The organism is Paraplanobispora siamensis, assembly GCF_016863175.1.
GTDB classification, from domain to species: domain Bacteria; phylum Actinomycetota; class Actinomycetes; order Streptosporangiales; family Streptosporangiaceae; genus Planobispora; species Planobispora siamensis.
In genome coordinates this window covers 170,355-254,470 of record NZ_BOOJ01000029.1, presented here as the reverse complement: position 1 = coordinate 254,470, position 84,116 = coordinate 170,355, and the positions used below count along the sequence as shown (strand labels likewise).

Annotated in this window: 85 protein-coding genes, 6 tRNA genes and 2 pseudogenes (1 of these 93 only partly in view); 53 read left to right on the top strand and 40 right to left on the bottom strand. The window is 72.0% G+C overall.

Annotated elements, in window-relative coordinates; genetic code table 11:
- Positions 1-225: 225 nt before the first annotated feature.
- A complete protein-coding gene (locus tag Psi01_RS17485; protein ID WP_204065074.1) occupies positions 226-378 on the top strand; it encodes a replication initiator in 153 nt (50 codons plus the stop codon).
- 252 nt (positions 379-630) lie between these two features.
- On the opposite strand, the gene Psi01_RS17480 is transcribed toward Psi01_RS17485, so the two are convergent.
- Together Psi01_RS17480 and Psi01_RS17475 are read right to left on the bottom strand one after the other, a co-directional pair.
- On the bottom strand, positions 631-1,005 hold the full coding sequence (locus tag Psi01_RS17480; RefSeq protein WP_204065073.1) for a DUF6968 family protein: 375 nt from the start codon (positions 1,003-1,005) through the stop codon (positions 631-633).
- Between the two features lie 489 nt (positions 1,006-1,494).
- On the bottom strand, positions 1,495-1,644 hold the full coding sequence (locus Psi01_RS17475) for a hypothetical protein (protein WP_204065072.1): 150 nt from the start codon (positions 1,642-1,644) through the stop codon (positions 1,495-1,497).
- Positions 1,645-2,084: 440 nt separating this feature from the next.
- Between Psi01_RS17475 and Psi01_RS44125 the strand changes: the two genes are divergently transcribed.
- The 6 genes from Psi01_RS44125 (at position 2,085) to Psi01_RS17450 (ending at position 6,252) form a co-directional block, all read left to right on the top strand.
- The gene (locus Psi01_RS44125; RefSeq protein WP_275424533.1) at positions 2,085-2,216 is read left to right on the top strand and encodes a trypco2 family protein; all 132 of its coding nucleotides are present in this window, start codon (positions 2,085-2,087) and stop codon (positions 2,214-2,216) included.
- Positions 2,217-2,536: 320 nt separating this feature from the next.
- Positions 2,537-2,863 carry a hypothetical protein gene (locus tag Psi01_RS17470; protein WP_204065071.1) on the top strand — a complete coding sequence of 109 codons (327 nt, stop codon included), beginning with the start codon at positions 2,537-2,539 and terminating at the stop codon, positions 2,861-2,863.
- Between the two features lie 235 nt (positions 2,864-3,098).
- On the top strand, positions 3,099-3,524 hold the full coding sequence (locus Psi01_RS17465; protein ID WP_204065070.1) for a hypothetical protein: 426 nt from the start codon (positions 3,099-3,101) through the stop codon (positions 3,522-3,524).
- Between the two features lie 119 nt (positions 3,525-3,643).
- Positions 3,644-4,381, top strand: a complete 738-nt coding sequence (locus Psi01_RS17460; RefSeq protein WP_204065069.1) for an ATP-binding cassette domain-containing protein — start codon at positions 3,644-3,646, stop codon at positions 4,379-4,381.
- A gap of 3 nt (positions 4,382-4,384) precedes the next feature.
- Positions 4,385-5,641, top strand: a complete 1,257-nt coding sequence (locus Psi01_RS17455) for a DUF7224 domain-containing protein (RefSeq protein WP_204065068.1) — start codon at positions 4,385-4,387, stop codon at positions 5,639-5,641.
- Positions 5,638-6,252, top strand: a complete 615-nt coding sequence (locus Psi01_RS17450; protein WP_204065067.1) for a hypothetical protein — start codon at positions 5,638-5,640, stop codon at positions 6,250-6,252. The genes Psi01_RS17455 and Psi01_RS17450 overlap by 4 nt, the downstream gene beginning before the upstream one ends.
- Here the strand turns inward: Psi01_RS17450 and Psi01_RS17445 are convergent.
- The 3 genes from Psi01_RS17445 to Psi01_RS17435 form a co-directional block, all read right to left on the bottom strand.
- Positions 6,243-6,908, bottom strand: a complete 666-nt coding sequence (locus Psi01_RS17445; RefSeq protein WP_204065094.1) for a response regulator — start codon at positions 6,906-6,908, stop codon at positions 6,243-6,245. The two genes, Psi01_RS17450 and Psi01_RS17445, sit on opposite strands and share 10 nt — an antisense overlap.
- The gene (locus Psi01_RS17440) at positions 6,905-8,095 is read right to left on the bottom strand and encodes a sensor histidine kinase (protein ID WP_204065066.1); all 1,191 of its coding nucleotides are present in this window, start codon (positions 8,093-8,095) and stop codon (positions 6,905-6,907) included. Before Psi01_RS17440 ends, Psi01_RS17445 begins: the two co-directional genes overlap by 4 nt.
- A 2,048-nt stretch (positions 8,096-10,143) precedes the next feature.
- Positions 10,144-10,572: an STAS domain-containing protein gene (locus Psi01_RS17435; protein WP_204065065.1), complete on the bottom strand. Its 429-nt coding sequence runs from the start codon at positions 10,570-10,572 to the stop codon at positions 10,144-10,146.
- A gap of 254 nt (positions 10,573-10,826) precedes the next feature.
- Here Psi01_RS17435 and Psi01_RS17430 point away from each other — a divergent pair, with 254 nt between their 5' ends.
- A complete protein-coding gene (locus Psi01_RS17430; protein ID WP_204065064.1) occupies positions 10,827-11,483 on the top strand; it encodes a hypothetical protein in 657 nt (218 codons plus the stop codon).
- Positions 11,484-12,199: 716 nt separating this feature from the next.
- Here Psi01_RS17430 and Psi01_RS17425 read toward each other — a convergent pair.
- The gene (locus Psi01_RS17425) at positions 12,200-12,847 is read right to left on the bottom strand and encodes a TetR/AcrR family transcriptional regulator (RefSeq protein ID WP_204065063.1); all 648 of its coding nucleotides are present in this window, start codon (positions 12,845-12,847) and stop codon (positions 12,200-12,202) included.
- Between the two features lie 161 nt (positions 12,848-13,008).
- Here Psi01_RS17425 and Psi01_RS17420 point away from each other — a divergent pair, with 161 nt between their 5' ends.
- The 3 genes and pseudogenes from Psi01_RS17420 (at position 13,009) to Psi01_RS17410 (ending at position 14,393) form a co-directional block, all read left to right on the top strand.
- A complete protein-coding gene (locus Psi01_RS17420) occupies positions 13,009-13,794 on the top strand; it encodes a DUF4386 family protein (RefSeq protein WP_204065062.1) in 786 nt (261 codons plus the stop codon).
- Between the two features lie 199 nt (positions 13,795-13,993).
- Positions 13,994-14,242: pseudogene (locus tag Psi01_RS44570) on the top strand (transposase); the annotation flags it as partial.
- Positions 14,148-14,393 carry a hypothetical protein gene (locus Psi01_RS17410; RefSeq protein ID WP_204065095.1) on the top strand — a complete coding sequence of 82 codons (246 nt, stop codon included), beginning with the start codon at positions 14,148-14,150 and terminating at the stop codon, positions 14,391-14,393. The pseudogene Psi01_RS44570 and the gene Psi01_RS17410, both read left to right, overlap by 95 nt.
- A 21-nt stretch (positions 14,394-14,414) precedes the next feature.
- Here Psi01_RS17410 and Psi01_RS17405 read toward each other — a convergent pair whose 3' ends face one another.
- Complete coding sequence (locus Psi01_RS17405) at positions 14,415-14,627, bottom strand: hypothetical protein (RefSeq protein ID WP_204065060.1); 213 nt, start codon at positions 14,625-14,627, stop codon at positions 14,415-14,417.
- A gap of 12 nt (positions 14,628-14,639) precedes the next feature.
- Between Psi01_RS17405 and Psi01_RS43375 the strand changes: the two genes are divergently transcribed.
- Positions 14,640-15,386: a DUF6042 family protein gene (locus Psi01_RS43375; protein ID WP_239127791.1), complete on the top strand. Its 747-nt coding sequence runs from the start codon at positions 14,640-14,642 to the stop codon at positions 15,384-15,386.
- Positions 15,387-15,513: 127 nt separating this feature from the next.
- Here Psi01_RS43375 and Psi01_RS43370 read toward each other — a convergent pair whose 3' ends face one another.
- From Psi01_RS43370 to Psi01_RS17385, 6 genes and pseudogenes are all read right to left on the bottom strand, one after another.
- Complete coding sequence (locus tag Psi01_RS43370; protein ID WP_239127790.1) at positions 15,514-15,768, bottom strand: hypothetical protein; 255 nt, start codon at positions 15,766-15,768, stop codon at positions 15,514-15,516.
- 8 nt (positions 15,769-15,776) lie between these two features.
- Positions 15,777-16,313, bottom strand: coding sequence for a recombinase family protein (locus tag Psi01_RS43365; protein WP_275424532.1), 537 nt, complete (start codon positions 16,311-16,313; stop codon positions 15,777-15,779).
- A gap of 41 nt (positions 16,314-16,354) precedes the next feature.
- Positions 16,355-16,660 (bottom strand): annotated as a pseudogene (locus tag Psi01_RS44715) (recombinase family protein); the annotation flags it as partial.
- A gap of 424 nt (positions 16,661-17,084) precedes the next feature.
- Positions 17,085-17,801 carry a DUF8817 family protein gene (locus tag Psi01_RS17395; RefSeq protein ID WP_204065059.1) on the bottom strand — a complete coding sequence of 239 codons (717 nt, stop codon included), beginning with the start codon at positions 17,799-17,801 and terminating at the stop codon, positions 17,085-17,087.
- An 11-nt stretch (positions 17,802-17,812) separates the two neighbouring features.
- Complete coding sequence (locus Psi01_RS17390) at positions 17,813-18,373, bottom strand: PadR family transcriptional regulator (protein ID WP_204065058.1); 561 nt, start codon at positions 18,371-18,373, stop codon at positions 17,813-17,815.
- Positions 18,374-18,447: 74 nt separating this feature from the next.
- Positions 18,448-18,681 carry a hypothetical protein gene (locus Psi01_RS17385; protein ID WP_204065057.1) on the bottom strand — a complete coding sequence of 78 codons (234 nt, stop codon included), beginning with the start codon at positions 18,679-18,681 and terminating at the stop codon, positions 18,448-18,450.
- A gap of 339 nt (positions 18,682-19,020) precedes the next feature.
- On the opposite strand from Psi01_RS17385, the gene Psi01_RS17380 reads away from it, so the two are divergent.
- From Psi01_RS17380 to Psi01_RS17370, 3 genes are all read left to right on the top strand, one after another.
- Complete coding sequence (locus tag Psi01_RS17380; RefSeq protein WP_204065056.1) at positions 19,021-19,242, top strand: helix-turn-helix domain-containing protein; 222 nt, start codon at positions 19,021-19,023, stop codon at positions 19,240-19,242.
- Positions 19,242-19,433, top strand: a complete 192-nt coding sequence (locus Psi01_RS17375; protein WP_204065055.1) for a hypothetical protein — start codon at positions 19,242-19,244, stop codon at positions 19,431-19,433. Before Psi01_RS17380 ends, Psi01_RS17375 begins: the two co-directional genes overlap by 1 nt.
- Positions 19,434-19,645: 212 nt before the next feature.
- Positions 19,646-19,789 carry a hypothetical protein gene (locus tag Psi01_RS17370; protein ID WP_239127789.1) on the top strand — a complete coding sequence of 48 codons (144 nt, stop codon included), beginning with the start codon at positions 19,646-19,648 and terminating at the stop codon, positions 19,787-19,789.
- Between the two features lie 91 nt (positions 19,790-19,880).
- Here Psi01_RS17370 and Psi01_RS17365 read toward each other — a convergent pair.
- Positions 19,881-19,952 (bottom strand) — tRNA-Val (locus Psi01_RS17365).
- 491 nt (positions 19,953-20,443) lie between these two features.
- On the opposite strand from Psi01_RS17365, the gene Psi01_RS17360 reads away from it, so the two are divergent.
- Complete coding sequence (locus Psi01_RS17360; RefSeq protein WP_203895185.1) at positions 20,444-20,860, top strand: SsgA family sporulation/cell division regulator; 417 nt, start codon at positions 20,444-20,446, stop codon at positions 20,858-20,860.
- A gap of 9 nt (positions 20,861-20,869) precedes the next feature.
- Here the strand turns inward: Psi01_RS17360 and Psi01_RS17355 are convergent, their stop codons facing one another.
- On the bottom strand, positions 20,870-21,520 hold the full coding sequence (locus tag Psi01_RS17355; protein WP_204065053.1) for a DUF305 domain-containing protein: 651 nt from the start codon (positions 21,518-21,520) through the stop codon (positions 20,870-20,872).
- Positions 21,521-21,563: 43 nt separating this feature from the next.
- Here Psi01_RS17355 and Psi01_RS17350 point away from each other — a divergent pair, with 43 nt between their 5' ends.
- The gene (locus Psi01_RS17350; RefSeq protein WP_239127788.1) at positions 21,564-22,949 is read left to right on the top strand and encodes an LVIVD repeat-containing protein; all 1,386 of its coding nucleotides are present in this window, start codon (positions 21,564-21,566) and stop codon (positions 22,947-22,949) included.
- Positions 22,950-23,007: 58 nt separating this feature from the next.
- Here the strand turns inward: Psi01_RS17350 and Psi01_RS17345 are convergent, their stop codons facing one another.
- From Psi01_RS17345 to Psi01_RS17335, 3 genes are all read right to left on the bottom strand, one after another.
- The gene (locus Psi01_RS17345) at positions 23,008-23,838 is read right to left on the bottom strand and encodes an aminotransferase class IV (protein ID WP_204065051.1); all 831 of its coding nucleotides are present in this window, start codon (positions 23,836-23,838) and stop codon (positions 23,008-23,010) included.
- Between the two features lie 66 nt (positions 23,839-23,904).
- The gene (locus Psi01_RS17340; protein WP_204065050.1) at positions 23,905-24,900 is read right to left on the bottom strand and encodes a chorismate-binding protein; all 996 of its coding nucleotides are present in this window, start codon (positions 24,898-24,900) and stop codon (positions 23,905-23,907) included.
- Positions 24,901-24,999: 99 nt separating this feature from the next.
- Complete coding sequence (locus Psi01_RS17335; protein WP_204065049.1) at positions 25,000-25,950, bottom strand: LysR family transcriptional regulator; 951 nt, start codon at positions 25,948-25,950, stop codon at positions 25,000-25,002.
- 74 nt (positions 25,951-26,024) lie between these two features.
- Between Psi01_RS17335 and Psi01_RS17330 the strand changes: the two genes are divergently transcribed.
- The gene (locus Psi01_RS17330; RefSeq protein WP_239127787.1) at positions 26,025-27,368 is read left to right on the top strand and encodes an NAD(P)-binding domain-containing protein; all 1,344 of its coding nucleotides are present in this window, start codon (positions 26,025-26,027) and stop codon (positions 27,366-27,368) included.
- Between the two features lie 38 nt (positions 27,369-27,406).
- On the opposite strand, the gene hutH is transcribed toward Psi01_RS17330, so the two are convergent.
- A complete protein-coding gene (hutH, locus tag Psi01_RS17325) occupies positions 27,407-28,954 on the bottom strand; it encodes a histidine ammonia-lyase (protein WP_204065047.1) in 1,548 nt (515 codons plus the stop codon).
- 154 nt (positions 28,955-29,108) lie between these two features.
- On the opposite strand from hutH, the gene Psi01_RS17320 reads away from it, so the two are divergent.
- From Psi01_RS17320 to Psi01_RS17300, 5 genes are all read left to right on the top strand, one after another.
- Positions 29,109-29,180: transfer RNA gene (locus Psi01_RS17320), tRNA-Gly, on the top strand.
- 25 nt (positions 29,181-29,205) lie between these two features.
- Positions 29,206-29,276, top strand: a tRNA-Cys gene (locus tag Psi01_RS17315).
- 15 nt (positions 29,277-29,291) lie between these two features.
- A tRNA-Val gene (locus Psi01_RS17310) sits at positions 29,292-29,363 on the top strand.
- Positions 29,364-29,585: 222 nt separating this feature from the next.
- Positions 29,586-31,025, top strand: a complete 1,440-nt coding sequence (locus Psi01_RS17305) for a GGDEF domain-containing protein (RefSeq protein WP_204065046.1) — start codon at positions 29,586-29,588, stop codon at positions 31,023-31,025.
- Positions 31,026-31,283: 258 nt separating this feature from the next.
- Positions 31,284-32,054 carry a VOC family protein gene (locus Psi01_RS17300; RefSeq protein WP_204065045.1) on the top strand — a complete coding sequence of 257 codons (771 nt, stop codon included), beginning with the start codon at positions 31,284-31,286 and terminating at the stop codon, positions 32,052-32,054.
- A 60-nt stretch (positions 32,055-32,114) separates the two neighbouring features.
- On the opposite strand, the gene Psi01_RS17295 is transcribed toward Psi01_RS17300, so the two are convergent.
- The gene (locus tag Psi01_RS17295; protein WP_204065044.1) at positions 32,115-32,828 is read right to left on the bottom strand and encodes a TetR/AcrR family transcriptional regulator; all 714 of its coding nucleotides are present in this window, start codon (positions 32,826-32,828) and stop codon (positions 32,115-32,117) included.
- Between the two features lie 65 nt (positions 32,829-32,893).
- On the opposite strand from Psi01_RS17295, the gene ureA reads away from it, so the two are divergent.
- The 4 genes from ureA to Psi01_RS17275 all read left to right on the top strand — a co-directional run bounded on the left by ureA (position 32,894) and on the right by Psi01_RS17275 (position 38,652).
- Entirely contained in the window at positions 32,894-33,724 is an 831-nt protein-coding gene (ureA, locus tag Psi01_RS17290) for an urease subunit gamma (protein ID WP_204065043.1), read from the top strand.
- A 73-nt stretch (positions 33,725-33,797) separates the two neighbouring features.
- Positions 33,798-35,447 (top strand): urease subunit alpha, encoded by a 1,650-nt coding sequence (locus Psi01_RS17285; protein WP_204065042.1) that lies wholly within the window; start codon positions 33,798-33,800, stop codon positions 35,445-35,447.
- 47 nt (positions 35,448-35,494) lie between these two features.
- Positions 35,495-36,490 carry an agmatine deiminase family protein gene (locus Psi01_RS17280; RefSeq protein ID WP_204065041.1) on the top strand — a complete coding sequence of 332 codons (996 nt, stop codon included), beginning with the start codon at positions 35,495-35,497 and terminating at the stop codon, positions 36,488-36,490.
- A gap of 350 nt (positions 36,491-36,840) precedes the next feature.
- Positions 36,841-38,652, top strand: coding sequence for a tetratricopeptide repeat protein (locus Psi01_RS17275; RefSeq protein ID WP_239127786.1), 1,812 nt, complete (start codon positions 36,841-36,843; stop codon positions 38,650-38,652).
- 43 nt (positions 38,653-38,695) lie between these two features.
- On the opposite strand, the gene Psi01_RS17270 is transcribed toward Psi01_RS17275, so the two are convergent.
- From Psi01_RS17270 to Psi01_RS17260, 3 genes are read right to left on the bottom strand one after another with little or no spacing between them, the layout of a single operon-like run.
- Entirely contained in the window at positions 38,696-39,700 is a 1,005-nt protein-coding gene (locus Psi01_RS17270) for a phosphotransferase enzyme family protein (protein WP_204065039.1), read from the bottom strand.
- 9 nt (positions 39,701-39,709) lie between these two features.
- Positions 39,710-40,357, bottom strand: coding sequence for a response regulator (locus tag Psi01_RS17265; RefSeq protein WP_204065038.1), 648 nt, complete (start codon positions 40,355-40,357; stop codon positions 39,710-39,712).
- Positions 40,348-41,595: a sensor histidine kinase gene (locus tag Psi01_RS17260; RefSeq protein ID WP_204065037.1), complete on the bottom strand. Its 1,248-nt coding sequence runs from the start codon at positions 41,593-41,595 to the stop codon at positions 40,348-40,350. Before Psi01_RS17260 ends, Psi01_RS17265 begins: the two co-directional genes overlap by 10 nt.
- A gap of 186 nt (positions 41,596-41,781) precedes the next feature.
- Between Psi01_RS17260 and Psi01_RS17255 the strand changes: the two genes are divergently transcribed.
- Genes Psi01_RS17255 through Psi01_RS17245 form a run of 3 tightly spaced genes read left to right on the top strand, consistent with a single transcriptional unit; the run spans position 41,782 to position 46,206 of the window.
- Positions 41,782-43,104, top strand: a complete 1,323-nt coding sequence (locus Psi01_RS17255) for an acyltransferase family protein (RefSeq protein WP_239127785.1) — start codon at positions 41,782-41,784, stop codon at positions 43,102-43,104.
- 11 nt (positions 43,105-43,115) lie between these two features.
- Positions 43,116-45,620, top strand: a complete 2,505-nt coding sequence (locus Psi01_RS17250; RefSeq protein ID WP_204065036.1) for a DEAD/DEAH box helicase — start codon at positions 43,116-43,118, stop codon at positions 45,618-45,620.
- 55 nt (positions 45,621-45,675) lie between these two features.
- Entirely contained in the window at positions 45,676-46,206 is a 531-nt protein-coding gene (locus Psi01_RS17245; RefSeq protein ID WP_204065035.1) for a DUF2087 domain-containing protein, read from the top strand.
- A gap of 57 nt (positions 46,207-46,263) precedes the next feature.
- Here the strand turns inward: Psi01_RS17245 and Psi01_RS17240 are convergent, their stop codons facing one another.
- From Psi01_RS17240 to dusB, 3 genes are all read right to left on the bottom strand, one after another.
- Positions 46,264-47,235 carry a TAXI family TRAP transporter solute-binding subunit gene (locus Psi01_RS17240; RefSeq protein WP_204065034.1) on the bottom strand — a complete coding sequence of 324 codons (972 nt, stop codon included), beginning with the start codon at positions 47,233-47,235 and terminating at the stop codon, positions 46,264-46,266.
- Complete coding sequence (locus Psi01_RS17235; RefSeq protein ID WP_204065033.1) at positions 47,232-49,169, bottom strand: TRAP transporter permease; 1,938 nt, start codon at positions 49,167-49,169, stop codon at positions 47,232-47,234. The genes Psi01_RS17240 and Psi01_RS17235 overlap by 4 nt, the downstream gene beginning before the upstream one ends.
- A 125-nt stretch (positions 49,170-49,294) precedes the next feature.
- Positions 49,295-50,416 (bottom strand): tRNA dihydrouridine synthase DusB, encoded by a 1,122-nt coding sequence (gene dusB / locus Psi01_RS17230; RefSeq protein WP_204065032.1) that lies wholly within the window; start codon positions 50,414-50,416, stop codon positions 49,295-49,297.
- A 145-nt stretch (positions 50,417-50,561) separates the two neighbouring features.
- Here dusB and Psi01_RS17225 point away from each other — a divergent pair.
- The 6 genes from Psi01_RS17225 to Psi01_RS17200 all read left to right on the top strand — a co-directional run bounded on the left by Psi01_RS17225 (position 50,562) and on the right by Psi01_RS17200 (position 52,670).
- Positions 50,562-50,633: transfer RNA gene (locus tag Psi01_RS17225), tRNA-Gly, on the top strand.
- A gap of 14 nt (positions 50,634-50,647) precedes the next feature.
- Positions 50,648-50,722, top strand: a tRNA-Val gene (locus Psi01_RS17220).
- A gap of 208 nt (positions 50,723-50,930) precedes the next feature.
- A complete protein-coding gene (locus Psi01_RS17215) occupies positions 50,931-51,185 on the top strand; it encodes a VOC family protein (protein ID WP_204065031.1) in 255 nt (84 codons plus the stop codon).
- Positions 51,186-51,194: 9 nt separating this feature from the next.
- Positions 51,195-51,554 carry an ArsR/SmtB family transcription factor gene (locus Psi01_RS17210; RefSeq protein ID WP_275424531.1) on the top strand — a complete coding sequence of 120 codons (360 nt, stop codon included), beginning with the start codon at positions 51,195-51,197 and terminating at the stop codon, positions 51,552-51,554.
- Positions 51,551-52,012 carry an SRPBCC family protein gene (locus tag Psi01_RS17205; protein ID WP_204065030.1) on the top strand — a complete coding sequence of 154 codons (462 nt, stop codon included), beginning with the start codon at positions 51,551-51,553 and terminating at the stop codon, positions 52,010-52,012. The genes Psi01_RS17210 and Psi01_RS17205 overlap by 4 nt, the downstream gene beginning before the upstream one ends.
- Positions 52,013-52,076: 64 nt before the next feature.
- Positions 52,077-52,670 (top strand): TIGR03086 family metal-binding protein, encoded by a 594-nt coding sequence (locus tag Psi01_RS17200; RefSeq protein ID WP_204065029.1) that lies wholly within the window; start codon positions 52,077-52,079, stop codon positions 52,668-52,670.
- Positions 52,671-52,745: 75 nt separating this feature from the next.
- Here Psi01_RS17200 and Psi01_RS17195 read toward each other — a convergent pair whose 3' ends face one another.
- Positions 52,746-53,069, bottom strand: a complete 324-nt coding sequence (locus Psi01_RS17195; RefSeq protein ID WP_204065028.1) for a hypothetical protein — start codon at positions 53,067-53,069, stop codon at positions 52,746-52,748.
- 94 nt (positions 53,070-53,163) lie between these two features.
- On the opposite strand from Psi01_RS17195, the gene Psi01_RS17190 reads away from it, so the two are divergent.
- Positions 53,164-53,523: a nuclear transport factor 2 family protein gene (locus tag Psi01_RS17190; RefSeq protein WP_204065027.1), complete on the top strand. Its 360-nt coding sequence runs from the start codon at positions 53,164-53,166 to the stop codon at positions 53,521-53,523.
- Between the two features lie 212 nt (positions 53,524-53,735).
- Here Psi01_RS17190 and Psi01_RS17185 read toward each other — a convergent pair whose 3' ends face one another.
- A complete protein-coding gene (locus tag Psi01_RS17185) occupies positions 53,736-54,398 on the bottom strand; it encodes a hypothetical protein (protein WP_204065026.1) in 663 nt (220 codons plus the stop codon).
- Positions 54,399-54,518: 120 nt separating this feature from the next.
- Here Psi01_RS17185 and Psi01_RS17180 point away from each other — a divergent pair, with 120 nt between their 5' ends.
- The 3 genes from Psi01_RS17180 to Psi01_RS17170 all read left to right on the top strand — a co-directional run bounded on the left by Psi01_RS17180 (position 54,519) and on the right by Psi01_RS17170 (position 57,323).
- The gene (locus tag Psi01_RS17180) at positions 54,519-55,316 is read left to right on the top strand and encodes an SDR family NAD(P)-dependent oxidoreductase (RefSeq protein ID WP_239127784.1); all 798 of its coding nucleotides are present in this window, start codon (positions 54,519-54,521) and stop codon (positions 55,314-55,316) included.
- Positions 55,317-55,420: 104 nt separating this feature from the next.
- Positions 55,421-56,500, top strand: coding sequence for an FUSC family protein (locus tag Psi01_RS17175; protein WP_239127783.1), 1,080 nt, complete (start codon positions 55,421-55,423; stop codon positions 56,498-56,500).
- A gap of 172 nt (positions 56,501-56,672) precedes the next feature.
- A complete protein-coding gene (locus Psi01_RS17170) occupies positions 56,673-57,323 on the top strand; it encodes a DUF4291 domain-containing protein (RefSeq protein WP_204065024.1) in 651 nt (216 codons plus the stop codon).
- 1 nt (position 57,324) lies between these two features.
- Here Psi01_RS17170 and Psi01_RS17165 read toward each other — a convergent pair whose 3' ends face one another.
- Both Psi01_RS17165 and Psi01_RS17160 read right to left on the bottom strand, forming a co-directional pair.
- Positions 57,325-57,873, bottom strand: a complete 549-nt coding sequence (locus Psi01_RS17165) for a DUF6886 family protein (protein ID WP_204065023.1) — start codon at positions 57,871-57,873, stop codon at positions 57,325-57,327.
- Between the two features lie 231 nt (positions 57,874-58,104).
- The gene (locus Psi01_RS17160) at positions 58,105-58,542 is read right to left on the bottom strand and encodes a hypothetical protein (RefSeq protein WP_204065022.1); all 438 of its coding nucleotides are present in this window, start codon (positions 58,540-58,542) and stop codon (positions 58,105-58,107) included.
- Between the two features lie 310 nt (positions 58,543-58,852).
- On the opposite strand from Psi01_RS17160, the gene pdxR reads away from it, so the two are divergent.
- Positions 58,853-60,268 (top strand): MocR-like pyridoxine biosynthesis transcription factor PdxR, encoded by a 1,416-nt coding sequence (pdxR, locus tag Psi01_RS17155; RefSeq protein WP_204065021.1) that lies wholly within the window; start codon positions 58,853-58,855, stop codon positions 60,266-60,268.
- A gap of 57 nt (positions 60,269-60,325) precedes the next feature.
- Entirely contained in the window at positions 60,326-61,162 is an 837-nt protein-coding gene (locus Psi01_RS17150) for a GNAT family N-acetyltransferase (protein ID WP_204065020.1), read from the top strand.
- 105 nt (positions 61,163-61,267) lie between these two features.
- Here the strand turns inward: Psi01_RS17150 and Psi01_RS17145 are convergent, their stop codons facing one another.
- Complete coding sequence (locus Psi01_RS17145) at positions 61,268-61,636, bottom strand: STAS domain-containing protein (protein WP_204065019.1); 369 nt, start codon at positions 61,634-61,636, stop codon at positions 61,268-61,270.
- Positions 61,637-62,038: 402 nt separating this feature from the next.
- Between Psi01_RS17145 and Psi01_RS17140 the strand changes: the two genes are divergently transcribed.
- The 5 genes from Psi01_RS17140 (at position 62,039) to Psi01_RS17120 (ending at position 68,917) form a co-directional block, all read left to right on the top strand.
- Positions 62,039-65,860, top strand: coding sequence for a Pls/PosA family non-ribosomal peptide synthetase (locus Psi01_RS17140; protein WP_239127782.1), 3,822 nt, complete (start codon positions 62,039-62,041; stop codon positions 65,858-65,860).
- A complete protein-coding gene (locus Psi01_RS17135) occupies positions 65,857-67,158 on the top strand; it encodes a M1 family metallopeptidase (RefSeq protein ID WP_239127781.1) in 1,302 nt (433 codons plus the stop codon). The genes Psi01_RS17140 and Psi01_RS17135 overlap by 4 nt, the downstream gene beginning before the upstream one ends.
- 67 nt (positions 67,159-67,225) lie before the next feature.
- Positions 67,226-67,540, top strand: a complete 315-nt coding sequence (locus tag Psi01_RS17130) for an L-rhamnose mutarotase (protein WP_204065016.1) — start codon at positions 67,226-67,228, stop codon at positions 67,538-67,540.
- Between the two features lie 91 nt (positions 67,541-67,631).
- On the top strand, positions 67,632-68,051 hold the full coding sequence (locus Psi01_RS17125) for a ribosomal maturation YjgA family protein (protein ID WP_204065015.1): 420 nt from the start codon (positions 67,632-67,634) through the stop codon (positions 68,049-68,051).
- 38 nt (positions 68,052-68,089) lie between these two features.
- Entirely contained in the window at positions 68,090-68,917 is an 828-nt protein-coding gene (locus Psi01_RS17120) for an Fpg/Nei family DNA glycosylase (RefSeq protein ID WP_204065014.1), read from the top strand.
- 36 nt (positions 68,918-68,953) lie between these two features.
- Here Psi01_RS17120 and Psi01_RS17115 read toward each other — a convergent pair whose 3' ends face one another.
- Complete coding sequence (locus Psi01_RS17115) at positions 68,954-69,820, bottom strand: dihydrodipicolinate synthase family protein (protein WP_204065013.1); 867 nt, start codon at positions 69,818-69,820, stop codon at positions 68,954-68,956.
- A 72-nt stretch (positions 69,821-69,892) separates the two neighbouring features.
- Here Psi01_RS17115 and Psi01_RS17110 point away from each other — a divergent pair, with 72 nt between their 5' ends.
- Positions 69,893-70,789, top strand: coding sequence for a LysR family transcriptional regulator (locus Psi01_RS17110; RefSeq protein WP_204065012.1), 897 nt, complete (start codon positions 69,893-69,895; stop codon positions 70,787-70,789).
- On the opposite strand, the gene Psi01_RS17105 is transcribed toward Psi01_RS17110, so the two are convergent.
- A complete protein-coding gene (locus Psi01_RS17105) occupies positions 70,740-72,212 on the bottom strand; it encodes an FAD-dependent oxidoreductase (RefSeq protein WP_204065011.1) in 1,473 nt (490 codons plus the stop codon). The genes Psi01_RS17110 and Psi01_RS17105 overlap by 50 nt on opposite strands.
- 9 nt (positions 72,213-72,221) lie before the next feature.
- A complete protein-coding gene (locus Psi01_RS17100) occupies positions 72,222-73,076 on the bottom strand; it encodes a tryptophan 2,3-dioxygenase (RefSeq protein WP_239127780.1) in 855 nt (284 codons plus the stop codon).
- A gap of 137 nt (positions 73,077-73,213) precedes the next feature.
- Between Psi01_RS17100 and Psi01_RS17095 the strand changes: the two genes are divergently transcribed.
- Positions 73,214-73,681 (top strand): Lrp/AsnC family transcriptional regulator, encoded by a 468-nt coding sequence (locus Psi01_RS17095; RefSeq protein WP_204065009.1) that lies wholly within the window; start codon positions 73,214-73,216, stop codon positions 73,679-73,681.
- A gap of 36 nt (positions 73,682-73,717) precedes the next feature.
- Here the strand turns inward: Psi01_RS17095 and Psi01_RS17090 are convergent, their stop codons facing one another.
- Complete coding sequence (locus tag Psi01_RS17090; protein WP_204065008.1) at positions 73,718-74,911, bottom strand: alpha/beta hydrolase; 1,194 nt, start codon at positions 74,909-74,911, stop codon at positions 73,718-73,720.
- Between the two features lie 95 nt (positions 74,912-75,006).
- Positions 75,007-75,693 carry a GntR family transcriptional regulator gene (locus Psi01_RS17085; RefSeq protein ID WP_204065007.1) on the bottom strand — a complete coding sequence of 229 codons (687 nt, stop codon included), beginning with the start codon at positions 75,691-75,693 and terminating at the stop codon, positions 75,007-75,009.
- A 90-nt stretch (positions 75,694-75,783) separates the two neighbouring features.
- On the opposite strand from Psi01_RS17085, the gene Psi01_RS17080 reads away from it, so the two are divergent.
- From Psi01_RS17080 to Psi01_RS17070, 3 genes are all read left to right on the top strand, one after another.
- On the top strand, positions 75,784-77,097 hold the full coding sequence (locus tag Psi01_RS17080; protein ID WP_204065006.1) for an MFS transporter: 1,314 nt from the start codon (positions 75,784-75,786) through the stop codon (positions 77,095-77,097).
- 137 nt (positions 77,098-77,234) lie between these two features.
- The gene (locus Psi01_RS17075; protein WP_204065005.1) at positions 77,235-77,792 is read left to right on the top strand and encodes a GNAT family N-acetyltransferase; all 558 of its coding nucleotides are present in this window, start codon (positions 77,235-77,237) and stop codon (positions 77,790-77,792) included.
- Between the two features lie 115 nt (positions 77,793-77,907).
- Positions 77,908-78,723, top strand: coding sequence for a sirohydrochlorin chelatase (locus tag Psi01_RS17070; protein ID WP_239127779.1), 816 nt, complete (start codon positions 77,908-77,910; stop codon positions 78,721-78,723).
- Positions 78,724-78,826: 103 nt separating this feature from the next.
- Here Psi01_RS17070 and glgA read toward each other — a convergent pair whose 3' ends face one another.
- On the bottom strand, positions 78,827-80,008 hold the full coding sequence (gene glgA / locus Psi01_RS17065) for a glycogen synthase (protein ID WP_204065004.1): 1,182 nt from the start codon (positions 80,006-80,008) through the stop codon (positions 78,827-78,829).
- A 68-nt stretch (positions 80,009-80,076) separates the two neighbouring features.
- Between glgA and glgC the strand changes: the two genes are divergently transcribed.
- Entirely contained in the window at positions 80,077-81,303 is a 1,227-nt protein-coding gene (gene glgC / locus Psi01_RS17060; protein WP_204065003.1) for a glucose-1-phosphate adenylyltransferase, read from the top strand.
- Between the two features lie 86 nt (positions 81,304-81,389).
- On the opposite strand, the gene Psi01_RS17055 is transcribed toward glgC, so the two are convergent.
- The 3 genes from Psi01_RS17055 to Psi01_RS17045 form a co-directional block, all read right to left on the bottom strand.
- Positions 81,390-82,853, bottom strand: a complete 1,464-nt coding sequence (locus tag Psi01_RS17055) for a hypothetical protein (RefSeq protein WP_204065002.1) — start codon at positions 82,851-82,853, stop codon at positions 81,390-81,392.
- 326 nt (positions 82,854-83,179) lie between these two features.
- A complete protein-coding gene (locus Psi01_RS17050; protein ID WP_204065001.1) occupies positions 83,180-83,776 on the bottom strand; it encodes a coiled-coil domain-containing protein in 597 nt (198 codons plus the stop codon).
- 258 nt (positions 83,777-84,034) lie between these two features.
- Positions 84,035-84,116: the end of an enoyl-CoA hydratase/isomerase family protein gene (locus Psi01_RS17045; protein WP_307819240.1), read on the bottom strand. The gene runs 674 nt beyond the window's last position; 82 of the gene's 756 nt are visible here — the last part of the coding sequence; its start codon lies beyond the right edge, outside the window; it ends in the stop codon at positions 84,035-84,037.

Here is an 84,116-nt window from a genome sequence, read left to right as displayed (position 1 = left end):
CTGGAAGACATTTCTGAAAGTATCCGCAATTTCGTTACGAAACTTGCTGGATCCTGCAGGAATCTGTCACCGACACCCTGACCTATATATCCTTTTTATAGATGATTGTCCCCTTACGGCGTGCTCACTGCCCTCGCATTCCTCGGGGGAAGGGCGCAGGACAGCCCTTCTGCGACAGGGATTCCCATTGAGGATTTCAGGAACTTTCTATCGGAGGTTGCAGACGTGCTCCGCTACGCCAAGGCCGCCGAGTTCCAGACACGCGGCCTGGTGCACTTTCACACCCTGCTCCGGCTCGACGGCTGCGGCCCCGACGATCCGGAGGCGATCGTCCCCCGCCGGCCGCGACCACCTACGCGGACCTGGCCGACGCCCTGACCCATCCCGTGCACAGCACCTGGTTCGCCACCATCGAGCATCCGGCCCGGCCCGAGCCCGGAGGCAGGCCGCGGCCCCGGACGCCGACGCAGATTCGCCCGACTGAGAGCGACGGCGGTGATGTCGATCAGCCAGTGCGCCGAGGCCGGGCGCGGCAACGGCAACACCGGATCACCGATGGCAAAGCCGCGCCGGCGCCGGGGGTGAGGCGGATGTAGACGTCACGGGTGACGGCCGAGGCCACCGGCGCCGTTATACGGCCATCGGGCCCGGATCGGCTCCGCGCAGCTGGTCCGGGTCCACGGTGAGACCCAGGCCCGGCAGACCCAGCCAGTCCAGCCGAACCGGCGCGGTCCGCGCCCGCTCCTCCAGCTCCAGCCGCGCCCGGTACACGCTCAGCAGGAGCGCCTGCAGCGAGTCCACGCCGAACGCCACCCTGACAGTCTCCTCACCTTCCTCCCCCAGGCCCAGGATCTGATAGGGGCAGCACCAATCGCCGTGCTCGCTCAGCTCGTCGGGACGTGGCCGGCCGAACCTGACCGTCACCGGGGTCCGCGAGCCGTCCGCCGCCACGGCCTCGAGCTGCCGCTCGGCCACGACCTCACCGATCTCATTCCTCATGTCCATGCCCCTCAGTCTGCGGGCTGCCGGCCTGGTCATGGCGAACCGTTCACGGCTCGCGCCAGGCGAGACCTCCGGCGTGGGCAAATGCCGCGCCCGCTTTCGACGAGGGGTGCGGTTCGTGCGGTGGGCCGGCGAGCACTGGATCGAGCTGACCCGGCGGATACCGCCGCAGGAGATCCACCCGCGGCCGTCGGAGGCCCGTTGCCGTGTTCCGGCACGCGAGATGCACCTGATTGTGATGAGTGAGCCGAGCGCTACCGTCGATAAGGTGCCGTCCGCTGCCCATCCTTTCGCGACCGATGAGCCCGTTTCCCGCCAGACCGCCCAGCCGGCCGGGACCTCTTACGTGATCTGGTCGACCAGCCGGCTGTGCCGCGGATGCGCGGATCTGGAGCACGCCGTCGACCAGGTGCTGGGCCGCCACTGCCGGGTGGCCGCGCACGTAATGGCGTTCCTGCACATCAGCGGCGTCCGCTATGACGACTCCTGCGATCACCAGGCGGCGATGACGGCCGCCCCGGGCCCGGCCTGGCCGCAGGTGGGCCCCGGACCCGGCCCGGCGATGATCTGTTCGGCGAGGCGTTCGGCGGTGGGCCGGGTGCCGACCGCACGGCGGGCGTGCCCGGTCGGGCCGTGGACCATCTCGACCGGGTGTAGCTGTTCCGCAGTGATTGACTCGATCAGACGAGCGGCACGGCTGAGGCGCCGGTGCAGCGGGGTCGGCCGGCCACCGGCGCTTCAGCCGGAAAGGGCGCCGGCCCGATGAGCGCCTGCCGCGTGAGGGCCCGGCACTGCTGCGGCGACCGGGGGTGGCTGGCGCCCGGTCAGCCGCCGGAGCGGCGAAGCACTGCGACGTCGCGGCCGAATCCCACTGCCAGCTCGCCCTCCGGGCCCCGGGCCAGGGCGGTGGCACCCGGGGAACATGATTCCGGCGTGCGGCGTGCGGCGGTCGCGCGGGATCGTTCCACACCGGCACGGTGCGGTCCGCCACGGCCACCCTCCCGGGGTTGGGTTGCGGTCGAGGGGCGTTTCGCGGCCTACGATCGGTTCCTGGCTGATCCCCTGGTGTGCGGGAGGGGCGGATGGCGGAGCTCGGGCCACCCGAAACGATCGAACAGATCCGTCAAGAGCTGTGGAAGGCGATCACCGAGGGTGTTGACGCGGATATCCAGTTCCCCGCGGGAACCATGACGCTGGAGTTTCAGGCCGGGTGAAGAAGACCGGCGAGGGCAGCGGCAAGGTCCAAGGTCAAGGTGTGGGCGCTGGAAGCCGGTGCCGGCGGCACGATCGGGTGCAGAAGGTGACCGTCGTCCTGCAACCGCCCGTCGGCCCGCAGGGTAATCCGGTCAAGATGGCGCGCCACTCGTCCGCCGAGTCGGGTCAGCCAAGGGCTTAGCCGTGCTGGTGGCGATCCAGGACCGGTTCGTCGAGGTCATCGCCCAGGTAACCCGCAGCCGAGGGGACAGAGCCCGGTCGCAGTGGCAGGTCGCCTCGGGCTTCCTGATCGACGGCCGTCACGCGCTGACCTCGTTGCATGCCGTCGTCGCCGGCGACGTCGAGTCCGGCGTACCATCCCCTGGCCCGATGGCCCGAAGCGGAACTGGCCGACGCGAACAAGCCGCAGTTCGCGATCATCCGGACGGAGTACCACGCCGGCATGGGCTCGCAGTGGGGTGTGGCATTCGCCGGTGAGAGGCGGCTGACAGGCGATGAGGCGTCGATCAACGAGGCGCTCGCCGCACTCGGTGTGCAAGCGTCCGCTTCGGCGGACGAGTTCGACACGATCGGTCTGGGCGGGTTCCGGAGCAACCCCGAGTACCTCGACCGCTACGCAGACCTGTGCGATGAACTCGGTGTCTGACCGCCCGTTCCGATCGGCTGCGCTGAGCCGCCATCGGCCTCACCGAGGCATTACGGCCGATCGGCATTGAGACATGTACGCCTGACTACGTAGATCCGCTGAGTGTGAACCCCGCCGTCAGGCAGATGTGGGCAGATCCCTCCCCGTCGCAGTCTTGGACCGTGAATCGCTCCCGGAATCGACTCGGTGAACGCCGGGACCGAAACGGGGCTCCAGGAACGATGGAGGGAATTCAATGGCAGTTCCAACGAGACGCGTCCTCGTCAAGGGCGCGCTGGTCACGGCCGCGATCTGTGCGCTGGGTGTCTCCGGCGCCACGCTGGCCTCCGCGGAGGGGCAGTTCACCACCAACCTGCAGAACGTCGCCGCGGGTTTCGAGTCCCGTACCTGGAGGGACCTCAACAGCGACCACTGGAGGACGGCGGTGGAGCTGTCCCGGTGCTCGTCCAATTCGCCCCAGGCCGCGCCGCGGCTGGGCCTGTACCGGGAGCGTACCGGCCCGGACGCGCACTACGGCACCAAGGGCTACTCCGGCTGCAATTCGCGGACCGTCCGCGGCGACTGGGGGGACGTCCGCTCCGGTAAGTACCACTTCACCGTGAAGAACATGGGCGCGGACTTCTATCGGGTCTCGGCGCGTACGGTCCGGGTCTACTGGTAAAGACGGACGGCTCACGGCCGGCCGGAACCCGGTGACGCCCCGGGCCGGCCGGCCGTGACGCCGGTCTGTCACCACCCGGACCTGTGGCCTGCGTCCAACGAAACCCGGTCGAGGATCAGATGCCGATTTCATTTGAAGGATGCGGATTCGGGTATCACCGTGGTTCCCGTGTCTTCACCGATTTAGAGCTTTCCCTTCCCGAGGGCCGTACGGCGCTGCTCGGGCCGAACGGGTCGGGCAAGTCGACCCTGCTGTGCCTGGCCGCCTCGCTGCTGCACCCGCGCACCGGCCGGGTCCGCTATCGGGGCCTCGATCCCGCCCGCCGCCGGGACCGGGCACGCTACCGGGCCCTGGTGGGCTGGATGCCTCAGGGGATCCGGCCGCTGCCCGGACTGACCGTGCGCGAGCAGGTCGGCTATGCCGGCTGGCTCAAGGGGATGCCCAGGAGGACGGCCTGGCGCCGTTCGCTGGCGGCGCTGGAGACGGTGGAACTGGCCTCGCTGGCCGACAGGCGCTGCTCGGAGCTGTCGGGCGGTCAGCTCCGCCGGGTCGGACTGGCCCAGACCCTGGTGCACGAGGCCGAGGTGATTCTGCTGGACGAGCCCACGGCGGGACTGGATCCGGCCCAGCGCGAGCGATTCCACGAGATCATGGCGCAGGTCGGGGAGCGCAGCCACCTGATCGTGTCCACCCATGACGTCCAGGATCTGGCGGACGCCTACGGCTCGGTCGTGGTGCTCGATGAGGGACGGGTCGGTTACGCCGGACCGGTCGCGGGCCTGATGGCCCACGGCGGCGACACTCCCGCCGAGTCGATAGAGCACGCCTACCGGCGGCTCGTGGCGCAGGAGGTGTGAGCCGTGCCGCTGCACCGCTGGCTGCGCTCTTCCGCGGCCGTGGCCGCCTTCCCCTTCATGATCGCCTATCTGATCTTCGTCCTGGGCGGATCGGTGGAATTCCTGGAGGACAACTGGTTGTCGGCCACCGTGCTCGTCTCCTCGGCCGGAGTGCTGGCCATGGGCCCGGTCTGCGCGGCGGCGGGCGCCTGGGAGGGGGCGAGACTGGCGCGCGGCCGCATCGGCGGCGGTGTACCGGTACGGCCACCGGTGCTGGTCCTCGCCTGGTCGGCGTGGCCGATCCTGGGCGGCGCCGCGGCGGGCCTGCTGGGCGCCTTCCTCGTGCTCGCCGCCGCGATGGCGGATGTCCCCGGGACACCGGACCCGTCCGTGCTCGCGGTGGCGCTCCTGGTGATCCTGGCGTGGACCCTCGTCGGGTTCGCGGTGGGCCGGTATGCGCATCCGCTCCTCGGCGTCCCCCTGCTGCTGGTCGGCACCTGGCTGTGGCTGGCTTATCCGGCGGCTCTGGAGACCTTCTGGGTGCGCCACCTCACCGGCAACAATCTGGGCTTCTGCTGCGAGACGCACACCGTGTTCCATCCGGGAGCCCTGTACGCCCAGGCGATCGTCGCCACGGCCCTGGCGGGGGCGGCGATGCTGGCGTGGGCCCGCGGCGGGCGCACCCGGCGGGTGTGGGCGGGGATCGCCGCCCTGCCCCTGGCGGCCGCCGCCGTGGCCATCCCGCTGGTACGGGACATGGGACCGGAGGCGCAGGTCCCCCGTAGCGACGCCCTGGTGTGCGGCGAGCGGGAGGGCATCGAGGTGTGCCTGTGGCCGGAACGCGGGAAACGGCTGGACTTCGCGGCTCGCACCGTCGTGCCGGCCGCGCGGCGCCTGTCCGCCGGCAGCGGCCTGCCCCTGCCCGGGCGCATCACGGAGGGACCGGCTGACGGCGCCACCTCCTGGCGCTTCGCGGTGCCGCCGGGAGCGGACGGCGACGACGTCGTCTTCGGACTGGCCACGAGCCTACTGCCGGCCGAGCCGCCGGTGTGCGGACCGGGCTGGTCCGGAGCCGAGGCCTACCGCCCGCTGAGCGCCTGGCTGGCTCTGACGGCGGGCGCCGGTCACGACGTGGTGGGGCGCAGAACCGGACCGCAGGCCCTCGACGTCGCCCAGCGCACCCTGGCTCGACCGCCGACCGAGCAGATGCGCTGGTTCCGGCACAACCTGGTGGCCTTGAGCCGATGCGACACCGCGCCTCGGGAAGTGAGCGCGCTGTGAGGACCTGGCTTCGCGTGCACCGCGCCGCCGGAGCGTTTCTCGCGCTCGCCGTGGCGGCGGGGCTGGTGGCGGCGGTCGGTGAGGTCACCGTACCGGTCCCGAGCCTCGCCCAGGACGACCCGGCCGCCATCCCCCTGGGCTTGATCGTGCCGCTGGCGGCGAGCGCCGTGCTCGTGCGCGGCGCCTATGCGGGCCCGGCCGATCTGGAGGCGGTCGCGGTCCGCCCCGCCCGTGCCCACCGCACCTGCATGATCATCCTTGCGTGCGCGGCGGCGCTGCTGGCGGGGCTGGCCGCCGCCGAGGCGGTGCCGTACGGCATGGCGGCCGCCCGCAACCTCGTGGGGTTCACCGGGCTGGCCACGGTGGCCGCGATGTGGCGGCGGGATCTGGCGACCGCGGTCCCGGCCGCGTACATGATCGCCGCGATGCTTCTGGGCGCAGGCACCGGCCCCGGATCGTGGTGGGACTGGCCGGCCGTCACCTCTGCCCGCCCGCTGACCTGGGCCGTCCCCGTGGCGGCTTTGGCGTTCGGCCTGACCGGCCGGGAAGGCCGGCTCCCGGTGCCGTGGGGCCCGCGCCGGCCGGGCCCGCGGGTCCGGGCTCAGCCGTGATCGTAGCCGAACCGGACAAGGCCGTTCTCGTAGGCGAACACGACGGCCTGAACGCGGTCACGCAGGTTGAGCTTGGCCAGGATGCTGCTCACGTGGGTGCGGACGGTGCCCTCCGCCAGATACAGTCGCGCGGCGATCTCGGCGTTCGTCAGGCCGCTGGCGATTTCGGCGAGCACCTCGCGCTCGCGGGGACTGAGCAGGGCGGCCCGTTTGTCCGGAGTCTTGTCCGCATCGGGCAGCCGGGGCATGAAGTGGGAGATGAGCCGCCGTGTCGTGGACGGGGCGATGACGGCGTCCCCGCAGTGCACGACGCGGATCGCCTCGACCAGCGAGCGTGGTCCGGTGTCCTTCAGCAGGAAACCGCTGGCGCCCGCCTTGATCGAGGCGAAGACGTACTCGTCCAGGTCGAAGGTGGTGAGGATGAGCACCTTGGGCCCGCCCCGCGCGCAGATCCTGCGGGTCGCCTCGATCCCGTCCATGCCGGGCATCCGGACGTCCATGACCACGACGTCGGCCTCGACCTCCGCCAGCAGGTCGAGCGCCTCCTGGCCGTCCGAGGCCTCGCCGACGACCTCGATCGCGGGTTCCCGGCGCAGCACCAGCCGGAACCCGGTGCGCACCAGTTCCTGATCGTCGACCAGCAGGACGCGGATCACATCCACGGCAGGGTCGCCCTCACTCGGAATCCACGCTCGGGCAGGGGCCCGGCGTGCGCCGTGCCGCCGAACATCCCGGCGCGCTCCCGAACACCGACCAGCCCGTGCCCGGTTCCCGCAGCGCGGAGGGCTTCGGAGAGACCATGTCGTCTGCGGGCGCCGTCGTCGGTGACCTCGATATGCAGTCCGTCCTCGGCGTAACGGAGAAACACCTCAGCGTTGGCTTCCTTCCCTGCATGCCGGAGCGTGTTGGTGAGAGCCTCCTGCACGATCCGATAGGCGGCCAGGCCGAAGCTCGCCGGCACCTCGCGGATATCTCCTTCGACCCGTAACCGTACACGCAGCGGGAAGCGCTCAGCCAAGTCCCCTATCGCGCTGATACTCGGCTGCGACGTCACCGGAGCGTCCCGCAGGACCGCCAGCAGCAGCCTGAGCTCCCCCAAGGCGCCGCGCCCGCACGTGCCGATGGCCTCGATGGCCTTGTCCGCTTCGGCGGTGTCGCCGTCGAGCAGCGCGGCGCCGGCCCCGTCCGCCTGGATCACCATGGCACTGACGTTGTGCGCCACGATGTCGTGCAGCTCGCGCGCGATGCGCACCCGTTCCTCGGCCAGCACCAGCTGCGCCCGGCTCTCCTCGGCACGGGCGACGGCCTCCACGTCCGAGCGCCGCATCCGGCCCAGCCCCCAGGCGGCGGCGCACAGCAGGAAGGACACCGCGAAGAGATCTTCGGAAGGGGCGATCGCCGGGTACGGCGCGAGCCCCGCCTCCATCCAGGCGTGGACCCGAGCGGTCGTCAGCACGGTCGGCAGCAACGTACCCGCCAGGAAAAAAGCCGCACGTCGCGATGAACTCCACCGGCCCGCCGTGTAGAACATGAGCATCAAGGCGGTGGGGGTGCCCAGTTCCGCCCACGAGGCGTTCCACTCCTCCCAGATGTCCCATCGGCCGCCGAGCAGCCACAGCGTCCACACCAGGGCCAGGACCGTCATGGGGAACCTGCGTCGCCAGGCCAGGCTGGCGTAGGCCGCCAGGTCACCCCAGAACATGATCGGGACAGTCGCGGGATCGGTGATCGACCCGTCGTGGTACGGAACCTCGATCAGCAGGTATGCACAGGCGATCACGGCCAGTACGGCGTCCGCCACTTGATGATGTGTACTCCACCACAGCAAGAAGCGTCGAGCCATGGCTTGAACCTTACGATGCGATCTTCGCGTTTCGCGCTCCCATCTGCGTGAAGGCTCCATGAAGGTCGATAACGGGGATTAAGACACCTTCCAAGAGAAGCTGTCGCACCCGCCAGCTACGGTGAACGTCATCTCCACCGTTTGGCCTGAAGGGCTGTGCCGTGACCAGACAGCGCACCCCGGTCGAGCAAGACGCGTTCCAAGCATGGGCCTATGCCCGCAACTGCCTGCTGTACGAGAACGACCCTGGCCCCGCCGAGCTCAACGTGGGGACCGCTCAGGAACCACACTTCGTCTCCCCTTCCCTGGCCTGGCAGCGGGGATACGCCATGAACGTTCTGGTGGAATGCGACGGCGACTATGCCCGGCTGCTGGCTGCGGCCGGCGAATGCCAGGCTGAAGCGGCCCGCCGCGCCTCGGTGAGCCCGCACCGCGCACGCGGGTGGGCGCGCGCGGTGGACCTGTGTAACCTGGCGGCCGCTATTGCCGAGCTGGCCGCGTGCGCCGATCAGGTGGCTTGGGCGCCGGATCGTGATCTGTGGCATGAGCTGATTTACCGGCCCAGCGGCCGGCGGTTGTATCGCCGCTACCGCGCCCGGCGATTCCGGCCGCCCGATGACGCGCCGTGGACCGACACCCCTGGTGGAAAACCGTCGATGCCCCGTACGCGGCCCGCATACAGCTGCGCACGGCAGCAAAGGGCTGAGCGTGGCCATCCGCGCCACATCGCCGGTGTCAACGGGTCATTGACGTCAGGGACCGGGCTGGTCATCCGGCCGCACCGTCATCGGTGTGATCTTCAACCAGGTACACCACGGTTGGCTTGTTCACTTGGCCCATGGGTCGACGGTAGCGGCGATCGAGAGCAATCCATGATCGAATGCAACTTCTCTCCAGGGCCTCCCCGGGCCGTACCCGCCCACCCGGCACACACTGAAAGGGTGAGCACTGATCCGGCGCCAGTGGAGGTCGAACGGGCCCGGGCGCTGACTGCGCAGATCCGCGAGGCAATCGCCCCGGTGCGGCATGCCGGGGTGGTGCTGGCCGACCGGATGCGCCGCGCCCACGAGGGCGATGATGATCCCGCTGGTGTGCTCATGCAATTGCACACTCAGCCGCGGGCAGTCTCCAGCAGGAGGGTGCATGAAAAGGCCCCTGGCGCATGCGGCACGGCCGTGGCCGGCCCGCCTATCTGCGCCAGAGCTTGTGGCCCCGGCGCACCTGGGTCAAGAGGGGTGCGCGGGCGATCGCCATGCTCTGCCACCGACGCATCCGGCCAGGGGGCAGCGGGGTCGGCTGGCCGCCGGTGAGCCATCCTGAAAAGGGCGCCGGCCCGATGACCGCCTGCCGCGTGAGTGCCGACATCGGCCGGCACTCCGTCGCGGCAGCGGCAGGCCCGCCGGCCAGGCGGCGCCACCGCAGGGCAACCTTCCCGGCCTGCAGACCCCTTCCCGATTTCACCCACCGTGGTGCGATGAATACGGATAGAACCGGTGTGCGATGGTGCCTCCTCTGAAGGGAGAGTGCACCGGCCGGCCGGGCCTGCAAGGGGGGCAGGGTCAGCAACGGCGAGGATCGCCGACTCCTTGCAGGTATCGGCTGCGCATTCGAGCACGAGCCTTGATGGCTGAGCCGGCCTTCGCGCGTGGCAGCGACCTTGGCGCCGAGATGACCGCTTTACTGGTGGGCGAGCTCGCCGCAGGGGGTATGGGTGAGGGCCGACAAGAACGGCACTGCTGCGGCGGACCCGCTGATGGCGCGCGATGCCTCCCCCGGATCACCACGCGCCTCCCATCATGCAGCTACGGGTATCGGTTTTGCTACCCTCCGTTGAATCATGGTGGCGAGGACGACAGATCTTCCTCCTCCTCGGGCCGTGCCCCGATAACCGGCTGCGGCTGTGGGGTAGAGCAGCGGCCAGGGTGCAGGGACGACGCGCACACAGGTGATCGCCTCCGCGTCCGGGGCCCGCGGGTGCCGCCTCCACCTGCGGGCGGCACCTCATCCGACGCTCGCGGGCCCTTGCCGGCACCCCGGCCGAAAAGGCGTCAGCGCGGGCTGGGCCGGTGGCGCTCGGCCTGGGCAGCAGTGCGCAGGGCATGGCGCGGCGCCCGGCCGCTGCGGCCGGCGGGGGCGGCGAAGTCGGTGCGCAGGTGGCTGGCGGCCAGCATCCGGCCGGCCACCCCGTCCAGCCCGTCGATGTGCAGCGCGATACCGGCGCGCTCGACACGGGTGAGCGCGGCCAGCACCGCACCCAGCCCGGCGCCGTCGCAGCCGGTCAGTGCGCGGAGATCCAGCACCAGGCGGCGCGGGCCCAGCACGCCTGCGGCCTGCACCGCATCCAGGCAGTGCGCCAATGCGGGCGCGTTGGTGGCATCGAGTACACCGTGCACGCACACGGTGAGCACCTCATCGGTGGTCTGGACGGTGATGATCTCATCTGGGGAGGGCGGCGGGTCGGCAGGGGTCGCAGGCATGGCGGTCCTAGGGACGCGGGTTCAGGGCGGGTGGAGTTCTCTCCTGCCACCGGGCGGCGCCGGCTAACCCGAACACCGTTCGCCGAACGGCGACTGACTGCCCTTGCCCAGGTCGCAGGAGATGTTTTTCCAAAAGGTTGTCGCACCCGCGCGGCGGGGGTTGATATATCGACAAAAAGGTAGAGTCGTCGCGGTATCCGGGCCGGTGCCGTGAGGGCTAGCAGCGAGGACCACAGGCGGCCTCAGGAGTGACCATGAGTGGCGATCAGGGATCACCAGCCAACAATGAAAATCGGGAGGAGCGGGCGGCGCGGCGACGCGATGTGCTGGCCGGCCGACGCGATCGGGCCGCCCTGGCGCGCGACGCGGCCGCGGTAGTGCGCGATCAGGCTGGCGAAAACCGTGACCAGGCCGCCGAACAGCGCGATCTGCTGGCCGGGCGGCGCTGGGCGGCCGCGCGGGAGGACTCTCTGGCCGTGGAGATCGACCGGCGTATCCATGATCTGTTGTGGGCGGCTGAGCAGCGCGACCTCCTCGCCGCACAGCGCCAGGAGCATCTGGCCGATCTCGGTGATGAGATCGCCTGCGAGCTGGCGGTGCTGGCCGGTGAGCGCGAACAGGCCGCCACCGAGCGGGCCGTGCTGCGTGAGCTGCTGGCCCAGCTGCGCGTCCAGCGCCTGGCCGAGCACGACGGCCGCGAGCAGGACCACCAGAACGCGGCCTGCGACCGGGCGGCCAACGCTGAAGATCGCCGGGATAGTCAGGACGATCGGCGGGCCAGCCGCAGCGATCGCCAGCGGGCGGCCTCCGACCGGCTGGGCGCGGGCGTCGATCGGCAGGCGGCCGCGGGCCGGCGCACCCGCCAGCGTCTGGGCCGCGAGCAGGAGACCCCAGCAGGCGATGAGCGGTGAGGGCGCCGGCCGAAAGGGAAGCGCCGCCGCAGGGGTCCGGTGCGGTGCGGGGATGGCTGCGCCGCACCGGACGTGCCGGCCGGGACCGGGATGTAAGAGCCTGCGCCGGTCATCGCCGGCCCGGTCCCGGATAGGAAGGGGGGCATGCCTGCCCTGCCGTCTTTGAGTGCGCGCAGGTGCGAGCCGTCGACGGCGGTGGCCTGCAGATCGAGCAGGCCCGCGCCGTTCGTGGTCGCGGGCCTGCTCGATCTGCAGGCCCGCGCCGTTCGTGGTCGCGGGCGTGGCCGAGCTGCCGGTCGTCGCCTTCGGCCTGCTGTCTGCCTCCCAGGTTCGCAAGTCACCCCCTGGCAACGGCACGTCCCCATCGCCATGTTCGCGCCGGTGTTCTTGGCCCTCGCGCACGCCGCCCTGTCCGCTGGTGGTGGGGCGCCGGCGAAGGGAGCCTCCTGGAGGCGCCGGCGAAGGGAGGCTCGCGCGGCTGTCGCCGGTGGAGATCGGCCGGGTTCGCAGCGCGGCTGCTCATCCCGGCGGCGAGCGCCATCGAACATGCCCCGGCGTGGTCACGCTTCCGGCGGCTCCACCAGACAGGCGCTTTGATCAGCCATGACCGCCGACGCGGCAACTCCCTGCCAGCGGATCTATGAATGCGGTACCGGCCTCCCCGCACCCATCCCGGGCCGTGCCCGCCGAACCGGCCTGCACCGATTCGGCCATCATCACAGAGCCCTTGACCGCCGGCCCGCAGAGTCGGGGTGGGTGAGCCCGTCAAGGACCCGCTCCAGCCCCCAGCGGAACTGGCCGGTGCCGATATAGGCGGCGATCGTGTCGGCACCGGCGGCCGTGCGGGGATAGCGGTCGGCGGGCAGTGCGGCGAACCCGGCCCGCCTGGCGGCGATTCGCTCCGCCTCCGGGGGGGCCGGCCGGGCCGGGTCCAGTTCGGCCGCCTCCAGCGCGATCGCGCCCAGAATGTACACAATAAGGACATAGCCCGCATGGACCGCGACATCGTCATCAAGCCCGGCCTCGGCGAGCAGGGCGAACAGGCGCTCGCCCAGCAACAGCGCCTGCGGACCGTCCATCGGCGCCCCGAGCAGCAACGCGGCGGCACCGGGGTGGGCGAGCAGCCGGGCGCGCAGGCCGAGTGCGAGCTCATGCACGCGCTCCCGCCACGGGCGCCCGACGTCGGCCAGCGCCTCGGCGTCGTGCTCGCCGATCAGCCGGTCGACCAGCGTGCGCAGCACCGCCGCCTTGTCGGGGAAGTAGGTGTACAGGGCGTTGGGTGCCACGCCCAGCTCGGCCGCGATGCCCCGGATCGAGACGGCCTCGGCCCCCCGCTCATCCAGCAATCGCAGCGCCGCTGCCACGATCACCTCCTCGGAGAGGATGCGCCGGGGCCCCGGCCGACGCCGGGTGGCTGATGCCTGCTGATCGGATCCCATGTCGCCTCCCATTGACGGAGACACTGTACGCCGTGCAAACTCTGTACGGGGTACAAATTGTACGCCGTACAGATTCGGAGGCCCGCATGAACTCCACAACCCGCGCCCCCGCGACGGCCACCCGCACACCCCACACCCTCACGGCGATCTTGCTCATCGTCGGGGCGGTCGTGGTCAACACCGCCTTCGCCCTGCTCGGAACAGCGTTCGACTACCCGGACGTACTCCAGTACCCGGCCGAGGAAGTGCTGCGCCGCTTCCACGCCGACCGGGTGCAGATCACCGCACTATTCCTCCTGCTGGCAGCAGGCGCTGCGCTGCTCGCCCCGATCGCGGTGTGGACCGCCCGGCTGGCCGGTACGGGCCCGCTGCCCCGAACCTCCGTCGCAGTCGGGGTGGCCGCCGCCGCGGTGCAGGTGGTGGGACTGCTGCGCTGGCCGCTGCTGGTACCGGCCCTGGCCGCCACCGTGGCCGACCCCGGTGCCACCGCCATCGCCCGGGCGGCAGCGGTCGAGCGTTTCCACACCCTGCACACCCTGCTCGGCCAGATCGTGGGAGAGGCGTTCGGGTACCTGCTCACCGCCGCTTGGACAGTGCTGATCGTGGTGGCGCTGCGCCGCGGCGACACCGCGCATCCCGTGGTCCACCGCTTCGTTCTCGGCCGGTTCTCGGCGGGACTGGCACTGCTCTCCGTCCCGCTGATCCTCACCGGACTGCTGGTGCCCCTCGGAGCACCTGGCGCCGATCTGGCGAACTTCATCGGGTACGTGGCCTGGAGCCTGTGGCTGGTGGTATTCGGGGTCGGCCTGCTGCGCGACTCCAGGCAGCAGGTCCGGGCGATTGCCGGCCAAGCCACCGGCTCCAGGGCCTGATCGGCCAGCGAGCGCCGGGTGCCGCACCGTCATACAGCTGAAGGGCCGGATCGAAGGCCGGAAGATGCTCGGTGGACTGACAGCGTGTTTGAGAGCTGATCGTGACCCCGTCCCACGGCCGGGTAGAACCGCGAGCGTGACACGACGCCCCTTTCCACCTCTCTGATCTCACCTCCACCTCTCTGATCTCACCGATGAGCAGTGGGCGTTGATCGAACCGCTGCTGCCCGGTCCACGCCGGGACGGCCGTAAGGAGAAGCATCCACGCCGGGACGTCGTGGACGCGATCTTGCATGTGGTGCGTACCGGCTGCTCCTGGACGGCTTCCGGCGGACTTCCCGCCCTGGCAGACGGTGTACTGGCACTTCGTGCGCCGGGAGGAGCAGAAGGTCACCCAACAGATCATGGACGTGCTGCGCCGTCGTGTCCGCAGACGCGCCGGTCGTGATGCGGAGCCGTCGGCGGTGGTCATCGACAGCCAGAGCGTCAAGGGCGCCGACACTGTGGGCGCCGACACCCGTGGCTATGACGCCCACAATTATCTGGGGCTGGATGTCATGCCGGGCCGGATGGATCAGGGCTGCTCAGCGATGGCCTGACGGCGTGGTTGCCGGAGATGATTACAGGTTCTCCAGGAAGGCGAGCAGGCCGGCGACGAGCAGCCCGGTCTGCAGGGCGACGAGCAGCAGCAGGTGGTCGCGGCGGCCCGGCTGGGTGGACTGGTCGGGAGCCGCGAGGTGCGGCAGACTGCAGGCTCGCCCGTTCCCTCTGGAAGCGAGTTGGTCGCCATGTCGTCCCCCCTCGACTTCGGTCAGATCCTGTTTGGGCAGCATTGGGCAGGCTGGATGCCCGAGTGCGGGATCGTCCTGGTCGGACAGATCGCCACGCGGGATGCGGACTTCCCGCCGAGCGTTGACGAACTGATCAATCGCCTGTCCTTCGGCAGCCCCAGCGTGCAAGGGCGCGGCTGGGACACCCAGGCATGGGAACCTCTCGAACCTCATACTGACGAGAGCCTTGCCCGGTTACGGGAGGAGTTGGGCGATGACGACGACAGGGATGCGGCAACAATCAATGCCGAGGAGGCTGCCAACCGCGAGCAGTTTCGCTCTCGTCTGGATGAGCTGGCCACCGGACTCGGCGTCAGTCCTCTTGTCACTGTTCGCGACGTGTTCGACTATCTGGTTGCCTGCCGAATCATCCAGACCCACGAACAGGACGGCGTCACCCTTTGCAGCATCAACCCAACTCCCCCTCTGCCGGGCGAGGTACTCAACCTCACCCCCGAGGAGAACGCGAAAGAAGATCACATCCGCTGGACTCAGTTGTATGAGCAGCCGTCCTTTCAGATCATCGAGCTGTTCGACCCGGAGGGTGCCCGGCATGAGGAGTTGACCACCAGCTTGGAGAAGCTCGCAAAGAAGATCAGCCTGGATGTCGAAACCGTCCGCCAGGCGATCTTATGGCTCATCGAGCAGGGACATTTCACCGCGAGCCTTGATATCTCCACCGCCGAACGGTACGAGGTGTTCACCTTGCGGGTGGACTGGGAGAAGTTCGCGAAGGACCGGATCGATATCCGCTTCGCGTGATCATAGGTAGCAGCGCCGCGCCCGGATTTCCAAGCCCGAGGCACCCGTAGTGTTCGTGGTCGTCGCGGTCGCCGACAGTGCGGTGACGTCCGCCGCTTCGATGGCGACCGGGCGCAGCGGCAGGTGCTCATGGCGGCCGTCCGGGGCCGGCAGGCGGCCGGTGTAGCCGGCCCGGGTGGCGCCGTCCGCCCCGGAGCGGAGCGACGGCATGCCAGATGCGGCGCAGCGCGGCCAGCGCGGCCAGCGCAGCGCCGCCGGCGATCGGGGCGGGCAACTCGCCGGGGTCGACCTCGCCCGCGCTCTCCCAGGCCGCATACGTCAGCAGCAGCTCTTCCAGCTCGACCATGACGGCCGGCAGCTCGTTGCCGAGATCGGGCACCACGACGGTGGTCATCGCGCCGCTCGGTTCGGTCCGGCTGGCTGGTCGGCCGCGGCCGCGGGCGGCGTGCTCGACGCCGGGGCGAGGGAGGCCGGGTCGTCGTCCAGGGCGCGGGCACCTGCGGCGGCCGCCGTGGCGGCCGTGTCGTCGTGCTCGCGCAGCATCCGTAAGACGGTCGCCGGCGAGGGATGCCAGCCCTTCTTCTTGCCCTTGGTGATGACGAGCTGGGCGGCGATACCGCGCAGGCTCTTGCCGCGCTCTCGTAGGTGCAGGGCCACGACCAGCATGACCTCATCGATGACGGCGGCCCCGCCGATGGCCTTGCCGCGGGCCCGCGCCGACTCCTGACCTTCCAGGGTGCGGTCGCGGATGTACTCGTACTCCATTCCCGACAGCGCGGCCAGCACGGTGAAGACGATGCCGGACGGGTCGTGGGTGCCCTGCAGCTCGCCGGCCAGGAACTCCAGACTGATGCCGGCGGCCTTGAGCTGTTCGGCCAGGGCGGCCAGCTCGATGCCGCGCTCCAGGCGTTTTTGCTCGTGCACCACGAGGGTGACCGCGATATCGGAGGCGCGCAGGCCCGGGCATGCTCCACGGCCCGTTCCAGCTCGGGACGGCGGGCGACGCGGGTGGAGACCTCCTCGGAGGAGATCCGGGTGACGCCGGCGGCCTTGAGGGAGTCCATCTGCGTGTCCAGGGACTGGCGGACGGTGGAGGCGCGGGCGTAGCCGATGCGCGCGTGCCCGGCCGGTTCGGTGGCGGCTGATGCCGGGCGGGGCAGCTCGGCCCAGAGCGCTCCGGGCTTGCGGAGGGCCGGGGTCGGCGCGGACAGGGCCTTGGCCAGCGCGGACAGGGCCTTGGCCAGCGCGGACAGGGCCTTGGCCAGCGCGGGCACGAGCCGGAAGCGGGCGGTGTGTGGTACTGGATGGCCACCTTGCCCTTGCTGATGCGACACGGCGAGCCCGCCTGGGCCGCGCACGAGGACATCGGGCAGTCGTGGGCCTCCACGCGGGGAAGTCGGCGTCGCTCACCCACGATCGTTTTCATGTGTGCGTTTCGATCAGCAAGGCGAATGCACCGACCTATGAAACACGATCCGCCCTGGATGATCGCCTCCGGACGAGGCGTTTCATAGGCGATCACCTGTGACACACAACCTGCCCGAACACGGGCCAGCCGAGCTGAGCACAGACCCCGACCTACGGCGCAGTCCTCAAGGAGGACGTGCGCTACGCCGGCGACATCATGACCCGCGTGCGCGACCACATGCGCGCGCAGCCGCCCCGCTCGGCGGCTGCGCGCAAGCGCGCCGTACCCGGTCAGAGGCCTAGCACGGCCTCGATGTCGTCGATGGCCGCCAAGGGCTGGGCGAGCCGCTCGCGTTCTGCCTCGGTCAGGGTGAGGGCGCGCGCCCGGGCCAGGGCATGTCCGGCGGCGGCGTGGTCCTTGGCGCGGACGGCGAGCTCGGCCCGGTAGACCAGCGCCTCCAGCAGCTCGGCCGCCGATGCGGTGTCCTTGTCCCGCTCCAGGGCGCCGTCCAGGATCTCGGCCGCCCGCTCGTACTCGCCGTGGGAGTCGCCCATCACGACCGCCCGGTTCAGCGAGGCGGTGAGCCTGCTCGTGGCCTCCTCCTCCGGCAGGGGGCGGGCGGCCATGAAGCGGATCCAGTTGCCGCCGGGGTCGATGACGGCGAAGCCGGAGTGGTTGCCGTCGTTCTTCCGCCTGCGCGGCCGGGTCATCCGGGGGATGCCGGAGACCAGGAGCTTGCCGTGCGCCGCGCGCATGCCCGCGGCGAACGCCTCGAACAGCTCTCCGGTGTCCGGCACGACGATCACGCAGGTCCCGTAGGAGTCTTCGGGCTTGAACGCCTCCGGCATGCCGAAGAAGCCCAGCTGGAGATCCTCGCGCTTGAGCAACACGTACGGGTTCGGTCGAACCTGGTAGTAGATCCGGTGGAAACCGAGCATCGTGTAGAAGTCGACCATCTCGTCGATGGAGCGGCAGGGAAGCAGCGGTATGGCGATCTCGTTGGCCATCGGAGGAACTCCTATTCGCCGGCCATGGTGAACGCGCCCTCTTCCAGGCGGCGGATCATCCGGTCGGTCCACTGGGCGCCGGCGTCGGCGGTGCTCAGCCACAGGGACAGCACCTCGCCCACCGGGCCCCAGGTCGCCAGATCCGTACCCTCGGGCAGGTACGCGGTGATGCTCGCGCGCCACTCGCGCATGGCGCGGGCCCGCTCGCGCAGCAACTCCAGGGCCCGCTCCCGGGGAAGGTCCTCGATGAGGCCGATGGCGGCGCCCAGCACGTCCAGGCTCGGCTCGCGGTCGGCCAGCGCCTGACCCAGCAGGTCGAGGTACTCCCGCTCGCCCTGCCGGGTCAGCTCGTACTCAATCCGCGGTGGCCCCCCGGCCTCGGAGGCGACCGTCTCGTGCGTCACCAGCAGGCCCTGACCGGCCATGCTCTTGAGCGCGTGATAGACCGAGCCCGAGGTGGCGGTCGACCACTCGTGCGCGCCCCACGACTCCAGATCCGCGCGGACCTGGTAGCCGTGGGCGCGCCCGCGCCTGCGCAGCGCGCCCAGGACCAGCAGCCGTACCGGCTTCATCGAACCCTCCCGAACTCAGCTAGCCAAATTTGGCTATGTGCTACCGGGAGCTTACCGCACCAACGTGGAGGAAATCAGCGCAGCGGTCGTCGCGACATACCAGCTCCCCGTGATAGCCCCTCCTCGACGACCCGGCCGCCGTCCAGGAAGGCGATGCGGTCGGCGCACTGGACCGTCCGCATCCGGTGGGCCACCGTCACCACCGTCCGGCCGGCCATCAGGTGCTCGATCCGCCCTACGGGTGACGCCCCGAAGTGACCGCCTGGTGCGGGATCGTGCCAGGTCGGGGTGGCCGTTCCGGTCATCACCAATAGATCGTCGACCCGGAGCCGGTCGATCGGGTCTCGTAGTCGCGGGCCGGCGGTGCGGCATCGGGGTGCCGAAGATCCGCTCGGCCGCCGGGTAGCTTCTGAACCGGCAACTGGCCGCTCTGACCGAGGCGGGCTTCCCACCCGTCCGGCCACCCGCATCGTGCCTCGCTCGCTGCATCGTGGACGAGAGCGGCCGCTGCAGCCGAAAGCACGCTCGGCCACAGACAGTCCCCGTTAGCCCCGCCCGTTGTCTTGATCCCCGCCCTTGCCCGACAACGGCGCCTCCGCCCACCGTCTCGCTCTCCTCCCATCGCCCGCGAAAGGACCCGTGCTCCCATGACCATCCCGACGCCGGACCATGTCCGGCTCGATGACCTCAAGCTCTACTCCGTGAAGGAGACCATGGTTCTGCTCCGCCTGGGCAAGACCAAGATCTTCGAGTGGATCCGCACCGGCCGCCTGCGCTCGGTCAAACAGGGCCGCTCCCGGCGCATCCCGGCCACCGCCGTCCGCGACTACATCGCCCTGCTGGAGAAGGAGACGCAGAAGGTCGCTTGATGAGCAAGCGACGCAGCCGCGGTGACGGCGGCCTGCACTGGGACGAGAGGCGCCAGCGCTGGCTCGCCGACAAGGCCCTGACGCTCGCTCAGGCCGAAGCCGTCCCGATGACCGCCGAGAACTCCCGGATGCACGCCTACATCGTGGTCTCCTTGCTCACCGGGGCGCGCACCGAGGAACTGCGGCACTGACGTGGGACCACGTGGACCTCGACGGGGATCCGGACGCTCATCCGCCGGTGCCGGCGCATATGGCCGTGTGGCACTCGGTACGGGCTGGCGGGGACGCCAAGACTCATAAATCCCGGCGGACGTTTGCCTTGCCCAAGCGGTGCGTGGAGGTACTCCGGCGGCACCGCCAAGCCCAACGGGAAGAGCAGGGCGAATCCTGGTCGGAGAGCGGGGTGCCGCTGGAGGAGATCTCCCGGCTCGTCGGCCACCGCAGCACGACGGTCACAGAGATCGTCTACCGCAAGCAGATCCGCCCGGTTCTGCAGGGCGGAGCCGTGGCCATGGACCGCATCTTCGAAGAAGGCCCGGGGCCGTAGTCACGCAGTTAGTCACTCAGAAGATCCATGACAGCAGAAGAGCCCGGAGGTTGGTGTCAACCTTCGGGCTCTGACCTGCGTCTCATCTGTGTGGGCGATACTGGGATCGAACCAGTGACCTCTTCGGTGTGAACGAAGCGCTCTCCCGCTGAGCTAATCGCCCGCCCTGTGCGGCTCCTTCGCGGTGCCGACGTGGAAAACCATACAGCAATCCGGGACCGCTCGCGAAGCGGCGCGGACGAGGGAGGGCGGGGGGCGTGATCTTGGAGAGGTGGCGGAGGGGGTCGTGGGTGCGACGCGATAGCGGCAAAGGGTCGGTGATGAACCCGATGGGACGCTACGGTGTCATAGCATCAACCTGATCCGGAGAAGTACCGTAACGACCATGGCTAGACACCTATCGCCGGAGACACCCCAGTTGGGAAGTCGAGCGTGATGGAAACGATGCGCAAAACCCTCGTAAATACGACCCCGTTGATGGCGTTTAGCCAGGTAAGCGCAGAAATGTCGCGCTGTGATGTGCGTTACAGAACGGCCTGGAGGCGGAATCTCTCCTACAGGTCTCTTCGTTCCGCCTCGTAGGAGCGGACGAGTCCGATCAGTAGCAGTGGAAGCCCCGAAGAGGGGACCGACGACGAAAAGGTTTGGCTGACGATGAACAGCACCACCGTCTCTGCCGAGCTGGGCCTTCGGCTTGTGGTCCCCGACCGTACTACCGTCCCCTTGCTCGCCGGGCTCAGCTACACCGCTGACGACCCGTACGCGATCAGGATGGCCTTTCACGTGGGCAACGACGAGCCGGTCGAGTGGATTTTCGCCCGTGAGTTGCTGACCGTCGGCATCGTGCGACGGGTCGGCGACGGAGACGTCCAGGTGTGGCCGGCGCGCGCCGACGGCGAGCGCACGCTGCACATCAGTCTCACCTCGCCGTTCGGGCAGGCGCTGTTCGAGGTGCCGCTGGCCCCGCTCACCGAGTTCCTGCACCGCACCTACGAGCTGGTGCCGGCCGGTCGCGAGACCGACTTCATGGACCTGGACGCCGAGCTCAGCAACATGCTCTGGAGCTCCTGACCTCCGGGTCTACCGCTCCTTCTGGATCTCCCGCATGCGGGAGATCTCGATGTTCTGGCCGGAGACGACGTCGGCCGCCGTGGCGCGCATGGCCCTGTCGGTGCCCTCGCGCAGCTCCTGGCCGGCCATCGTCACGGCCGCCTCGTGATGGGCGATCATCAGCTTCAGGAAGAGCTCGTCGAAGGCGGCGCCCCTGGCCGCCCTGAGCCGGTTCATGTCCTCCAGGGAGACCGTGTGGTCCGCGTGGCCGCCGGGGGCCCGGCCGATCGACTTCAGCCACGCGGTCATGGCGGCGATCTCGGGCCGCTGGGCGGCGATGATCCGTTCGGCGAGGGTGCGCACCGCGGTCGACGACGACCGCGCCGGGACCAGCTCCGCCATCTCCAGCGCCTGGCGGTGATGGGGGATCATGCCCTCCGCGAAGCGCACGTCGGCCGCCGTCACGCGGGCCTCCGAATCGCCGAGCCGTTCGCCCGGCTTCGCCGTACGCCCCGCCTCCCCCGGTCCGCCGGGGATGATGACCGGCGCGCCGGTATCCGCCACCAGTGGCGCCCCCTTGTCCGGTTCCGTCTGCGCGCACCCCGACAGGACCGGCGTCGCCAGGATCGACGCTGACAGGAACGCGACAAGAGCGCCGCGCGACCGATACACACCCCGCATACCATCAATAATGGTGCAAGCCAATCCAATCGATGGGAGTACTGTGCGACCAATCGCAGCGCTGGTGCTGGCGGCGATCCTCGTGGCGGCGGGCTGTGGCGCGGATCCAGAGTCGCCGGCTCCGGGGGCACAGGCTCCCACGACGGCCCCCTCCACCCAGGACTCCGGCACCGCCTCCGCACCGGGCTCGGGTGAGGTACTGCACAGCGCGAACGTCACCCACGTCGCCAACGTGCCGCCCGGGGCCCCGCTCGACGGCCCCCAGGCCTGGGGCACCGACCTGGCCTTCCAGGACGACCACGCGTTCGTGGGCAACTTCGACGGCTTCACCGTGTTCGACATCTCCGACCCGGCCAAGCCCGGCGTGGTCAGCCGGGTGTTCTGCCCCGGCGAGCAGAACGACATCTCGGTGACGGGCAACCTGCTGTTCCTGTCGATCGACCGGCCGCGCGGCGGTCCCGGATGCGACGACGGCGAGCAGGCGGGCGAGGAGGCCTGGGAGGGCATCCGGATCTTCGACATCACCGACAAGGCCGAGCCGAAGTTCGTCTCGGCGGTCAGCACCCCCTGCGGCTCCCACACCCACACCCTCGTGCCGGGGTCGGACCCGCAGAAGCTCTATGTCTACGTCTCCGCCCCCGGCCCCGAGCCCGGCTCCTCGACCTGCCCCGGGCCGCACAACATCTTCTCGATCGTCGAGGTCCCCACGGGCGACCCCGCCGCGGCCAAGGTCATCGCGAACCCGGTGATCTCCGACGAGAGCGTCCGCACGGAGATCGGCGGCTGCCACGACATCACCGCCTACCCCCAGAAGAACCTCGCCGCCGCGGCCTGCTTCGGCGACGGCATCCTGCTGGACATCACCGACCGGGCGAACCCCAAGGTGCTGCAGCACGTGAGCGACCGGGAGAACTTCTCCATCTGGCACTCGGCCACCTTCAACAACGACGGCACCAAGATCGTCTTCGGTGACGAGCTGGGCGGCGGCATGGGCGCCACCTGTGACCGCAACACCCCCCGGACCAAGGGTGCGGACGCCATCTACGATCTCACCGACGGGCGCACCCTGACCCTGCGGAGCTACTTCAAGATCCCCAGGGAGCAGCAGCCCGACGAGAACTGCGTGGCCCACAACGGCTCGCTGCTCCCGATCCCGGGCAAGGACATCATGGTCCAGTCGTGGTACCAGGGCGGGGTGTCGATCTGGGACTTCACCGACTCCGCCAACCCCCGCGAGATCGGCTTCTTCGAGCGCGGCCCGGTCGACGGGCTCGCCGGATCGTGGTCGGCCTACTACTACAACGGCCACATCTACTCCAGCGACATCACCGAGGGACTGGACGTGATCCGGATCGACGACCCGCTGACCGACCCGGCCAAGCAGGTCAAGACGGAGGAGCTCAACGCCCAGACCCAGGTGACCTACTGACGCGCGGGGCCCCGGTTCGCGGACCGGGGCCGGTCGGCGGCCGGTCGGCCCCGGTCCGTCACGGGTCGAGGTCGGCCGCCGAGCGCTCGGCGAACACCTGCATCGCCTTGGCCGTCACCGGTCCGGGCGCGACCGGGAGCACGGTGCCGTCGACCGCGCGGATCGGCTGGATGTCACGGGTGGTCGAGGTCAGGAACGCCTCCTCGGCCTCGTAGAGGGCCGACAGCGGCACGTCCTCCTCGACGCCGCCGCACCACTCCAGGGTCAGCGCGCGGGTGACGCCCGCCAGGCAGCCGGAGCCGAGCGTGGGGGTGACGAGCCGTCCGTCGCGCACGAGGAAGACGTTGCTGCCGGTGCCCTCGCAGAGGTTCCCCGCGGTGTTTCCGAAGATCGCCTCGCCGCCGCCCCTGGCCTTGGCGTAGAAGAGCGCCTTGGCGTTGTCGCCATAGGAGGTGCTCTTGACCCCGGCCAGAACGCCGCGCTCGTTGCGCGGCCACGGGACCACGGCGACGTCGGCGGTGGCGGGGAACGGCTTCTGCTCACCGACGATGATCACGGTGGTGGGGCCCTGGTCGCCCCGGTCGGAGCCGAGCGGCCCCGGCCCGCTGGTGTAGGTGATGCGGATGCGGCCCAGCGGCCAGGACGGCGCCTGGGCCAGGACGGCCCGTACCCCCTCGGCGATCGCGTCGGTGTCCGGCTCGGGCAGCTCCATCAGCCGGGCCGAGACCTTGAGCCGGTCCAGATGGCGGCTGAGCGCGAACGAGGTGCCGTTGGTGAACTTGACGGTCTCGAAGACGCCGTCGCCGACCATGAGGCCGTGGTCGAAGACCGAGACCACGGCCTGGGCCGGATCGATCAGGCGTCCGTTGACCCATACGGGTACGTCCATCGGGAATGTCTCCTTGTCGGATAGAGGAACGGCTGTGGGACTTGTCGGGATGAGGAGCGGCGGGACTCAGGGGGTCGAGGCGAGTGCGATGAGCCTGGAGGCCTTCAGTTCGGTCTCGCGCCACTCGCGCCGCGGGTCGCTGCCCCAGGTGATGCCCGCGCCCGTGCCGAAGTGGATCTCACCGGCCGACAGCCAGAAGGTGCGGATCCCCACGGCCAGCGACGCCCGCCGCCGGTCGGCGTCGACCCAGCCCACCGCACCACAGTAGGGCCCGCGGGGCTCGGGTTCGAGCTCGTTGATGATGCGCAGAGCCGAGGATTTCGGCGCCCCGGTCACCGAACCCGGGGGGAACGTCGCGGAGAACAGCTCCGGCCATCCGAACTCCGGCGCGAGCCGGGCCCGCACCGTGGAGACCAGGTGCACCAGACCGGGGTGCTCCTCCACCTCGCACAGCGCCGGGACGGTCACCGAGCCCACGGAGGCGACCCGGCCCAGATCGTTGCGGACCAGGTCGACGATCATCACGTTCTCGGCGTGGTCCTTGTCCAGGAGGTCGTCCGCGGTGACACCGGTGCCCTTGATCGGCCGGGACTCGATCACATCGCCGTCCCGGGACAGGTACAGCTCCGGCGAGGCCGACACCACGCTCAGGCCGGGCAGGCAGACCGTGGCGGCGTGCGGGGCCGGGTTGCCCTCGGCCAGCCGTACGGCCAGGGCCAGCGGGTCCGCCTCCTGCGGCAGTGACGCGGTGAGCACCCGGCACAGGTTGGCCTGGTAGACGTCGCCGCGCTCGATGTACCGGCGGATGCGCTCCACCCCCGCCTCGTAGGCGGCGCGGTCGAGCGAGCTGCGCCACCGCGACGGGTGGGGCCCGCGCCAGGGGCCGCGCGGCGCCGGCAGCGGAGCGGGGCGGACGTCGGCGAACCTGGCGCACGTGACCTTGCCCTCGTAGTCGACCACGACGGCCCACCACCCCTGACCGTCCAGCGCGGACAGGTCGGTGGTGACGTCGAGGAGCCGGGTGGCCAGCAGGCCTCCGGCGTGGGCGAAGGAGTCGTGCACCCTCTCATTGTCGCGCCTGTCCGCTCCTCCCCCTCTCCGCCGCCTGTCCAGCCCTCCTTCCCTTCACCTCTCCGCCGCCTGTCCAGCCCGCCCTTCCCTTCACCTCTCCACCGTCTGTCCAGCCCGCCCTTCCCTCCGCCTCTCCGCCACGACCGCCCGCACCTGTTCGTCCGCCGCCTCGGCCAGGAAGCGCACCAGCGTGCGGGCGGCGGGCAGGCAGTCGGGCGGGAGGGCGGCGGAGACGGTACGGCGCGGCGCGAACCCGCCCAGGGAGCGCAGCGCCAGACCGGCCGGGACCGCCCGGGCGGCCAGGGAGGGGACCAGGGTGACCCCCAGTCCCGCCGCCACGAACCCGAACTTGCCGGTCCATTCGGCGATCTTGAGGGTGGTGCGGGGCGTGAACCCCGCACGGGCGCAGGCGTCGGCGAGCATGGTCCGCCGGCCGGGCGGGGGCGCCTCGATCCAGGTCTCCTCCCGCAGCTCCCGCAGGTCGACCGGGTCGGTCGCGGCCAGCGGATGGTCCCCGGGCAGCGCCACGAGCAGTTCGTCCTCGGCCAGCTGGACGATCTCGATCTCGTCGTCGTACGGCAGGCCGGAGGGATAGTCGCTGACCACCGCGACGTCCAGGCCGCCCTCGCGCATCCGGCGCAGCAGTCCTCCGCTGGGCGCCTCCACCGGGACCGGCTCGACCTGCGGGAACTCCCGCCGGAAGGCCCGCAGGGCGCCGGGCACCAGGGCGACGTTGGCGGTGGCGAACGCCCCGAGGCGCACCCGGCCGCGGTAGCCGCCGTGGATCCCGGCCAGATCCTCGGCGGCCCGGTCGAGGCGGTTGAGGACGACCGTGGCGTGCCGGTGGAGCAGCTCCCCGGCGGGGGTCAGGCGCACGCCGCGGGGCATCCGCTCGAACAGCGGCCCGCCCGCCTGGCGTTCCAGCGAGGCGATCCGCCGCGAGACCGCCGACTGCGTGTAGTCGAGCCGGGCCGCCGCCGCGGTGAACGAACCGGTGCGCGCGACCGCGTCCAGCAGGCGTAACGCGTCGATGTCGAACACATTCCTCCTTCGCATGGCTTACATGCAATTTAGTCGCTGGTGGAATGTCTGGAAGGTCCCTAACGTCGGGGCACGTGATTGCTTTTCTCGGTCTGGGGCGCATGGGCGCCCCGATGGCCCGGCGACTCGTGGAGGCCGGGCACAAGGTGACGGTGTGGAACCGTACCCCGCGCGCCGTGGAGGGCGCGGCGGTCGCGGACTCGCCCGCCGAGGCCGTGTCCGGCGCGGAGCTGGTCGTCACGATGCTCAGTGATCCGCAGGCGGTGCACGACGTCCTCTCCGCGGCGGCGCCCGGACTGCGGGAGGGGACCGTGGTGGTCGAGATGTCCACGATCGGCCCCGGGGCGGTGGCCGGCCTGCGCGCGCTGCTCCCCTCCTCGGCAGGACTGGTGGACGCCCCGGTGCTGGGCAGCGTGGAGCCCGCCCGCTCCGGCACGCTGACGGTCCTGGCCGGGGGTACGGCGCGGGACCTGGCGCGCTGCCGGGAGGTGCTCGAGGTGTTCGGCGAGGTCCGGGAGGCAGGCGGACCGGGAGCGGGGGCGGCCCTGAAGCTGGTCGTGATGAGCGCGCTGGTTCCCGCGCAGGTGCTGCTCGCCGAGACGGCGGCCTACGCCCGGGCGGCCGGGGTGGACACCGGGACGCTGCTGGAGGTGCTGGAACGCACTCCGCTCGGGGCGCTGGCCGGACGGGTCCGCCCCGCGGTGGAGGGCGAGCGCCCCGAGCCGCGCTACGCCCTCGGCCTGGCGGCCAAGGACCTGCGGCTGGCCGCGCACCCGGTCCAGACGCTGGCGGCCGCGGCCGAGGGCCGGCTGACGGCGGCGGTCGCGGCGGGGCTGGGCGGGGAGGACCTGACGGCCGTGTTCGGGCACGTCGGGCACGTCGGGCACGGGTCGCGGGAACCGGGCGGCCCGGACGCGGCCCCGGACCGGGACGGGCCGAGTACGGCGGGCATCCCGGACCGGGACGGGCCCGGTAGGGCAGGCGCTCCGGTGCGGGGCCCGTCCGGCGGCACGGCCGGCCGTACCGGGGTGGAGAAGATCAACCCAGCCTCGGTCCCGGCGACCAACGGGCTCTACTCCCACGCCACCCGGATGGGAGACCTGCTGTCCGTCTCCGGGCAGGTGGCGCTGGACGCCGGGGGGAACGTCCTCGGCGAGGGCGACATGACGGCGCAGTCCGAGCACGTGATGGAGTCCCTGGCGCGCATCCTCGCCGACCAGGGATGCACGTTCGACGACGTGACCCACATCCGGACGTTCCTCACCGACATGTCGCGTCTGCCGGAGTACGGGGCCGTCCGGCGGCGCTTCATCACCGGTGAGCCCCCGGCCAGCACGACCGTGGAGGTGTCACGGCTGTTCCGGCCGGGGCTGATGATCGAGGTGGAGGTGACGGCGGCCGTCCCGCGAGCCCGGTGACGACCGGGCCGGGGTGGACGGACCGGTGACCGCCGGGGTCAGGCGAGCGGGCCGGTGACCGACTCGGCCGCGGCGACCACGGAGGCGTCGGCCACCATCCGCACCACCGACTCGATCTCCGGGGCGAGGAAGCGGTCCGGGCCCGGGCCCGGCACGGACTGGCGCAGGGCGGTCACCACGGCCCCGGTCGCGGGCGCGGGCGTGTGCGGCGCCCGCAGGTCGATGGCGCGGGCCGCGGTGAGGATCTCCACGGCGAGTACCCGGCTCAGGCCCTCGATCGCCCGGCGCAGCTTGCGCGCGGCCGACCAGCCCATGGAGACGTGGTCCTCCTGCATGGCGGAGCTCGGGATGGAGTCCACGCTCGCGGGCGCGGCCAGGCGCTTGAGCTCGGAGACGATCGCGGCCTGGGTGTACTGCGCGATCATGTGCCCGGAGTCCACGCCCGGGTCGTCGGCCAGGAACGCGGGCAGCCCGTGGTTGCGGGCCACGTCGAGCATGCGGTCGGTACGGCGCTCGGAGATGCTCGCCACGTCCGCCACGGCGATGGCCAGGAAGTCGAGCACGTATCCGACGGGGGCGCCGTGGAAGTTGCCGTTGGACTCCACCCGTCCGTCGGCCAGCACCACCGGGTTGTCGATCGCGGAGGCGAGTTCCCGCATCGCGACGGACGCGGCGTGCGCGAGGGTGTCGCGGGCGGCGCCGGCGACCTGGGGGGCGCAGCGCAGCGAGTAGGCGTCCTGCACCCGGGTGCAGGTGCCGTCCCGGTGGCTGGCCATGATGCCCGAGTCCCGCAGCAGCGCGCGGAGGTTGGCGGCGCTGGCGGCCTGGCCGGGGTGCGGGCGCAGGGCCTGCAGGTCGGCGGCGAAGACGCGGTCGGTGCCGAGCAGGGCCTCCACGCTCATGGCCGCGGCGATGTCGGCGGTCTTGAACAGGCGGGCCAGGTCGTCCATGGCGAGGATCAGCATGCCGAGCATGCCGTCGGTGCCGTTGATGAGCGCGAGGCCCTCCTTGGCGGCCAGCTCGACGGGCTCGACGCCCGCCTGCTTGAGCGCCTCGGCGGCGGCGACCGGGTTCCCGCCGGAGTCGCGGACGGGCCCCTCCCCCATGATCGCGAGAGCCACGTGGGAGAGGGGGGCCAGGTCGCCGGAGCAGCCCAGGCTGCCGTACTCGTGCACGACCGGCGTGATCCCGGCGTTGAGCATGGCCTCCAGCACCTTGGCGACGCGGGGGCGCACGCCGGTGTGGCCGGTGGCGAGGGTGTGCAGGCGCAGGAGCATCAGCGCGCGGGTGACCTCGGTCTCCACCTCGGGCCCCGAGCCGGCGGCGTGCGAGCGGACCAGGGAGCGCTGGAGCTGGGCACGCAGCTCGGGGGCGATGTGCCGGGTGGCCAGCGCCCCGAAGCCGGTCGAGACCCCGTAGGCCGGGGTGGGGCTCTCAGCGAGTTCGTCCACGCGGGTACGCGCCGCGGCCATCGCGGCCACGGCGTCGTCGGTGAGGCGTACGGCGGCGCCGTGCCGGGCCACGGCGACGACCTCGCCGAAGGTCAGCGGCTCGGGCCCGATGTTCACGACCACGTTGTCGCGCATGGTGTCACTCTCTCGCTGTAGATGTAACCGGTGTCTGCCATGTTAGACCCTTACATCTCTCCACCCCACGGCTCGTACCGGAATTCCGGTTTGGGGAGTCGCCGGGTATTCGCTAAAGTTCTCTGCGTGAGGCCGGTCTCCCCGGCGGACACACGCGGAAGTGGCTCAGTGGTAGAGCATCACCTTGCCAAGGTGAGGGTCGCGGGTTCGAATCCCGTCTTCCGCTCGAAAGAGGCCCTCGGGCCTCGCTCGGTGGAGTGGCCGAGAGGCGAGGCAACGGCCTGCAAAGCCGTGTACACGGGTTCAAATCCCGTCTCCACCTCTGGTCTTCCCACGCGGACGATTAGCTCAGCGGGAGAGCGCTTCCCTGACACGGAAGAGGTCACTGGTTCAATCCCAGTATCGTCCACTGCACAACGTCGCAGCAGAGGCCGGATCCACGAAACGGATCCGGCCTCTGTCACGTTCCCGGCCTCTGTCACATTCCCGGCCTCTGTCACATTCCCGGCCTCAGGAGACGCCCCGGCTGAAGGTGTCGGGTCTCACGACCGGCTCCGAGGACACTGCGCGGTCTGCGAACGCCCCTTTCCGGTTCCTCTCAGGAACGCGGCCGGGCGGCCGATAGGGCGGCGTGGTCAGCTATCGGGTTTGGCGTGTCTATCTCTTCGGCGGTCTGATCGCCGTGGGGATCTTCGCGCTGATCCCGGACAACGTGTGGGCCGACGGCATGTACGCCGCGATCGGGATGTCCAGCGTCGCGGCCGTGTCCGTCGCGGCGGCCCGGTTCCGGCGCACGCTCGGCCTCGCCTGGCTGCTGATGGGGCTGGGCCAGCTCGCCGCCGTCCTCGGTGATGTCATGTGGCTCTACTACGAGCACATCGCCGGGGTCGACCCCTTCCCGTCCCCGGCCGACGTGCTCTATCTGCTGGAATATCCGTTCGTCACCGCCTCCCTGCTCATGCTCGCCCGGCACCGCCGTTCCACGGCCGACCGGGAGGCCCGTCTCGACAGCGCCATCATGGTCGTCGGCCTCGCCCTGCCGTACTGGGTGCTGCTGATCCAGCCGAACATCGGCGGGCACGACTCGCTCTTCTCCCAGCTGATCGCTCTGGGCTATCCCGTCGCCGACGTGATCCTGCTGGCCGGGCTGGTGCGGCTGCTGACCACCTCGGGCGCGCAGATGCCGGCGTACCGGCTGCTGACCGCCGCGCTGGTCCTGCTGCTCGCCGGTGATGTGATCTTCATCATGGTCGAGGGCTCGATCATGATCGGCGACCTGCCGTTCCTGCTGTCGTACGTGGTCTGGGGCGCCGCCGCGCTGCACCCCTCAGCCAGGGACCTGCTGCGCTCCGATCCCGACGCCCTGCCGACCTTCACCACCCGCCGCCTGCTCACTCTGACCGCCGTCGTCCTGCTCGCCCCCGGCACCCTGGCCGTGCAGCTCGCCTTCGGCTTCGAGCTCAGCGCCTGGGCCGTCACCATCGTCTCGGCCGTACTGTTCGTCCTGGTCGTGGCCCGCATGGCCACCCTCCTGCGCCGCCTGCAGCACCAGGCCCGCCGCCTGGACGAGATCGCCCGCACCGACATGCTCACCGGGCTGCCCAACCGCCGCACCCTGGACGCCCAGCTGGTCCGTGACTACGAACGGGCCACCCGCGAGGACATCCCGCTGACGCTGGCCATGCTCGACCTGGACCACTTCAAGCGCTTCAACGACACCCACGGCCACCAGGGCGGCGACCAGCTGCTGGCCGGGGCCGCCACCGCCTGGAGCCTGGTGCTGAGCTCCACCGACATGCTGGCCCGCTACGGCGGCGAGGAGTTCGTGCTGCTGATGCCCGGCCGCGACCTGGAGGCCGCCGAGCACCTGCTGGAGGCGCTGCGCCTGGTCACCCCGCACGAGCAGACCTTCTCAGCCGGTCTTGCCCTGTGGGACGGCCGGGAGACTCCCCTGCGGCTGCTGCGCCGCGCCGACACCGCGCTGTACGCCGCCAAGACCGCCGGACGCGACCGCGTCGTACGCGCCGACCCCGCGACCGACTCGTCCGCGCGGTCCTCCACGAGGGCGTAGGGGCCCGGACATGGGCTCAGGGGCTGACGGGCCCGGGGACCGATAGGCGTTCAGGGATCGTTCAGGGGTGACGGGCGATCGCGGCATGTGCTCCGGGGACCGCGTGGGCCCTCGGAATTGTCGGTGGGCCGTGCCAGGCTGACAGGTGCTCAGACAGGTGACGCCCCGCCGTGCGCCCCACGACAGACGCCGCCATGCGCCCACGACAGGCCGCGACGGACGCCACCGCGACACGTAGGCACCTGGAAGGAGCAGGCCATGCTCACCACGCAGTACGTCCCCGGCGCTCCCAACTGGATCGACCTCGGCACGCCCGACACCGAGGGCGCGGTCGCCTTCTACGGCGGCGTGCTCGGCTGGGACTTCCTGTCGGCCGGTCCGGAGGGCGGAGGCTACGGCTTCTTCCAGATCGGCGGTAAGACCGTCGCCGCCGTCGGTCCCCTGACCCAGGAGGGAGCACGGACCGCCTGGACGGTCTACTTCCACACGGCCGACGGCGACGCGACGACCAAGGCCGTCGAGCAGGCGGGCGGCACCGTGCGCTTCGCCCCGTTCGCGGTCTTCGACAACGGCCGGATGGCCGGGTTCACCGATCCGGGCGGCGCCGAGTTCGCGGCCTGGGAGCCCGGAACGCTGAGCGGGCTCGACCTCGTCACCGTGCCCGGCTCGCTGGGCTGGATCGAGCTGTACACCCCGGTCCCCGACGCGATCCGCCCCTTCTACGAGACGGTCTTCGACTGGAACATCCAGGACATGCCGTTCGGCGACGCGACCTACATCATGGTGACGCCCGCCGGAGGCGGCGAGGAGGCCAGCATCGCCGGCATCATGCCGCTGCAGCCCGGCGACACCGCTCACTGGCTGCCGTACTTCGAGGTCCCCGACTGCGACGACGCCGTCGCCAAGGCCGGTGACCTCGGCGGCCGGGTCGTCATGCCGGCCGTGGACGCCGAGGGCGTCGGCCGCTTCGCCCAGCTCGCCGACCCGCACGGCGCGCGCTTCGCGGTGATCACCAGCACCCCCGCCTAGGGTGCGTTCCCCGGGTCTGCCTGCCCACCGCGGTCGCCCGGACGGCAGCCCGGCCCGTAATCAGCGCGACGGCTCGTCCAGGATGGCGCGGACCGCCTGGTCGCGGGCCCAGGCCGCGTCGCAGCCGGGCAGGCCGAGCAGCACGTCGCTCGCGAGGCTGTCCATGATGCGGCAGGCGCGGCCGGCGTGCTCCTCGGCGTCGCCGAGCGGGCGCAGGAGCCCGGCGGCGGCTCCGCGGGTCAGGATCCCGGCCAGTTCCCGCACCCACGTGCCGGTGAACCCGGCGATCCTGGCCAGGGTCTCCTCGTCCTGCGGCGGCCGGGCGATGACCTGGGCCCACAGCCGCCATCGGACGTCCGTGGCGCTCACGGGGAGGTACAGCTGCGCGAAGCGGACGACCGCCCGGCGCGGGTCGGCGACGCCCGCGAGCTCGGCGGTGCGCCGTTCGGCCAGCTCGTCCTCGCTGAGCAGCAGCGTCGAAACCAGGATCCGGTCGCGCTTGCCGAAGTAGTACATGACGTGGCCGCTGCTCATGCCCGCCCGCTCGGCGATGTCCCTGATCCGCACGCGCTCGGGCCCGACCTCGTCGATCGCGAGCAGCGCCGCCCGCAGGACGTGCGCCCGCACGTCGGGACGCTCCAGCCTGACCGCGGCCCCCGCCGCCCGGGACCCGGGCCGGGCCTTTTCCGTCCGCCGAGCCTCGGCCGTCCCCGGTCCGTCCTCGGGAGGGCGCGTCCCGGTGGTCCGGTGGGCGGGGTCCGGCTCGGCAGTCATAGGTGACACCGTACCGGCTTAGAATGCTGCTCTAACTTTGAAGACTGTTCTAACGAGGGGTGGCCGTGCGGCTGACACCGACGGAACGCGACCGGTTGCTGCTGTTCACCGCGGCGGAGCTGGCGCGGGCCAGGAGAGCGAGGGGACTGCGGCTGAACGTGCCGGAGGCCACCGCGCTGGTCGCGGACGTGGTCTGCGAGGCCGCCCGGGACGGCGCCCGGCTGGCCGAGGCGATCGCGGCCGGGCGGGCCGTACTCGGGCCGGACGACGTGCTGCCGGGTGTGGCCGACATCGTGACCGAGGTGATGGTCGAGGCGGTCTTCGACGACGGCACCCGGCTGGCCGTGGTGACCGACCCGATCGGCGGCGGCTCCCTGGGCGCCGGGGCGCCCGGCGCCGTGATCGAGCCCGCTCCCCGAACCGCCGCCCACGAGGGCGCCACGACCCGCGCCGGCACCGCCCTCCACCCGGACGGTGCCGAGCCGGCGGGCCGCGGTGCCGTCCCGCACGACGGGGACGCCGGTGAAGAGTCGGCCTCCGGGGACATGGGCGAGGTCATGGGCGAGGTCATGGGCGAGGTCATGGGCGAGGTCGAGGTGTTCAACACGGCGACCGTGCCGATCAGTGTCACCTCGCACTTCCACTTCTTCGAGGTCAATCCCCGGCTCCGCTTCGACCGGGCCGCCGCCTACGGGCGCAGGCTGGCGATCCCGGCGGGGTCGACGGTCAGGTTCGATCCGGGCGAGAGCCGTACCGTACGGCTGGCCCCGATCGGCGGCGCCCGGGTCGCGGTCGGGTTCGCCGGACTGGTGGACGGGCCGCTGGACGCCCCGGGGGCGTTCGAGCGGGCCATGGAGAAGGCGCGGGCCTGCGGCTATCTGGGAAGCGACGCATGAGCACGGCGGACAGACGGCGTATGGGCGGCTGGATGATCGCGGGCGGCGGGCCCGCCGGATCCGGGGAGACGGCATGAGCGTGTACGGCCCGCGCGAGGGCGACCTGGTCAGGCTCGGCGACTCCGGCCTCGTGGTCGAGGTCGAGCACGACTCGCAGAAGCCGGGCGAGGAGTTCCTGGCCGGGTTCGGCAAGACCGCCCGCGACGGCCTGCATCTGAAGGCCGCCTCGATCAAGGAGACCTGCGACCTGGTCATCAGCAACGTGCTGATCCTCGACCCGGTCCTGGGCGTGCGGACCGCCTCGATCGGCGTCCGGGAGGGGCGCATCCACGCCGTCGGCCGGGCCGGCAACCCCGACACCCTGGACGGCGTGGACGTGGTGGTCGGCACCGGCACCACGATCGTCTCCGGTGAGGGGCTGATCGCCACGGCCGGGGCGATCGACACCCATGTGCACCTGCTCAGCCCGCGCATCATGGAGGCCTCGCTCGCCTCCGGCGTCACCACGATCATCGGCCAGGAGTTCGGGCCGGTCTGGGGCGTCGGGGTGAACTCGCCGTGGGCGCTGCGGCACGCGTTCAACGCCTTCGACGCCTGGCCGGTGAACATCGGCTTCCTGGCGCGCGGCTCGTCCTCTCACCCGGCCCCGCTCGTCGAGGCCCTGGTGGAGGGCGGCGCGAGCGGCTTCAAGGTGCACGAGGACATGGGGGCCCACACCCGGGCGCTGGACACCGCGCTGCGGGTGGCCGAGGAGCACGACGTGCAGGTGGCGCTGCACACCGACGGCCTCAACGAGTGCCTGTCGGTGGAGGACACCCTCGCCGTGCTGGAGGGCCGGACGATCCACGCCTTCCACATCGAGGGCTGCGGCGGCGGCCACGTGCCGAACGTGCTGAAGCTGGCCGGGGTGGCCAACGTCATCGGCTCCTCCACCAACCCGACCCTGCCCTTCGGCCGGGACGCCGTCGGCGAGCACCACGGGATGATCGTGGCGGTGCACGGGCTCAAGCCGGAGCTGCCCGGGGACGCGGCGCTGGCCAGGGACCGGATCCGGGCGGGCACGATGGGCGCCGAGGACGTGCTGCACGACCTCGGGGTCATCGGCATCACCTCCTCCGACGCCCAGGGCATGGGCCGGGCGGGCGAGACGGTCCGCCGTACGTTCGCGATGGCCGGGAAGATGAAGGGCGAGCTGGGCGGCCCGGAGCGTCACGACAACGAGCGGGTGCTGCGCTACCTGGCCAAGCTGACGATCAACCCGGCGATCGCGCACGGCCTGGCCCACGAGATCGGCTCGCTGGAGCCGGGCAAGCTCGCCGACGTCGTGCTGTGGCGCCCCGACCACTTCGGCGCCAAGCCGCAGCTCGTGCTCAAGGCGGGCTTCCCCGCCTACGGCGTGACCGGCGACCCGAACGCCTCCACCGACAGCTGCGAGCCGCTGGTGCTGGGCCCGCAGTTCGGCGCGCACGGCGCGGCCGCCGCGGACCTGTCGGTGGCCTTCGTCAGCCAGGCCGCCGCCGCCTCGGGCGACGACCGCATGACCACCCGCAGGCGGCGTGTCGGCGTGCGCGGCACCCGCGGGATCGGCCCCCGGGACATGGTGCGCAACTCCCGGCTGGGCTCGGTCCAGGTGGACGCCCTCGGCCGGGTGACCCTCGACGGCGAGGAGCTCCGCTCCGAACCCGCCGAGTCGGTCTCCCTGAGCCGTCTCTATTTCCTGTGACCGCTCACCCGCGGTCCTCCCCCATCCCCTGACCCCCGGAGCCAGAGATGTTCTTCATGCCGCCGGAATGGCACCCGCACACCCGCACCTGGATGTCCTGGCCGGTGGCCGGCTACGCCCTGGCCGACCCCGAGGCGTCCTACCGGGCCTGGTCGGAGGTGGCCAACACGATCGTGCGCTACGAGCCGGTCACCATGGTCGTCGACCCCAGCGGGCGCGAGTCCGCCGCCCGCTGGCTGGCCCCCGCGGTCGAGGTGATGGAACAGCCCCTCGACGACTGCTGGATGCGCGACAACGGGCCGACCTTCCTGCTGGACGGCCGGGGCGGCCTGGCCGGCGTCGACTGGACCTTCAACGGCTGGGGCTGGAACGTCCACGCCAAGGACGACCTGGTGGCCGCCGCGGTCCTGGAACGGGCGGGGGCGCGCCGGTTCCGCTCGGAGCTGGTCAACGAGGGCGGCGGCATCCACGTCGACGGCGAGGGGACGGTGATCGTCACCGAGACCGTGCAGCTGGGCGAGAAGCGCAACCCCGGCTGGACCAAGGAGCAGGTGGAGGAGGAGCTCCGCGCCCGGCTCGGGGTGCGCAAGGTGATCTGGCTGCCGCGGGGCCTGACCGCCGACTACGGCCGGTACGGCACCAGCGGCCACGTGGACCTGCTGGCCTCCTTCGCCCGGCCCAGCCTGGTGCTGTGCCACGTCCAGCCCGACCCGGCCCACCCCGACCACGAGGTCACCCGGGAGAACCTGGCCATCCTGCGCTCCTCGACCGATGCCAGGGGCCGCCCGCTGGAGGTCGTCGAGCTGCTCGCGCCGGAGACCCGGGAGGCCGACGGGGAGCTGGTCGACTATTCCTACATCAACCACTATCTGGCCAACGGCCTGGCCCTGCTGTGCTCGTTCGATGATCCGCGCGATGTCGAAGCGGCGGAGACGTTCTCCAAACTGTTTCCCGAACGTACTATCGAATCAGTGGACGCCCGCGCCATCTTCACTCTCGGCGGTGGCATCCACTGCATCACCCAGCAGCAGCCTTCTCCCTGAAAGGTCGGCTCACAGATGTGGATCCGCTTTTGTTTGTCTATAGTTTGTCCGCATCTGGCCACTATCTGATGCAGATCTTGTAAATGCCTGCAGGTTCTGCGAATACTTTCGACTGTTCTTACCGTGGAGAGAGGCACCAATGAAGCAGGTCATCGTTCACAAGCCCGGTACCGTCGCCCTGACTGGCGCCGCCAGCCCGAAGCACGTCGGCTGAGAACCTGAACGTGGCACCGGCGCCCGCCAGGGCGCCGGTGCGCGACGAGACCTGAGGAGATCCGGTGAGCCGGGGACCCATTCCCTCGGAGGAATCATCGGAGGAACCCCTCCTTCCTCCCCTGCTCCTGCCCCCCGTGAACGCCGACCGGCGTCTGTGCGGGCCCTACACCGCCGCGAACGCGATCGTCTCGGCCCTGGTGCCCTCGGCCCGGCCGGAGCTGGTCGCCCGCTATGACATCGAGCTGCGCACGGCGGCCCCCGACCTGCACGACGTGGTGCCCGCCCGGCGCCAGTCCAGGGCCGCCCACCTGCCCAAAGCCGAGCGCATCCTCGTGCACGCGCCCCGCAGGACGCTGCGCATCGCCAACGGCCTGGCCGAGTTCCTGCGCGACCACCTGACCGGGACCGGCCCCCGCGCGCTCGTCGTGGAGAACACGGCCGAGGCCGACCCCACCGACCGCGAGCTGCTGCAGGTGCTGCGCCGCCGGATCTCCCCCGGGCTGCTCACCGTGGTGACCCGCGAGGGCGGCGCGTCCCCGGACCGGCTCACCCCCGAGGAGCACGACGAACGCGCCGACGAACTGGAGCGGCGGGGCGCGATCGGTCCCCGGCTCGGCGCGGTGCCGTACCACCGCGAGCACGGCACCGACCCGCGCAAGGCGGTGGAGTCCCTGAAGTTCGCCGTCGAGTGGTGCCTGGACGCCGGGTGCCACCACGCGGTCGTGGAGCTGGGCCTGCGGGCGCTGCCGCTGGTCGACCCGGAGGCCGAGCCGGAGGTGTGGTGGCGGTTCCTGCACAGCACCGCGACCGCGCTGGGCTCGCTGAAGCGGGAGGACGAGGCGGAGGCGCTGTTCGATCGGGCCCGTCAGGAAAGCGTTTCCCCCGTCACCCACGCGGCCGCCGCCTACTCCACCGGCATGCTGAAGGTCCGCCACCACGACCCGGCCCGGCGCGACCTGGGCACGGCCCTGGCGTGGGTGAACGAGGCGATCGCCATCTCCACCCTGCTGCCCGACCCGGGTGAGCGGGCGTTCAAGCTGGGCTTCGACCTCAACGGCCGGGCCCTGATCGAGGTACGGCGCGGCCGTCCGGGCAAGGCCCTGGAGCTCCTCCAGCAGGCGATCGACCTGGCCGAGCAGGGCCTGCGGCCGGACGAGCACCCGATCCACCGGCTGGTGCTGCTGGCCAACCGGGCGCAGCTGGCCGTCATGCTGGGCCGGCCGGAGGGGGCGCTGGAGGACCTGGACAAGGTGATCGCCGCCGACCCCGGCTATCCCGACTACTACATCGACCGGGGCAACCTGCTGTACCGGCTCGGCCGGGCGCGGGAGGCCGTGGCCGACTACGAGACGGCGATGCGCGTGGGCCCGCCCTTCCCCGAGCCGTACTACAACCGGGCCGAGATCCGCTTCGCCTCCGGCGACCATCACGGCGCGCTCGCCGATCTGGACCACGCCCTGGAGCTGGACCCCGAGTTCGTCGACGCGCTCGCCAACCGCGCCGGACTGCTGGTCTCGCTCGGCGAGCTCGGCAGGGCCCGCGCGGACACCGAGGCGGGGCTCGCGCTGGATCCCGGCCATCCCTACCTGCTGTGCGCGCTGGGCCAGGTGAAGACGGCCGAGGGCGACCGCGCCGGGGCCCGGGAGGCCTTCGACCGGGCGCTGGAGCGTTCCCCCTCGTTGAGCGCGGCCTGGGCCGGGCGGGGCGTGGTGTCCTTCGAGGCCGGCGACTTCGAGGGCGCGGTCGAGGACTTCACCCGGGCCCTGGAGCCGGGCGCGGACGCGGCGCTGCTGTTCAACCGGGCGATGGCGCTGCGCGCGGCGGGCCGGGGCAGGGAGGCCGCGGCCGACCTGGCCAGGGCGCTGGAGCTGGCCCCCGACGACGAGGACGTCCGGCGGGAGCTGGCCGCCTTCAACGGCGAGGGCCGGCACGACGACGAGGACTGACGGGGCCCCCGCCGGGTGGCGACGCCCGCCGGGCCCGGTCAGGTCAGGCCGGAAGGCCGCCCGTCAGATAGCGTTCGGCCAGCTCGCAGGTGCCGGCGGTGTAGCCCGCGCCGAGCTCGGCGGCGATGTCCACCCCGGTGTGGGTGCCGATCCAGGCGACCAGCAACAGGCGGCGGAACATGACGAACGTCCAGATCTCGGCCTCCTCCTCGGCGGGGAGGGCGAGCACGGTCCGGTAGCCCCGCAGCCAGGCGTCGATCATCTCCGGGGCCAGGGGGTGGTGCTCGATGAAGCTGAGCGCCGCGGCCAGGTCGTAGAGGTACCAGCCGAAGCCGCAGTCGTCGAAGTCGATGACGCTGGGCGGCCCGTCCCCGGTGGTCAGCAGGTTGGCCAGGCGCAGGTCCGCGTGGATCAGGCCGTAGCGGCCGGGGTCACGGCCGAAGCGGTGCAGCCGCTCGCGCAGCTCCTTGTCCAGCCGGCCCAGCACGGCCAGCGCCTCGGGCTCCATCCCCGGCCCGTCCTGCCAGCGCCCCCAGCGGGACTCGGTCCCCAGGGCGGCCTCGTAGTCCCAGTGGAAACGGGTGAACCCGGCCGGGCGGCGCCAGGCCCGCGCGTGCCGGTGCATCCGCGCGGTGACCTCGCCGAGCAGCTCGAAGTCCGCCACCAGGCGCTCCTGCGGGGGCTCCGTCCCGGGCAGGAACTCGAACATGACGCACTCGCGGGGCTGCTCGCCGGGGACGGTCAGCACCCGGGAGCCGTCCGGGGCGGGGATCACCCGCGGGGTCCTGACCCCGGCCTCCTCGCGCAGCGCCTCCAGCCAGGCCAGCTCGGAGGCGATCGCCGGGACGGAGTGGTAGCCGAGCCGGTGCACCCGCAGGATCGAGCGGGCCCCGGTCGCCGGGTCCTCCACCCGGAAGGTGGCGTTCTCCGAGACGTTGATCAGCGTGACCTCGGCGCCGGGCAGGCCGTGCAGCCGCGCCGCCGCACGGGCCGTGTCGTGCGCGCGGGCCAGCACCTCGCCACCGGCCGACAGGTCGTGGGCCTGCATGGGGTCCTCTCAGGAGCGCAGGTAGGCCAGCACCGCCAGGACCCGGCGGTGCTGGTCGCCGTCCTCGGCGTGCAGGCCGAGCTTGGCGAAGATGCTGCGGATGTGCTTCTCCACCGCGCCGTCGCTGATCACCAGCTGACGGCCGATGGCCGGGTTCGACCTGCCCTCCGCCATCAGGCCGAGGACCTCGCGCTCCCTGGGGGTGAGGGAGGCCAGCGGGTCGTCGCGGCGGCGCCGTACCATCAGCTGGGCCACCACCTGCGGGTCGAAGACCGTACCGCCGGCCGCGACCGCGCGCAGGCCCCCCATGAAGTCGTCGACGTCGACGACGCGGTCCTTGAGCAGATAGCCCACCGCCCCGCGGGCGTCGGCGAGCAGGTCGTCGGCATAGGACACCTCCACGTACTGGGACAGGATCAGCACCGGGGCTCCCGGCACCCGCCGCCGCGCCTCGACCGCGGCCCGCAGCCCCTCGTCGGTGAAGCTGGGCGGCATCCGCACGTCCACCACCGACACGTCCGGGCGGTGCTCGGCGACGGCCTCCACGAGACCGCCGCCGTCGCCCACCGCCGCCACCACCTCGCAACCGAACTCCTCCAGCAGCCTGATCAGGCCCTCCCTGATCAGCACAGCGTCGTCGGCCACGACTACCCGCACGGAACCTCCGCCACGATCACCGTCGGCCCGCCCAGCGGGGAGTTCACCGACAACTCGCCGTCCACCGCCCGCAGGCGGTCGGCGAGGCCGGACAGGCCGTGTCCCTTGGCGACGTGTGCGCCGCCGACCCCATCATCCCCGATCGTGAGCATCAGGACGCCACCCGCCTTGCTCAGGGTGACTGTGCAGACGGTGGCGTGGCTGTGCTTGGCGATGTTGGTCAGGGTCTCGGCGACCACGAAGTAGACGGTGTTCTCCACCGCGGCGGCGAAGCGTCCCTCCACCTGGACGTCCAGCTCGACCGGGACGGTGCAGCGGCCGGCCAGCGCGGCCAGGGCCGGGGCCAGGCCGCGGTCGGTCAGGATCGGCGGGGCGATGCCGCGCGACAGGGCGCGCAGCTCGTCCAGGGTCTCCCGGGTGGAGGCGATGGCCTCGGCGAGCATCTGCTCGACGGCCTGCGGGTCGCGCTTGAGCTGGCGCTGGGCCCGCGACAGGTCCATGGCCAGGGAGACCAGGCGCTGCTGCGGCCCGTCGTGGATGTCGCGCTCCAGCTTGCGCAGCGCGTTGGCCTCGGCGGAGACCGCCGCGGCCCGGCCCTCGGCCAGGTCGTCGATGCGCTCGTGCAGCTCGGCGACGCCGGTCAGCATGGCCCGGCTGAGCCCGGACTGCACCAGCGCCGCACCGCGGATCACCAGCGGCAGCGTGATGGCGAACAGCACGCCGATCGCGGTGTTGAAGATCACACCGATCAGGGCGCTGTCGCCCAGGCCGAGCAGCTCGGGCAATCCGTTGTTGTCCGGGATCGCCTCCAGGACCCACCCGTAGATCGGATAGCCCAGCCCGAAGAGCGTCCCGGCCCACCAGGTCACGGTGAGGCAGAACGTCACGATGGCGACCGGGAAGTTCACGATGCCGTACAGCATGTCCAGCCACGACTGCCCGCTGGTCATCGGGTTGATCATCCGGCGGAAGAACCCGGCGCCCTGCGGGGCGGGCCGGTAGCGCGGCCGGGCCACCGGGCGGCCGAGCACCTCGGGCAGCATCCGGCGCTCCAGGTCGGCGAAGCCCCGGGCGAGCATCAGGGTCGCCCCCAGGATCGGCACCCCGATCCAGACGATCAACGTCCCGACGCCGGCCGAGAAGCCGGCGACCATGAGACAGAAGGCGATCACCGCCAGGGGGAAGCTGATGATCATATAGCGGGTGTCGATGCCGATGCGGCGCAGGAGGGATCTCATGGAGCCAACGCTACGAGCAGCCGGGCCGGGGATCGATCCTGCCGGCAGGCTTGCCGGGGTAGGGCTGGCCCTACCCTCCCGGGTGGGGTGATCTCCGCCCCGAAGAGACCCGTCTCCGTCACTGCGCCGCCCCGGTGCCGCGCGGGAGTCTCGAGTCACCGCCCCCTGAGGAATCGAGACGACCCGATGACCGCCGTTCTGACCGGCCCCGCACCCCGCGTCCCGCTCCCGCGGACGCCCTCCCCGCCCTCCGCGCCGCCCGGCCGTGACTCCTTCATCGACGTGCTGCGGTTGTTCGGCATGGCGCTGGTGGTGCTGCAGCACTGGAGCATGCCGGTGCTGTCCTTCTCCGGTACGGAGATCACCACCGGGAACGCGCTGGCCTCCGGGAACGCCTGGGTGATCACGTGGATCAGCCAGGTGATGCCGCTGGTGTTCTTCGCCGGGGGCGCCGCCAACGCCATCAGCCGGCGCGGAGCGGTGCGGCGCGGCGTGGCGGCCCCGCAGTGGCTGGCCGCGCGGCTGCGCCGCCTGGTGCTGCCGGTGCTGCCGCTGGCGGTGGTCTGGATCCCCCTGCCCCACCTGCTGCTGGCCCTCGGCCTGCCCGAGCAGCCGGTGGTCACGGCCTCACGTCTGGCCGGGCAGCTGCTGTGGTTCCTGGCGATCTATCTCGTGGCGGTGGCCGCGACGCCGCTGATGCTCAGGCTGAGCACGCTGTACGGCCTGCGCGTGCCGGCCGCGCTGATGGCCGGGGCCGTCGCGGTCGACGTGCTGCGCTTCTCCAGCGGCCTGGAGATCGCCGGGTTCCCCAACATCGTCCTGGTCTGGCTCGCGGTGCACCAGCTCGGCTTCCTGTACGCCGACGGCCGGCTGAGCAGGCCGTGGGCCATGGCGGCGGCGGGGTACGGCCTGGCCGCCCTGCTGGTGGCGTTCGGCCCGTACCCGGGCAGCATGATCGGCATGCCGGGCGCCGAGGTGTCCAACATGGCGCCGCCCACGCTCGCCCTGCTGGCGGTGGGCGTCGGCCAGATCGGGCTGGCGGTGGCGCTGCGCCGGTGGATCACCGGGCTCGCCGCGCTGCCGGCGGCGGCGCGGGTGCTGGCCTGGGCCGGGCCCCGCATGATGACGGTCTACCTGTGGCACATGAGCGCGCTGTTCACGGTGACCGCGGTGGTCGTGGTGGGGCTGGGCGTGACCACCCCGGAGCCGGGCACCTCGGCGTGGCTGTCGGGGTGGCCGCACTGGCTGGTCATGCTGGCGCTGGCCCTGTGGCCGCTGCTGCGGGCCTTCACCCGGTTCGAGGAGAAGGACTCCGCCGCGCCGTACCGGGGCGGGACGGTCAGGATCGCGGTCGCGACGGCTCTGGCGGGCACCGGTCTGCTCACCCTGACGGTGTTCGGTTTCGTCCCGGGCTGGGCGCCCGCGCTGGGCGTCGCCGCCCTCCTGGCGGCCCTGCTGCTGGCCCGCTCGGCCCGCGTTCGCCGACCCGGCGGTGCGACCACCGCCTGAAGTTCGGCAGGATGGGAACCGTGAGCCTTGTAGACCGCCTGCCGGAAGAGATCGACGCCGACGCCGACGCCATCTTCGACGCCTTCGTCGAGTGGAACACCGAACGGGGGCTCACCCTCTATCCCGCCCAGGAGGAGGCCCTCATCGAGGTGGTCTCCGGCAACAACCTGATCCTGGCCACCCCGACGGGGTCGGGCAAGAGCCTGGTGGCGGCCGGTGCGCACTTCACCGCGCTGACCCGTGACGTGCGCACCTTCTACACCGCTCCGATCAAGGCGCTGGTGTCGGAGAAGTTCTTCGATCTGTGCGAGATCTTCGGCACCGAGAACGTCGGCATGATGACCGGCGACGCGAGCGTGAACCCCGGGGCGCCGATCATCTGCTGCACCGCCGAGATCCTCGCCAACGTGGCGCTGCGCGACGGGGCCCGGGCCGACATCGGCCAGGTCGTGATGGACGAGTTCCACTTCTACGCCGAGCCCGACCGCGGCTGGGCCTGGCAGGTGCCGCTGCTGGAGCTGCCGCAGGTGCAGTTCGTCCTGATGTCGGCGACCCTCGGCGACGTGACCATGTTCGAGGAGGACCTGACCCGGCGCACCGGCCGTCCCACCGCGGTGGTCAAGCACGCCGAGCGCCCGGTCCCGCTGGTCTACTCCTACCGGATGACCCCGCTGCACGAGACCCTGGAGGAGATGCTCTCCACCAACCAGTACCCGGTCTACGTGGTCCACTTCACCCAGGCCGCGGCCATGGAGCGGGCGCAGGCGCTGATGAGCATCAACATGTGCTCCAAGGCCGAGAAGGAGGCCATCGCCGCGCTCATCGGCCGCTTCCGGTTCACCACGAACTTCGGCCGGGCCCTGTCCCGGCTGGTACGGCACGGCATCGGCGTGCACCACGCCGGGATGCTGCCCAAGTACCGGCGGCTGGTCGAGCGCCTGGCCCAGGCCGGGCTGCTGAAGGTCATCTGCGGCACCGACACCCTGGGCGTCGGCGTCAACGTGCCGATCCGCACCGTGCTGTTCACCGCGCTGAGCAAGTACGACGGCAACAAGGTCCGGCGGTTGCGGGCCCGGGAGTTCCACCAGATCGCCGGGCGGGCGGGCCGGGCAGGCTTCGACACCATCGGCTACGTCGCCTGCCAGGCCCCCGAGTACGTCGTCGAGAACGAGCGGGCGCTGGCGAAGATCGGCGACGACCCCAAGCGGCGGCGCGGCTACGCCCGCAAGAAGCCGCCGGAGGGCTTCGTGGGCTGGAGCGAGGAGACCTTCGTCAAGTTCCAGGAGGCCGAGCCCGAGCCGCTGACCTCCCGGTTCAAGGTCAGCAACGCCATGCTGCTGGCGGTCATCAACCGGCCGGGTGACTGCTTCGCGGCGATGAAGCACCTGCTCACCGACAACCACGAGGACCGCAAGTGGCAGCGGCGGCACATCAGCCAGGCCATCGCGATCTACCGCTCGCTGCTGGCGGGCGGCGTGGTGGAGCAGCTGCGCGAGCCCGACGAGCAGGGGCGCAGGGCCCGCCTGACCATCGAGCTGCAGGAGGACTTCGCGCTCAACCAGGCGCTGTCGACGTTCGCGCTGGCCGCCTTCGACCTGCTCGACCGGGAGTCGCCGACCTACGCCCTGGACATGGTCTCGATCGTGGAGTCCATCCTCGACGACCCGCGCCAGATCCTGTCCGCCCAGCTGAAGAAGGCCAGGGGCGAGGCGGTGGCGCAGATGAAGGCCGACGGGATCGAGTACGAGGAGCGGATGGAGCTCCTGGCCGAGATCACCCACCCGATGCCCCTGGCCGACCTGCTGCTGGGCGCCTACGAGACCTACCGGCGCGGTCACCCGTGGGTGGCCGACTACACGGTGAGCCCCAAGAGCGTCATCCGGGACATGTACGAGCAGGCGATGACCTTCACCGAGTACGTCGCCCACTACGAGCTGGCCCGCTCCGAGGGCACCGTGCTGCGCTATCTGGCCGACGCCTACCGCACCCTCTCGCGCACCATCCCCGAGCACCTGAAGACCGAGGACCTGGTCGACCTCATCGAGTGGCTCGGCGAGCTGGTGCGCCAGGTCGACTCCAGCCTGATCGACGAGTGGGAGAAGCTGGCCAACCCCACCCTGCTGCCCGAGGCCGAGCAGGAGATCGAGGCCAAGCCCCGCCCGGTCACCGGCAACCCGCGCGCCTTCCGGGTGCTGGTCCGCAACGCGATGTTCCGCCTGGTGGAGCTGGTCGCCCTGGAGAAGGAGGAGGAACTGGCCGAGCTGGCCCCCGACGTCGACTGGCCCGCCGCGCTGGACGCCTACTACGAGGACCACGACGAGGTCGGCACCGGCCCCGACGCCCGCGGCCCCGCCCTGCTCCGCATCGAGGAGGAGAAGGAGCTGTGGAAGGTCCGCCAGGTCATCGCCGACCCGGCCGGTGACGGCGACTGGGGCATCGACGCCCAGATCGACCTCGCCGCCTCCGACGAGGAGGGCCGCGCCGTCCTCCACGTCCTGGGCCTGAACCGCCTGTGAGACCCCGCGGGATTTCCGATGGCGGCGCGGAAGCGGGAACCGTAAGGATGACCCCATGAGTGATGAGGCGATCAGGCAGGTCCTCGGCCTGCTGTACCAGGACGACACGTTGCGGGTGCTGTCGGCGCTGGCCCTCGAACGCGGGCCGCAGGAGTCCGGGCTCGACCGGGACGCGATGCTGCTGGCGCTGAACCGGCTGGAACGCGGCGGGCTGGTCGTGTCGGACGGCGGGGGAGAGTGGCGGGTACGGCGTGAGCGCTTCCGCGAGCTGCTGCACGCCATGGCCCCGCCGCCCGAGCCCGTCTCGCCGGAGGAGAAGGTGCTGCGCGCCTTCCTGGTGGACGGGCGGCTGCGCGCCATCCCCAGCAAGCGCGACAAGCAGCTGATCGTCCTGGACTACGTCGCCCAGGTCTTCGAGCCGGGCGTGCGCTACCCGGAGAAGGCCGTCAACGTGGCGCTGCGCGCCTTCCACGACGACTACGCGGCGCTGCGCCGCTATCTGGTGGACGAGGGCATGCTGACCCGGGAGAACAACGTCTACTGGCGCAGCGGCGGGTCCACCTCCGTCGGCGCCACCGGGTCCTGACCCGGGACACCGGCCGGGTCGGGGCGGGCCCCCGGAAGGCGGCCCGCCCCCGGCGGATCAGCCGTAGTACTGCTTGGCGCCGTCGTGCAGCGGGACGGGCTCGGTCAGGGGCGCCTTCTCGCGGGTGATGCTCTTGGCCGAGGGGTGGACCTGCTCCAGCTCGGCCTTGCGGTCGAAGAGCAGCCTGGCCAGGTTCCCCGCGAGCGCGGCGTCCATGCTCTGGTTCACCACCAGCAGGTTGGGGACCACGATCGTGGGCACGTCGGCCGGGGTGCCGTAGACGTCCTTGCCGATGGCGCCCTGCGCGTAGACCTGCCCGTGCTCGGCCTGCATCTTCGGCAGCGCGGCGTCGAGCGGGACGAACGCGACATCGTCCTTCATGCTGGTGAACAGGTCGGTGATGCCCGGGGTGGGCAGCCCGCCCGACCAGATCAGGGCGTCGATGGTGCCGTCCTTCATGCCCTGCACGCTCTCGGGCAGGCCGAGAGACTGGCGGGTGACGTCCTTGTCGGGGTCGAGCCCGGCCGTCTCCAGCAGGCGCAGCGCGATCACCTCGGTGCCGGAGTTCGGCGAGCCGGTGGAGACGCGCTTGCCCTTCAGGTCGGCGATCGACTTCACGTTCGCCTCGGTGGTGGCGACGACCTGGGTGGAGTTGTCGTAGAGCCGGGCTATGGCGCGGATGGGCTGGGGAGAGGTGAACGACCCCTTGCCCGCGATCGCGTCGGCCGCGGAGTCGGCCAGGGTGAAGGCGATGTCGGAGTCGCCCTTGACGACGCGCTGGATGTTCTCCACCGAGGCGCCGGTCGCCTCGGCCGTCGCCTGGTAGCCGGGGATGGTCTTGCCGATCTGGTCGGCCAGGCCGCCGCCCAGGACGTAGTAGACGCCGGTGGTGTTGCCGGTGGCGATCGACAGGCGCTTGCCCCCGCCGCCGGCGGCCGTCTGCTCGGCGGCCTGCTCGGCGGACCTGTCGCCTCCGCAGGCGGTGAGGGCGAGGATCCCGGCGGCCAGCAGGACAGTCAGACGTCTCATGATCGGGCCTCTCGTTTTCGCAGGACGAGGTGGAGTGCGGTTGCGAGGATCAGCACGCCCGCCCCGACGAGCACGGGGGTGGGCGACAGGAACAGCAGCAGGACGGCGGCCGCGCCGTACAGCGCCCGCACGGCGATCCCGGCCGGGCCGGTGAGCCGCCCGCCGGTGGCCATGGCCAGCGCGGCCACGGCCGGCGCCGAGACCGCCGTGGCGAGCAGGATCTCCCCGGCGGACCCCTGGGCGAGCAGCGCGGCCCCGCCCGGCGTCAGGACGAAGGCGAAGGGCACCAGGAAGGCCGGCAGGGTGTACTTCCAGGTGGCCAGCATGGTCCGGTAGGCGTTGCCGCCGGTGATGGCCGAGGCGGCGAAGGCCGACAGCGCCGTGGGCGGGCTGACCTCCGACAGCACGGCGTAGTAGAAGATGAACATGTAGGTCTCGGCGGGGCTCACGCCCAGGCCCTTGAGCGCGGGCGCGATGATGGCCGCCGCGATCACGAACGACGCGGTCACGGGTACGGCCAGGCCGAGCAGGAGCACCGCCAGCGCGCACAGCAGCGCGGTGACCGCGAGCACGCCACCCGAAAGCCCCACGATCACCGAGCTGGCCTTGAGTCCCAGGCCGGTGAGGGTGACGACGGCCACGATCATCCCGGCGGCGGCGCAGGTGACCGCCACCGGCAGCACCCCCAGCGTGCCGGCGGCCAGGGCGTGCGCCGCCCGGCGGGGCGTGAGCCGGTGCTCGCGGTCGAGGAAGGACAGCGCGGCGGCCAGCAGCGTGGCGTACACCACCGCGCGGAACGGCGACTGGCCCAGCGCCATCAGCACGACGATGACGAACAGCGAGCTGAAGTGGTAGCCGAAGCGCCGCAGCAGCGGCCCCAGACGCGGCGCGTCGATGGCGACGGCGTGCGTGCCGTACCGGCGGGCGTCGAGCTCGATCGCCAGGAAGATGCCCAGGTAGTACAGCAGGGTGGGGATCAGCGCGTAGACCAGCACCGTCAGATAGCTGACCTGCATGTACTCGGCGATGATGAACGCCGCCGCACCCAGCGTGGGCGGCGACAGGATCGCCCCGATGCCCGCCGCGGCCAGCACTCCCCCGCCCTGTTCGCGCGGGTAGCCCGCGCGGCGCAGGATCGGCCAGGCGACGCTGCCGACGCTCACGGTCGTCGCGACGCCGGAGCCGCTGACCGTGCCCAGCAGGAAGCCCGCCAGGGTCACCGTACGGCCCGGCGCGGCCCGCGAGCGGCGGAAGGCGGCCAGGGAGACGTCCACGAAGAACCGGCCCGCGCCGGAGTGGTCGAGCACGGCCCCGTAGATGGTGAACAGGATGATGTAGGTCGCCGCCACGTCCAGCGGCACGCCGTACACACCGTCGGTGCCCATGACGAAGGCGACGATGATCCGGTCGATGTCGTAGCCGCGGTGCCCGAGCACCCAGTCGAAGGGCAGGTAGCCGCCGTAGTAGGCGTAGGCGAGGAAGAGCAGGCAGACGACCGGCAGGATCCAGCCGACGGTGCGCCGGCAGGCCTCCAGGACCAGCACGCAGATGACCGCCCCCACGGCCACGTCCAGGGTGGTGGGGTCGAAGGCGCGCCGGATGAAGTCGTCGAAGACGACCAGCGGGTAGACGCAGGCGGCCAGCGCGAGCGCGGCCAGCGCCCAGTCGACGCCGCCGGGACGGTCGCCGCCGCTGCGCCGGGGCTTGTAGCAGACGAAGACCAGCGGCAGCACGACCGCGAGGAAGACCATCCGGTAGGGCAGGACGGAGCCGGGGAAGAACGTCTGCCACAGCACGTACAGCGACAGGCCCAGGGCGACCAGCGTGACGGCCCGGGAGACCCGTCCGGACAGGTGACGGGCGGGCCGCTCGGCGTCGAACTCCGCGATCAACGCCTCGGGCGAGGGCGGTGGTGGTGCTGTCGTGCCCGTCAAAACGCCGCTCCCACGTGTGAGCCCCGGCCTTTGACGGCACGCTATCGAGATCGCTGACGCGTGGCCGTCAGAATGAGGTCACATTATGATCACTATGATCATCGGGGCACGGACGTCGGCCGCCGTCAGCCGCCGGAGGTGTCGAGCTCGGCGTCGGCGCAGGGCACGGCCAGGTCGTAGGGGTCGTCCAGCCAGCCCGCGGGCAGGTGGACCCGGTCGCGGGCGTGGGTCTTGCCGCGCGGCGCGTCCACACCGTCGGGCCAGGGCTGGGCCGGGTCGAGCTCGGCCAGGCCCGCGCGCAGCTCGGCCAGGGAGTTCGAGGTCGCCAGGCGGCGGCGCAGGTCGGCGCCGACGGTGAAGCCCTTGAGATACCAGCCGACGTGCTTGCGGAAGTCGGCCACGGCGTGCTGCTCGCTGCCGAAGGTCTCGGCCAGCAGCGTGGCGTGCCGGTCCATGGTCGCGGCGACCTCGCCGAGCGCCGGGCGGGCCCGCTCGCCGCTGCCCTCGCAGGCGGCGGCCAGGTCGCGGAAGAGCCACGGGCGGCCCAGGCAGCCCCGGCCCACCACCACTCCGTCGCACCCGGTCGACTCCATCATCCGCAGCGCGTCGTCGGCGCTCCAGATGTCGCCGTTGCCGAGCACCGGGATCTCGGTGACGGCCTCCTTGAGCCGCGCGATCGCCTCCCAGTCGGCCGTGCCGCCGTAGTGCTGGATCGCGGTACGGCCGTGCAGCGCGACCGCCGAGATGCCCTCCTCCACCGCGATGCGCCCGGCGTCCAGGTAGGTCAGGTGGTCGTCGTCGATGCCCTTGCGCATCTTCATGGTCACCGGGAGCGTCCCGGCGTTGCGCACGGCCTCGCGCAGGATGGCGCGGAGCAGGTTGCGCTTGTACGGCAGCGCGGAGCCGCCGCCGCGCCGGGTCACCTTGGGCACCGGGCAGCCGAAGTTGAGGTCGATGTGGTCGGCCAGGCCCTCCTCGGCGATCATCCGCACGGCCCGGCCGACGGTGACGGGGTCCACCCCGTAGAGCTGGATGCTCCGGAGCCTCTCCTGCGGCGCGAAGCGGATCATCTTGAGCGTCTTGGCGTTGCGCTCGACCAGCGCCCGCGTCGTGATCATCTCGCAGACGAACAGCCCGCCGCCCTGCTCGCGGCAGAGCGTGCGGAACGGCGCGTTGGTGATCCCGGCCATGGGCGCGAGGACCACCGGCGGCCAGACCTCAAGCGAACCCAGCTTCAACGACTCCACCTGGCGTTTCTACCGCACCCGGCGGGGTGGGACGAACCGGTCCCCGGCGACGGCGCGAGGCCCGTACGGGCGCGCGGTTACGCACCCGCCCGGAAAACCCGCTAGAGTTCTCTCGACGCCGCGGGGGAAAACACCCGGCGGGCGCGCGGAAGTGGCTCAGTGGTAGAGCATCACCTTGCCAAGGTGAGGGTCGCGGGTTCGAATCCCGTCTTCCGCTCTGATCTCACCCGAGGACGATTAGCTCAGCGGGAGAGCGCTTCCCTGACACGGAAGAGGTCACTGGTTCAATCCCAGTATCGTCCACCACCCGGCCGGTTCCCCGGCCCCGCCGAAAGCCCCGGTCCACGACCGGGGCTTTTCGCTGTTCCCGGTCTCAGCCCGCGGCCGAAGACGCACCCATGGCCGTCGCGCCCCGCACGAGATCGCACCGTGGACGAGATCGCACCGTGGACGAGATCGCATCACGAACCAGATCGACGCGACAGGTAGGAAATTTCCTACGTATAGTGGGCCCATGAACATCACACACGCGCGATTCGTCACCCTGCCCGTCTCCGGCCGGGAACGGGCCAAGGACTTCTACGTCACCGCCCCCGGATTCCAGGTCATCGCCGACCGGCAGCTGGGACCGGTGCGGTGGCTGCGGGTGGGGCCGGCCGGGGCGCAGGTGGAGGGCCCGGTGGACCTGCCCTGGGGACGGCAGGCGACGCTGGGCGACCCCGGCGGCAACGGCTTCGTCCTGGCCGCGCCCGTCCCGGCCGGTTTCTGAAGAACCGGCGTGGACACCCGGCGGATCTCCGAAGACCGGATCTTCGCGGCCCTGGCCAGCCCGGTGCGCCGGGAGGTGCTGCGACTGCTCCGGGAGGAGGGACCGCAGCCGGTGCAGCAGCTGGCCGGGCACTTCGCGATGGCACGGCCGAGCTTCTCCGAGCACCTGCGGGTGCTGCGCGAGGCCGGGCTGGTCACCGAACGCAAGGTGGGCCGGCAGCGGCTGTACGAACTCGAGGCGGTGCCGCTGAACGAGGTGCAGCAGTGGCTGAACCCGTTCGAGCGGTTCTGGCGCGACAGGCTCTCCGGGCTGTGTGACCTGCTCGACCGGATGGACGACGAGCCGGACCGGCCGGACGGGGAGCCATGAGCGACGACGACCTGACCACCCTCCACCTCGACCAGTTCCTCGCGCACCCGCCCGCCAAGGTGTGGCGGGCGCTGACCGAGCCCGAGCTGCTCGCCCAGTGGCTGATGCCCGGAGATTTCCGGCTGGAGGTCGGGCACCGGTACACCATGCGGGCCGTTCCCATGCCCGGCACCGGGTTCTCCGGCACCGGGTTCTCCGGCACCGTCCTGGCCGAGGTGCTCGCCTACGAGACCGGCAGGATGCTCAAGATCGGCTGGCGTGACGCCGCCCCCGGCCACGACACCGGCTGGACGATCACCTGGACCCTGGAGCCGGAGGGCAGCGGCACCCGGCTGTTCCTCCTGCACGAGGGCTTCGACCCGGACGACCCGCTGCAGCGGCGGGCCCGCTCGATCATGGGCGGCGGCTGGCGCTCAATGGTGCTGCGCGACCTGGAAGCCGCTCTCGCCCGCCTCTAGAACCCGATGACGCCTCCGGAGGCCGCGGTCACACCCCTTCCCTCATCAAAGATCGGATCATCACATGTCTGAGATCGCCGACCGGTTCGACCGCCTCGCGGGTGACTTCCTGGACCGCGTGCGGGCCGTACCGGCCGATCGCTGGGACCGCCCGAGCCCGTGCGCGGGATGGACCGCCCGCGACGTCGTGACGCACGTCGTCAACGGGCACCGCGGCATCATCGCGGCCGTACGCGGCACCGCGCCCCGGCCCTCGCACGGCGTCGGAGTGTCCGGCATGGCCGACGCCCCGGCGGCCGAGCCCGGCGCCGACCTCGCCGCCGCCTACGCCGAGGTCCGGGCGGGGATGCGGGAGATCCTCACCGATCCGCGCCTGGCCGCCACGCCGCTGCCCTTCACCCCGATCGGGCCCGTCCCGGTCGAGCAGGCCGCCGACGTCGTGGGGGCGCTGGAACTGCTCGTGCACACCTGGGACCTCGCCCGCGCCGTCGGCGGTGACGAGACCCTTGACCGCGAGGCCGTCGCCAGGACCCACGAGAGACTGCGCCCCCGCTACGCCGCCCTCCAGGCGACCGAGGCGTTCGGGCCGCAGACCGCTCCCCCGCCGGGGGCCGACCCGCAGACGGCGTTCCTGTACTTCACCGGCCGCCGTCCCTGACCCGGTCCTGCCGTTTCCCGGCCGGGTCCGGGACGTCCTACCCGCCGCCCGGCCGTACGCGTCCCGCCGGGGCGTCTACGCGTGCGGGTAGGGAGTGGTGTAGCCCTGCGCGGGGGGATAGCCCTGCGCGGGGGCGGCGTAGCCCTGTGGATGGGTCTGCCCCTGCGCGGGCGCCTGCGGGGGATAGTGCTGCGGGACGGGCGGCTGCGGAGGCAGCTGGACGGGGGCGTTGCGGCGCTCGGCGGCTCCGCACGCGGCACCGCCGATCATCAGTCCCACTCCCACCCAGGTGATGACCAGCGACTGCTGCGCCTCCTTCGGCTCGTCCGAGAAGGAGAGGCCCACGCCGAAGAACAGCGCGATGCAGCCGAAGGTGAGGAAAAGGATGCGGCCGACCATGCGGGAGAGTTTAACCCCCGCACCTCCGATCACGATCGCCACTGCGGGCACTCTGGCCTTCCACCGGGCGGCGTCGCGGGATAGACCGGATGACATGACGGATCTCAGCCGCGTCAACGCGTGGATCGACGCCTACGTCCGCGCCTGGAACTCCAACGACCGCGCGCACATCGGTGCCCTGTTCACCGAGGACGCCGCCTACTACACCGCCCCGTTCGACCCGCCGTGGCGTGGCCGCGAGGAGATCGTCTCAGGCTGGCTGGACCGCAGGGACGAACCGGGCGAGACCACCTTCACCTGGGCCCCGCTGAGCGTCACCAGCGAGGTGGCCGTCATCCAGGGGACCACCGCCTACCCCGACCGCGTCTACAGCAACCTGTGGGTGATCCGGCTCGACAGGGCCGGGCGCTGCCGCGAGTTCACCGAGTGGTGGATGGAGCATCCCCGGTCGTGAGGACGGGCCCGTACGCCGTGACCTTCCCGGACGGTCGGGTCGGAGGACCGTACCGGGCGGGCGGGTGCGCCGTTGGACCCGCTCGCCCGGACGGTGGCTCTGTCGGTGGCTCTGTCGGTGGCTCTGCCGGCGGTGCTGCCGGCGGTACGGCCCGCGGACCGGCTGGCTCGGTCAGCCCAGCCCGTTCAGCCGGCCCAGCCCGTTCAGCCGGCTCAGTCCGCGATGTAGCTGATCGAACGAACGTCGTAGCCGGTGGTCTTCGAACCGCGGACGTGCATGAACATGGCGCCGCCCTCGTAGGAGTAGGCGCACGCGTAGCCCTTGGGCTCCTTCGAGCAGCCCTGGAAGGTGTAGGCCACGCCCTTCGGGTCGTACTTCACCCGGAACAGCCTGTCCACGGCACCCTTACGGGCGGCCTCCAGACCGCTGTAGCGGTCATGGCGCTTCCAGGAGGCGAACAGGTGCCTGGCGGCGGCGGAGGGGGTGGTGAAGGGGCGCGACTGGTAGACCTTCGTCACCTTCGATCCGGAGACGACCATCAGGATGCCGTCGAGCCCGCCCGGCACGTTCACGCTGGTGTGCACGAACCGGCAGACGTCACCGGTGCACCCGGCGAACTCGTCCGGGGCGCGGTAGACGTAGGAGAACACCTTCTTCACCGCGGAGGGCGTGGCCACCCGGGCGGCGGCGGCGCGGTCACCGCGCAGCCAGGCCCTGAACAGCTTCTTGGCCGCCGTGGCGGGGGCCGCGGCGGTGGCCGTGGAGGCCGGCGCCTGGGCCGGGACGGCCGCCTGCGCGGAGGCCTGGGTGAAAGGGAACATCAGCGCCGCGCTCGCGGTGATCGCGGCGCCGCCGAGAATCAGTCGTCTGGACACACTCGGACGTTAGAGGGCCGGGCTTGCACGCGGATTGACCGCGGCTTGCAGCCCCGTCCGCCGCCGCGCGCCGTAGGTTGGACCGGAAACCGAGAATGATCATCGAGATCGGAGGCGGATGTGGGCCGTTCCTATGTGGTGACGGGCGCGGGCCGCGGCGTCGGCCGGGCCGTGGTCGAGCGGCTGCTCGGCGACGCCGACCGTACCGGCCGCGTGGTCGCGATCGAGTTCGACGCGGCCGCGCTGGCCTGGGTGGAGAGTCACCCCGGCGGATCGCGGGTCAGGGCGGTGATCGGCGACGCCGGTGACGAGGCCGTCGCCGAGCGGGCCGCCGACGCCGCGCAGGAGGGCGGCACGCTGGCGGGCTGGGTCAACAACGCCGCGGTGTTCCGCGACGCCTCGGTCCACTCGGCCTCCGCCCGGACGGTGCTGGATCTCGTCACGGCCAACCTCGCCCCCGCCCTCGCCGGCTGCACCACGGCCGTGCGCCGTTTCCTCGCGGCGGGGACGCCCGGGGCGATCGTCAACGTCTCCTCGCACCAGGCGAGCCGGGCGGTGCCGGGCTGCACGCCGTACGTGACCGCCAAGGCCGCGATCGAGGGGCTGACCCGCGCGCTCGCCGTCGAGTACGGCCCGCGCGGCATCCGGGTCAACGCCGTCGCGCTGGGATCGATCCGCACCGAACGCTACGACGAGTTCCTCGACCGGCAGGGAACCGACGGCGCCGCGCGGATCGAGCACGAGATGGCGCTGCTGCACCCGCTGGGCCGGGTGGGACGGCCCGAGGAGGTCGCCGCCGCGATCTTCCACCTGCTCTCCGACGAGGCGAGCTTCATCAACGGCGCGACCGTGCCCGTCGACGGCGGGCGCTCGGTCCTCGCACGCGACCCCGAGGCCCACGAGCCCGGAACTCAGTGATCCGCCCCCGTGAGCCCGAGCCGCCCGGAGCCGGCGGGCCGGGGTGAGCGCTCCCGGGCCGGCGGGGAAGGATGAGCCGCAGGGGGCGTACCGGGGGGAGAAGCGTGAACGTCGATGTGCAGGGCCGGATGCGACGGCTGTCGGTGATGGCGCCGTCCATCGTCCAGTGCGCCGTGGCCTCCTCGCTGGCCTGGGTCGTGGCCAAGGACCTGCTCGGCCACGAGCGTCCCTTCTTCGCGCCGATCGCCGTGGTGATCTGCATCGGCGTCGCCGTCGGCCAGCGGCTGCGCCGCCTGGCGGAGATGGTCGTCGGGGTGAGCCTGGGCGTGGGCGTCGGAGACCTGCTGATCATCCAGATCGGCTCCGGCCCGTGGCAGATCGCCCTCGTCGTCGCCCTGGCCATGGGCGCCGCGGTCCTGCTGGACAGCGGGTCGCTGATCGTGGTGCAGGCGGCGTCGTCGGCCGTCCTGGTCGCCACGCTGCTGCCGCCCACCGGGACCGGCGGGCTGGACCGGATGGTCGACGCCCTGCTCGGCGGTGCGCTGGGCATCGCCGCCACCGCCCTGCTGCCCGCCAGCCCCGCGGCCATCGCCCACCGGCACGCGGCCGCCGTCCTGGAGGCACTGGCCTCCGCCCTGCGCGGCACGGCGGAGGCCCTGGACGCCTCCGACGCGGAACTGGCCACCGACACGCTGGAGGAGGTCAGGGGGACGCAGAAGGCGGTGGACGACCTCGATACGGCCCTGAAGACGGGAAGGGAGATCGCCTCCATCGCGCCGACGCGCCGCCGCCTGCGCCGCCAGCTCCTGCGCTACGAGACGGCCGCCGAGCCCGTCGACCACGCGCTGCGCAACACCCGCGTCCTCACCCGGCGGGCCGTCGTCGCCCTGGCCGAGGGGGAGCAGCCGCCCGCCGCGATCTCCCTGACCCTGCGCGAGCTCGCCGACGCCGTGCTGCTGTTCCGCGACGAGCTCGCGGCCGGTGAGCGGCCGTCGGGCACCAGGGAGGCGGTCACGGGAGCGGCCGCCCGGCTGCGCGACGTCCCCGTCGAAGGCACGGGTCTGTCCACCGGCGCCATGACCGCCCAGCTGCGCTCGGTCGTCGTCGACCTGCTGCTGGCCACCGGCCTCGACCACGAGACGGCCGCGGCCTCCCTGCCGCCCCGCCCCCGCCCACCCGGCTGACCCCACCGCCCGCTGCGGGACCGCCCCCGGATCGACCACCTGGCCACTCGGCGACCGGCTGCCCGGTCATGCCGGTACCGGTCGCCGCCGCACCGGAATGGGACCGGTCGCCGAGCCGGTCGCCCGGATAACCCGTTGCCCGGCCGGAAGCCGGTGGACCACCCTGGGGCCCATGAACGTCCCCTACCGGCAGGTCCGCGCCGTCCACACCGATGATTCGATCACCGTCTACCAGGCCTACTCCCCCGCCGTCGCCGGGCCCGCCGTCGCCGCGCAGCGGTTCGTCCCGCCCTTCAAGCGGGAGCGGATGACGTGGATCAAACCGTCGTTCCTGTGGATGATGTACCGCTGCGGCTGGGCGACCAAGCCCGACCAGGAGCGCGTGCTGGCGGTCGAGATCACCCGCGAGGGCTTCGAGTGGGCGCTGGCGCATTCCTGTCTGAGCCATGCCGGACCCGGCGTCGACCGGGCCGCCTGGGCCGGGCGGCTCCGGCGGAGCCCGGTGCGCGTCCAGTGGGACCCCGAACGCGACCTGCGCCTGAACGCCCTGCCGTACCGGTCCATCCAGATCGGGCTCTCCCGCGAGGCCGTCGGCCGCTATCTCGACGAGTGGACGCTCTCCGTCACCGACATCACCCCCCGGGTCCACGAGATCCACGCCGCCCTGCGCGAGCACGACCGTGACCGGGCCACGGCGCTGCTGCCCGCCGAACGCCCCTATCCTCTGTCCCCGGAGCTCGTCCTGGCCGTCGACGCCACACCTGCCGACGGCGGATCCGGACCGTACGGCGCGCCCGGGACGGACCGCGCGGCCACCGGCTGACTCAGGCCCGCCCGCCCGGCCGGGGACGGGCGTTGCGGAGCCTGATGCCGCTCCAGCCCAGCGAGCTGACGGTCACCGCGTCCCAGAACTCCCACAGGTTGTCCAGCAGCCTCAGCTGGATGCCCGCCTCCTCGTGCAGGCGCAGCAGGTCGCCGACCGGCTCGGGCGGGCCCAGGGGCTCGACGGGCTCGGTGGAGACCATCGCGTTCGGCACCGGCTCGCCCACCGGGACGAACTTCTCCGCCGGCAGGCGGTAGCCGTACAACCGCACGCTCAGGAACGCCTCCAGCCATCCGTACTCGATCACGTGGACCCGCCGCCCGCAGCCGGGCCCGACGATCCGCTCGCGGTCGGCGTCCGTCGTGCCGGGCACCGTCCAGGCCATGGCGCGCGGGCACTGGCGGGGGAACCAGTAGTCGGGGCAGCGATCGGAGTCCACCGCCCAGACGTAGGCCCCGGACCTGCGCGCCGTGGCCGCCACGTGCGGGACGAACCGGGTGATCGTCGGGTCCTCGGAGAAGTGCAGCACCTGACCGGGTTCTGGTCGCATGCCGCCGTGTCTACCACCGGCCGCGCCGGTTCCGCCCGTGGATATCCGATGGCCCGTCCGGACCCCGGCCGCTCCGTCCTCGGACCTCGCGGCGACGGCGAGCGGTGAAGGCGCCTCTCTGCCGGACGGTCACCCGGACGGTCACCCGGACGGCCACCCGGAGTGTCGGGTGGATCCCGGCGGGCGGGCCGGCGGGAACCGGCCCGCCCGCGTGCTGCAGGACGGGGAGGACTACCGGACGGCCCCGATCCGGTACCGGCCGCCGTCGCCGCAGCAGAACTCGTAGTCCCTGGTCACATCCCCCTGCAGGATGACCCTGCCGATGACGTCGTTCGGATCGAGGTCGTCCACCTCCATGAGGCGCAGCGCGGCCTGCGGGCGGACGCACTTGTCGACCTCGACCCGCTGGCCTGCGGTCATCGACACGTAGCTCCCGCCCGCCGGCCAGATCTTGACGCCGTCGGCCTCGATGTACACCTCGTCGCGGCCGTTCTCGCTGATCGCGAGGGCCCGGATGCCGTCGAGGAACACGTTGCCGCCGCAGGCGAGCGCGGCGCTCTTCTCGGTCGAGCCGCCGTCGGCGACCGCCGCCGGGGTTCCGGTGAATGCGAGGCCTCCGGCCAGCGTGGTCACGGCCGCGAGCTTGGACAGTTTCCGCCAGGTACGCATGTCAGTTCCCTTCTGCCGCCTCGGCGCGGCGCCCTCCGCCGCCGTTTGCCCGAGCATGGGGGTCCGGGCCGCGGGGACGCCCGTCGAGAGCGTCGCCGCGGCAGCCGCGCCAGGGGCCGTCGTGGATGCTTTCCCATGTCATCGAGGTTGCTCCCGATGAGGCGCGAGCCAAGCGGTCGGCTGCTTCGGAGCTGTTCCGGACCAGCTTCACCGGTCGCCGCGGGCTGCGCCGTCTTCGACGCTACGGTGGACATGGCCTCCTCAACAGGTCCAAACACAGCATCCCCGGCCAGACCAAGTTGGAGTGGCGATGGAGCTGTTCATCGATCCCGACGCTGACCGCAGCGTGACCCGGCAGTTGTACGAACAGATCCGTGACGCGATCCTGAGCGGCCGGCTGGGCCCGGGCGAGCGCCTGACGCCGTCGCGGGCTGTGGCCGCCGAACTCGGCATCGCCCGCTCGACGGTCACGGACGCCTACGAGTCTCTGGCCGCGGAGGGGTACATCGAAGGCCGGGCCGGCGGCGGTACCGCCGTCACCGGCGGGCACGGGCCATACCCGCAGAGCCCGTCGCCCGGTGCGCTCGCCCCTACGCCGCGCAGCGCGGCGCTTCAGCGCTACGACGACGACCCGCAGGCCGAGGCCGCCTTCGACCTACGGCCCGGCCGGGTCGACCCGGACCTGTTCCCCGCCGTCGTGTGGCGCCGGTGCCTGCTGTCCGGCCTGCGCCGGACCTCGGCCCAGTACGGCGACCCCGTCGGCGCCTTCGACCTGCGCGCCGCGTTGTCACGCTGGCTGACCAGCTCGCGGGGCATCACCCTGACGCCGGAGCAGATGGTGGTGACCGCAGGCACCGGGCACGCGATCGACCTCGTGGCCAGGGTCCTGCTCTCCCCGGGTGACGTGGTCGGCGTGGAAGAGCCCGGATATCCGCCGGTGCGGGAACTGCTGCGCTCCCACGGCGTCGACGCGGTGGGCGTGCCGGTCGACGAACACGGCATCGTGGTCGACGCGATCCCGGCGGGCACGCGTCTGGTGTACGTCACACCGTCGCACCAGTACCCGCTCGGCGTGGTTCTGTCCCGCCGTCGCCGGCTGGAGCTGCTGCACTGGGCGGGCCGGCACGGCGCGGCCATCGTGGAAGACGATTACGACAGCGAGTTCCGGCACACCACGCGCCCGCTCGAACCCCTGCACCGCCTCGACCGCGACGGGCGCGTGATCTACGTCGGCACCTTCAGCAAGATCCTGAGCCCCGCGTTGCGGATGGGGTTCATGGTCGCCCCCATGACGCTGGTGCCGGCCATCATCGCCGTACGCCAGGCGATCGACTGGTGCCCCCCGTCGGCCGCCCAGGAGGCGCTGACCGTCTTCGTCGACGGAGGCCATCTCGGCCGCCACCTGCGGCGGGTGCGGGCGGCGTACACTCCGCGCTTCCACCGCATCCACCGTGAACTGCTCGACCGGCTCCCGGCGGGTTACCGGCCGCTGCCGGCCCACGCCGGTCTGCACCTGGCCGTGGTCGGCCCGGACACGGCATCGCAGGACGACCCGGCCCACACCCTCCTGCGGCACGGGGTTCTCGTCGCCTCGCTGCGCCGCTCCTACCAGGACCCCGGGCCGGTCACGGGATTCCTCGTCGGCTTCGGCGCGCTGCCGACCGAGCAGACCGCCGCCGCCGTAGACACCCTCGCCACCGGCCTCACCGCTCTGACCGGCAGGTGACCAACGGGGTGATGAGGGGGGCTCGCCTCGTCGGGTGGGCGGTGGCACACTGCGGGAATGAGGTGGCTCTTCACCACGGACGTCACCGACTTCCCCGCGGCGGCCGAGGGATGGCTCCGCCGTGATCCGGTGCGCGCCACGGTGCCGCTGACCGTGCTGGCGCGGATCCGCCGGGGGATGTGGAGTGACGGGGTGCTCCTGGGGTGGCTGGTCTCCGGCGGATCAGGCCGGGAGGTGCGCGGCGTCGTGCTGCACACCCCTCCCTATCCGCTTCTGCTGTCCGACCTGCCCGGCGAGGCGGTGGCCCCGCTCGCCGAGGCGCTGCGCGGTCGTGACCTGTCGGGTGTGGACGGGCCCGTGCCCCTGGTCGAGTCGTTCACCGCGGCGTGGGGCAGGCCCGAGCGGGAGCGGATGTCCATGCGGCTGTACCGCCTGGGCACGCTCCAGGACGCCGCGGCCGCCGGGACCGCCCGCCTGGCCGACCGCGACGACCTCGACCTGGTCGCCGGATGGCACCACGCGTTCTTCGCCGAGGCCGAGCCCAGCGGTCTCGGCGACGACATCGCCGCCCGGGTGGAGACCCGGATCCGCGACCGGGAGCTGGTGCTGTGGGAGGCCGCCGGATCGCCGGTGGCGCTGGCCGGGTTCTCCACGCCGATCGCCGGGATGTCGCGCATCGGCCCGGTCTACACCCCGCCCGGCTTCCGTCGGCGCGGGTACGGCGCCGCCGCCACCCACGCCGCCACGCGGATCGCCATGGGCCGGGGAGCCGAGCAGGTGCTGCTCTTCACCGACCTGTCCAACCCCACCTCGAACTCCATCTATCAGGCTCTCGGCTACCGGCCCGTGGGCGACCACGCGATGGTCTACTTCGACCAGGCGGGCGAGTCCTGAAACGACGGGCGGGTACGGCCGCGCGCCCCAGGTGATGAACCCGACATCGGGCCCGTCGCCTGGGGCGCGTCGCCGTACCCGCTCTCGGTTCCGGGGTTCACCCGGTCAGGCCGCGCCGACCCCGAACACCTCGGCGAGCTCCATCTGCGCGCACAGGCGCGCCAGGCGTGGGGGCAGGCCGACGATTCTCAGGTGGCCGGAGACCGTGGCGAGCCGCCAGCGGATGCCCAGCAGCAGGTTCCAGCCGGCGCCGTCGCAGGAGTCGAGCGCGCTGGCGTCGAGGATGAGGAAGCGGTGGCCCTTGTCCACCAGCTCGGTCAGTACGCCGCCGAGGATGCAGGCCGTCGACATCGTCAGGTCCCCGACGAGTGTGACGACCGTCTGCTCCGTCTCGGAGCCGACCACGAGCTTCAGGTCGGCGGTGCGCGAGGGGAGGACGGCGGGGGGAAGGGGCGCGGGAGGGAGTGGCCGCACGGGTTCTATCTCCGGCGGGAGCGCGGCCGGCGACATGAGCACCGACGGGACCGCAGCGGCAGGACCGGCCTTGGAAAAGGCAAGACTTCCCATAGCGACCAACTTCCTCGGAAGAACGGTAAAAGCGTGCTAACCACACAGATGGGAGGTTTCTGGCTATTTACCCACGAATGATGCTATATCACTTTGAGTAGCCGAGCCATTACAGCGCAGCATAATCGCAACATGAGGAATCTCACTTCAGGCACAGGAATAGCCACGCCGTCGGCCGCCGTTGAGGTATGAGGCAGCGAGTGGCGTCCCAGGTCGGCCATGGACCGAGCGCAATCTGACGGGAGTCACGATCATGCGACCTGGAGACCCGTTTTGCACTCAGCCCCCGCTCTCGTCGAGCATGCCCCCGTGAAGCCCACGCCGGAGCGGGCGCTCTTCCCCGGAGGGACGGCCCCCGCCACGCGGACGCTGCTCGACGTCTTCGACGAGACCGTCCGGCGCTATCCGGGCGCCACCGCCCTGGACGACGGGCGGACCCGCCTGGACTATCTCGGCCTGCGCGCCGAGGCCGAGCGGCTCGCCGGCGAACTGCGGCAGGCGGGCATCGGCCGCGGCGACCGGGTCGGGGTGCGGGTGCCCTCGGGCACGAACGGCCTGTACGTCGCCATCCTGGCCGTGCTCACCGCGGGCGCGGCCTACGTCCCGGTGGACGCCGACGACCCCGAGGAGCGGGCGGAGCTGGTCTTCTCCGAGGCGCGGGTCGCCGCGGTCATCACCGAGGGCGAGAAGATCGTCGTCCACGACCCGTGGAGCCGGCGGGCGGCCGCGGCCGAGCGGCCGGGCCCGGACGACGACGCGTGGATCATCTTCACCTCCGGCTCGACCGGCAGGCCCAAGGGCGTGGCGGTCAGCCACCGCAGCGCGGCGGCGTTCGTGGACGCCGAGGCGGGGCTGTTCCTGCGGCAGGAGCCCGTCGGCTCCGGCGACCGGGTGCTGGCCGGTCTCTCGGTGGCCTTCGACGCCTCCTGCGAGGAGATGTGGCTGGCCTGGCGGCACGGGGCCTGCCTGGTCGCCGCGCCCCGCGCGCTGGTGCGCACCGGCATGGACCTCGGGCCGTGGCTGGTCGAGATGGGCATCACGATCGTGTCGACGGTGCCGACGCTGGCGGCCCTGTGGCCGGCCGAGACCCTGGACGACGTCCGGCTGCTGATCTTCGGCGGCGAGGCCTGCCCGCCGGAGCTGGCCGAGCGGCTGGCCGTACCCGGACGCGAGGTGTGGAACACCTACGGCCCCACCGAGGCGACGGTGGTGGCCTGCGCGGCGCCGCTGACCGGGCAGGGGCCGGTCAGGATCGGGCTGCCGCTGGACGGATGGGACCTGGCCGTCGTGGGCGCGGACGGCGAGCCGGTCGCCATGGGCGAGACCGGCGAGCTGGTCATCGGCGGGGTGGGCCTGGCCCGCTATCTCGACCCCGACAAGGACGCCGAGAAGTACGCCCCGCTGGAGTCCCTCGGCTGGGAGCGGGCCTACCGCAGCGGCGACGTCGTCAGGGCCGAGCCCGAGGGGCTGCTCTTCTGCGGCCGGGCCGACGAGCAGGTCAAGGTCGGCGGGCGCCGGATCGAGCTGGGCGAGGTGGACGCCGCCCTGCAGGCGCTGCCCGGGGTGTCCGGCGCGGCCGCCGCGGTCCGCACGACCGGCGGCGGGCACCAGCTGCTCGTCGGGTACGTCGTGGCGGGCGAGGACTTCGACCAGCGGGAGGCCGGGGAACGGCTGCGCGAGGCGCTGCCCGCCGCGCTGGTGCCGCGGATCGCGCTGGTGGACGACCTGCCGACCCGCACCTCCGGCAAGATCGACCGGGACGCCCTGCCGTGGCCGCTGCCCGGCTCCGCCGTTCAGGAGACCGGCCCGGACACCGCCGCCGACGCCGACCCGTGGGTGGTGGAGCGCTGGCGCGACGTCCTCGGCGTCACCGCGGGCGACTTCTTCGCCGAGGGCGGGACCAGCCTGGCCGCGGCCCGGCTGGTGGCGGCGCTGCGTGAGCGCTATCCGGCGGTGACCGTCGGCGACGTCTATGACAACCCGACGCTGGGCGAGCTCGCCGCCCGTCTGGGCGCGCCGCAGGCCCCGCAGACCGCGGGCGAGGAGCGCGCCGTCGCGCCGATGCCGCGCCGGGCCGCGATCGTCCAGGCCGCGCTCACCGTGCCGCTGCTGACCGTGGGCGCGCTGCGCTGGGTGGTCGGCCTGGCCGCGTTCGGCAACCTCTCCGGCGTGCCGTGGGCGCCGACCGCGCCGTGGTGGCAGATCGCGCTGGGCGCCGTACTGTTCGTCACCCCCGCCGGGCGGATCGCCCTGGCCGCGGCCGGGGCCCGCTCGCTGCTGCGCGGCCTGCGTCCGGGCGCCCATCCCCGGGGCGGGGCGGTGCATCTGAGGCTGTGGTTCGCCGAGCGGCTGGCCGAGCGGCTGGGCGTGGCCGAGATCTCCAGCGCCCCCTGGCTCACCCACTACGCCCGCGCGCTGGGCGCCCAGGTCGGGGCCGACGCGGACCTGCACTCCGCGCCGCCGATCACCGGCATGCTCAGACTGGGCAGGAACGCCGCGGTCGAGCCCGAGGTCGACCTGAGCGGCTACTGGGTCGACGGTGACGTGGTGCACGTCGGCGAGATCAGGATCGGCGCGGGCGCCACGGTCGGCGCCCGCTCCACGCTCCTGCCCGGCGCGCGCGTCGGCAAGAACGCCCAGATCCTGCCGGGCTCCGCGGTGGCCGGCGCGGTGCCCTCCGGGCAGCGCTGGGCGGGGGTGCCGGCCGTGCGGACCGGCAAGGCGCGCCAGTTCGCGGACCGTCCCGCGCGCTCCCGCCGCTGGGCGGCCGTCTACGGGGCCTCCGCGCTGGCGCTCGGGCTGCTGCCGCTGGCCGCCGCCGTCCCCGGCCTGCTGCTGCTGGCGCGCGGCACCACCCTCGCAGAGGTCCTGTACGCCGTGCCGCTGGCCACCGTGACCTCCATGGCGGCCTTCGCGCTGACCGTCCTGGTGGCGGTGCGGCTTCTGGCGATCGGGCTGAGCGCCGGGCTGCACCCGGTGCACGGCCGCCAGGCCTGGCAGGCCTGGGCCACCGGCCGCCTGATGGCCATGGCGCGCAGCTGGCTCTTCCCGCTGTACGCGAGCATGGCCACCCCCGTGTGGCTGCGCGCCCTGGGCATGAAGATCGGCCGGGACGCCGAGCTGTCCACGGTGCTGGCGCTGCCGTCGATGACCTCGGTCGGCGACGGCGCCTTCCTGGCCGACGACACGATGGTCGCCCCGTACGAGCTGGAGGGCGGGTTCTTCCGGGTGGGCCGGGTGCGGATCGGCAAGCGCGCCTTCCTCGGCAACTCCGGGATGACCGCGCCCGGCCGCAAGGTCCCCAAGGACGGGCTGGTCGCGGTGCTGTCGGCCGCGCCGAAGAAGGCCAGGGCGGGATCGTCCTACCTCGGCATGCCCCCGGTCGAGCTGCGCCGTACCGCCGGGGAGACCGACCGCAGCCGCACCTACGACCCGTCCCTGCGCCTGAAGGCCGCCCGCGCCGCGGTGGAGCTGTGCAGGCTCGTTCCGGCGATGGGCACGGTCGCACTGGCCGTGCTCGTGGTCGCGGCCCTGCAGTGGATCACCTCGATGTACGGCTTCGCGGCCGCGGCCCTGTCGGCCGGGATCGTGGCGGCGGGCGCGGGCGTGCTCGCCGCGGCGGTCACCACGATCGCCAAGTGGGTGCTCGTCGGGCGGATCTCGGCCGGCGACCGGCCGCTGTGGAGCCCGTTCGTGTGGCGCAACGAGCTGGCCGACAACTTCGTGGAGGTGCTGGCCGCGCCGTGGTTCGCCCGGCCGTGGCTGGGGACGGCCCCGTTCAACGCCTGGCTGCGCTCGATGGGCGCGCGGATCGGCCGGGGCGTGTGGTGCGAGACCTACTGGCTGCCGGAGATCGACCTGGTCTCCCTGGGCGACGGCGTGTCGGTCAACCGGGGATGCGTTCTGCAGACCCACCTGTTCCATGACCGGGTCATGAGCATCGATACTGTCGTCCTGCGGAACGGCGCGACGCTCGGCCCGCACGGGGTGATCCTGCCCGCGGCGGCGATCGGCGAGAACACCACGGTCGGCCCGGCGTCCCTGGTGATGCGCGGCGAGTCCGTGCCCCGGGGAACGCGCTGGTTCGGCAACCCGATCGCAGCATGGACGGCGCGTACCCAAAGGACGTGAGTCAGGTTCAGAGCACCACCACCCACCGGCCCTACTTTCCGGCGCACGGCGACGGCGGCTACCGGGTCGGGCACTACGACCTCTCCCTGGACTACCGGATCACCTCCAACCGGCTGAGCGGCATCGCCCGGTTGTCGGCGACCGCCTCCCGGCCGCTGGAGCGCCTCTCCCTGGACCTGGGCGCCTTCCGGGTGAGCGCGGTGCTGGTCGACGGCCGCGCGGTGCGCTTCACCCACCGCGCGGGCAAGCTCCACCTCACGCCCAAGCGACCGGGTCCCGGGCCGGGGCCGTTCACGGTCGAGGTCCACTACTCGGGCGCGCCCCGGCCGGTATCCAGCCACTGGGGGGAGCTCGGCTGGGAGCAGCTCGACGACGGCGTGATCGTGGCCAGCCAGCCGATCGGGGCCCCCTCGTGGTTCCCCTGCAACGACCGGCCGGACGACAAGGCCTCCTACCGGCTGGAGGTCATCGCCCCCTCGGCGTACACGGTGGTCGCCAACGGGGAGCTGGTGGAGAAACGGCGCGCGGCCTCGGCCGTCCGGTGGGTGTACGAGCAGGCCGAGCCCATGGCGACCTACCTGGCGAGCGTGCAGATCGGCCGCTACCAGCAGACGGGGCTCGGGCCCCGGATGCACCTGTTCCACCCCTCCAGGCTCGGCGCCCGCATGCGCAACGACTTCGGGCGCCAGGACCAGATGATGGCCCTGTTCACCGAGCGGTTCGGCCCCTACCCGTTCGCCTCGTACACCGTCGTGGTGACCGAGGACGAGCTGGAGATCCCGGTCGAGGCGCAGGGCATGTCGATCTTCGGCTCGAACCACGTGGACGGCGCGCGGGGCGAGGAACGACTGGTCGCCCACGAGCTGGCGCACCAGTGGTTCGGCAACAGCCTGACGGCGGCCGACTGGCGGGACATCTGGCTGCACGAGGGGTTCGCCACCTACGCGGAGTGGATGTGGTCGGAGGTCTCCGGCGGCCCGTCGACCGCCGCCCACGCCTCCCTCTGGCACCACCGGCTGTCGGCCCTCCCCCAGGACCTGGTGCTCGCCGACCCCGGCGCGCGCAACCTGTTCGACGACCGGGTCTACAAGCGCGGCGCCCTCGCGCTGCACGCCCTGCGCGCCTACCTCGGTGACCTGGCGTTCTTCTCGCTGCTGCGGACGTGGGCGACCGAGAACAGGCACGGGTCCGTCACCACGGAGATGTTCCTCGACCTCGCCCGGCAGTACGACCCGCGCTCGCCCGAGTCGTTCTTCGCGGCCTGGCTGTACGGCTCCCGCCTGCCTCCGCTGCCCTGACCCCTGACAGAAGGGCAAGATTGGTCGGATGACTGCTATAACGGTCTTCGACCAACGGAGGTAGCGCATGCGCGTGGCGTTGCACACTCGGATCAGGCCGGGCAGGGAGCGGGAGTACGAGCAGGCCCATCGGGAGGTCCCCGCCGAGCTGGTGGAGGCGATCCGGCGGGCCGGCGCGCACGAGTGGACGATCTGGCGCAGCGGCCCGGAGCTGTTCCACCTCATCGAGTGCGACGACTACGAGGCGCTGCTGGCCGCCCTGGCCGACCTGCCGGTCAACATCGCCTGGCAGGCCCGGATGGGCGAGCTGCTGCAGGTCGCGCACGACTACTCCGGCGAGGGCGGCGCCAAGACCCTCCCGGTGGTGTGGCGGCTCCCCTGACGGCACCCGCTGACGGTGCCCCCTGACGGCGCCCGCCGACGGCGCCCGCTGACGACGCCTTCCGCACCGGGCGGGCCGCTATCGTGGGGCGGTGCCCGCCGCCCTCCGATCCCGCCTGCCCGCCGCGCTGGCGGCCGTCCTGACCATAGCCGCCGGGCTGACCCTGCGCGCGACCGTCGGCGGCTGGTTCGGCAAGTACGGCGGCGACGCCCTGTACACCGTGCTCATCTACACGCTGATCGTGTTCGTACGGCCCCGCGTCGCGTCGGCCGGGGCCGCGGCCGGAGCGCTGGCGTTCAGCTGGGCGGTGGAGTTCGCCCAGCTCACACCGGTGCCCGCCGCGCTGTCGGAGGCGAGCCCGCTGGCCAGGCTGGTGCTCGGCAGCACCTTCGGCGCGCCCGATCTGGTCGCCTACGCCGCCGGCGCCGCCCTGGCCGCGGCCGTCCACGCCCTGCTGCGGCGCGGGCAGCACCAACAGACCAGCCGGCACCAGCAGATCAGACAGAACTGACAAATCAGACAGCACCGGCAGACCGGATAACCTGCACCATGCCCGAAGGACACACCATCCACCGCCTGGCCGCCGAGCACCGGCGGCTGTTCGCCGGCCGTACCCTCCGCGCCGAGAGCCCCCAGGGCAGGTTCGCCGCCGGGGCCGGGCGGATCGACGGCCGGGTGCTGCGCGAGGCCGACGCGCACGGCAAGCACCTGCTGCTCGGCTTCGACGACGATCGCTGGCTCCACGTCCACCTGGGCATCTACGGCAAGTACACCTTCGCCCCCACTCCGGCGCCCGCCCCCGTCGGCGAGGTCCGGCTGCGCCTGACCGGCGACGGGCACTACGCCGACCTGCGCGGCCCCAACACCTGCGAGCTGCTGGAGCCCGACGAGGTCAAGACCCTGCACGCCCGCCTCGGCCCCGACCCGCTGCGCGCCGACGCCGACCCCGATCTCGCCTGGCGGCGGATCTCCCGCAGCCGCACCTCCGTCGCCGCCCTGCTGATGGACCAGTCGGTGGTGGCGGGGGTGGGCAACATCTACCGGGCCGAGGTGCTGTTCCGGCAGGGCGTCGCACCGGCCACGCCGGGCCGGGAGCTGACCCGCGAGCAGTGGGAGGCGATCTGGGCCGACCTGGTGGTCCTCATGCGGGACGGCGTGCGGGTGGGCAGGATCGACACGGTACGGCCCGAGCACACGCCCGAGGCGATGGGCCGCCCGCCCCGGGTGGACGACCACGGCGGCGAGGTCTACGTCTACCGCCGCTCGGGCATGCCGTGCCTGGTGTGCGAGAACGAGGTGCGCACCGAGGCGCTCGTCGGCCGCAACCTCTTCTGGTGTCCCGGCTGCCAGGTCCCGGCCCCGGGCGGACGGATCTGACGCGGTCACGGGATCGCCGAGGCACCGGGCCCGCGCTCACAGCAGCCGCAGGACCGCCTCGACGGACTCCGCGCGGGCGGGCAGGAGCGGCAGCCGTACCGCCGGGGTGGGGATGCGGCCCTGAGCGTGCAGCACGCCCTTGAGCACGGTCGGGTTGGGCTCGGCGAACAGCGCCGCCGACATGACCGACAGGCGGTGGCCGAGCGCGCGGGCGCGGACGACGTCTCCGGCCCGCCAGGCCCCGGCCAGCTCGGTGAAGCGGGCGGTGCGCAGGTGGGCGGAGGCGACGATGCCGCCGGGGGCGCCCAGGGCGAGCATCGCGGAGAGGAACGGATCGTCCCCGGCGAGGATCGCGAAGTCCGCGGGCGGGTCGGCCAGCAGGGCGACGGTGTCGGCGTCGACGCCGCCCACCGCGTGCTTGACCCCGGCGACCATGGGCAGCTCGCCGATCCTGCGCATCGTGGCGGCGCCCACGGACTGACCGGTCCGGTAGGGGATGTTGTAGACGACCAGCGGCACCGGGCTCCGCTCGGCCAGCGCGGTGAAGTGGGCCAGGACCCCGGCCTCGGACGGGCGGACGAACGACGGCACGGTGACCAGCGCGGCGTCGGCCTCGCCCTCCAGGGCGCGCAGCGCCTCGATCGAAGCGCGCGTGCCAGCCGATCCGGCCCCGACGGTCAGCGTCGCCCCGTGCTCCCGGCAGGCCCGGCCGCAGATCTCGACGACCGCGCGGCGCTCCTTCTCCGTGAGGGTGACGACCTCGGCGGTGGTGCCGAGTGCGACCAGCCCGGCCGCTCCGTCGTCGAGTACGGCGTGCGCCAGGGCTTCCAGCGCTTCGGTGGCGATCTCGCCGGTCTCGGCGAAGGGAGTGATCATGGGAACGTGGACACCGGAGAGGTTCATGCCTCCGAGCCTGGCGGCCTCCGACCCTGCAGGTCCAGTTCGCGTTCCTGCCGAAAACGTTAAGCTGATCTGATGCTCGACGTTCGACGCCTCCGCCTCCTGCGCGAACTCTCCCGCCGGGGCACGATCGCCGCGGTGGCCGAGGCCCTGACGTTCACCCCGTCGGCGGTCTCCCAGCAGCTGGCCGCCCTGGAGCGGGAGGCCGGGGTGGCGCTGCTGGAGCGCACCGGCCGCCGGGTGGCGCTGACCCCGGCGGGGATCGCGCTGGTCGGGCATGCCGAGGCCGTGCTCGAACGCCTGGAGCAGGCCGCGGCGGAGCTGGCCGCCGCCCGGACCGGGCTGACCGGCACCTTGCGGATCGGCGCCTTCCCCACGGCCACCCGCGTCCTGCTGCCCCCGGCCCTGGCAGCCCTGGCCGGGGAGCATCCGGCGCTGGAGCCGATGGTCGAGGAGCTCGACCCCGCCGAGGTCGCCCCCCGCCTGCGCACCGGCGACCTGGACGTGGCCCTGGTCCACGAGTACGACTTCGTCCCCGCCGCCCCCGACCTCGCCCTGGACACCCTCCCCCTCCTCGACGAACCCATGTATCTCGCCACCCCCGCATCCGCAGGCGGGGTCGGGGACGCGCTCGCGGGTTGCCGGGACGAGCCGTGGATCCTGTCCACGCCGGGCACGCTCTGCCATGCGATGACCGTGCGGGCCTGTCAGGCCGCCGGGTTCGCCCCCAGGGTCCGCCATCACGTCGACGACTTCGGCACGGTCCTGGCGATGGTCGCGGTGGGCCAGGGGGTGGCGCTGGTGCCGGAGTTCGGCGCGGCCGACCCGCCCGGCGGCGTCCGGCTCACCCCGTTGCCCATGCGCCGCCGTACCCTCGTCGCCTTCCGCCGCGGAGCCGCCGGCCACCCCGCGATCGCCGCGTTCACCGCCGCCCTGCGGGCCTGCTCCCCCGTGACCGCGCCGCGGGCGTGACAGGCCCGCGCCACCGGCGCAGCAGGGCCCCGGCTCCCAGGGCGGCGCCCGCCGCGGTGAGGGTCCCGGTGAGGGTCGCGGCGGCGGTCCAGCGGCGCTGGCGGGCCATGCGGCGCTCGACGTCGGCGTACGGGACCGTGCTGAAGGAGATCAGCTCGTAGCGCGAGACGTAGCGTCCCGGCAGGGCGCGTTCCAGCGCGTGCTCGGCGCGCTTGCGGGCCAGGAAGGCGCGGGAGGCGACCTTGTCGCGCATCTCGACGAAGTTGTCCAGGGCCAGGCGGGCGATCGTGTCGGCGTTGACCTTGCGGCGGCTCTCGTACAGCGCCAGCGCCGCGGCGTAGTCGTCGCCGGTCTCCGCCAGGCAGCGGTCCAGCTCGACGCAGTCCTCGAAGCCGCAGTTGGCGCCCTGGCCGTAGAACGGGACGATCGCGTGGGCCGCGTCGCCGATGAGCCCGACCATGGCGGCCCTGCCGCGGACCGTCCAGGGCGCGCACCGGACGGTGACCAGGTGGCCGATCGGGTTGAGGGCGTAGTCGGCCGCCAGGTCCGGGATGAGCGCGCGGGCGTCGGGATAGTGCTCGGCGAAGTGCGCCGTGACCTTCTCCGGGGTGTCCAGCGCGGTGAGCTGCCGATGCGGCCAGAACAGCGTGCAGGTGAAGGAGCGGTCCGGGTTGGGCAGGGCGATCATCATGGACCGGCCGCGCGGCCAGATGTGCAGCGCGCCCGGGTCCAGGGCGAAGTCCCCGCCCCTGGCCGGGATGGTGAGCTCCTTGTATCCGTAGTCCAGGTACTCCTGGTGCAGGTCGAATCCGGGCCGGGTCTGCAACTGGGCCCGTACCGCGCTGCCCGCACCGTCCGCGCCGAGGATCACCGGTGAGACGGCGGTGACCGTCCCGCCGTGGGTGGCGAACTCCATCGCGCCGGTGTCGGGGTCGAGGGCGCTCAGCCGGTGCCGGAAGCGCAGCCGCGTCCCCGGCAGGGCGTCCACCGCCTCCAGCAGCGTGCGGTTCAGCGCGGAGCGGCTGATGGAGTTGATCGCCCGGCGGCCGTCGGCGCTGTAGGGCTGGAAACTGAGGGTGCCGTCGGCGGCGTGCATCATCCGGCCGGGCATCGGCAGCGCGGCCTTGAGCACGGTCTCGTCCAGGCCGACCCGGCGCAGCGCGTCCAGGCCCCGCTCCGAGATCGCCAGATTGATCGACCGGCCCCGCTCCGCCCCCGCCTCACGCGGGTCGGGCCGCCGCTCGTAGAGCGTCACCGCGTGCCCCCGGCGGGCAAGGAAGCAGGCGGTCAGGCAGCCGACCAGGCCGGCGCCGACGACGGCCACCTCGGCGGGGGCCGTCTCGGCGGGGGCGCCGGGGGGAACGTCCGCGGCGCCGGTGCCGGGGGGAGTGCTCTCGGCGGACCTCTCGGGGGGAGCGTCCACTCTGCCACCTCACATGAGTGTGCGTGCCGTCCAGAGCTCGGGGAAGATCTCGCGTCGCATGCTCCGCTCCAGCCAGCTCAGCCCGCTGGATCCACCAGAGCCGGGCTTGCCGCCCATCGAGCGGCGCACCGCCATCAGGTGCCGGTAGCGCCAGTCGGAGAACTGCTCGGCCAGGTCGGTGAGCGCCTCGGCCAGCGGCGCGAGCGGCCCGCCGTACACCTGCACCCAGACCGCCTCCACCCGGGGATCGGGCTGGTACTCGGCCGAGAAGTCCCGTTCGAGGACCTCCCGGGGCACCGCGTGCCCGGCGCGGGCCAGGAAGGCCAGCACCGAGTCGTACAGGCTCGGCCGGGACAGCGCCTCCACCAGTTCGGCGTAGGCCTCGGCGTTGCGGCGGTGCGGGCGGATGAGCGCCTCGGACTTGTTGCCGAGCAGGAACTCCACGTGGCGGTAGGAGGCCGACTGGAAGCCCGACGCCTCGCCCAGCGCGTCGCGGAACTGGTTGAACTGCGCGGGGGTCAGCCAGCTCAGTGACGCCCACGCGGCGTTGAGGGCCTCGAAGTGCCGGACCGTGCGCTTGATCGTCGTGATCGCGGCGGTGGCGTCGTCATCGTCGAGCTGCCCCTGGGCCAGGCGCCACTCCGACTTCAGCAGGCCGAAGTAGAGCTCCATCACCTGGGTGGTGACCAGGAACGCGAGCTCCTCCGGGCTGTCGGTGACGGTGTGCTGGAGCCGGTGCAGGGTGGCCGTGCCCACGTAGTCGTCGTACGGCGTGGCGGAGTCGAATCCGAGGGTGGGCAGGCCCTGGTTGGCCCTGGCCCGTTCGGCCCGCTCCCGTTCGGTGCGCTGCCGGATATTGCTCACTTGCCTCTCCTTTGTCCCCTTCCATAGTGGTCCTAATTGACTCATGCGGAAATAATGCAACAAAGGTGATTTTGCTGATGACCTTGAGTTCGTTAAGCCCCGGGCCCTCACCGGTTACGGAATGACGGAGTGTGACGATGGACGCGATGGACTGGGCACTGCTCGCCGAACTGCAGGCCGACGCGCGCCTGTCCTACAGCGAACTGTCCCGGCGGGTGCACCTGTCGGCCCCGGCGGTGGCCGAGCGGGTGCGGCGGCTGGAGGAGTCCGGGGTGATCGTCGGCTACCACGCGCGGGTGGACCCGGCGCTGGCCGGGCGCGGCGTGGCGGCGCTGATCAGGATGTCGTGCTACGGCCCGCGCTGCGTGCTCCGCGACGAGCAGGCGCTGGCCTGGCCGGAGATCCTGGAGGTGCACCGGGTCACCGGGGAGACGTGCTGCCTGCTACGGGTGGCGGCGGCGTCGATGACCGCGTTCGAGGAGCTGATCGACAGGCTGGCGCCGTACGGGCACCCGTCGAGCATGATGGTGCTGTCCAGCCCCGTGCCGTGGCGTCCGCTCACCGCCGCCGAGCACGGTCACCACGGCGACCGGCACGGCCGTTAGAGACGGCGGCCGTCGCAGTCGTCAGGACGGCGGCCGTCACAGCCGGTACTCGGCGACGGCCCCGGCCGTCGCGCGCCAGATCGGTGAGGCGGGGTCGATGACGTCGAAGTGGCTACCGGACATTTCCAGATATGTCACCTCGTCTCCGGCTGCCTGGGCGGCGCGCGCGTACCGGCGGCCCAGGTCGACCAGGTCGAGGTCGTCCCCGCCGCCCTGGACGATGAGCTGGCGCACCTTCAGCGGGAGGCGCTCCATCGGGCTGGAGCGGGCGTAGACGGCCGGCACCTCGGCGGCCGATCCCCCCAGGGCGGCCGCGACCGCGCCCGCGCTCAGGTGCCTGCGCTCGCCCTCGACCAGGTCGAGCACCCCGGCCAGGGAGACGGCCAGGGAGACCCGCTGGTCGTCGGCCGCGGCGCGCAGGGCGAGCTGGCCGCCGGCCGAGTGGCCGATCACGATGACGGGACCCCGCGCGTCGTCCGCGGCCAGGGCGACCCCCGCCGCCACGTCCTCGGTCGTCGCGGCCCACCCGTGCAGGTCGGGCCGGCGGTACTCCACGTTCCAGGACGCGAAGCCGCGCTCGGCCAGATCGATGCAGAGGGCGTCGGTCAGGTCGGCGGCCCAGACCGACCGCCAGTATCCGCCGTGCAGCACGACCGCCGTCGGGACCGCCCCGGCGGCCGCGTCCCCGTCCGTCCGCGGGGTCCGCGCCGGGGCCGCCTCCGCCCACCCGATCTCCGCCCGCCCGATCTCCGCCCGCCCGATCTCCGCCCGCCCGGCCTCCGGCGGGAGCCGTACCTCCGCCCACTGGTCGGGGTGCGGGCCGTAGGCGACCCGGCGGGCGGGCCGGCGCAGCCGGTGCACGGCGTGGCGGATCGCCCAGGCCAGTCCCCACACTCCCCGGCCGTGCAGGTGGGCGGGGCGCGGGGCCGTACCGCCCTCCCCGGGGTCGTACGCTCCCGCGGCCGGGTCGATCCTGCCGAGGTCCAGCCAGACGACCCGGGGATGGGCCGGGATGAGGGCCCGGGCCTCGGGGCTGGGCCCCGGCAGGACGACCAGGACCTCGGGCGAGGCCAGCGCCTCGCGCAGCGCGGACACCCCGGAGACGGACGAGACCGTCCCGCGCACGCCCAGAGCGGTGAACTCCCGGTCGGCGACCTCCATGAGCAGCCGGAGGTCGGCTACCAGCCCGGGACCGGCGATGACGCGGATGGAAGGGACGGATGGGGTCATCCGCCCATTGTCACTCACCCCGCCGAGGTCACGAATAAGACCCGTTCGCCTCGCGCGTTCCCTGCCGTCCCTATCCCCGCGCGCCCTGCCGTCCCTCACGCCCGTGGCGTGTAAGCCTGCACGAGGAGCTTCTCGGCGTCGCCGAGATAGACCTCCAGTGCCCGCCCGGCCTCCTCGACGCGGCCGGACTCCAGCAGCTCCAGCAGCTCGCGGTTGCGCGGCACGAACGGCTCGTGGAAGGCGCGGGGGTTGTCCATCACGTGGAAGACCAGGCGCAGCTCGGCCAGGAGCTGGCGCATGGTCTCGTCCAGGCGGGAGCTGCCGTTGAGCGCGGCCAGGTTCTGGTGGAAGCGGATGTTGGCGGTGCCCACGTCCTGCCAGCGGTCCTCCCGCGCGGCCCGCTCCGCCTCGGCGACGGCGTCCCGGATCGCGGCGAACGCGGCGGATGAGGCGTCGCGGCTGTGCCGTACGGCGGCGCCCTCGATCACCCGGCGCACCCGGTAGAGGTCGGCCACGTCCTCGGCCGACAGCACGCGCACGAACACCCCGCGGTTGAGCCGGTGCTCCAGCAGGCGCTCGTGGCCCAGCAGCCGGAAGGCCTCGCGCAGGGTGTTGCGGGAGACGCCGAGAGCCGCGCCGATGGCCTCCTCCGACAGGCGCTGCCCCGGGGTGAAGAACCCTTCGGCGATCCGGTCGCGCAGGATGTCGGCGACCCGCTCGGCGGTGCTGCTGCGGCCGAGACGGTCGCGGTCGTGCTCGAGTTCGGCGACGGCGTTGTCCACTACTTCACAAAATCATCGAACATGACCCTTGTCGAATTGTTCAACGATCCTTATGTTGAAGTGCAGTCACCCATGTAAGGAGCGAATGCGATGGCAGGCTCCCAGACCAGGCGGGTCATCGTGGCCGGCCTGATCGGCACCTCACTGGAGTGGTACGACTTCTTCCTGTACGGCGCGGCCGCCGCCCTGGTCTTCAACAAGCTCTTCTTCCCCACCTTCGAACCGCTGACCGGGACGCTGCTGGCGTTCCTGACCTACGCCGTCGGGTTCGTCGCCAGGCCGCTGGGCGGCATCGTGGCCGGCCACTTCGGCGACCGCGTCGGCCGTAAGAACGTGCTGGTGGCGACCCTGCTGCTGATGGGGATGTCGACCTTCCTCATCGGCCTGGTGCCCGGCTACGCCACGATCGGCGTCGCCGCGCCGCTGCTGCTGGTGACCCTGCGCTTCGTGCAGGGTCTGGGCCTGGGCGGCGAGTGGGGCGGGGCCGTCCTGATGTCCATCGAGCACGGCAGCCCGCAGCGACGCGGGTTCAACGCGAGCTGGCCGCAGGTCGGCGTGCCCGCGGGCAACCTGCTGGCGGCCGGGGTGCTCGGGGTGATGTCCGCGGCGCTGCCCGAGGAGGCGTTCCTGAGCTGGGGCTGGCGGGTGCCGTTCCTGCTGTCGGGCCTGCTGGTGGTCGTCGGCCTGTGGATCCGGCTGCGGATCGTGGAGTCCCCGCTGTTCACCGAGGTCGAGCAGAGCGGCAGGAAGGCGAAGATGCCGCTGGTGGAGGTGCTGCGCACGCACCCGCGCGAGCTGGGCTCGGCCTTCCTGGCGCGCATCGGCGTGGACGTCGCCTTCTACACCTTCGTCACCTACAGCCTCTCCTACGTCAGCGACACCCTCGGACTGGACCGGAGCGTGGCGCTGAACGCGGTGCTGGTCGGCTCGGCGGTGCAGCTCTTCCTCATCCCGATGTTCGGCGCACTGTCGGACCGGGTGGGGCGGCGACCGGTCTACCTGGGCGGAGCGATCGCCGCGGCGGTCTGGGTGTTCGCCTTCTTCCCGCTGCTGGAGACGGGCTCCTTCCCGATGATCGCGCTGGCCATGATCGTGGCGCTGACCTGCCACGCCGCGATGTACGGCCCGCAGGCGGCGTTCATCGCCGAGCTGTTCAGCACCCGGCTGCGCTACAGCGGCGCCTCGATGGGCTACCAGGTGGCCGGGATCTTCGGCGGGGCGCTCGCACCGATCATCGCCCTGCAGCTGTTCGAGACGTTCGGCACCGCTCTGGCCGTCTCCTTGTACGTGGTGGCGGCGCTGGCGGTCACCGCGGTCGGGCTGGCGCTGGCCCCCCGGATCCGGGAGGCGGAGCTCACGGGCGGGCGGGAGACGCCGGCGGGGGCCGTTCCCCGCGAGACCTGAGTCCCGTCGCGGGAAAAGGGGCCGCGGGCAGCGGGGACGGCCGTTCCCCGTCACCCGCGGCCTGATCCGTATCCCTCAATAGCTACAGACCGGAAAGATCCCTAGCACTGTGACTTCCGAGGCGTTAGCGTCTCCGCATGCGCGATGTTGATTTCTCCGGCAAGAGACTCGGACTGAGGGAAGTGACGATCGCCGACGTCGACGCGTTGCACGCCGTCTACGGAGACCCGGCGGCCACCGAGCATCTGCCGTTCGACCCGCGCACCCGCGAGGAGGTCGTGGACATCGTCGCCGAGGCGGTCACGGCCGCCGGAGCCGAGCCCCGGCGGCTCTACGTCCTGGCGGTGACCGACCGGGAGAGCGGCGAGGTGGTCGGCGTCGCCCGGCTGCACATCGAGGCCGACCATCCGCACAGCGCGGAGATCGGTCTCGGCCTGCGTCCCGACCACTGGGGGCGGGGCATCGGCACCGACCTGATCCGGCTGCTGCTGGTCTTCGGCTTCAAGCACCTGCGCCTGCACCGCATCTGGGGCGCCCGCTCCCCCGCCAACACCGCCGCCCAGCTGGCGATGCTCGTCGCCGGCATGGTCGAGGAGGGCAGGATCCGTCATCACGTGCGCGCCCACGGCGCCTGGCGTGACTCCGTCGTCCACTCCGCCCTGGAGGACGAGTGGGAGGGCGACCGGGACGTCTGAGCCCGCACGGAAGTGATCGATGGGGACCGTGTTCGTCGACGTGTCAGCGTGTTGTGACGGAATTGCTGCCATTTCTGACCACGAAGCGGGCGAAATAGCCCTAGAGTTCGCGCGTGTGAGTGAGAGTTCCAGCCTCCCCGTGCGCGGGCGCGCCGTCCGGCCCTCGGGTCGGCACCGCAGGCCCGTGCCCTCCCAGCTCCCGCCCGAGGCGCCCGCCCTGGTGCTGGCCGCACCCGGCGACGCGTCGGGCGTCGCCGCCAAGCTCGCGGCCATGGTGCGCGTGGACAACCCGCAGATAGAGGTCTGCCTGGCCGGCCTCGGCGAGGACGCCAAGGAGCTGACCTCGGCGCTGGAAGCCGCCGCCCGCGCCAGGCCCGCGGACGGCGCGGCCGCCATCGTGGTGCCGCTGCTGACCGGCCCGCACCCCGTCGCCGACCGGCTCATCGCCAAGGCGGTCGCGGAGAGCGGGGTGAACGTGACGGTCACCGCCTCACTCGGCCCGCACCCGCTGCTGGCGGAGGCTCTGCACATCCGGCTGGCGGACAAGGGCCTGGCCCGGGCCGACCGGATGCGGCTGCTCAACATCTCCAGCCCGGTGGACGCGGTCATCCTGGCCACGACCGGCGGCGAGAGCGCCGCGGTCGAGGCCCAGCCGACCGCCGTGCTGCTGGCCTCGCGCCTGACCCTGCCCGTCCTGGTCGCCTCCCTGGACGGCGCGCCCGCCGTCGCCGACGCCGCCCGGCGGCTGCGCGACATCGGCGCCCAGCGGATCGCCCTGTCCCCCTGCCTGATCGGCCCCGAGGCCGACCCGGCGCTGGCGGCCTCGGTGGCCGCGGAGATCGGCGCCGAGTGCGCCGACCCGCTCGGCGCGCACGGGCTCATCGCCGACCTGGCGGCCCGCGCCTACGGAAGCGTGCTGGCCGAGGACTGAAAGACATCCGCACGTGGACGGGCCGGTGCCGGCACCGGCCCGGTCCGCCGGCCGCCGGGTCGGCGCATCGCTCCGGCGGCCGTTCAGCCCGCCGGCCGCCGGGTCAGCGGGCCGCTCCGACGGCCCGGTAGAGCTCCATCGTGCGCTCGGCGATCCGCGCCCAGGAGAAGTGCTCCACGGCCCGGACCCGCCCGGCCCTGCCCATCTCGGCGGCCAGCGCCGGGTCGGCCAGCAGCCGGTTGACCCGCTCGGCGATGTCGGCGGCGAAGCGGTCCGGGTCGTCCGGGGTGCCGTCGGAGGCGCTCTGGGCGATGGGGACCAGCAGGCCGGTCTCGCCGTCGGCCACGACCTCGGGGATGCCGCCGGTGGCGGTGGCCACCACGGCGGTCTCGCAGGCCATGGCCTCCAGGTTCACGATGCCCATCGGCTCGTAGACCGAGGGGCAGACGAACACGGTGGCGTGGGTGAGGATCTGGATCACCTCGGGGCGCGGGAGCATCTCCGAGATCCAGATGACGCCGTCCCGGTCCAGGCCCCGTACCAGCGAGGTCACCTCCTCGGCGATCTCGGGCGTGTCGGGCGCGCCGGCGCAGAGCACGAGCTGGGCCTCGGGCAGGAAGTCCCGCGCGGCGTGCAGGAGGTGGACCAGCCCCTTCTGGCGGGTGATCCGGCCGACGAAGACGACGTACGGCCTGCGCTCGTCGATGCCGTGCTTCTTCAGCACGTCGGTGCCGCGGTCGGGGGCGTACTCCTGCGTGTCGATGCCGTTGTGGATCACCGAGACCCGCTCGGCGGGGATCTCCGGATAGCAGGCGAGCACGTCGCGCCGCATCCCCTCGGACACCGCGATGATCGCGTCCGCGCCCGCCAGGGCGGTCCGCTCGGCCCACGACGAGAGCGTGTACCCGCCGCCCAGCTGCTCGGCCTTCCACGGCCGCAGCGGCTCCAGGCTGTGCGTGGTGACCACGTGCGGCGTGCCGTACAGCATCTTGGCCACGTGCCCGGCGAAATTGGCGTACCAGGTGTGGCTGTGCACCAGGTCGGCGCCCTCGCACCCGGCGGCCATCTCCAGATCCACGCCGAGCACCTGGAGCGCGGCGTTGGCCGTCTCCAGCCCGCCCGGCACCCGGTAGGCCTCGACTCCGGGCTCCGTCCGCGGCGCTCCGAAGCAGCGGACGCGGGCGTCGGCCAGCCGTCTCAGCTCCGCGGCGAGGTACTCGACATGCACCCCCGCTCCACCGTAGACCTCGGGCGGATATTCACGGCTCAGCAGATCGACGCGCATGTGCGCAGCTTAGTGTTTCAGGGGTCTCCGGCGTGTTTCAGGGCTCTCCGGCGGGTTAAGGTCCTGGCATGAGAGTCCTCGCGATCGTGCTCGCCGGTGGTGAAGGTAAGCGGCTGATGCCGCTGACGGCGGACCGGGCGAAACCCGCAGTACCGTTCGGGGGGATCTACCGGCTGATCGACTTCGTCCTGTCGAATCTCGCCAACGGTCACTACCTGAAGATCGTCGTGCTGACGCAGTACAAGAACCACAGCCTCGACCGGCACATCTCCAGCACCTGGAGACTGTCGGCGATGCTGGGCAACTACGTCACACCCGTGCCCGCGCAGCAGCGGCTGGGGCCGCACTGGTTCTCCGGATCGGCCGACGCGCTGTTCCAGAACCTGAACCTGGTCTACGACGAGATGCCCGAGCACGTCATCGTGTTCGGCGCCGACCACATCTACCGGATGGACCCCCGGCAGATGGTGGAGCAGCACATCGACTCCGGCGCGGAGGTGACGGTGGCGGCCATCCGGCAGCCGCTGTCGCTGGCCGACCAGTTCGGCGTGATCGAGACCGACCCGGCCGGCCGGCGGATCGTGGCCTTCCGGGAGAAGCCCAAGGACGCCGTGGGCCTGCCGGACGCGCCCGACCAGGTCTACGCCTCGATGGGCAACTACGTCTTCAAGACCCAGGCGATGATCGACGCGCTCCGCGAGGACGCGCTCGACCCCACCAGCAAGCACGACCTCGGCGGGAACATCATCCCGATGATGGTCAAGGCGGGCAGCGCGGAGGTCTACGACTTCGCCGACAACGTCGTGCCCGGCTCCACCGAGCGCGACCGGGGCTACTGGCGCGATGTGGGGACCCTGGACGCCTACTACGAGGCCCACATGGACCTCATCTCGGCGCACCCGGTCTTCAACCTCTACAACGACCGCTGGCCGATCTACACCGGCCACCCCCCGCTCCCCCCGGCCAAGTTCGTGCACAACACCGGCGACCGGGTCGGCCGCGCGGTCGACTCGCTGGTCTCCCCCGGCGTGATCGTCTCCGGCGGCCTCGCCGAGCGGTCCATCCTGTCCCCCGGCGTGGTGCTGCACTCCCACTCCGTGGTCGAGGACTCGGTGCTGATGGACTCGGTGAAGGTCGGCCGCGGCGCGATCGTCCGCAAGGCCATCATCGACAAGAACGTGGTCATCCCGGACGGCGCCCGCATCGGCTTCGACCTCGAACACGACCGCAGCCGCTTCGCCGTGACCAAGGGCGGCATCGTGGTCATCGGCAAGAACGAGGTCATCGACCGCTAGGGACCCCGAAGGCTTCAGCGGGTACGGCGCCGCACACCGCCCCGGCGGGGATCGATGGGCGAGCATCGATCCCCGCCGGGGCGGTGTCAGTCCTCCCAGGCCGGGGAGAAGCGCGCCTTCCAGCCGCCGGGCAGTTTCTCGGTGCGCCAGTCGGCGGCGTACCGCGGCGGTTTCGCGCCCCGGTAGACCAGCAGCAGCCGCTCCCCGGACTCCAGGGCCCGCCGTACCGTGGCGGGCGGGCGGCGGTGGAAGCCGCGGGCGAGCCCACGCGAGCGGCAGCCCAGCATGTAGCCGATCTGGACGCCCGACTGGCCGTAGACCATGCACGGTCCCCGCACGCCCATGCGGCGCAGCTCGTCGGCGGCCAGGCGCACCCGTTCGCGGTCCTCGTAGACGTTCGCGGACATCTGGTACGCGTAGCCGCCCTGCAGGACGAGATGGGCCAGCAGGCCCCCGGCCACGAACACCGTCGCCGCGCGCCGCAGCGGCGGACGGCCGCGCCCCGGCAGAGCGATCATGCCTGCGGCGACCGGGAGGGCGAGCAGCGCGTAGGCCGGGGTGAGGAAGCGCGGGGCCGCGTAGGCCACGTAGAACAGGTACGGCGCCGCGATCGCCCCCGCGGTCACCGCGGCCAGCAGCAGCGGGCCGCGGCCGGGCCGGTCGTGCCGGGCCGTCCACAGGCCGACCGCCGCCATCAGCGGGATCGCCAGCCACCAGGTCAGCGCCAGCGGGGAGACGTCCCCGCAGTCGGTGCCCCACCGGCACAGCGACGGGCCGTCCAGCGCGCGGGCGTGCTCGACGACGGAGAAGGTCAGGCCCGTCAGGTTGGCCTCCTCGGCGCCCTGCATCCGCGCCGCGACACCGCCGTACCTGAGCTCCGCCTCGATCAGCCACTCTCCCCAGCCGACGGCCAGCCCGGCGAGCACGGCGGCCGCCCGCAGGCGGAGCGGGCGGGACAGCAGCGCCGCGACCACCAGCGGCGCCGCGATGACCAGCGCGTCCGAGGGCCGGAACAGCGACACGGCGGCCATCGTCCCGGTCAGGCCCGCGAGCACCGCCCGGTCCCGGCCGGGCAGGCACATCAGGCCGGTTGCGGCCACGGCGCCGAGCGCCACGTACAGGTTGGGCATGGCCTCGTTGGCGTAGAACAACGACACCCAGCAGCCCGCGAACAGCAGCGCGGCCAGCGGGGCCATGTACCCGGGGCGCACGCGGGTCCAGACGTAGAAGGCGCCGAACAGCGCGGCCGAGGAGACCGCGGTGAGATAGAGGCGCAGGACGATCACCGAGTCGGTCAGCGCGGTCACCGGCGCGACCAGCAGGGGGACGCCCTGGGCGCGGGGCGCGCTGAAGTCGGCCGGCGGGGCGTGCCCGGCGAACTGACTGGCGTAGATCGCCTCGTCCCAGCCGATCCCCATGCGGGCGGAGACGATCGTCAGCTGGGCCACCGCGTACAGCGCGGCGACCAGCCCGAGCAGAGTGGCCGGGCGGACGAGCGGGCGCCGCGTCCGCACCGGGGCGGGAGTCACCCGGGGAAGGGTGCTCGTCATCGGAGCTCACCTGGGCCGTGGCCTCGCACGGCCGTGGCGGAGATCGTCATGTCCGTTGCTCCTCGTGGTCACTGCGGAACGTCCACCGCGACGCCTCGCCGTACGGCGGGGCTACGGGGAGAGCGGCGGGAAGGCGATACCCGGCCGACCACTCCATACGCGCTGCCCATGTCAAGATTCGGGAAACCGACGAGGCGCCCACCTGCGAAAACGCCGAGGCCCGGCTCCTGGTGTCCCCAGGAACCGGGCCTCGGCGGCATCCGGGCCGTCGGAGGGTACGGCTCGCGTGTCCTTAGGAGGCGTATCCCCTCATGCGGTCGCTCGTCCTACGACGCCGCCTTCTGCGGCAGTCGCTCCAGAATCGCCTGGAACATCGCCGCGTTGGACTTGGCCATGGCGTCCATCTGGGTCTCCAACCGGCCCATCCGGGTCTCCAGCTGGTCCATCCGGGTCTCCAACCGGCCCATCCGGGTCTCCAGCTGGTCCACCCGGCCGCCCAGGGCCGCCACCTGGGTCTTCAGGACACCGACATCGGTCTTGACCTCCTTGGCCGTCTCCTCGACGCGGACGAGCCGATTGTCGATCTCCTTGGCCGTCTCCTCGACGCGGACGAGCCGGTTGTCGATCTCCTTGACCGTTCCCTCGACGCGGACGAGCCGGTTGTCGATCTCCTTGACCGTTCCCTCGACGTAGACGAGCCGATTGTGGATCTCCTTGACCGTTCCCTCGACGTAGACGAGCCGGCTGTCGATCCCGTGGATCGTTCCCTCGACGTGGAGGATCCGCTTGTGGATCTGATCGATCAGGCCGTAGGCGGGACCCACCGCCTCACCGGCGCGGTCGTTGGCCCGCCTGGCGCATCGGGAGCTCAGTTCCACGAATTCCTCTTCCAGGTGCGTGACCCGCTCTTTGAGCGTGGGCATGGATTTTCCTCCGAACGTGTCGTACAGCGTAGCCGAGGCCCGCCGGCGAGGAAGGACAGGGGGTTGATCCCCGCAGGGGAATCTTTGCGGAAGATCGGCTCCCACCTGGGGAAACGCAGAACAGAACATCCGTAAGAAAGAAACCCGGGATGAGGATTCCTTTCCTCGCGGACGGCGTTTCTCATGCGAAGAGGGAAAGCTTTAGATTTACCGCCCGGTTTTGATGCCGGATATCCGATCCGGTCAAAATGAAATGAATTACCAGGTCCACCGGAAATGCGGCAGGCGGCGTTCGAGGAAGGCCGCGACGCCCTCGGCGAGCTCGGTGGCCGACTCCTTC

Bases quoted from the DNA above. Each gene is read 5' to 3' on its own strand.
- Psi01_RS17345 (WP_204065051.1), bottom strand. From the start codon at position 23,838: ATGGACGTACCCGTATGGGTCAACGGACGCCTGATCGATCCGGCCCAG.
- Psi01_RS17375 (WP_204065055.1), top strand. From the start codon at position 19,242: ATGAGCAAGCGACGCAGCCGCGGTGACGGCGGCCTGCACTGGGACGAG.
- Psi01_RS17150 (WP_204065020.1), top strand. From the start codon at position 60,326: ATGAGGTGGCTCTTCACCACGGACGTCACCGACTTCCCCGCGGCGGCC.
- Psi01_RS17075 (WP_204065005.1), top strand. From the start codon at position 77,235: ATGCGCGATGTTGATTTCTCCGGCAAGAGACTCGGACTGAGGGAAGTG.
- Psi01_RS17115 (WP_204065013.1), bottom strand. From the start codon at position 69,820: ATGAACCTCTCCGGTGTCCACGTTCCCATGATCACTCCCTTCGCCGAG.
- Psi01_RS17430 (WP_204065064.1), top strand. From the start codon at position 10,827: ATGAGTGGCGATCAGGGATCACCAGCCAACAATGAAAATCGGGAGGAG.
- Psi01_RS17215 (WP_204065031.1), top strand. From the start codon at position 50,931: ATGAACATCACACACGCGCGATTCGTCACCCTGCCCGTCTCCGGCCGG.
- Psi01_RS17120 (WP_204065014.1), top strand. From the start codon at position 68,090: ATGCCCGAAGGACACACCATCCACCGCCTGGCCGCCGAGCACCGGCGG.
- Psi01_RS43375 (WP_239127791.1), top strand. From the start codon at position 14,640: ATGCCCGAGTGCGGGATCGTCCTGGTCGGACAGATCGCCACGCGGGAT.
- Psi01_RS17095 (WP_204065009.1), top strand. From the start codon at position 73,214: ATGGACGCGATGGACTGGGCACTGCTCGCCGAACTGCAGGCCGACGCG.
- Psi01_RS17355 (WP_204065053.1), bottom strand. From the start codon at position 21,520: ATGCGGGGTGTGTATCGGTCGCGCGGCGCTCTTGTCGCGTTCCTGTCA.
- Psi01_RS17295 (WP_204065044.1), bottom strand. From the start codon at position 32,828: ATGACTGCCGAGCCGGACCCCGCCCACCGGACCACCGGGACGCGCCCT.
- Psi01_RS17285 (WP_204065042.1), top strand. From the start codon at position 33,798: ATGAGCGTGTACGGCCCGCGCGAGGGCGACCTGGTCAGGCTCGGCGAC.
- Psi01_RS17280 (WP_204065041.1), top strand. From the start codon at position 35,495: ATGTTCTTCATGCCGCCGGAATGGCACCCGCACACCCGCACCTGGATG.
- Psi01_RS17165 (WP_204065023.1), bottom strand. From the start codon at position 57,873: ATGCGACCAGAACCCGGTCAGGTGCTGCACTTCTCCGAGGACCCGACG.
- Psi01_RS17360 (WP_203895185.1), top strand. From the start codon at position 20,444: ATGAACAGCACCACCGTCTCTGCCGAGCTGGGCCTTCGGCTTGTGGTC.
- Psi01_RS17270 (WP_204065039.1), bottom strand. From the start codon at position 39,700: ATGCAGGCCCACGACCTGTCGGCCGGTGGCGAGGTGCTGGCCCGCGCG.
- glgA (WP_204065004.1), bottom strand. From the start codon at position 80,008: ATGCGCGTCGATCTGCTGAGCCGTGAATATCCGCCCGAGGTCTACGGT.
- Psi01_RS17080 (WP_204065006.1), top strand. From the start codon at position 75,784: ATGGCAGGCTCCCAGACCAGGCGGGTCATCGTGGCCGGCCTGATCGGC.
- Psi01_RS17390 (WP_204065058.1), bottom strand. From the start codon at position 18,373: ATGAAGCCGGTACGGCTGCTGGTCCTGGGCGCGCTGCGCAGGCGCGGG.
- Psi01_RS44125 (WP_275424533.1), top strand. From the start codon at position 2,085: ATGGCGGAGCTCGGGCCACCCGAAACGATCGAACAGATCCGTCAAGAG.
- Psi01_RS17475 (WP_204065072.1), bottom strand. From the start codon at position 1,644: ATGGTCCACGGCCCGACCGGGCACGCCCGCCGTGCGGTCGGCACCCGG.
- Psi01_RS17260 (WP_204065037.1), bottom strand. From the start codon at position 41,595: ATGAGATCCCTCCTGCGCCGCATCGGCATCGACACCCGCTATATGATC.
- Psi01_RS17090 (WP_204065008.1), bottom strand. From the start codon at position 74,911: ATGACCCCATCCGTCCCTTCCATCCGCGTCATCGCCGGTCCCGGGCTG.
- pdxR (WP_204065021.1), top strand. From the start codon at position 58,853: ATGGAGCTGTTCATCGATCCCGACGCTGACCGCAGCGTGACCCGGCAG.
- Psi01_RS17245 (WP_204065035.1), top strand. From the start codon at position 45,676: ATGAGTGATGAGGCGATCAGGCAGGTCCTCGGCCTGCTGTACCAGGAC.
- Psi01_RS17420 (WP_204065062.1), top strand. From the start codon at position 13,009: ATGAACTCCACAACCCGCGCCCCCGCGACGGCCACCCGCACACCCCAC.
- Psi01_RS17190 (WP_204065027.1), top strand. From the start codon at position 53,164: ATGACGGATCTCAGCCGCGTCAACGCGTGGATCGACGCCTACGTCCGC.
- Psi01_RS17200 (WP_204065029.1), top strand. From the start codon at position 52,077: ATGTCTGAGATCGCCGACCGGTTCGACCGCCTCGCGGGTGACTTCCTG.
- Psi01_RS17460 (WP_204065069.1), top strand. From the start codon at position 3,644: ATGCCGATTTCATTTGAAGGATGCGGATTCGGGTATCACCGTGGTTCC.
- Psi01_RS17110 (WP_204065012.1), top strand. From the start codon at position 69,893: ATGCTCGACGTTCGACGCCTCCGCCTCCTGCGCGAACTCTCCCGCCGG.
- Psi01_RS17250 (WP_204065036.1), top strand. From the start codon at position 43,116: ATGGGAACCGTGAGCCTTGTAGACCGCCTGCCGGAAGAGATCGACGCC.
- Psi01_RS17435 (WP_204065065.1), bottom strand. From the start codon at position 10,572: ATGCCTGCGACCCCTGCCGACCCGCCGCCCTCCCCAGATGAGATCATC.
- Psi01_RS17255 (WP_239127785.1), top strand. From the start codon at position 41,782: ATGACCGCCGTTCTGACCGGCCCCGCACCCCGCGTCCCGCTCCCGCGG.
- Psi01_RS17380 (WP_204065056.1), top strand. From the start codon at position 19,021: ATGACCATCCCGACGCCGGACCATGTCCGGCTCGATGACCTCAAGCTC.
- Psi01_RS17205 (WP_204065030.1), top strand. From the start codon at position 51,551: ATGAGCGACGACGACCTGACCACCCTCCACCTCGACCAGTTCCTCGCG.
- Psi01_RS17130 (WP_204065016.1), top strand. From the start codon at position 67,226: ATGCGCGTGGCGTTGCACACTCGGATCAGGCCGGGCAGGGAGCGGGAG.
- Psi01_RS17050 (WP_204065001.1), bottom strand. From the start codon at position 83,776: ATGCCCACGCTCAAAGAGCGGGTCACGCACCTGGAAGAGGAATTCGTG.
- Psi01_RS17240 (WP_204065034.1), bottom strand. From the start codon at position 47,235: ATGAGACGTCTGACTGTCCTGCTGGCCGCCGGGATCCTCGCCCTCACC.
- Psi01_RS17170 (WP_204065024.1), top strand. From the start codon at position 56,673: ATGAACGTCCCCTACCGGCAGGTCCGCGCCGTCCACACCGATGATTCG.
- Psi01_RS17440 (WP_204065066.1), bottom strand. From the start codon at position 8,095: ATGGCTCGACGCTTCTTGCTGTGGTGGAGTACACATCATCAAGTGGCG.
- Psi01_RS17470 (WP_204065071.1), top strand. From the start codon at position 2,537: ATGCCGTCGTCGCCGGCGACGTCGAGTCCGGCGTACCATCCCCTGGCC.
- Psi01_RS17055 (WP_204065002.1), bottom strand. From the start codon at position 82,853: ATGACGAGCACCCTTCCCCGGGTGACTCCCGCCCCGGTGCGGACGCGG.
- Psi01_RS17395 (WP_204065059.1), bottom strand. From the start codon at position 17,801: ATGGCCAACGAGATCGCCATACCGCTGCTTCCCTGCCGCTCCATCGAC.
- hutH (WP_204065047.1), bottom strand. From the start codon at position 28,954: ATGCGCGACAACGTGGTCGTGAACATCGGGCCCGAGCCGCTGACCTTC.
- Psi01_RS17405 (WP_204065060.1), bottom strand. From the start codon at position 14,627: ATGCTGCCCAAACAGGATCTGACCGAAGTCGAGGGGGGACGACATGGC.
- glgC (WP_204065003.1), top strand. From the start codon at position 80,077: ATGAGAGTCCTCGCGATCGTGCTCGCCGGTGGTGAAGGTAAGCGGCTG.
- Psi01_RS17300 (WP_204065045.1), top strand. From the start codon at position 31,284: ATGCTCACCACGCAGTACGTCCCCGGCGCTCCCAACTGGATCGACCTC.
- Psi01_RS17465 (WP_204065070.1), top strand. From the start codon at position 3,099: ATGGCAGTTCCAACGAGACGCGTCCTCGTCAAGGGCGCGCTGGTCACG.
- Psi01_RS17480 (WP_204065073.1), bottom strand. From the start codon at position 1,005: ATGGACATGAGGAATGAGATCGGTGAGGTCGTGGCCGAGCGGCAGCTC.
- Psi01_RS17195 (WP_204065028.1), bottom strand. From the start codon at position 53,069: ATGGTCGGCCGCATCCTTTTCCTCACCTTCGGCTGCATCGCGCTGTTC.
- Psi01_RS17160 (WP_204065022.1), bottom strand. From the start codon at position 58,542: ATGCGTACCTGGCGGAAACTGTCCAAGCTCGCGGCCGTGACCACGCTG.